Raw genomic sequence first — 114674 nt, 5'->3', positions numbered from 1 at the left:
TACGTAAATCAGAAAGCGGGTCGGCATATGGTTCGTTTTAAAGTAAATGCCGACCATGGCGCCCAGTTCGAGGTAGATAAACAGCAGCAGAATATCGGAGATCGAGGCTCCGCCCTTGGAGGCCATGTCAACAAAGGCCATCACGGCAGACCAGAAAATGGCGCCGCCAATGGCAAACAAAGCGATGTAATGAAACAGATCCACCATAAGATTACCGAACGGATCGGTTACACGCCGGAGCTTGTTGTCTATCTCCTCGGACTTTTGCTCGTAATTCATAGAAATCGCTCGGTATCTCGTTAGCAGACTTGAAATCCGGCCCGGAGCATCGGCCATGGTTAATCGCAGTATAGGCAAAGGGGAAAATCCCGGTATGATTCGGCCAGGCATTGGGAGAGAACCATGGGAAAATCGGTAGCACTGGCAACACTCATCGTGCTGTTGCTCGCTGGCATTGGCTTCCAGCACTACATAACCTCATTGCCTGATCTGGAAGCGCCTATGTCTCTCAGCTCCGCGCGGTTCGGCCCGGACGGGAGCTCGATATCAGCCTCGTTTCAGCGCAATGATGGTCAAGGCTTTCATTTTGGCATTCGGGGCAATGCAGACAAGAATTGGGCAACCGCCCCTCTTTATTTCATTCGAAATCCCGAACTGGTTCCCTACGTCCACTGGCCCAGCATGGGGGGGCCGGATGAAAGAGTCCTGTTAAAGGCTCTGGAAGACTGGGTACGCAGTCATATAACGGCGGAACAAATAAGCAGATTCGAGCAAGTCGACAGGGAGGATTTTGGCCCCGAGGAGATCGAACTGGCCGCAGTGTACAAAATCTATGAGACTCTGCGCAGTAGAAACCCAGGCCAATAACAGGAAGCTGTTGCTCTATGGATTCTGATCAAGCCAATCTGAGACCACTCGAGCTTAAAATACCGCCCGTCGTGCTGGTGATCATCGTCGCCGTCGGGATGTGGGCCATTGCCCGAGTCAGCCCAAGCCTGGCTTTCTCCCTACCCGGCACGGCAGGGTGGGCAATTGGCGTTGCTGTCGCAGGGGTTGGTATTGCCCTGCTGGGCGTCCTTGAGTTCAGAGCCGCGGGGACGACCGTCGATCCGCGAGTCCCGGAGCAATCCGCAAGCCTGGTGGTGGGCGGCGTGTACCAACACTCACGGAACCCGATGTACCTTGGGTTTCTTCTTGTACTGATTGCCTGGGGGCTGTATCTGGGCAGCGTCCTTGCGCTGCTGTTTCTTCCTGCGTTCATCGTGTACATGAACCGCTTTCAGATTGCACCCGAGGAGCGGTTTATGCACGAAAAATTTGGGGCTTCCTACGACCAGTACCGGTCCGAAGTGCGCCGCTGGATTTAACGTTCGCCAGGGATCAACGCTTCCAGATCGCCATAGAGGTCGGCGGCACCCGTAACCCGTGACAACCAGCTCAGCGGTATGCCCCGCTCACCCCCGACTCCGTGGATGGCCGCCATGGCAGGCCCGATGAGCCAAGCCCGTCCGCACGAATCGCCACCGCAGTGAATGTTGGCACGGACGGCCTCGGCAAAGGATTGAGCCTGGCTGATGATGTGAAAGCTGACCGGCATGGCCTCGTCCAGATAACAAGTGCGACCGAAAGTATCTCCGGCGTTTATTGCATCGAGCGGTGCGCTGGTTCGTGCACGTGCCAAACTCGTTGCATCCGGAGCCAGTTCTGCCGCGGCGTCCATGGCTTCCGCCAGAGCCTGCCCCACAAACAGCCCTTCCAGAAGGCGGGCCGTGCAGTGCGCCCAGGCAACGGCCTCATCGCTGTTGTTGGTGACCCGCACTGCCGCGTCCACCTGCGCCATCAAATTTTGTTTTCCGGCATAGCAAGCAACCAGCGGTGGAAGCTTGGAAACGGCGGGCAGCTGAGTATCGTCCGCACCACTCTCCGGCGACAGTTTTCGGTCAATGGTTTGGGCGAGGAACACGCCGGCATCCTGAATCCCGGATTCCTTGTAGGTCAGGTTGATTGCCTCCCGAACAGGGGCCGCCAGTGCATCGCCGCTGAGCCGCCGGACGTAGGGCATCACCTTCTGCACCAGCACGCGCTTTTGTTTGTCCGTCAGGTCGGTGTCGATAGACGCGAAAGCCTCCTCAATGGCTTTCTGTTCATTGGCGGCAAGGTTGATGAGTGTCCACCGGGTGGGGTTATCGATAAAACCCTGCCACCCGCCGCCCGGGCCGAAATAGTTCACAAAACGTCGCTGGTAATCCCGGACATTGAGCTGGCCGTCGTTGGCCAGAAGACTGTCGGTGAGTACTTTTGTGGCAGCACCATAGTGGCTCATATCACCCGGCTTCTTGCCTTCATGAGCGAAGAAGCCAAACACCCCATCGAAATAGTCCACTCGAGGCGGAACAAACTCCGGGCACTGACCGGCCACGTCCAGGATACGCTCGCTGCTGTAGAGCCAGTGCAACCCCAGGCTGGCTGCATCCGCCACCCATCCGCCGCTCAGGGCTGCCAGCATTCGCGTCCGTCTCTCCTCCGGCGGTTTCTTTGTCATATTATTGAGACCTGTGGGGATGTGGGATTTTAGGAGTTAAAAGCAAGATGCAGCCAGTTTACTGCAAATCCGATCGGCCAACCCGCATCCGGACCTGCTTCTCAACCTCCAGCAATAACAGCAGCGCCACGCCCACCAGCAATACCAGCGCCAGATCCATGACCGACATAGCCCGTGTACTGAACACTGCCTGCGCCCCCGGCCAGTAGGTAATCACACACTGGCCGATCAAAACACCGAACACCGCCAGCCACACCACCGGTGTCCCCTGCAGCATGGTCCAGCTCGGGGAGCGGACATCCATGGTTCGAATGAAAAACAGATAGAAAATTTCCATCGCCACCAGCGTGTTCATGGCCATGGTTCGGGCCAGCTCCAGCGTGTAACCGGATTCGATGGCAAAGGTGAAAATACCGAACACGCCGCACAGGAAAAGCAAAGAGACAAGAATGATGTGCCACAGCACACTGGCATCGATCAGAGGGTCGGTGCGGGGGCGCGGTTTGCGTTGCATAGTGTTATCACTGGTGGGCTCAAAGGCCAGTGCCAACCCGAGGGACACGGTAGTGATGAAGTTGATCCACAGAATCTGCACCGGTGTTACCGGCAGCGCCACGCCAACCAGCAGCGCCACGATAATGGCAAAGGCCTCGCCGCTGCTGGTTGGCAGAGTCCAGGCGATCACCTTGCGGATATTGTCGCGCACCGTCCGCCCTTCCCGGACTGCCGCCACGATGGAGGCAAAGTTGTCGTCCGCCAACACCAGATCCGACACTTCCTTGGCCGCCTCTGTACCCTTGCACCCCATAGCGATGCCAATATCCGCGCGCCGAAGCGCCGGGGCATCGTTAACGCCGTCGCCGGTCATAGCCACGGTCATACCCTCTGACTGCAGGGCCTTCACCAGCCGTAATTTGTGCTCGGGACTGGTGCGTGCAAAAACACTGACTTGCCGGGCAGCCACCGCCAGCTCATCGTCGTTCAGCTTATCCAGCTCAGCCCCGGTCAGGGTGCCGTCGTGATTGGCCAGGCCGATGAGGGCACCGATAGCTGAGGCCGTGTTGGCGTGGTCACCGGTGATCATTTTGACGCGGATACCGGCAGCCTGGCACTCGGCAACGGCGTTGATCGCCTCTTCCCTCGGCGGATCCATCAGGCCGACAATACCGACAAACAGCAATTCGTGCCGGACATCCTCAAGATTCACCACGGTTTTGTTGTCCGGAACTTCGCGACACGCAAACGCCAGCACCCGCTGCCCCCGGGAGGCGATCTCTTCTGCGCGCCGCTGCCAGAATGCCGTGTCCAACGGAACCGGGCGGCCATCCTTTCCCTGCTGGTTCGCGCAGAGAGCCAGAACCGTCTCGGGAGCGCCTTTAACGAAAATCATGCCATGCCCCTGGTGGTCATGATTCAGGGTGGCCATGAAACGATTGGCGGTATCAAAGGGGATTACGTCAGTCCGGGGCCACGCGCGCCGGAGCTCTGCGGGTGTTTCATCTAATTTACCGGCCAGCGCCAGCAACGCGCCCTCCATCGGATCCCCCTGCACCTCCCACGCTTGCCCCTGCCTGGACAGTTCGGCGTCGTTGCAGAGGACAGCACTGCGCACCAGGGTTTTAAGTGGCAGAGGCACCTGTTCAGGGTCGAGCGTTTCACCGTCCAGCCAAACGCAGCCGAAGGGCGCGTAGCCTGAATCTTCCACAGTGTATGACCGGGCACCAGCCACCACACTGATAACGCTCATTTCATTGCGTGTGAGGGTGCCGGTTTTGTCGGTGCAGATCACCGAGACCGATCCCACGGTTTCAATGGCAGGCAGCCGACGCACGATGGCGTGTCGGCGCGCCATGGTCTGAACCCCTACTGCCAGGGTAATGGTGAGCACTGCGGGCAAGCCCTCGGGAATCGCCGCCACCGACAACCCCACCACGGCCATGAACACGTCGGCAAAAGGCTGCTGCAGCACAAAATACCCATACAGCAGGATCAGGCCGGCCACGACACCGATCAGCAGGGTCAGCCAGCGAGCGAGCACGGACATCTGCTCTATCAGGGGGGTACGGAGGGTATCTACCTCGGTCAGCATGCCACTGATGCGCCCGACTTCGGTCTGTTGGCCCGTGGCAACCACCACCCCCGCACCCTGTCCGCCGGTCACCGTGGTTCCGCTGAACGCCATGCAGTCCCGCTCGGCCACCAGGGTTTCAGCTGCGACCGGACTGGTCTGTTTGCTGACCGCCACCGATTCACCGGTCAGGATGGCCTCCTGAATCTGCAGGCCGTGTACCTTGAACAGGCGAAGGTCCGCCGGCACACGGTCCCCGGCATCAAGCAACACCACGTCTCCGGGCACCACATCGTCGCCGGCAATGGACAACCGCTTGCCGTCCCGCAAAACTGACGCCTGGGGCGCCAGCATATGCCGGATAGCCGCAATCGCTCGCGCAGCCTTGCCCTCCTGGACGTAGCCAACCACGGCGTTCAACAGGACTACCGCCAGAATGACCGCGGTATCGAGCCCGTGCCCGAGTAACAGGGTGATAGAGGCCGCCGCCAGCAGCACGTAGATAAGTATGTTATGAAACTGGCGCAGGAAACGAATGAGAGGGCTTTGGCGGCGCGCTTCAGGCAGACGATTCGACCCGAAACGCGCAAGGCGCTCCCTGGCCTCAGCCTGACTCAGGCCGGCCCGGCCCGTGGTCAGTGCGCGAAAGACCGTATCCGTGTCTTGCTGATGGAAACCGGTTCCCTGTTCCATGCGGGAGATCTCCAAAGCTCCTGTCATCTGGCCGTTTTGCGTTTGCTCAGGCCTGGGTCATAGCCACTTTGGCGCCAATGCCGACAAAGATACCACCGGTAATTCCGTGCATCATCCGGCCAACCCAGGGCGGTATTGCCCAGCGCCGCGACCGGGACACCGCAACGGCCACAGCACACTGCCAGAGCATGGCGAGGACGAAATGGACCCCGGCCAATAGCAGCGACTGGAACAGCACCGGCCCTTCAGGATCTACAAACTGAGGCAACAGCGCCATATAAAAAAGCGCGGCTTTCGGGTTAAACAGGTTGGAAAGCAAGCCCTCCCGGAAATCCCGCCAACGGTCGGGAGCTTCCCGGGTTTTATCGCCCCTGGGCTCATGGGGTCGTCCTCGGCGGCCCGCCTGACGCAGACTCGCTATCCCGAGCCAGATCAGATAGCAAGCACCGGCCCATTTCAACAGAGTGAACGCCCAGGCGGTCTGAACCAGAATCAGGGAAATGCCGACCGCCGAGAGGGCCGCATGCAGAAACAGGCCACTGCAGATACCCAGACTGGTCACCATCCCGGCCTTCAAATCGGTCCGGCCAGTGTTGCGAATCACCAGCAACGTGTCGACGCCGGGGGTGATGGTTAGCAGTGTGATAGCGACCAGAAAGGCCCAGAAAAGCTCGCCGGATGGCATGACACACCTGAAAAGTCAGTGAAAGCCTCTTGCGTTCTCAGCTCAGGCTTCCGGTTCGAGGATTTTTTTCACCGCTGCCGACCGATAGAAAGACGACAGCCGGCGCCGCACCGCTTTCTCAAGATAACCTTCCTCCCGGAGCACGTCCACAAAGGGAATAACCAGAGCCTCTACTTCGGCCATAACCATGGTTTCCGACACACCAACATCCCGCAGGAGCTCGCTGACTGGTCGGTCGCCATATTGCTCGAACAGGCGGTTCACAACCGCCTCGCAGCACGCCTCAAAATAGGGAGTCTCACGGAAACTGAGCCAGAATTCGTAACCCAACACGACGAACTCCTGCAACTGGATGTCACCAAGCCCTTCGTTCAATTCCTGGATACTCAGGTCTTCAACGCCAATCCATGCCGCCATCACCGTATCCCTCAGCTCCTCATCGGTCAGCGCCCGATTAAGGAAGGCTTCACTCCGGTTGATCAGCCCCGGCAGGCTATCGGATAGCCAGGCCTTGATACGGCGCTCGAAGCTTTCGTCCAGCCCCGGTACCGCCTTGTTGGCCATCTTTTTACCCAACTTCATCATCGAGCCGACGCCGGGAACCGACTTGGTGATCAGGTTGTCCTCGTAGAGGTAACTCACCAGCCCCTGATACACGACGTTGGCCACCAACTCCTGGTAGACCGGATGTGACATAATGCCACTGATCATGCGTTTACGATGATGCTTGAGCTCCAGAGCCTCCTCCACGAACTCTGCCACCTGATCGCGGCTGAGGATTTCCCGCAGAGGTGTCTGTGACTGCACCGGAGCGTTCAGCACTTCCGTCGCCATGTCCCCGGCTATCTCAGGAATACCGCCATCCAGCTCCATTTCGACCACCAGACGACGAATCACGCCCAGAATCTGGTCCGGTGAACTGAGACGGTTCAGTGTTACCCGGTCCGTGTAGGCATAGAGTGCCGCCACCTCGCGCTCCAGGAATTTGTGAAGCTTTGCACCTTTGAACTGAGCCAGTTCGTGTTTTACGTGCTGCTCAAGGAGGGCATTCGCCAGATCGGTGACAACAGTCGTCATAATTCGATGTCCTGAACGATAGTAGGGCTTGATGAGATACCGGACAGGCTAACACGAAGCCGCAACGCACCGATTTGCCTCAGGAGCTGATTCCGGTTGCGTTGCGGCCAAGCTGTGAGCGGCAGAGCCTGCCGCCTTGCTACCCCTAACGCCAGTGCATCAAAAGCCAGGCAAGTTCAGCGATTCAAGGCGATCTTCCAGCTCCAACATGAAGGCATTCCGTTCAAGGGACTCAGTGTTCCTCGCCAGCTCGCCATGGCCACCGTTGCGCGAAGCAATGCGCTTGTTAGTCTGATTGCCCGTCACCCTGACCTGACGGGTCTCGGGAAACCGATACTCAATCGCCCGGGGATAGCGGTGCTCCAAATAAATCCAGTTATCCTTGATGAGGGTGTAAGGGCTATCTTCCAGAATGATACCGGTGTCTGAAAACGGGTTCCCGCGGTCATCATGATAGATAAGGTTGTTGACAATCTTGCCCCCGAAGTTGCTGTAAATAATATTGGGGTGCCGATTGTTCATGCGCATGCCAAAACCAATGGCTCGATCGTTATCAATGAAGACGTTGCTTTCTACGGTGTTGTTCGAAGTGTTATTCCAGATATGGACGGCATGTTCGGCAATTCGGTCTGCGGGGCTGGCAATATTCTGAAAAACATTATGCCGAATAACCCACCCCCGGATGCCGTGGGCATCAATACCGCCAATGTAGTAATTGGGCCCGATGCCTGCCGTATATCGAAACACGCAATATTCCACGAGGCCGTTATCCGAGAGGGTTCTCGGGTGATTTTTCTTATCGAAGCTCACCTTTAAAAGCTGCTCATAGCCATCTTCGATAATGCAGTTTCTGAACGTTGGAACATCGGCGTTTTTCTCTGCTGCAAGCTGAACCAGGTGGTTACCCGCCTGTTGCAGCGTAATTCCTTCGAGAACAAAGCCAGAACTTTTGATATGCAAGAGGTTTTTCACCCGATTGCCAGGTTGCATGCCACTTCCACGGATGATGACCTTTTCCGGATCGTTGGATTTTGAAAGAAGCATGACGTTTGGATGGTTTATGTAGACCGTCGTCTCCAGACGATACTGACCATCCTCCAAGATAATGGCCCCATGTCCTCCGTTGTCAGCAACTTGCCTGAACGCGTTCTTCAGTCCCTTGCTGTCGGACACATGGATAACCGCATGCCCATCCGGAATGTTTACGCGCTCATAACGGCCCAAGGTCATATTGGCATTTTCAGGAATACCCGTTTCCTGAATCGGGCTTACGCCTTCTGGCTGGTCCGGGCTAAGGGCCATTTGAGCGTAACTGACTCCGCTGCTAAACCATCCGCAGGTAGACATTATGGAGGTGAGTGACGGCCCTAAGCTGATGCCTAGCGCCAACGTGATATTACGAAGTAACCGATGCCCACGAAAGCCCGTCATTTGCCCCCACTCGCCTTTTCCATTCACATACATCCTGCCCAACTTTGCAGTAATTTTTATCATAGGGCGTCACACCATGAGCAGCCAGATTTGGAGGCCCGGGCGCGCTGGAAGAGATCCGCGGCAATCGAGGGTTACTGAAAGTCGTTAAACGAGTGGAATTCCGCGCCCAGTGCCAGGCAGAGGCTGCCAGGGCCAATATAGACACTACTGGTGATCCCCATCTGGGGAAGCAGGAGCTCAACGCCATTCTTCTCGCAGGTTTCACGGAGACGATCCAGTCCCGGCAGATCTTCAATTTCGGCCCAGGACAGGCCACAGGAAAGGCAGACGTAAGGAGTCAAGAGTCCGGCCTCAATACGGCCAATGGCGTAATTCATCACCTTCTCGACGGCCACATCGAAACGTCGGGGTTTGGTCGCGGGTTTCGCCTCGGCGCCCTGGCCGGTCGCGCTGTTATCGTTATTTTAAGTTCCAACCAATAGCCAAATGTGTAACTTTTGACAACGCTCGTAGAACACAAATGCCAACTGGGGAAAAATCAACCAGCTGTCGTTATCGATGCCTGAGGCACCTCAAGTTCAGCCAGATTCTCGCTCAGAAGATCGCGGTTATCCTGTTGCCAGGGATGAAAGTCCTTGCGCAAGTAGGCGAGAAAATCCGGCAGGCACCTGCGTATTACTCCAGGCCGCCCCCAAAGGAAGTTGAGCCCGCCCAGCCAGGTTCTGAGGCTCCAGAGCTTGCCGTCGGTTTTTAGCAGGCTGCAAGTATTGATAAGGGTGTATTTGAAGAAGTGGTAGGTGACGAACAAAAAAACAATGCGCCGCAGCCGTTCGTTGCCGACACAATGCCGGTACACATCAAAGGCCACGGATTTGTGTTCTGTCTCCTCGATCGCGTGCCAGCGCCAGAGCTGTTGCATCTGTGGTGTCGCGTCGGCCATCCACTCACGGTTGCGCAGGATGGCGTTAGCCATTACTGCGGTGTAGTGCTCAGCGGCGCAAGTGCCGGCCAGTTGGCGGTCCCTGGGCAGACTTTTCACCCACTCCATATGCTTGTGAAACCGCGCGTCCAGAGCATCAATTTTATAGCCACGGGCTTTCAGTGCTTCGTTATAGTGGCGGTGCTCGCGGCTGTGCAGCCCCTCCTGCCCGATGAACCCCCGGATTTCTTCTTTCAGTTTCGAATCGTCAACCTGATCACGGTACTGACGCACCGCGTTGATGAACTGCTGCTCGCCGTCCGGAAACTGTAATGAAAGGGCGTTAAAGAACGCGGTGCGAAAGGCATCGTTACCGTGCCACCAGGTTTTCAGGTCCTGGGATACATCAAAGTGCATGTGCCGTGGCTGTACAGACACATCCTCGGGGGTGTAGCTGACGGTCATGATTCTCTCCTGTCCTTGTTCTGGTTATTCACAGAAGTCCATGTGCAGCTGCTCAAGTTAGAGCAGCCACACCCAGCTGTATACAAGTTAACCAGTGAACGGCCCAAATTGACAGTGAGTTGGCCCGGGCGTGGGTGCACTCCAAGTCTGCGGCTATGAATCCGCCAGCAGTTCGTTCGCTATAGCACCCAGGCGGCGGACGGCGAACTCCACCCGTTCCGACCAGGGGTTGGCGGCATTCAAACGCAGGTAGTTCTCGTACTTGTCGCTGATGGAGAACATCCGACCGGGTGCGATATTGATGCCCTCGTCCAGGGCCTTGTGATACAGGCGCGTACCGGACACATTTCCGGGTAACTGGACCCAGAGTACAAAGCCACCCTGCGGTCGGCTGACCGCCGTACCCTCCGGGAAGGCATGGCCAACCGCCACCCGCATGCGTTCTACGGCGTCCCGATACTGTTGGCGGGCAACCCGCAGATAGCGCTCGTAACCGCCCTGTTCCAGGAAGCGGGACACCGCCAGTTGCGGCAGGCTCGCGGTCGCCAGATTACTGAAGTACTTCTGTTGCTTCGCCTGTGGGTAATGTCGCCCCGGGAGCATCCAGCCCAGACGCAGCCCCGGCGAGATGGTCTTGGAAAACGAACTGCAGTAAATCACGTTACCGGTGCGATCGAAGGCCTTGGCGGGCTTCGGTCGCTGGTCACCAAAATACAGGTCGCCGTAGATGTCATCTTCGATCAGCGGAACGCTCGCCGCATCCAGCAGGGAGACCAGTGCCTGCTTGCGTTCGTCACTCAATTTCGCCCCCATCGGGTTACTGTGGTTGGTGACCACGATACAGGCCCTGACCGGCCACTGCTCCAGCGCCAGCTGCAGGCCTTCGAGACTCAGGCCATCGGTGGGATGGGAGGGAATTTCGATCACCTGCAGGCCAACCACCTCAAGTGCCTGCAGAATGCCGGGGAAAGACGGTGACTCGATCGCCACGATATCCCCCGGCGACGTCACCGAGCGCAGGCCAAGGATCATGGCTTCCTGGGCGCCGTTGGTGGTCAGCACGTCTTCGGCGGTGCACAAACAGCCCAGACCATTCATGCGCTGGGCGATCTGGCGGCGGAACTCGGCTTTGCCGGGAAAGGCATAGTCCAGAACTTCGGTGCCGTGCCGCGCAGCCCAAAGGGTCGCCTGCTGGATCTGCCTGACCGGGAGAAAATCGGAATGGGGAATTGCGGCCGCCAGGGGCACGGTCTGGGTCCGCTCGTCCGAACAAAGCTCCAGCGCCATTTCTCGGGCGGTGGCGGGTACCGGTTCGGCCCGTGTCAGCTCCATCGTCGGCTCTGGCGTATCCAGCCGCGGCAGACGCACAAAGTAGCCGCTGCGTTCACGGGCCTCCAGATAGCCTCTCCCTTCCAGCGTCTGATGAGCCTGCAAAATGGTAGACACACTGACACTGAACTGACGGCTCAGAACCCGAACACCGGGCAGCCGCTCGCCTTCACGATAAACGCCCTCGTGAATCAGAGTCTGAAGCTGGTCGGCAACGTGGTTGTATAGCATTCCCATAACGACATCCTGCCAGAAGCCCGGCCCAACCATGCAGTACAGTTACCCGGGAATCACTGCAGCACAGATACAAAATAAAACCATCTGTACCGGTTCAATTTCATGCTAGCTGAATCTGTACTGGTTTGCCCGGCGGCGAGACAATGGTGTCACCCTACACGGAGAAGGAATCCCGACCATGAGCACCAACAATCTATTCGCAAGCAGCCCGGGTACCGGTCAGACCGGATCCCGCAAGGACATTCTTGGCCTGACCTCGGGCAAGCTGTCCGACGAGCAGACTCACGGAAGCTGGGCGGCCATCACCGGTAACCTCGAACAGCTGGAACGCCTTGGCTTTGAAGTGCTGATGGCCGACCCCTTCCACTGGATTTTGCGATACAGGGGTGCACTGCCGGAGTACCATCTCTACAGTACTCTGGAACTCGCCCTTTTTACCGAACGCAACGTCTCGGCGGCATCTCAGTCAATGGCCCCGCAACTCATCCGCCAGCAAGGAACAACGGAGGAACACCCATGAGCACTTACCCTATCTATCAGGTGGATGCGTTCACCAGTGAGGTCTTCGGTGGCAACCCTGCAGCGGTCATGCCGCTGACCGAATGGTTGCCGGATGAGGTGATGCAGAAGCTGGCGCAGGAAAACAACCTGGCGGAAACCGCGTTCATTGTTCCGGAGCCAGAAGGCGCCGAGCAGGATTTTCACATCCGCTGGTTTACCCCGGGCGCCGAGGTGCCGCTCTGTGGCCATGCCACCCTGGCCAGCGCCTGGGTACTGTTCAACAAGCTGGACTTTCCCCGCAAGCAGGTCAGCTTTCGATCCAAAAGTGGCCCGCTGGGCGTGAGTCTTCAGGACGATGGCTGGCTGGAACTGGATTTTCCCAACCTGGCCTTCGAAGAGCGCCCGACGCCGGCCCTGCTGCGCGATGCCATGCCCGAAGCCGGCGACAAAGTGCTATTCGTACCCAACGACACCAACTATCTGGTGCTGGTGGAAAACGAAGCCGCCGTGCGCAATGCCAATCCAGACCTGAGTCTCCTGAAGCAGCTGGGCAATCAGGGCGTCATCATCAGCGCGCCAGGCGACGTTTCTGACTTCGTCTCCCGTTACTTTGTGCCCGCCGTTGGCATCGACGAAGATCCGGTCACCGGCTCCATCCACAGTGTGCTCACCCCCTTCTGGGCGGAGAAGCTGGGACGCAGCAAGCTGCTGGCTCATCAATTGTCGGCCCGGGGCGGTGTGCTGAAATGCGAATTAAGAGGCGAACGTGTGGGCATTGCCGGACAAGCCGCGTTCTACATGGAAGGACAGGTAACACTGTCGGTCTAGCTCCGCTGAAAATTAACGGCCCGGGCTGTATACTGCCGGGCCAAGCCCAGCACGCCAGCCTCTATGACCGACTCAGCCAAAAACATTCCCTTAGATCACTTTGATGTCATCATCATCGGCGCAGGTGCGGCGGGTCTCATGTGTGCAGCTACCGCCGGTTACCGTGGCCGTCGGGTGCTGGTGATCGACCACGCCAACAAGCCTGGCAAGAAAATCCTCATGTCCGGCGGCGGCCGGTGTAACTTCACCAACCTGAACAGCACCCCAGCCAACTTCCTGTCAGACAACCCCCACTTCTGCATATCGGCACTGAAACGCTACACCCCACAGCATTTCGTGGAGCTGGTCGATCGTCACGGCGTGGAGTATGTGGAGAAGGCACCCGGGCAACTGTTCTGCAAGGACAGCGCGAAAGACATCCTGAATGTACTGCAAACCGAATGCGATTGGGCGGGTGCCGAAATCCGGATGCGAACCTCGGTATCGGCTGTTGCAGAAACTGACGGTGGCTACCGGCTGTCCACCAGTTCCGGCATCCTCTCCTGCGAGTCGCTGGTCATTGCCTCCGGCGGGCTTTCCATTCCCACCATGGGCGCCACCGGTTTCGGATATCACATTGCCCAGCAGTTTGGATTGAAGGTATTGGCCACCCGGGCGGGCCTTGTGCCCTTTACATTACACCCCGAGCTCAAAGAACAACTCTCGCCCCTGTCCGGCATCAGTTGCCCGGTGGAAGCCAGCTGCAATCACCAGCATTTCCGTGAACCCATGCTGGTCACCCACCGTGGCCTGAGTGGCCCATCTATGTTGCAGATTTCCAGTTTCTGGCAGCCCGGCGATGAAGTGGTCATTAATCTGTTGCCAGCGCAGAATGTATTTGACGACCTGATCGGCCTGCGGCGAGACAAGCCGCGCAGTACCCTCGCCAACTATCTCTCCCAGTACCTGCCCAAGCGATTTGCCCAAGCCTACAACGATCTTCAGGGTTGGAGCGGCCCACTGCAAGGCTACAAAAACAGCGACCTCGAACAAATCGCTGATACCCTCAGGCACTGGACCATCAAGCCCGCTGGCACCGAAGGCTATCGCACCGCTGAAGTCACCCTCGGGGGCATCGACACCCGCCAGCTCTCATCAAAGACCATGGCGACGCTTGAGCGCCCCAACCTCTACTTCATCGGTGAAGTAGTAGACGTCACCGGCCATCTGGGCGGACACAATTTCCAGTGGGCCTGGGCGTCGGGCGTGGCGGCGGGGAACGATGTGTAAAGGGGGGGCCTCGGTGCCTTTTGCCAGGGCGGTCTTTAGAAGCTCCAAACCATCGGGACCAGAAACAAGACCACCGAAGCGGTTAATGCTGCGAGAGGCAAGCCGACCCGGATGTAATCCCCGAACCGATACCGCCCTGGCCCGTAAACCATCAAATTGGTCTGATAACCCAGCGGTGTGAGGAAGGACGCGGACGCCGCAAACATCACGGCAATTGCGTAGGGTAGAAAATTCACTCCAAGCTGCTCAGAAACGGCATGCGCTATCGGAAACATCAGGACAGCCGCAGCGTTATTGGTAATGACCTCGGTGAATACCACCGTCATAAAGTACACCAGAGCCAAGGCTATCCACGGTGTCAAAACGCCTAAACCTAACAGGCTGCTGGCAATCACCTGTGCAGCTCCTGTTTGGGACATCGCATTCCCAAGCGCAAACGAAGACGCAATGACGACCAACACCGGCAAATCCACACTTCGCCTGGCCCGACTGGCAGTGATGCACCCAGACGCGATCATCAGACCAGCGGCCACAAACGCGGCCTCCATGATCGTAAGAAGACCAGATGCACTGGCTGCAACCATTATTCCAAGGATGCCAATCGCACGCGGCGCCTTATGAAAATCCGGGGGCGTTGAGTCATTCAATGCGCTGACCAGCAGGAAGTCCCGGCGAAACCGGTACTGTTCCACGAACTGATGACTGGCTTCCAGCAGCAAGGTATCCCCCATTCGGAAAGTGATGTCACCCAACTTACCCGAAACGCGCTTTCCCTCTCGGGATACCGAGAGAATGACGGCATTGAAACGAGTCCGGAACCGACTATCGCGAATGGTCCTGTTAAGTGCCGGGAATTCTGGCCCCAGAACCACTTCCACCAGGCAACGCTGGTGATTGGCTACATCGAGCTTGTGGACATTGCCACTGGCGGGCTTCAACCCCTGAATCCGGCGCAATTCGCTGGCGCATTCCGGTGCCCCGACAAAGTAGAGCCGGTCGCCGGCCTGGAGCATCCGGTCCGGTTCCACCGCCGTAATCAAGCGCCCGTCGCGGTCAATTTCGGTCAGATAACCGTAATTGAGCGCACGCAGACCAGCCTCAGCGATGGTCTTGCCAACCAACGGCCCAGGGCTCATGACTTCGACCTCTACCCCGTATTCCCGAACCTGATCCAGCTCTTCGGAAACACCACCACGATCGGGCAATAAGCGGGAGGCAAAGAAAACCAGAAAGGCGCCCCCCACCAGCAGGAGCGGAACGCCCACCCAGGCCAGTTCAAACAGCCCCAGATGGATACCGATCTGACTCTGCAACATGCCATCGACAACCAGATTCGTACTGGTCCCTATAAGCGTACAGGTACCGCCCAATATGGCCGCATAGCTCAGGGGAAGCAGCAATTTAGAGGCAGGAATCCCGAGGCGCTGAGCCCAGTCCTGGATGGCAGGAATGAACATGGCCACCACGGCAGTGTTATTCATAAAACCGCTTAGCAGTCCGGTCGGGGCGACCATTCGCAATTGGGCCCCCCTTTCGGTTTTCGGGTGCCCCAGCATCAGCCGGGCGATCCATTGCACCGCCCCGGTTTCCTTTAGCCCGGCGGCAACGATGTACAGCGTGGCAATGGTTATCACACCCGGATTACCAAAGCCGGCCAACGCATCGGCGGGCCCGAGAATCCCGGTGATCAGCAGGAAGGCCAGCGCTGCCATCAGAATCAAATCGGCCGAAACGCGCGTCACTGCAAGCGCCGATAACACCGAGAACAGGGTGATCAGCGTGAGTATGCCCTGCCACTCCATGGAGTCAGTCCTTAGGGGAGATCAGTCCGCGTCCCAGTAGGTATTCGATCAGTGTCTCGACACAGTCATCAACCGACATGGTCGAGGAATCCAACCGGATATCAGGTCGGGCTGGAGCTTCGTAAGGGGAGTCTATCCCGGTGAAACTTTTGATCTCGCCAGAGCGGGCCTTCCGGTAAAGCCCCTTCGGATCCCGTTCTTCACATGTTTCCAGCGGCGTATCCATGAACACCTCAATGAACTCACCGGCCGGAAACAGGTTTCGAACCAGGCGACGGTCACTGGCGAAAGGCGAGATAAAGGCGCTGAGTACAATCAGCCCTGCATCTGCAAAGAGCTTGCTGACCTCTCCGATACGACGAATGTTTTCCACCCGATCCGTGTCGGAAAAACCCAGATCCTTACAAAGACCATGCCGGACGTTATCCCCGTCCAGCAAAAAGGTATGGTAGCCTCGCTCATGCAGCGCCACATCCAGAGCGTTGGCAACCGTCGATTTACCCGATCCACTCAGGCCCGTGAACCAAAGTAAGCAAGGTTTTTGGCTTTTGTTTAAAGACCGATCCGCGCGACCGACTTTATGGTGGTGCCAAACAACATTTTTTCCAGCCAACGTCTACCTCCTTATACCAACTGACTTGCATCCCAATTTACGGAAACGTCGCTTCGATAAGCGATCATAACCCATCCTGCCCTTTTACGTTTTCACAAATCAGCGCAAAATCACCAGTGGCGTCGTCGCCGTCTTGAGCATCTGGGTGGTGGTACTACCCACCAGGAACTGGCGGATTCTGGAGTGTCCATAGGCACCCATGACCAGCACATCAATATCATGCTCCTGCTGATACTCATGCAGGGCCGGTTCTACATCTCCAGCCCGGATAGCCATGGTGATGTCTGAGCCCAGCGGATCAAGCATTTTCCTGGCTTTTTTCAGCTGTTCCCACTGGTCGTTGGTGTCGGCGCCAATCATCACCAGATGCAAAGGCATGCCCTTGAGGACGGGGCTGTTGGCGAGGATTTCCACGCCCTTCAGTGCCGTCACGCTGCCATCGAACGCCAGCATGGCGCTCTTGGGTGCGATGAATTCATCGGGCACCAGCAGGATCGGACGGTGGACACTGCGAATCACGGTTTCCAGCTGACTGCCGATGTGAATGTCACGATCCGAACTGCTCTCGCCATGCAGCCCCATCACCAGCAGGCGCGTCTCGCTCTCAAGCGCCAGCAGCGACGCCGTGAGGTCGTCGTGGCGCTGGCGCTTGCTGATGTCTTCGACGCCTGAATCGCGAACCCGGCGCTCCGCCTCATCCAGCATGTTATGGCCGTGCTCAAGAGCGAGTTTGGCGCGCTTGCGGTCCAGCTCTGCCAGTTCCTCCAGCAATTGTTCCCGGCTTCCCAGGCCAATATTGCCGGCCAGGTCGGGCTCTGCAGGGAAGCGCTCTTCGTCCAGTACGTGCAGGAGCGTCATGGGTGCCTGCATGTGGCGGCAGGCCCAGGATGCATAATCACAGACGGCCGGTGCAGCGCGAGAACCGTCGATACAAGCCACAACTCTTTGCATGTTCACCTCACCTTGCTGATCGTTCTGATTATTATTCTGGCTGCGATCGTCTCCGGATGCCTTGGCCTGGGTCATGTCAATGGCCCATGAGCTGGTCAACGGCCTCCGGCTTGTCGTGCACTCCAAAGCGGTCGACGATGGTGGCGCTGGCTTCGTTCAGACCAATCACCTCAACGTCCGCCCCTTCCCGGCGGAACTTGATGACCGCCTTGTCCAGCGACCCCACCGCCGTGATATCCCAGAAATGGGCGCGACTCAGATCAATCACTACCTTATCGACTGCCTCCTTGAAATCAAAGGATTGCAGGAATTTTTCCGACGAGCTGAAGAATACCTGGCCAATCACCTTGTAGGTGCGGATATTGGTCTGATCGTCCAGTTCGGAACGGACGATCATGTAGTGACCAATCTTGTTGGCGAAGAACAGGGCCGCCAGCAACACCCCGGCCAGCACGCCGTACGCCAGGTTGTGTGTGGCGACCACCACGATAACCGTCACCAGCATCACCAGGTTGGTGGAGACCGGGTGCTCTTTGAGGTTGCGAATGGATTCCCAGGAGAAGGTACCGATGGAGACCATGATCATGACCGCCACCAGTGCCGCCATAGGAATCTGTACCAGCAGGTTATCCAGCACCAGCACCATAATCAGCAGGAAGACACCCGCAATCAGGGTCGAAAGACGGGTACGGCCACCGGATTTCACGTTAATCACAGACTGGCCGATCATGGCGCAGCCGGCCATACCACCGATCAGGCCGGAGCCAATGTTGGCGATGCCCTGCCCTTTGCACTCCCGGTTCTTGTCACTCTCGGTGTCGGTCAGGTCATCCACGATGGTGGCCGTCATCATCGATTCCAGCAGGCCCACGATGGCCAGAGGAATTGAGTACGGCAGGATGATCATCAGGGTTTCCATGTTCAGGGGCACATCCGGCCACAGGAAGATCGGTAGCGTATCCGGCAGCTCACCCATGTCGCCCACGGTACGGATATCCAGCCCCATCAGAACGGACACCACGGTCAGGACCACAATACACACCAGCGGTGAAGGAATCGTCTTGCCTACTTTGGGCAGCAGCGGGAACAGGTAGATAATGCCCAGCCCGGCCGCCGTCATGGCGTACACATGCCAGGTCACATTGGTCAGCTCTGGTAACTGAGCCATGAAAATCAGTATGGCCAGCGCGTTCACGAAGCCGGTGACCACCGATCGGGAGACAAACCGCATCAGGCTGCCGAGTTTTAGGTAGCCGGCAACAATCTGGATGACACCGGTCAGGATAGTGGCTGCCAGCAGATACTGCAGCCCATGCTCCTTGACCAGCGTGACCATCAGTACCGCCATAGCGGCAGTGGCCGCAGAAATCATGCCCGGGCGACCACCCACAAAGGCAATGATCACCGCGATACAGAAAGAGGCGTACAGGCCGACCTTGGGATCCACGCCCGCAATGATGGAGAAGGCAATGGCCTCCGGGATCAGCGCCAAGGCCACCACGATGCCAGAGAGAATGTCGCCTCGAATGTTGGATAACCATTCGTTTTTCAGTGTATTAACCATGTCGGGTTCCGTTTTTGGTAAAGCGGGTCAAAAGCCGCTCACAGAGCGGGCCGGAAGATCACAACGAAGGTCCGAATAGATAGAATGCGGCAAAAGGTTGGACGCCGGGACAACGGGAGCTTCGGGATGCCGGTGGGCTTTGACCTTACAGGGTAGTAAACAAGGGCCGCGAAGCTTATCAGATTCGCCCATGACACGTAAGGTAAGGGATGACCGCTGGGTTTATGCTCTTTGCCCCTGGCAGCTACAATAACAACTGTCTTTTCCGCAACTTATGGAAGTCAAACACCTATGGATGAGGTCAGCAGCCAGTTCATCGCCACGAACCAGACCACCATTAACCTGGCGGTCGCCTTGCTGCTGGGGGCCATCATTGGCTTGGAAAGGGGCTGGGATGCCAGGGACCAGAAATCGGGAGAACGCATTGCCGGTATCCGGACCTTTGCGCTGGTAGGCTTGCTGGGCGGCGTTTCCGCGGTTCTTTCGGAGGCTATCACCGTCTGGGCATTTCCGGTATTACTGGCCAGCGTGGTCGCCATGAACGTGGTTGGCTACAGTCAGCGCCTTGCCCATATCCGCAATTTCAGTATCACCAGCATGGTGGGCATGGTGCTCACCTTCTGTTTCGGCGCGATTGCCGTGGCCGTGGACCCCGTGATGGCGACGGCGTCAGCGGTGGTAACGGCGGTGATTCTGGATAACAAGCAAGACATTCATGGCTGGGTGAGCAAACTGAAGGAACACGAGCTGGACGCGGCCCTGAAGCTGCTGTTGATTTCCGTCGTCCTGCTTCCCCTCCTGCCCGATGAAAAAATGGGGCCGGGCGGCGCGCTCAACCCGCGGGAAATCTGGTGGATGGTGGTGTTGATTGCGTCTGTGTCGTTCGTGGGATACTTCGCCATGCGCGTTGCCGGAACCCGAAGGGGCATCCTGTTTACCAGTCTGTTTGCCGGCCTGAGTTCCTCCACCGCGCTGACTTTGAACTTTGCCCGCCAGTCGGCAGACAACCCCCAGATCGCCCCGCAGCTTGCCTCAGGCATACTGATCGCCTGCGGCACCATGTTCCCCAGGATTCTGGTGTATGGATTCGTGATTAATCGCGATTTGCTGCCCTTCCTGGTGGCCCCCGTCATCACCATGGCAGCCCTGCTGTACATTCCGGCCTGGCTGATCTGGCGGCAGCACTCCCACAAGCCAGCCCTCAGCACTATGGAACTGAAGCAAAACCCCCTGGACCTGCCCTCTGCCGTGGTGTTCGGCGTACTGCTCACAGCCATTCTGCTGCTGGGTGAGCTGCTCAAGGAATGGCTGGGCACGGCGGGTATCTACATGCTGGCCTTTACCTCGGGCATTGGCGATGTAGACGCCATCACGCTGTCACTAACCCGTATGTCCCACGACCGCCTGGCGCTGGATGTGGCAGCACTGGCCGTGGTGATCGCTGCAGCTACCAATAATCTGGTGAAGTCCGCCATGGCCTGGGGCATCGGCGATCGGCAAGCTGGCAAGCTGGTGGCCGTCCCGATGATGCTATCCATGGCCGCGGGACTCTCGGTGGCCTGGCTGCAATAATCAGCGTGCCTTTCGAAAGGTCAGGTTATAGCGGTAACGGCCAGTCAGTGGGTGTTCACCCTCTTTCAAGCGCAGAACACCATGATAGAAGCGTCGGGAAGGCCCTCCCCAGACCACCACATCGCCATGACCAAGGGGAATGTTTTCAGGTCGCTGATTCCGCTTTGCGCCGCCAAACTGGAATACCTGGGGTAAGCCAAGCGATACAGACACAATGGGCTGACTGAAATCCTGCTCGTCCTTGTCCTGGTGCAGGCCCATCCTGGCCCCGGGCTCGTAACGGTTGATCAGACAGGCATCTGGCATGAAATCCGGATAGCCCGCCTCTCGGGCAGCTTGATTTGCCAATTTGAACAGCGGAGGGGGCATGTCGGGCCATGCCCTGTCAGTAAGCGGGTCTTCACTCTGGTATCGATACCCCCGCTCATCGGTAACCCAGCCCAGTTGCCCACAGCAGGTCATGGCGGCGGACATGGTATGGCCACTCGGGGTCAGCATGTGCCGAAATGGAGCCGTCCGCGCTACCATCGCAATGGCATCCAGCAAATCCCGATCCGAATCACAGGCCCGTCCCCGAAGCACCACCGCGCCTTCAACGATCCTTTCACAGTATTGCTCCGCCTGCTGATCCTGAAACAGATCCATGGTCATGATTGTTCACTCTGCCCTATGCCAGAAAAATAACCGGTCCGGGTCTAACCTTCCTAAGGTAATACCAATCTCCTTCACGCCCAAACTCCGGCCTGGTTTTAAAGGATCCCCCGATGCCCCGACGCCACCCTGCCCCACGAGTTTCGCTGGCGATGCTTATTGCTGCGGCGGTCAGCCTGGGCATGTTGCTACTGACCCTGATCATGGTCGGCCAAAGTTTTCTTGGCCTGGAACGAGCCAAAGTGACCGCCGCGAGCGATGCAGCCCACCAGCTGGTGATGAACGCAGACGACCGGCTTCGCTCCGTGACGCGGCCACCGGCCATTACGCTGGCGCTGTTAAGCCACGATCCCCTGGGCCAGGCCAAAAACCTGGAGGAGCGCCTGGAACGCCTGCCAGCCATCGTCGACATTCTGAAGGCCAGCGAAGTTGTCAGCGCAGTTTACGTGGGCTATCCAAATGGCGAATTCTTCCAGCTACGTAAAGTCGTGAGCTCTGGTTTGGTTCAATTCCATGACGCTCCCAGAGGCGCGGCCTACCTTGTCCAGGCTTCGGCACCCGATGGAAGCAAGGGCCAGCGCCTGCGGCACTTCTACGATGCAGCACTGAACCCCATAGGCGAGCCAACGATTCAGGAAAGCGACTACGACCCCAGAAACCGCGACTGGTTCCGGACTGCTACCCGTTCGGCTCAGGCCGAACTCTCTCCGCCCTATGTCTTTTTTTCCACCGGAGAAACCGGCATCACTCTCTCGCACCGGGCCAGCGAAGGCGATGCTGTATTCGGAATGGATGCCACGGTGTCCGATATCAAGAGCCAGTTGTCCGAACTCAAACCCACCGCGAATACCCGTGTCGCTATCCTGAATGGTGAGCAGGAGATCCTGGTTGACACCGGCGGTGGTGCCGAGAATGAGCCAGTGCTTCTGGCAGCTGCCCAGCACAAAGGCACCACGATTGGTAGCAGTTCTGTTCGGCGGTTCAGGATGAATGACCAGTACTGGTATGGCACCACCGAGACATCGCATGTTTTCGAGGAAGAACCGCTGACCGTTGCGGTCGTCATCCCATCCAAAGAACTTCTGGCGCAGGTCTGGAAGCTGTTGACTCAACAGGCTCTGATTGCCGGCCTGATCGGGCTCGCTATGGCCATCATTGGCTGGTTCCTGGGCCGACGGGTGGCCCGCCCGCTGGAAACTCTCACCAACCGGGTGGGCCAATTGTCACAGTTTCGCTTTGATAACTGGGAGGCGCCCACCTCACGAGTCAGGGAAGCCCATCAACTGGGCTCCGCCCTGGATGACATGGCCGGCTCCATCAGCAGCTTTCAGCGCATTTCCAATGTTCTTAACCTTGGCCAGAACCTGAACGAGTTATTACACGACATTCTGACCCAGATCCTGAGCATCGTCGGGGAAAAGCGTGGCGGCATTTACCTATTCAGCAAACAAGCCGGAGCCCTGAATCTCGCCGTCGACAAAGATCCTGGCCTGCCAAAACACATCAAGGGAGTGTCGTCGGCACAACCAAACGAGGAGATGATCCTAAGCCTGGGCCAGCAGCTTGCCGGGCATCCACTGGTCACCATACTGCGCAACAGGAACGGCAAGCTGGTCGGAACTCTGGTGATTGAGATGGAGCGCGGCGATCACGCACATCTGAGCGACGAGATGGTTGCGTTCGTGCATCAGATTTCCGGCTCGGCCGCCGTGGCCATCGAAACGCGGGAACTGATCGAAAGCCAGCAGGCCCTGCTGGACGGCACGATCCAGCTGGTTGCAAACGCCATCGACTCCAAGTCCCATTACACGGCAGCCCACTGCACCCGGGTTCCCCAGTTAGCGGAGATGCTGGTGGACGAGGCCATTGCCAGCGATCAGGAGGCCTTTGCCGGCTTCACCCTGAGTGATGAAGAGCGCTATGAATTCAGACTGGCCGCCTGGCTGCACGACTGCGGCAAGATAACCAGCCCCGAGCATGTCGTTGATAAAGCCGTCAAACTGGAAACTATTCACAACCGAATCCATGAAATACGCACCCGCTTTGAAGTGCTGCACCGGGACGCGGACATCCGCTATCTCAAACGGCAATTAAGCGGCGACGACGAAGCCGAAGCCCATCAGGAGCGAGACGCCACCCAGAAACGACTCCAGCAGGAGTTCGCCTTTATTGCCAGCGTCAACCACGGCGGTGAAGCCCTCTCTGACTCCGACATCGAGCGTATCCACACCATTGGCCGGCAAACCTGGCAACGTCACTTCAGCGACCGACTCGGACTGTCGTGGGACGAAGCGCAAGCCACCGCCGAGCATCCGGAGCCGATCCTGCCCACAGCGGAAGCCCTGCTCAGCGACAAACCGGAACATACACGCCCGTGGGGTGAACACCGGCCTCCGGTCCAGCGGGATGACCCCGGCAATCACTGGGGCTTTGACATGGCTCTTCCGGATTTTGCCGCCAACAAGGGAGAACTGCACAACCTCACCATTACCCGTGGCACACTGACCCCCGAGGAAAGGTTCCGGGTCAACGAACACATTGTGCAAACCATCTGCATGCTGGAAACCCTTCCGCTGCCCGACCGGCTGGCGAACGTTCCGCGACTGGCGGGCACCCACCATGAGCGAATGGATGGCCAGGGCTACCCTCGCCGTTTAATCAGCGACCAACTCAGCATTCCGGAACGCATCATGGTATTGGCCGACGTATTCGAAGCCCTCACCGCTTCCGATCGCCCCTACAAAGACGCGAAATCACTCACTGAATCCTTGAGCATCGTGGCCCGGATGGTGGACGACGGTCACATAGATCGAGATATTTTCACGCTGTTTATTCGCTCTGGCATTTACCGGCGCTACGCTGAATGCTTCCTTGCCCCGGAACAGATCGACCACGTGGATGAACGGCTGTTCATGACCCCGGACTGAAAACCCCGTATATTGAACAGACACTTAACCAAAAAATGCAGAGGAATTCTTGATGCTCGTTGCGCTGTTTCTGGGCGGCATGATTGGCTATGCGTTCGGCCGGTTTACTGGTTTCCTGATCGGTGCGGCTCTTGGTGCAGTCGCCTTTAACATTCTGAAAGATCGCCTGCTCGGTAAGATTCAGAATATCCAGTCTGGCTTCGTAGAGTCGGTGTTCGCGGTGATGGGCGCCCTGTGTAAGGCCGATGGACAGGTTACCCGTGATGAGATTCAGGTGGCGGAAGCCATGTTCGTGCGGTTTCGCCTGAATGAAGCCACCAAAGCCAAGGCGAAAGCGGCGTTTGGCCGCGGTAAATCCCCCGACTTTGATCTGGACGCGGAACTGGCGCATTTCCTGAAAATCAGCGGCCGCCAGCCGGCCCTGTTGCAGATGTTCCTGCAGGTGCAGGTCTCGGCGGTGGCAGCCGACGGCGTCATCCACCCGGCGGAACACGCCATGCTCGTGCGCATCGCCCGCGGACTGGGGCTGCCGGAAAGCCAGGTGGACCAACTGGAAGCCATGTTGCGGGGTTCCTTTGGCGGGCGCGCAGGCGCTGGTGGCGGATCCGCCCAGCGGTCAAGCTCACAGCAACTGGAAGACGCCTACAAGGTTCTGGGCGTCTCGCCCTCTGCCTCTGACGATGAGATTAAAAAGGCCTATCGCAAGCTGATGAGCGAAAACCACCCGGACAAACTGGCCGGGAGAGGCTTACCGGAAACCATGCGGGAAATGGCGGAAGAACGGACGCGGGAAATCAGCCACGCCTACGACATCATCAAAGATGCCCGCAAAAAAAGCGGCTGAACGGGAACCTGACTAAATCCTATCAGAACCAGCGGGGCACGCGGGCACGGTAATGCTCGTAGGCCTCGCCAAATTTTTGCAGTAAGTCTTTTTCCTCTTCCCGGGCCTGACGCGTAACCACCCATACCCCCACTATCAGGCACACCAGTGAAAACACGCTGGGCAGCGCCAGAAAAAAGCCCAACTGCCCGGTCATGACGGCAATAAACAACGGATTCCGGGATTTGCCGAAAGGCCCGCAGGTAATCAGCGTTCGTTCGTCATTTCGCGGATCAATACCGGAACGCCACTCCTCGTGCATGAAGGCCTGCAGGTAATTCACCGCAGTGTAGGAAACCAGCAAGAATACCAGCCCCAAAAGAAGCACCGGCCATTGGTAGAGGCTGTCAAAAACACCCAGCACACCGTCAATATCGGCAAAAATCCGAATCAGGCAGACACCAAGAATCAAGGCACGAAACACATTGAACGTCTGCCGATGCCACCAGGGCGCAGCGCCCCTGGCACCGTAATTGATGTGGGAAAACCCCATCCGTCGGTAGAGCCCCAGACTCCGGCTGGAAAACTGCAAGCCGATCATCAGGAAAAAGATGCCCAGAAAGTGGCGTACCAGAGGTTCTATCAAATCCATCGAAATCTTGTCCGTTTTCGGTCTTGTTTAAAGCTTATTCCCAGTTTCCCCAAGTGCAAAGCGTCCAAGAAAGAGGCACATCCGGATTTCTTGGAAGTCTGTGCGCTCGTTCCCCTAATGACATACCCCTTGGAAGGACCGATGCACTAAAGTACGAAAACACACCTTCCCCTGCCACGACGCTTTCAGGAGCTAGCATGTCCGAACCGGTTCACGCCTTCGCAGACGATGCCTTGGGTACCGATGACGCAACCACACTGGCACAACGTATTCGACGCGGTGACGTCTCTGCCGCCGAACTGACGGACGCCGCCATAAAAAGGGCTCGGGCAGTAGACCACCTGCTTGGCACATTCGCAAGCACGGCCTTTGACATGGCCAGAGCCTACGCCCTGCGCATCGATGCCGGCTCTGACAGTAAGGGACAAGCATTCTTCCGTGGGGTTCCCACTGCCATCAAGGACAACACGGACGTTAGAGGCATGCCTACCCGTCATGGGTCCGACGCCGTGCCAGGTTCCATTGCCTCCCGCACCAGTCCGGTTGCCAGGCAACTGATGGCCCAGGGGCTCGTCTGTCTTGGCAAAAGCAGCATGCCGGAGTTCGGCTTCAATGCGACAACCGAACCGCCCGGCAAGCCTGCCGCCCGGAACCCGTGGAATCCGGACTACTCGACCGGCGCTTCCTCCGGCGGGGCGGCAGCACTGGTCGCAGCAGGCGTCGTACCCATCGCCCACGCCAATGACGGTGGTGGTTCGATCCGTATTCCAGCCGCCTGCTGCGGGCTGGTCGGACTGAAACCCTCGCGCGGGCGCCTGGTTCATAATGACGCCGCCGCAGCCCTTCCCCTCAATATTCTGAGCGATGGCATCGTCAGCCGCAGCGTTCGGGACTCCGCCAACTTTCTGGCCCAGGCGGAACAGTATTTCCATCGCCGAGGCCTACCGCCAATAGGCAACGTCCAGGGCCCGTCCGGCAAATCATTAAGGATTGGCGTTGTGGTGGACTCCATCACCGGCCACCGGACTGATCCTGAAATCCGGGAAGTGGTAGAGACCACCGCGCGCCTGCTGGAAACACTGGGGCACACACTGGTTCCCGTTGAGGTGCCGGTGGCCTCCACCTTTAGCGAAGACTTCGCGTTGTACTGGGCGTTCCTGGCGTTTGGCGCGACCACCAACGGCCGCCTGATGTTTCATCGGGAATTCGACAAGCGCAAAGTTGATGGACTGACCCGGGGGCTTTCCAAAAAATTCAGGAAACAGTTCTACCATTTGCCTCAGGCACTGTGGCGCCTTCGTCGCTCAGCCCAGGAGTACGAGGCAGCTCTGGACGAACTGGATGCGGTGTTGACACCTGTGCTTGGTCACCCTACCCCTGAACTGGGGCATCTGAGCCCCGAGGTTCCTTTCGAGGAGCTCTTTGATCGACTCGTCCGCTATGTGGGCTTCACCCCTCTGGCCAACACAACGGGGGCGCCGGCCATCGCGCTGCCAGCCGGATTAAGCAAGAACGGACTGCCGTTGTCCGTGCATTTCATGTCTCGCCATGGCGACGAGCGCACTTTGCTGGATATTGCCTATACGCTGGAAGCGGAGCGGCCATGGGCACACTGCCCCGGCCGCGTCGCAGAAAATCAGGCTGGCAACAGGGAAGGATCAATCGGGTAACCGGAATCGTTACTGCAGACACAAATCACGCAAGCATCACATTCGTTGCGGAGCTGAAAACGCATACGGTGTTTTCTTTTTTTCCATTGCGCCTGTTCCAACGGACCGTCAGAGCATCCCTGCCTTCGCACCGCGCCAATAAAAGAATATCAATTTATAACAAAGGCATACACCTAATCACCCGTTGACGGAGGTACCAGGCTTGCTTGAAATTCGATTGGACAGCCCGCCAACAAATTGCCATCATTAGCCAACCATTTTCGAGCAGTAACAAGCACCTACCGTGCCAACTGAAAACAGAAAAGGACCAGGCCCGGTGCAGCTCGCACAGACCCGAGAGTGATGTCAGAGAACCGACTGTTTACGGACTTCCATGAGCGCTTGATGAAGCTCAGCCACAGCCCCGACTTCATTCAGGACGAGCGGGAGAAGAAGCTGGCTGCGCTAACCGAACTCTGTGCCTCGGCACTGAACGTGGAACGGGTCAGCATATGGGAGCTCAGTCACGGTCACGATAAGCTCACGTGCGAGTACCTCCACGACGCCAAAGCCCATGAATCCGGAGCCCCTGGTTACGACTCCAAAAATCCCCTTGTTTTGTTGGGTAAAGAGCATCCCCGCTATTTCGACGCCTTGACCAACGCCCGCGTGATTGACGCATCGGATGCGCAGACCGACGAACGCACCAATACCTTTACCGAAGGCTACCTGAAGGTGCTCGGCATCTATTCCATGCTCGACGCCCCCATCTTCGATGGGGCGCGCCCAAGTGGCGTTATCTGCCTCGAGGCCATGCACAGCCGGACCTGGACTCTGCCCGAACTGTCCCTGGTTGCCGCCCTAGCCGACACAGTGAGCCTGATCAACACCCACGAAGCGTGGATGGAGTCAAAGCGCAAGCTGGATTACGTCACCCACTTCGACACTCTGACGGGCCTGGCCAACCTGAACACCCTGCGGGAACGAATGGGTTACCTGATCAGCAAGGCCCGCCGCCAGGGCCGCGACAACTTCCTGCTGATTTGGGCCGATCTTGATCGCCTGAAAACCATTAATGATGGTCTTGGACCACAGACTGGCGATGCGGTGATTGCCGAAATCGGGCGTCGCCTGGGTGCCTTGCGAATCCCCGGAAAAGACGTTCTGGCAAGAATCGGCGGCGATGAGTTTTCAATACTGCTGACGTCTCCCCCGGAGGGCGAGGAAGCAGACAGGCTCAACCAGCGCATTCTCACAACCATCAGACAGCCGATCGAGGTCCAGGGTCACAGTCTGGATGTGACCGCCAGCCTGGGAACCTGCCGCTTCCCAGGCGATGGCGAAGACGTGGACGCATTGCTCCGGAGTGCCGAGGCGGCCATGTATCACGCCAAGAGTCAGGGCTCGAACCGGGCCTGCCAGTTCGACAACTCCATCCAGGCGACTGCCCGTTCTCGCTTTGTGCTCGAACGAGAGCTCAGGCTGACCATCCACGAGCAGAAGCTGGACGTGTTCTACCAGCCCATTTTCGACCACTCCGGCAAGCAACTTGTTGGTGCAGAGGCACTGGTGCGCTGGAACCACCCCGAACGCGGAATGCTGCTGCCCATTGAATTCCTGGAAGTCGCGCGCGGGGCAGGCCTGATGCGCGAACTCGGCGAGTGCGTTCTCCATCGCGTGTGCCAGGACATCAAGTGGGCGGACAAGCAGAACCTTGAGGTGCCGACAATCAGCGTTAACCTTGCTTCGGAGCAGGTATTGGCATCCCAGCTATCCGAGGATATTCAGGCGATCTGTGCCGACTACGGTGTATCCCCCGGTCGCCTGCACTTTGAAGTGACGGAGGACGCCATTCAGGGTGACTCCCAGACCCTTCGTAACACCCTCACAAAATTGGTAGAAGCCGGTTCGGCGCTGTCGATCGACGACTTCGGAACGGGCTACTCGTCACTCTCAAGACTCAAATCACTGCCCTTCAGCCGCATCAAGGTGGATCGCTCTTTCATCCGCGATATCCCCGGAGACGAAGACGACTGCGCCATTACCCTGTCGATTATCGGCCTGGCTCGCGGCCTGGGGTTGGCCATCGTCGCCGAAGGCGTAGAATCCGAAGAGCACGAGCACTGGCTTCAGGCCCATCAATGCCAGTTCCTGCAGGGCTACAAATACAGCAAACCCGTTCCGTTCGACGAATTGATGGAACGTTTTCTCGCCCGAAAGGACCTTCCCGCCCATCAGTAAGTCAGGTAACTGGCCCTTCCAGCGCAGAAAGGTCAGGAAAGATTGACAGCACCCGCCGGAAAGAAGCCTCCAGGGGCGCGGAAATCACGAGAGCCTCCCCGGTTTCAGGGTGAGGCAGTTTGATACGTGTCGCCGCCAGCATCAGCCGCCCTTCCCCGAAGCGTTCCGCAAAATAACGATTGTGGCGACCACGCCCGTGGTTGGCATCACCAATGATGGGGTGACTGACGTGTTTCATGTGCCGGCGCAGCTGATGCTTGCGACCGGTTTTCGGTTCGAGCTCCACCAGGGCGTAGCGGCTGGTGGAGTATTTCTCGATGGCTACGTACAGTGTTGTTGTTGCCAGCGTCCGGTAACGGGTTAACGCATCCCGGACCGCCTGCTCTTCATGTTTGCGCCGCCGATCCTCTGGCTCGTCCCTCAGGGGGTAGTCAATCACGCCGCTTGCAGCAGGCCATCCACGAACCACCGCCAGGTATTGCTTCTCCACCTCGCCCGCCATCATGTTCAGGCCGAGCGTCCGCGCCACCTCCGGATCCCGTGCAAATACCAGAACCCCCGATGTGGGACGGTCAAGCCGGTGTAGTGGATAAACATGCTGTCCACCGTTCAGAGAGCGGGCGTACTGCAACGCAAACTCGGTTTCGTGCTTGTCGATGGGGCTGCGATGCACCAGAAGACCGGCCGGTTTGTGGACAGCCAGTAACGCCTCATCTCGGTATAGCTCCATCAGGGGATTGGTCATAAGACAGGTAAAAGCATCAATTAGTGTAGTGGGAACACAGTTCAGGACGCAGTCCACGAATAGCGCTAAAGAAATATACAACAAATAGGACCCCGGTAACGAAATCGAATGGCCGGGCCAAAAACCTCCCCGAAACACTTGCGCCCTGTCTCAGTCGTGGGTTAGATTTTGCCTATACGAATCTTTGAATGCAGAGCAGATTGTTTATCCAATGAATTTCAACGCTGTTGTCGTCCTAGTGAAGCTTGTCCTGGTGGTCGTGGTGCCATCCGGGGGCTTCTGCGTGGACAGGCGGGTGAAATAAAACAACCTGACAAGACACCAAAAGCCCCCGGCACCGAAAGGTCCCGGGGGTTTTTCTTTATTGGGCAACACAAAAGGACAACACGACCATGAACGGCGCACAACACATTCTGGAAGCGTTCCATCAGCACAGCATCAACACGGTGTTTGGCTATCCCGGCGGCTGCATCATGCCGCTATACGATGCCCTGGTGGACGATGTGGATGTGGAACATGTGCTATGCCGCCATGAACAGGCCTGCGCTCTCGCGGCGGACGGCTACGCCCGAGCCAGCGGAGAATTGGGCGTGTGTATTGCCACCTCCGGCCCTGGCGCGACCAATCTGATTACCGGTGTTGCCAACGCCCATCGCGATTCCATCCCCATGCTGGTCATCACCGGCCAGGTGCCTTCCGGTTTGATTGGCACCGATGCGTTTCAGGAAACCGACGTTCTGGGCATGACCCTCGGCATCGTCAAGCACTCTTACCTCGTTGAATCCGCCGACGAACTTCCGGCCATCATGGAAGAGGCTATCGAATTGGCCCAAAGCGGTCGCCCCGGTCCGGTCTGGATTGATATCCCCAAGGATGTCTTGCTGACCGAAGCCCAGGCACTGCCCTCCAAGCCGACGACGTCCATCGAAACGTCGGCGCCGGACCTGTTCACCGCAATCGACATGCTGCGGGCCGCCCGCAAGCCACTGCTTTACAGCGGCGGCGGTATCAGCCTGGCCCACGCCGAAGAGGCGTTTCGACAGTTCGCGGCCGCCTCTGGCCTGCCCAGCGTTGTAACCCTCAAAGGCATTGGAAACGGCGGCAAACGCGACCCGAATCATCTGGGGATGCTGGGCATGCACGGTTCCCGGGCGGCCAACCGCGCTGTCGATGAATGCGACCTGTTACTGGTTATCGGCGCCCGCCTGGACGACCGGGCCACGGGCAAGCTGGATACCTTCGCGCCCAACGCCCGGATAATTCACATCGACGCCGATGCCGCGGAAATCAACAAACTCAAAGCTGCTGATCTGTCCTTGCGGGGTGACCTGACCAGCATCCTTTACGGACTCACGGGAGAACTGAAGAAACACCCCCTGGCCATTGAGGAATGGCGCAAGCAATGCCGAACCTGGCACGCCACCGGCGGCTTCAACACGGCCGACAACGAAGAGCCCCTGGCCCCCATTACCGGCCCAGCCTTCGTCCGCCAACTGTCCCGCATTGCGCCGGATGACACCATCATTGCCTGTGATGTAGGCCAGCACCAGATGTGGGTGGCCCAGTACTATCAGTTCGACCACCCCCGCCATCACCTGTCCAGCGGTGGATTGGGCACCATGGGCTTTGGATTACCGGCAGCCATTGGCGCCCAGTTTGCCAACCCCGCAAGCACCGTGATTAATGTGGCCGGCGACGGCTCATTCATGATGAATGCCCAGGAACTGGCCACCATCCGCCGCTACAACCTGCCACTGAAACTGATCATCCTGGATAACCAATGCCTGGGCATGGTTCGCCAGCAGCAGGAACTGTTCTATAACAACCGCGAAAGCCACATTGACCTGAACGACAACCCGGACTTCGTGGCCATGGCCCGCGCCTTCGACATTCCGGCCCTGCACATCGAGCGCACCGACCAGATCCGTCGCGGGATCGAAACCATCCTGGCCTACGATGGCCCGATGCTGTTGCACGTTGCCATCGCCCGGGAAGAGAACGTCTGGCCAATCGTCAAACCCGGTGCCAGCAACCGCGAGATGATTGATGAATCCCAGCGCACCCGCAAAGCCAACAAGGAGCACGTTGCATGAATCCGACCACCCACCCAAATAACGCGGGCATCTACGCCATTGCCTGCACCATGACCCACGAAGCCGCCGCCATGGAGCGCCTTTGTCAGGTTATTCGTATTCGCGGATTCAGAATTGTTCAGATGGCGGTGGATGCAGCGGGCGAGAATCTGAACATCGCCCTGACCCTGGAAGGCACTCGGCCGATTGCCATGCTCAAAACCCAGTTGGAGAAACTGCATACAGTAGGTGAGGTGGTCCTCCAGGCTCCCATGGCGAAGACCAAAACGGCCTAGAGGTTAAAAGGTGCCCCCTTCCTCCGGCCTGCAAAATAAAGCAAACCTCTGCAGTCTGCAGGGTGTGGGGAGGTAGGTCTTTTCTGCCGGGAAAAGCTGTCCGAGCGCAGCGAATTTCCTTTCCCAGAAGAAAAGACCTACTTCCCCGCGCCCGGACTCCCTTAGAGGGCGAACTCTCTCACCCCATCACCAGGACTTGTAAGGCAAGAATTTCCCATTCATGGTCACCACCACCCGGTCACCTTTCGGGTTCTCTTCCTTATCTACCTCCATCGAGAAGTCGATTGCACTCATGATGCCGTCGCCAAACTTCTCGTGGATGATTTCCTTCAGGGTGTCCCCATAAACACCCACAATCTCGTAAAGGCGATAAATCAGCGGATCTTGCGGAACCGCACCATCCCAGGCTTTCTTCGGGCATACCTGCAGGGCTTCCGCCACTTGCTTGTCGAGGCCAAGGGTTTCACACAGGGCGAACGCCTTATCCTCGGCCATGCTGTTCATACCAAGGCAGGCTGAGGTGGTGAACACCGGCGACATCCCCACTGCCTCGGCAATGGCCTCCCAGGTCATTCCCTTGGTGACTTTTGCTTCCAGAATTTTCGCTGTCATCAATTCCTTGTTCATCATGGTCGTTTCCTCTTGTTAAGACAGAGATCAGGCATTGACCGCGTGGGCGGGCGATGCGGATTGAGAGTCATCATCCGGCGTGGGAGCCGAATCCCCGCCAGCGGGCGAAATCACCTTGGGTGTTCCGTCTTTTTCCGGCAGCGCGGTGCTGCTTCGGTTCACCAGGAAGTCCACCAGGTAATCCCGGACTTTGTGATAGGACGGATTCTGAAAGATGGTCGCCCGGGCCCGAGGGTGCGGCATATCGACGCTCACACTTTCGGCAATGCGCGCGTTGGGACCGTTGGACATCAGGAAAATGCGGTCCGACAGCAGAATGGCTTCGTCCACATCGTGGGTAATCATGAACACCGTCTGGCGGGTCTCTTCCCAGATCTTCACCAGCTCGTCCTGAATGACGCCCCGGGTCAGCGCATCCAGCGCGCCAAAGGGCTCATCCAGCAACAGCAGTTCAGGCTGGGTAGCGAAGGCACGGGCAATACTCACCCGTTGACGCATACCACCCGAAAGCTGCGAGGGTTTACGATGCATGGCGTGGTCCAGTCCGACCATTTTCAGGTAGCGCTCGCTGTGCTCCCGCACCTGCTCCTTCGACCAAGATGGCCAGCGGGCCTGCACTGCGAAGGTGATGTTCTTCAGCGCCGATTTCCAGGGAAACAGGCTGTAATTCTGGAACACCACACCACGCTCCAGACTGGGGCCTTTGACTTCCTTGCCATTCATCACGAGGTTACCCTCGGTAGCCTCATCCAGGCCGGCCAGCACATTCAGAATGGTGGACTTACCGCACCCTGAATGCCCGATAATGCAGACAAACTCGCCCTTCTCCAGGCTGAAGCGAATGTCCTCAAATACCGTCAGGTCGCCGCCCTGACCGTCCGGGTAAACCTTGGACAAACCGTCGACTTCCAGAAAGGACTTACTCATAACCAGTCTCCCTTGGGAGGTTCAGGGCCGACACCCATGTGCCGCACCCGCTCATTCCTTGTACTCCACCAGGCGCTGAGCCCGGCCCAGAATCAGATCCAGCACCATGCCCACCACCCCAATCATCAGGATGGAGAAAATCACACTGGCCAGATCCAGGTTGTTCCACTCGTTCCACACGTAGTAACCAATACCGGTTCCCCCCACGAGCATTTCGGCAGCCACGATCACCAGCCAGGCAATACCGATGGAGATGCGCATACCGGTCAGGATGGTGGGTGCGGCGGCCGGCAGGATCACGGTCAGTGCGGTGCGCAATGGCCCCAGTTCATGAGTTCGCGCCACGTTGATCCAGTCCTCCCGCACATTGGCAACGCCAAAGGCGGTGTTCAGCAGCATGGGCCAGATGGAGCAGATGAAAATCACAAAGATGGCCGAGGCGTCGGAATCCTGGATGATGAACAACGCCAGCGGCATCCAGGCCAGCGGCGAGATCGGCCGCAGAACCTGAATGTAGGGATTCAGCGCCTTGTACATCAGCGGCGACATACCAATCAGGAACCCGACCGGCAGCGCAATGGCCATGGCCGCCAGATAGCCAGTCAGCACCCGATAGATGGAGTAGGCGAGCTGAATACCAATGCCCTTGTCATTGGCACCGGCATCATAGAAGGGGTTGGACAACTCCTCCCACGCCAGTGCAATGACCTTCGAAGGCGGTGGAACCCGGGATTCTTGGTCGGCCCCACCCATGAGACGCTCGTACTCGGTCATTGCCGTTTCCGCTTCCGGTGCCTGGGCAGACATCTCCCACATACCCAGCACCAGAATCAGGAACGTGATCGACACCACGGCAGCCCGAACGTTCAGGGAGGCCATGGTCACACCCTCCCGATGGCGAAGCTGCGGGCATACTCTTCCGGCTTGGTCGGATCGAACGTCTTACCCATGATGGTGTGATTCTTGTAGGTTTCGCTCGGTGCGGAATAGCCCATTTCCTGCATCAGCTTGCCGGTTTCACCCGCCAGGTAGACCTGTTCGGCAATGGCCTTGTAGTCCACATCACCCTCGATATAGCCCCAGCGTTTCATCTGGGTCAGTATCCAGACGCCCATGGAATGCCATGGGAACGGATCGAAATCGATACGGTCCGGCACGTTCTGCACCTCGCCCAGCCCGTCCGCGTAGTAACCGGTAAGCACTTGCTGTATCACCGGCACCGGCTGGTTCAGGTAGTTCTTGGGCGCAATGGCCTCGGCAATTTCCTTGCGGTTGTCGGTGTTCTGGGAGTATTGGGTGGCGTCGATGATCGAACGAAGCAGTGCGCCGTAGGTATTCGGGTTCTCAGTCGCAAACTTCTGGCTGCAGGCGAAAGCACAGCAGGGGTGGCCTTCCCAGATGTCCTTGGTGAGGATGTGGATGAAGCCCACTTTCTCCCATACCGCACGCTGGTTGAATGGGTCTGGTGACAGGTAACCATCCAGGTTTCCGGCACGCAGGTTGGCGACCATTTCGGGTGGTGGAACCACGCGGATCTGCACGTCTTTATCGGGATCCACACCGTTCTCGGCCAGGTAATAGCGCAACAGGAAGTTGTGCATGGAGTACTCGAACGGCACACCGAACTTGAAGCCTTTCCAGTCCTTCGGGTCGCGCTTGTCCTTGTGGTCTACGTGTAACACGATGGCCTGACCATTGATGTTCTCAACCGCTGGCATGATGTAAGGCTCGGGAGTGGACCCGGCACCCATCGTCATCGCCAACGGCATCGGCGTGAGCATGTGTGAAGCATCGTATTCGCCGGCCAGGGATTTGTCCCGGGCTACCGCCCAGCCAGCGGTTTTGGTCACCGTGACATCCAGCCCGTAACGCTCATAGAAGCCCATGGGGTGGGCCATGATGATGGGAGTCGCACAGGTGATCGGCACGAACCCGACGTTGAGCTTGGTCTTCTCCAGCTTGCCCATGGATTCTTTGACCGCCGCCTTGGCCTTATCCATCGGAAAGACGCTGCCCAGCAGCGCAGCGGCCGAACCCGCCCCCATCATCTTCATGAAGCTGCGGCGATTAAAGTCGTTGTGGCCAAACACCGAGCGAACTACCGCACTCTCAATGGCCCGATCCAACATGGCCTCCGAATCGTCGGGTGCATCGGACGACTTCGCTTCCTGAACTTTCTGGACGGTAGGGCTCAACAGGCTTGAACGGGTTCCCGGCTGGCAGGTCGGGCATTCGCAGGCTTTTGAATGAATCAGGGACTGATCACCGTCGAACGGGTTTCCAAGGCTTTTCATGGTCATGGGCACGCTCCTTTGTCATTTCGGTCATGTTTTGCGCTGTCTTGGTGCAACTGGCGATTTTTGCCCCAAAACCTGATTCAGGGCTCGCCCGCCAAAACCTTTCGGCGTTCCTTCTGAATCCCACTAACGCAGAGTTCGTGCCACCACCCGATAAATTCTACAACCATATGTTTTTTATTGACTTTATCCATACCACCCTATTGCGACCGAACTACGACATTTCGTAGAAAACGAAATCTCGTCAATCCAGAAACGAAATCTCGTAGTTGGCACAGCCTTTGTTTCATTTACTGCAGCCAATAATGATCAGGGAAGAAATGGAATGGATCCCACGCTGCCGAGCCAAAGTTTCAGTAACCCCGAACCCGCCGCCCAATCCGCGGAATGGATTGAACAACTGCCAGAAGCCGCTCTGCTGGTAGACGCAGGCGGTGACCGGATTCTCGCTGCCAACAATCCGGCGGCCCGACTCGCCGGAGTGGACCGACAGTCGTTGATCGGAAGCGCCTGTACCCGGCTATTTCCGGGGCAACGTCCGGCGCTGATCGCATTCACCGAAGAAACCCTGTTCCGCAACCTAAGCTGGAGCCGAGACTTCAGCCTTCGCCACCGGGACGGGCACTCCGTGGACCTGGAGATCTCCGCCTCAAGGACCGGAGACGCCGAGGCCCTGACCGTTCTGCTCCTGCTGCGGGATTGCCAGCAGCTTCGGAACCTCAGGGAACGCCACGAGGTCAATCGCTACCATCAGGGCGGACTGCTGGAATGGCGTCGGGTGGAAGAACTTTTCCGGGACATGGAGCGGGAAAACCAGCTCATACTCCATGCGGTGGGTGAAGGCATTTACGGTGTCGACGCGGAAGGCCGGACCACGTTCGTGAATCCGGCCGCTGAACGTATGCTCGGATGGCGTGCCGACGAACTGATGGGACGGGTGATGCACAGGGTCGCTCACCACTCGCACGAGGACGGTTCTCTTTATCCACTCAAAGATTGCCCGATCTACGGAGCCTTCCGTGAAGCCGCCGTCCGGCGTGTGGATGAGGACTATTTCTGGCGCAAGGATGGCACGGGGTTCCCCGTGGAATACACCAGTACCCCTATTCTGGACAGCGGTCACCCCATCGGCGCAGTGGTGGTGTTCCGGGACATCTCTGCTCGCCTGCAGGCCCGGGACGACCTGAAGCAGGCATTAGAGGAAGTCGAGAGCCTTAAGCGCCGGCTGGAAATGGAGAATGCCTACCTTCAGGAAGAGCTGAGTGCCGAGCATCATTTCCACGAACTGGTGGGTCAGAGCGAGGCCATCAAAGGTATTGTCCGGCGCATTGGTCTGGTGGCGCCCACCGATGCCAACGTGCTGATTACCGGCGAGTCCGGCACCGGCAAGGAGCTGATCGCCCGCGCTATCCATCAGGCCAGCGAACGGCGGGACCGCCCGCTGATCCGGGTGAACTGTGCCGCCATTCCCAAGGACCTGTTTGAAAGCGAATTCTTCGGCCACATCAAGGGTGCCTTTACCGGGGCTGTCAGCGACCGGATCGGCCGGTTCGAACTGGCGGATGGCGGCACCCTGTTCCTGGACGAGGTTGGCGAGATTCCCATCGAACTTCAGGGCAAGTTGCTCCGGGTTTTGCAGGATCAGCAGTTCGAACGAGTGGGCGAAAACCGCACCCGGGCCGTGGATGTTCGGGTAATCGCCGCCACCAACCGGGACCTCAAAGCCGAAATTCGGGAGCGTACCTTCCGGGAAGACCTGTATTTCCGCCTGAACGTCTTCCCCATCGAATCCGTACCGCTGCGCCGGCGGGTGGAGGACATCCCGCTGCTCGCCCAGGAATTCGTCAACCGCGCCAGCCAGAAGTTCAACCGCCCCTACTTCCAGCTCCGCCAGCGGGATGTCGAGTTGCTGTCCACCTACAGCTGGCCGGGCAACGTGCGGGAACTGGAAAACGTGATCGAGCGACTGGTGATCACCGGTGACACCAAACTGGATGTCGAGCTTTCCGGCACAGGGGAGGATTCTGCATCCAGAGGCTCGACCACGCCCATCCCTGCCAGACATTTCAGTGGCGAATTGATGACGGAAGAGGAACTGCGAGAGCTGGAAAAAAGCAACCTGATCCGGGCGCTTCAAATGACGGGGGGCCGGATTTTCGGGGGCGATGGTGCTGCGGTATTGCTGGGTCTCAAACCCACCACTCTGACCTCGAGGCTGAAAAAACTCAAAGTCGACTGCCGGGCCTTCCGTGATCCGGCTGGCTGATCATGTAGATTAACCTCTGGGCCAGAGAGGCCCGGCGTACAGCTCCCAACAAAGGCCATGGAAACAACCGAAGAATTCCTCCACACCGGCCCCGATGCTGGTTGGCTCCCGTCCAGTTGCTATGCTTCAGTCTCAGTGGGAAACACTGCATACCGTGACTGGTGTTGAACTGGCATCAGACGCCGTGGCACGGTTTCGGACAGCATGAACGGACCATGAGGAGCTGACCATGACGACGGACAAGCGGCGCCGGTATTCCGCACCGGTGGTAGATGGCATCAACAAGTCCGCCAGCCGGGCTATGTTACGGGCGGTCGGGTTTTCCGATGAGGATTTCCGCAAACCCCAAGTCGGCATCGCCTCGACCTGGAGCAACCTCACACCGTGCAATATGCACATCGACGGCCTCGCCCGCGAAGCGGCCAAGGGCGCGGATGAGGCTGGTGGCAAGAGCTTGATTTTCAACACCATCACCATCTCGGACGGTATCGCTAACGGTACCGAGGGGATGAAATATTCCCTGGTTTCCCGTGAAGTGATCGCCGATTCCATTGAAACCGTGGCCGGCTGCGAAGGCTTTGACGGGCTCGTGGCCATCGGTGGCTGCGACAAGAACATGCCGGGCTGCATGATGGGTCTCGCCCGGCTGAACCGCCCTGCGGTGTTTGTCTACGGCGGCACGATTATGCCCGGTGACAACCACACCGACATCATTTCGGTCTTTGAGGCTGTCGGTGCTCACGCCCGGGGCAACATGGACCTTATTGAAGTCAAACAGATCGAGGAAACCGCGATCCCCGGACCGGGTTCCTGTGGAGGCATGTACACCGCCAACACCATGGCCTCAGCCATTGAAGCCATGGGTATGAGCCTGCCGGGCAGCTCGGCCCAGAATGCCGTCTCCGACAGCAAACTGGCCGACTGCGAAGCCGCCGGCGCAGCCGTTCTCAAGCTTCTTGAAGCGGATATCAAACCCTCGGATATCATGACCCGCGACGCCTTCGAGAACGCCATTACTGTGGTCATTGCCCTCGGGGGCTCAACCAATGCGGTGCTGCATCTGTTGGGGATGGCCAGCACCATGGGCGTGGAGCTGTCACTGGACGATTTCGTACGCATCGGCAAACAGGTGCCTGTCCTTGCAGATCTTCGCCCGTCCGGCCATTACATGATGTCAGAACTGGTCGCCATCGGAGGCATCCAGCCATTAATGAAAATGCTGCTCGACAGGGGGCTGCTGCACGGCGACTGTCTGACGGTCACTGGCAAAACACTGGCTGAGAATCTCGCAGACGTTACTCCCTACCCTGAGGACCAGCAAATCATCCATGCCTTCGATAACCCCATCAAGGCCGACAGCCATCTGCGCATCCTGTACGGCAACCTCGCCCCCGAAGGTTCCGTCGCCAAGATCACAGGCAAGGAAGGCACCCACTTCTCTGGCCGGGCGCGTGTATTTCATTCTGAAGAGGAAGCACAGGAACGAATCCTGGACGGAACAGTGGTCGCCGGTGACGTGCTGGTTATTCGTTACGAGGGCCCAAAGGGTGGTCCGGGCATGCGTGAAATGCTGAGTCCCACCTCCGCCATCATGGGCAAGGGGCTGGGCAGCGATGTAGCCCTGATTACCGATGGTCGGTTCTCCGGCGGCAGTCATGGTTTCGTGGTTGGTCATATCACGCCGGAAGCCGCGGTGGGTGGGCCGATTGCGCTGGTGGAAGATGGCGACAGCATCACTATTGATGCCGTGAACAACACCATCTCCGTGGACGTTCCCGAGTCGGAAATGGAGCAGCGGCGAAAAGCGTGGCAGCAACCAGAACCCCGGTTTACCCGAGGTGTGCTGGCGAAATACGCCCGCACCGTGAGTTCTGCCTCCACCGGGGCCGTGACGGATCTGCCCTGAACTGGGCCAGGCGCCAGAATGTTCTGGTGTCTGCGCTCCGTGGCGCCAACAAAGGGGGAAGTGAGGAGGTAGACCTTTTCTTCTGGGAAAAGAAACTCGCTGCGCTCAGACAGCTTTTCCCGCCAGAAAAGGCCTACCTCCCCACGTCAAACAACCTGATTGCGGCTACTACAGCAACTCGATAGCCACCGCAGTCCCTTCACCACCACCAATACACAGGGATGCAATACCCCGCTTCAGGCCACGCTGTTTAAGCGCATTAATCAGGGTAACGATGATCCGGGAGCCGGACGAACCAATCGGGTGCCCGAGCGCACAAGCGCCACCGCAAACATTGACCTTCTCTTCCGGCAGATCCAGCGCCTGCATGGCCGCCAGGGTAACCACCGCAAAGGCTTCGTTGATCTCGAACAGGTCAACGTCGTTCACCGACCAGTTGGCCTTTTCCAGCACCTTCTCTACCGCCCCAATGGGCGCCAGGGTGAACTCGGATGGCAACCGGGCGTGTGTGGCGTGAGCCACGATGCGCGCCTGGGGCGTCAAGCCGCGAGACTCCGCTTCGGCGGCGGAAGCCAGCACGAGAGCCGAGGCGCCATCACTGATGGAACTCGAGTTGGCGGCCGTTACAGAACCGTCTTTGGCAAACGCCGGCTTCAGGTGCGGGATTTTGTCCGGTCGGGCATTACCCGGCTGTTCGTCGGTATCGACAACCGTTTCACCACCTCGACCAGAAACAGTGACCGGCGCCATCTCGTTCCGGAACCAGCCGTTCTCGATAGCCGCCAGCGACTTGTTCAGCGAGCCGATGGCGAACTGGTCCATGGTTTCCCGGCTGATGTTCAGCTTGTCTGCCGTGCGCTGGGCGAACACACCCATCAGGCCGCCTTCGTAGGCGTCTTCCAGACCATCCAGAAACATGCTGTCCATCACCTGGCCGTGACCCATGCGCATTCCGGCCCGTGCCTTGGGCAGCAGGTACGGGGCCTGGCTCATGTTTTCCATGCCACCGGCAATCATGATGTTGTTGGTTCCGGCTTTGATCTGGTCGTGGGCCATGATCAACGCCTGCATACCGGAGCCGCACATTTTGTTGATGGTGGTGCAACCGGTGCTGTCGGGAATACCAGAGGCGCGGGAGGCCTGTCGGGCCGGTGCCTGGCCGAGACCACCCGGCAGCACGCAGCCCATGATGACATCCTGTACGTCAGCCGGCTGGAGGCCTGCTTTTTCGATAGCAGCTTTGATGGCTACCGCGCCGAGTTCCGGCGAACGCACGGAGCTGAGGGCGCCCATCATGCCGCCCATTGGGGTTCTTGCTGAGCCTGCGATTACTACGTCGTTTTTGTTCATGTTTGATGTCCTCTGATTCCGGAGTTTGAGGACGCGGCGAGGTCATTCAGGGACTCGCTGTGAATACGTCCGTGTACGCTCGACCAAAACATCCATGTTTTGGACGGTCCATGAAAGACTTCTCCACGCCCTCGGCAAACTTTGGAGATTGCCGCCTTTATTCTTTGTTGCTCGCTCAGGCCTTACCCAAAACTGAGCGGGCAATAATTTCTTTCATAACTTCAGACGTACCGCCGTATATCCGCTGCACCCGGGCATCCATGAACGCCCGAGAAATCGGGTACTCGGTGGTGTAGCCGTAGCCGCCGAACAGCTGCAGGCAACCATCAGCCACCCGGCACTGCATTTCAGTAGCGCTGTACTTGGCCATGGAGGCGGTTGGGGCGTCTAATTCACCGCGTTCGTAGGCTTCCACGCACTCCTGCACAAAGGCCCGGTTGACCCGGTAGTCGGTTTCCATACGGGCAATCTCAAAGCGGGTGTTCTGCAGCTGGGCAAGCTTCTGGCTAAACAGCTCGCGCTCCTGCGCATAAGCAATGGTGAGATCCAGCGCGCCTCGGGCGGCGGCTACGCCAAGGGCGCCAATCACCAGCCGCTCGCGAGGAAGCTCCCGCATCAGGTACATAAAGCCCTGCCCTTCCTCACCCAGCAGGGCGGAGGCAGGAACCCGCATGTCCGAGAAGAACAGCTCCGAGGTATCGCCGGAATGCTGGCCGATCTTGTCCAGATTTCGGCCCTTGCTGTAGCCCGGAAGCGAGGTATCCACCAGGAACAAACTGATGCCTCGGGCACCGGCGCTCGGATCCGTCTTGGCCGCAACGATCACCATATCGGCGTGCTGGCCGTTGGTAATGAAGGTCTTGGAGCCGTTCAGGATGTAGTCGTCGCCGTCCTTCACTGCACTGGTGCGAATGGCCTGCAGATCGCTACCAGCGCCCGGTTCGGTCATAGCGATAGCGCCCACGGCTTCGCCAGACACCATTTTCGGCAGCCACTGCTGTCGCTGTTCGTCGTTACCGATGTGGGTCAGGTAAGGGGCAACGATGTCGGAATGCACCATCACGTTGGTGGACAGCGCGCCAAAGCCCAAGCGAGCCATCTCTTCGCCGACTACCACGGAGTACTGGAACGGTGCTCCGCAGCCCTCGAACTCTTCTGGCACGTCCACACACAACATGCCGGCGTTGCCGAGTACGTTCCACAGCTCCCGGGGTACGATGCCGGATTTTTCCCAGGCTTCGTAATGGGGCTTTACTTCGGTTTCCAGCGCCTTGATAACGGAATCCCGAAACAGGGCCAGTTCTTCTTGATCGACAGGGGTTGTCATTGTTCTCTCCCGCAGGGTACTGCTGTTACTTCGGGGCCATGCGCAGGGCGCAGTCAAGGCGAATCACCTCACCGTTCAGGATCGGGTTGCGCACCATCTGATCCACCATCATGCCGAATTCTTCCGGGTTACCCAGGCGCTTCGGGAATGGCAGCGTGTTGGCCAGGCTCTGCTGAACTTCCTCAGGCATGCCCGCCATCATCGGAGTCATGAACAAGCCCGGGGCAATGGTGTTGACGCGAATACCTTCACGGGCCAGCTCGCGAGCCGCCTGCAAGGTCAGCGACACCACACCACCCTTTGACGCACTGTAGGCAGCCTGGCCGATCTGGCCCTCGTAGGCGGCCACTGAAGCGGTGTTGATGACCACGCCCCGCTCGCCATCGGCATTGGGCTCACGCTGAGCCATCTCAGCTGCAGCCAATCGCAGCATGTTGAAGGTGCCAATCAGGTTGACCTCAATCACCTTGCTGAAGTTCTCCAGCGGCATCACACCCTCACGGCCAAGGATCTTGGCGGCCGGGGCAATACCGGCGCAGTTCACCAGAATGCCACAGGGACCGTGGGCTTCACGGGCTGCCGCGAAAGCGGCTTCTGCACTGCTGGTGGAGGCGACATCACACTGGGCAAACACCCCACCGATTTCGGCAGCAACCTGCTCGCCCCGCTCGGCATTCATGTCGAAAATCGCAACTTTACAGCCTGCGGCAGCCAGCGTTCGCGCCGCGCCCTCACCCAGGCCGGAAGCACCACCGGTCACAATGGCGGGTACGTTTTTGAATTCCATCATCTTCTCCTGTTTTCGGAATTTGTTTTTGTGCTCAATATGATCAGAAAACACCTTTACGTTTACGTAAACTTTATCTAACCTAGACAAAAAAAGGAACTCAACATGACCACCAAAGACACTTACACCATCAGCGACCTCGCCAAAGAGTTTGACGTTACGACCAGAACAATCCGCTTTTACGAGGCGGAAGATCTGCTCAAGCCCGCCCGCCGGGGTCAGACCCGCATCTTCAGTAAAGGTGACCGGGTTCGGCTGAAGTTGATCCTGCGGGGTAAGCGCATGGGGTTCTCCCTGGCAGAAACAAGAGAACTGTTCGACCTGTACGACAACAGCCTTAAAGGCAGCGAGAAACAGCTTTTGCTCATGCTGGAAACTCTGGCACGCAAGCGTGAACAGATAGAGCAGCAGAAGAAAGACATCGAAATGATGGAGCAGGAAATGGACTCCGCCGAAGCGCGGTGCCGTGATGCGCTGGCCGAACTTCAGAAGAAAGCCGGTCGAAAAGCAAGCTCGTCCAAGGAATCAAAAGCAACAGAGGCCGGGTAAGCCGCACTCCAAGTGCCGCACCCCGCCCAGATCAATACACGATTACTGAACATATAGAACAAGAAGGTAGGCCCAATGAAATCACAGTACTCAGAGCTCAACTTTGGCCTTGGCGAAACCCTCGACATGCTCCGCGAGCAGGTCAACAGCTTTGCCGCCGCCGAAATCGCCCCCCGCGCCGAAGAAATTGACCGCACCAACGAGTTCCCCATGGACCTGTGGCGCAAGTTCGGTGACATGGGCCTGCTGGGCATTACCGTCAAAGAAGAATACGGTGGTTCCGACATGGGCTACCTGGCCCACGTGATCGCCATGGAAGAAATCAGCCGGGCGTCTGCCTCCGTCGGCCTGTCCTACGGCGCCCATTCCAACCTGTGCGTGAACCAGATCCACCGCAACGGCACCGAAGAGCAGAAGCAGAAATACCTGCCCAAGCTGGTGAGCGGTGAGCACGTCGGCGCCCTGGCCATGTCCGAACCCAATGCCGGTTCCGACGTGATCTCCATGAAATTGCACGCCCGGGAAGAAGGCGACCACTACGTGCTGAACGGCAACAAAATGTGGATCACTAACGGCCCGGATGCACACACCTACGTCATCTACGCCAAGACCGACCCGAAGGGCGGTTCCAAAGGTGTGACTGCCTTCATCGTTGAACGTGACTACCCGGGCTTCAGCCGCCACCAGAAGCTGGACAAGCTGGGCATGCGCGGCTCCAACACCTGTGAACTGGTATTCCAGGACTGCAAGGTCCCCAAGGAAAACGTGCTGGGCGGTGTCGGCAACGGTGCCAAAGTCCTGATGAGCGGCCTCGACTACGAGCGACTGGTGTTGTCCGGCGGCCCGTTGGGCCTGATGCAGGCGGCGATGGATGTCGTGGTTCCTTACATTCGTGAACGCAAACAGTTTGGCCAGGCCATCGGCGAGTTCGAACTGGTACAGGGCAAGGTGGCGGACATGTACACCTTCATGAACACCGCCAAGTCCTACGTCTACATGGTCGCCCAGTCTGCCGATCGTGGCGAAACCACCCGCAAAGATGCTGCCGGCGCCATCCTCTACTCCGCCGAAATGGCCACCAAACTGGCACTGGACGCCATCCAGCTGCTGGGCGGCAACGGCTACATCAACGAGTACCCAACAGGCCGCCTGCTGCGGGACGCGAAACTGTACGAAATCGGCGCGGGCACTTCCGAGATTCGCCGCATGCTGATTGGTCGCGAGTTGTTCCTGAATAAATAAGGTTTCAGGACTCCAACTCCCAAGTACGTCGAGGGGGTGGGGGTTCGCCCTTCCGGGAGTGTCTGTGGCCAAGGATGGCCACAGCCAAGCACACAGGGATGTGGCCTTTGGCGCCTCCCGGAAGGCCGAACCGCCAGCCCCGGATGCCCGAATCAAAGAAGGCTGGGAAAATGACCATACTCCAGAACAAAATAAACCCAAGATCGGAAGAATTTCAGGCCAACCATGATTCCATGGCGGCTGCCGTCGCAGACCTGCGGGAAAAAGTCGGCATCATCCAGCAAGGTGGCGGCCCCACCTACCAGGAACGCCACACTTCCCGGGGCAAACTGCTCCCCCGCGAACGCATTAACCGCCTGCTCGATGACGGCTCCCCCTTCCTCGAAATCGGCCAGTTCGCCGCCTACAACGTTTACAAGGATGAAGTCCCCGCCGCCGGCGCCATCGCCGGGATCGGCCGGGTCTCCGGCGTTGAGTGCATGATCGTCGCCAACGACGCCACCGTTAAGGGCGGCAGCTACTACCCGCTGACCGTCAAGAAACACCTGCGGGCTCAGGAAATCGCCCAGCAGAACCGCCTGCCTTGCATTTACCTGGTGGACTCTGGCGGCGCCAACCTGCCCCACCAGGACGAAGTCTTCCCGGACCGGGACCACTTTGGCCGCATCTTCTACAACCAGGCCCGCATGTCCGCCGAAGGCATTCCCCAGATTGCCGTGGTCATGGGCCTGTGTACTGCCGGTGGCGCTTACGTGCCGGCCATGGCCGATGAATCCATCATTGTACGTAACCAGGGCACCATCTTCCTGGCCGGCCCACCATTGGTGAAAGCGGCCACCGGCGAAGTCGTCACTGCCGAAGAACTGGGCGGTGCCGACGTGCACTGCAAAACCTCCGGCGTAGCTGACCACTACGCAGAAAACGACGCCCATGCGCTGGAAATCGCCCGCCGCTGCGTGTCCAACCTGAATCTGCGCAAGCCCGTACCGGTGGAAGTGAAGAAGCCGAGCGAACCGCTGTACGACGCCAACGAACTTTACGGCATCGTCGGCACCGACCTGCGCAAGCCGTATGACGTGCGCGATGTGATTTCCCGCATCGTCGACGGCTCCGAGTTCGACGAATTCAAACGCTACTACGGCCAGACCCTGGTCACCGGCTTTGCCCACATTCACGGCTACCCGGTGGGTATCATTGCCAACAACGGCATCCTGTTCAGCGAAGCCGCCCAGAAAGGCGCGCACTTCATCGAACTGTGCTGCCAGCGCAACATCCCGCTGCTGTTCCTGCAGAACATCACCGGCTTCATGGTCGGCCAGAAGTACGAGGCCGAAGGCATTGCCAAGCATGGCGCCAAGATGGTGATGGCGGTGGCCTGCGCCAACGTTCCCAAGATCACCGTGCTGATCGGCGGATCGTTCGGTGCGGGCAACTACGGCATGTGTGGCCGCGCCTACAACCCGGACTTCCTTTGGATGTGGCCGAACGCCCGTATCTCGGTGATGGGTGGCGAACAGGCCGCCGGCGTGCTGGCACAGGTGCGCCGCGAAGGCTTGGAGCGCAAGGGCGAGCAATGGAGCGCCGAGGATGAAGCCGAATTCAAACAGCCGATCGTCGACAAGTACGAAGAACAGGGGCACCCCTACTACGCCAGCGCCCGCCTGTGGGATGACGGCGTGATTGACCCGGCCCAGACCCGGGAAGTGGTCGCCCTGAGCCTGTCGGCCACCATGAACCGCCCCGCCGAGCCGACGCGCTTCGGCGTGTTCCGCATGTAATCGAGGAGACATCGAATGTCAGAACAAGAAACAGCGGTTCTGCTCAGACGCCGCGATGCCGGTGTCACCGAAATCGTGCTGAACCGTCCAGACAAGCGCAATGCCTTTGACGATGTGATCATCCAGCAGCTTATCGGCGCACTGGAAGAAGCGAATACCGATGCCGCCACGCGGGTGGTTGTCCTTCGCTCCGAAGGCAAGCATTTCTCCGCCGGCGCCGACCTGGGTTGGATGCGCCGCATGGCGGACAACAGCCATCAGGAAAACCTGGACGATTCCCGGGAACTGGCCCGCCTGATGAACGTACTGAACCACCTGTCCAAACCGGTCATCGGCCTGGTTCAGGGCGCAGCTTTCGGCGGTGCAGTTGGACTGGCGGCCTGCTGTGACATTGTCATCGCCACCGAGACATCCAGTTTCTGCCTGAGCGAAGTGAAGCTCGGCCTGATTCCCGCCGTCATCAGCCCCTATGTGGTCAGAGCGATTGGCGAGCGACAGGCCCGCCGGTACTTCCTGTCCGCCGAAGTGTTCTCCGCCCGACAGGCACAGGATTTCGGCCTGGTTCATATCGTCTGTGACGACTTGGACGCCATGGATCAACACTGCGATGAACTGATTCAGCAACTCGCTCAAAACGGCCCGAAAGCCATGACCGCGGCCAAGGACCTGATCTTCGCTGTCAGCCAGAAACCGATTGATGCCGAAGTGATTGACGACACCGCGCAGCGTATTGCCAACATCCGCGTGAGCGACGAAGGCCAGGAAGGACTCGGCGCCTTCCTCAACAAACGCAAGGCCAGCTGGGTTCCGGAGGTATAACAACCATGTTCAGCAAGATTCTTATCGCCAACCGCGGCGAAATCGCCTGCCGGATCATCCAGACCGCCCACCGCATGGGTCTCCGCTGCGTCGCCGTCTATTCCGACGCCGACGCCAACGCCCGGCACGTGGCCATGGCCGACGAAGCTTTCCACATTGGACCGGCACCGAGTTCTGACAGCTACCTGCGGGGCGAGAAAATCATCGACGTTGCCAGGCAGAGTGGTGCCCAGGCTATCCACCCGGGTTACGGCTTCCTGTCGGAAAACACCGAATTCGCCGAAGCCTGCGAGGCCAACGATCTGGTCTTTATCGGCCCGACCTCCTCGGCCATCGCGGCCATGGGCTCCAAGTCCGCCGCCAAAGCGATCATGGAGAAGGCCGGCGTTCCGCTGGTGCCCGGTTACCACGGTGACGACCAGTCACCCGATACCCTGCGCACCGAAGCCGAGAAATGCGGCTTCCCGCTGTTACTCAAAGCCGTTGCCGGTGGCGGCGGGAAAGGCATGCGGGTGGTCGAGAGCCTGTCTGAATTTGACGATGCCCTGGCCGCCGCCCAGCGGGAAGCCCGCAACGCCTTTGGCAACCCGGACATGCTGATCGAGCGCTACCTGACTCAGCCACGGCACGTGGAGATTCAGGTTTTCTGCGATCAACACGGAAATGGCGTTTACCTGGCCGAGCGGGACTGTTCCGTTCAGCGCCGCCACCAGAAGGTTCTGGAAGAAGCGCCAGCCCCCGGGCTGACCGAAGAAACCCGCAAAGCCATGGGTGAAGCCGCGGTTCGTGCCGCGCAAGCCATTGACTATGTGGGGGCGGGCACCGTCGAGTTTCTCTACGATGTGGACGGCTCCTTCTTCTTCATGGAGATGAATACCCGCCTGCAGGTAGAGCATCCCGTCACCGAAATGGTCACCGGCCTGGATCTGGTGGAATGGCAGCTGAAAGTAGCCTGGGGCGAGCCTCTGCCGCTGCAGCAGTCTGACGTGAAAACCCGTGGCCATGCCCTGGAAGCGCGCATCTACGCGGAAGACCCGGACCACGATTTCCTGCCCGCCACCGGCCACCTGCGTTACCTGCGCACTCCGGATGAAAACACCCATGTGCGGGTAGACACCGGCGTGACCGAAGGCGACGACATCAGCATCCATTACGACCCCATGATCGCCAAGCTGATCGTTTGGGACGAAAATCGGGACCAGGCCATCAACCGCATGGTGCAGGCCCTGGAGAACTACCGGATTGCCGGCGTCAAGACCAACGTGCGCTTCCTGCACGCACTGGCCGATGCCCAGCCGTTCCGGGAAGCGAACCTGACCACCGGGTTTATCGAAGACCACCGGAAACTGCTGTTCCCGGCACCCAAGCTCGATGCCCATAAGGCACTGGTTCTGGCCTCCGGTTTCATTCAGGAGCAGCGTAAGCCTGCGGAATCCGGATCCACCGATCCCTTCTCACCGTTCAGCCGACGCAACAGCTGGCGTATGAACTCCGAATACGCCCATCCTATGCAGTTGCAGGTTGGCGATGAGATCCACGACCTCAAGGTTCTCGAACGGAACGATGGCTATCAGGTGTTTGTGGGTGACAGCGTCTACAACCTGACTGCCCGCCTTGAGGACGATTACCTTCAAGCGGTGATCAACGGCCATCGCATCAGCGTTCACGGCAACCTTCACGACGGCCAACTGGTCTTGTTCTGCGAAGGTGAAACCTTCCAGTGCCATCTCTACCGGGAAACCTATCAGCTCGAAGATGCCATTGGAGAAGGCAGCCTGGCTGCGCCGATGAACGGAGCGATTGTTGCGGTGCAGGTTGAAGCCGGCGATGCCGTGACTGCGGGCCAGACATTGGTCATCATGGAAGCCATGAAAATGGAGCACGCCATCAAGGCACCGGCAGACGGCGTGGTGAGCGAGATTTTCTTCGCCGAAGGCGATCAGGTGTCCGAAGGCGCCGAACTCATCGCCATCGATATTCAGGAAGAGGACGCAGAGTAATGGCCCTACCCACGAAAGTGAGACTGGTGGAAATGAGCCCGCGGGACGGGCTGCAGAACGAGCCCGGCCCGGTGATCGCCACCACGATCAAAACCGGCCTCATTGATCGACTGGCCGACTGCGGGTTGACCCACATCGAGTCCGCCAGTTTTGTCTCCCCGAGATGGGTACCACAGATGGGCGATGCCGCCGAGGTAATGGCCGGCATCCAGCGCAAGCCCGGTGTGTGCTATTCCGCACTGACGCCAAACCTGAAGGGCTTTGAGAACGCCCTGGCGGCCGAAGTGAATGAGGTAGCGGTGTTCGCCGCCGCATCCGAATCCTTCAGCCAGAAGAACATCAACTGCTCCATCGCCGACAGCCTGGAGCGGTTTGTACCGGTGATTGAACAAGCCCGCGCCCACGGCATTCCTGTGCGAGGTTATGTATCCACCGTGCTGGGCTGCCCCTACGAGGGCGACATTGCTCCAGAGAAAGTCGCGGAGGTCACCCGGGACCTCTACCAGATGGGTTGCCATGAGATTTCACTCGGCGACACCATCGGTGTCGGTACACCGCTGAGTGCCAAGCGCATGATCGATGCGGTCGCGGGGCACGTTCCCATCGAACGCCTGGCCGCCCATTTCCACGACACCTACGGCCAGGCACTGGCCAACCTGTATGCGGTTCTGGAACAAGGTGTGGCAGTGATAGATGCGTCCGTCGCCGGCTTGGGCGGCTGCCCTTATGCCAAGGGCGCATCCGGCAATGTCGCCACCGAGGATGTGCTCTACATGTTGCAGGGCATGGGCATCGAAACCGGCGTAGACCTGGACCAACTTGTGGCCACCGGCAACTGGATCTGCGGCCAACTCGACCGCCACAACGGATCCAAAGTGGGCCAGGCGCGAGCGGGCCACTGCGCCTAGTATCTACAACAGGAGCGTTAATAACTATGTGGACGCCCGCCCGTAAGCCGAGCAAAGAGCTGGGCGCCTGACAGACGACGCTTGCAAGACAGACGTTAGCCCTCGATGACAAGAACAACAGGAGGCACGTGATGAGCAAGAGCCAACCGAGTTACACCAGCGGCACAGCCGAAGTTCCCCTGCTGGGCATGACCATCGGTGACATGCTGGACCGAACCGCCGAACAGTTTCCCGACAACGAAGCCCTCGTTTGCCTGCATCAGGACATTCGCTGGACCTATCGGGAATTTGTTGAAAAGGTCAACGAAGCGGCCAGAGCCTTTATGGCCATGGGTGTCAGAAGGGGTGAACGCGTCGGCATCTGGTCACCCAACCGTTATGAGTGGACCATTACCCAGTTTGCTACCGCCAAGGTCGGCGCGATTCTGGTGAACATCAATCCGGCCTACGGCGTGCACGAACTGGAATACGCCCTGAATCTGGCCGGTATCAGCGTGCTGGTCACGGCAGACAGCTTCAAGGCATCCAATTACCGGGCCATGCTGTACGAACTGGCACCGGAGCTGAACCACTGCAAACCCGGCGAATTAAGGGCCCACCGGGTTCCGGAACTGCGTTCGGTGATCAACGTTCATGAAGACACTCACGCCGGCATGTGGAGCTGGCAGGGCTTCCTCCGCTACAGCGAAAGCGTTTCTGACGAAGAGCTGGCCGAGCGCCAGGGCGGGCTTCAGTTTGACGACCCTATAAACATCCAGTTCACCTCGGGCACCACCGGCAACCCCAAGGGCGCCACCCTCACCCATCACAATATCCTGAATAACGGTTACTTCGTTGCCGAGAGCCAGCGCTTTACCGATCAGGACCGGCTGGTCATCCCCGTGCCCCTGTATCACTGCTTTGGCATGGTCATGGGCAACCTCGGTTGCATCACCCACGGTGCCACCATGATCTACCCGAGCGAAGGCTTCGAGCCGAAACGGGTTCTTGAAGCTGTGCATCAGGAAAAGGCCACCGCGCTCTACGGAGTCCCCACCATGTTTATCGCCGAACTGGGGGAGCCCGGATTTGAAAGTTATGACCTTTCAACCCTGCGCACCGGCATCATGGCCGGCTCCATCTGCCCGGCGGAGATCATGAAAAAGGTCAACCAGCAGATGCACATGAAAGAGGTTCAGATTGCCTACGGCATGACTGAAACCAGCCCGGTATCGGCCCAGACCAGCGCCACGGATCCGTTCGAGAAGCAAGTGACAACGGTAGGCCGCACTCAGCCCCATCAGGAAACCAAAATCATCGACCCGGCCACGGGCAACGTAGTGCCCCGAGGTGAAACCGGCGAACTGTGCACCCGCGGCTACAGCGTGATGCTCTGCTACTGGAACAACGAGGAAAAAACCCGGGAAGCCATCGACGATGCTGGCTGGATGCACACCGGCGACCTGGCCATCATGGATGAGGACGGCTACATCCAGATCGTCGGTCGCATCAAGGATATGGTGATACGGGGTGGTGAGAACATTTACCCACGGGAAATCGAAGAATTCCTCTACACACATCCCGCCATCGAGGACGTGCAGGTTACCGGCATTCCCGATGAGAAGTACGGCGAGGAGCTGATTGCATGGGTCAAGCTGCGGCCGGACGCTGAGCAGATCTCGGGCGATGCCCTGATTGCCTTCTGCAAGGGCCAGATCGCCCACTTCAAGATCCCGAGGTACTACAAGTTCGTCGAGGAATACCCGATGACGGTGACGGGGAAGATCCAGAAGTTCAAAATGCGGGAGATATCCATCCAAGAGATGGGGCTGGATAAGCAGTAGCGGATACTCCGGCCCCCTCGCAAACGGGGAGCCGAAGCCATGAGGCGGCAAAGCACTGATCCTGCGTTCGAGAAGGCCTTGATGCAGTTCGACAGGGCGCTGGCGGATTTCGCCCGCGCCCGCCACTCAGACCCCCAGTCATCAAGCCTTGGAGTGCTTGAGCGCGCCCGTGTGCTGATGACACTGCCGGAGGGATTTGACGCCTTGTACCGACGAGTTCGCGGGCTGGAATCCGCCGGTATCTTCGGCACCAGTGACTGGGCGAAGCCGGCGATCCTGCAACCGGGTCTGGCCAAGCGCTCGCTGCGCGAAGCTGGTGCTGTTACCGCGGTCGTCGAGGCCATCAGCGAGTTGAGGATGCTCGCGGTGGCGCGGGGAGATTACTTCCACCCCGGCATCTCGGCGGAGCAGGCCAGACACTTCCTGACCCAGGTAATGGCGCTGAACCTGGACCTGCTATCCGGTCAATTGACGGAGGCAGACCGGGAACGCCCCCAGCAACTCGGGGTCATCGTGCTTCAGCTCTATCAGTACCTGATTTCTCACCTCGGGTACGAGAGCCTGCTGGACAGTCTGGTTGCTGAAGTCTGGCGGTTACTGGATCAGGGCCCTGTCCAGGTCGACAGCATCTGCGAGATGATTGGCCAGATTGCCAAGTGTCTCTATGACCCGGAACCTAAAACCACGGGTACCGCCGACGCAACCCGACTTGTCCAGTCCCTATTCGCCCCCACCCCGGGCAGCATTGAGGACCCGGGCCTGGAGGTCTATGAGCAGCGGCTGGTTCAGATGGATAATACCTCCCTCGCCTCCGAGGCTACCCACTTCGCCCGCAGCATGCATGATACCGGCCTCGCCTCACCCTACCACGCGGTTATGCTCCGGTTTCTGCGCACCACTGGCAAGGACGACCTGATACCCACCACGCTCGGGCTGACCATGACCGGGCTGGACGACCTTTACTGCTATACAGAACTGGTCCATGCGCTTATCGACGAGACCATTTACCCGGAAACCTGCCAGGCCGTTTATGGCCTCACCATGATGCTGGAGCGGGGCTCGTTATTTACGCCGTCGGTGGCCCAAGCCCTGTGGCGACATATCAAACTGAAGCTCTCCCCAGAAACGAAAATGACGCTCGAAAGGGCTTTTGGAGGTGCCCGACCACCGCGGGTGTTCCTGCTGGCTGGCGTACTCAATCTCCTGGGACAGCCGCTGGGTGTTGGCCAGGGCAATAACCCCACCTGCCAGTCTGCCATTGGGCTGTCGATGTGGGCTTCCAACGAGGCCGACTACCTGCTTCAGGTTCTGGCCTGGGCGGCCCGGGACAACGAAGTTCTCGGCCGCTTCGAAGGATGGGAGGTCTCCTCCAGGAATCTTGAGGCGGGACTGGTCAAAGAAGCGCCGGTGGATGTGGACCCGGTATCACTGATCCTTATTCCCCACCTGGATCGACTCTACGGTGAGATGTGGCGCCGCTGCCAGGGCCGGGAGGACGATGCCCACCGCTGGATCAATCCAGAATTTTACGGGTGGTGGGTCAGCCACGGCTTTCGGGTGGTAACCAACATTCACTCGGGAGAGGTGGAGGACTACGAAGGCTTTGTTCGGCATTTCTATGCCAGCTACCACCCGTTCTACAATGGCCAGATGCCAGTCATTCACGCCCAACCGGCGGGTATTGCCGTGACCGACAGCGCGGCCCGTTTCGTCGGCCGCCATGCCATCACCATCCTCAGGGTCGGGCTCAGCCCCTCGAACGAGATGCGGGTCTACTTTTTCAATCCCAACAATGACAGTGGCCAGGACTGGGGTCAGGGCATTACCTGTTCCACCCGCGACCACGGCGAATTCCGGGGGGAGGCCTCCTTGCCCATTGCCGAGTTTGCCTCGCGGCTATACGCCTTCCATTACGACACGCTGGAACTCGGTGACGTGAATGAAGTACCGGATGAGGAAGTCGCCCGAGTCATGGAACTCGGCCACACTAGCTGGGCGGCACCCCCTGACACGTCAACCCACTCCGGAAATTAACCGAGGCCACTTTCCCGGCGTCAATTCCCGATGACCGTCACCGGGAAAACCAACAAACCCCGGCTCGTTGTCGGGGTTTTTCGTTTCTGGACTGTGCGTCCACTCGCCACCTGCCAAAGAACTTTTGAAGGCTGGAAAAAAACTTTGACCGTAGGGGTTCCGAGTGCAAGACTCAAAACAATCTCCGCTACTGGAAGGGAGTCCGAAATGCGCCTGTTCACGCCCACCGCTGCTCTCGCAACACTCCTCTCGATACCGGCCTTCGCTCAGGATATCGCCGTCAATGAAGTACGCCGAGCGCCGGATGCGGTGGGAACCGATCTACGAGGTCACGCAGATGAAGGGCGACGGCGAGGTTCATCCTATGCTCTCGCCCAACGACGAGTTCGCGGACTACTATCAATGGGACAAGGGCGACTTCGGGCTTAATCCAAAGGAGCCCGAGATGCTGCCCCACGAATACGCCCGAAGCGCGCTCAAGCTGGGACTGAAACAGGCAGAGGCGATCGGCGTGAATCCATTCAAGTTCGGCATGATCGGCTCGACGGACAGCCACACCTCGCTTTCAACAACCCGGGAAGAGAATTTCTTCGGCAAGTTCTCCGGCACCGAACCCGCGACCGAGGCGCGCTACGCAGACCTCGTCACCCAGGACCTGCGAGAAAACGGAGACGGCAGCCTCGACGTCTACCACTGGGAGTCGCTCGCCTCCGGTCTCGCTGCCGTCTGGGCACGGGAAAATACGCGCGAGGCGATCTGGGACGCGATGGCACGCAAGGAAGTCTATGCAACAACGGGCGGGCGGATGCTGGTTCGCGTTTTCGCCGGCTGGGACTTCAAACCGGATGAGGTGCACCGCCCCGACTTTGCCCGCCAGGGCTACGAGCGCGGCGTGCCGATGGGCGGCGACCTTGCGACAGCGCCGGACGGCGCCGGCGGCCCACGCTTCATGGTTCGCGCGCTGCGCGATCCCGATGGCGCGAACCTCGACCGGGTTCAGATCGTCAAAGGCTGGCTCGATGCCGACGGCGAGCTGCAGGAACGCATCTACGACATAGCCGTGTCTGAGGGCCGCGAGATCGGCTCGGACGGCCGGGCGAGGACACCGGTCGGCAGCACCGTCAAAGGTGCGGGCTATACCAACACGATCGGGGATGCAGTACTCGGCGCCTTCTGGGAGGATCCTGACTTCGACCCGGCTGAGCGCGCCTTCTACTACGTCCGGGTGCTGGAAATTCCCACGCCCACATGGATTGCCTATGACGAGGCAGCCTTCGGCAAGCGCGATGCGCCCGACGAGGCTCGGCGCGAGTCCCAGGAGCGCGCCTATACCTCGCCGATCTGGTACACGCCGTAGATCAGGACAGAATCACCAGATGATCGGGCAGTTCATTGCGCTCATGGGTGGCGGGCACATGCTCTTTCAACAACTTGCCACAGGCGGCAATGCAGTCAAGAAACCCCTGCCGGGTCTGGCCCTGATGCACCTTTGCGGTGAAGTCCGCGACGATGCCTTCCCACACCGAGTTGTCCAGCACATCGGCAATGCCCTGATCCACCAGAATCTCCACGTAGCGTTCCGCTTCCGAGACGAAGATCAGCACGCCGGTGGAGCCTTCGGTATGGTGCAGGTTCTGCTCCAGGAACTGCCGCCGCGCGAGGTTGGATGCCCGCCAGTAACGCACCTGCCGGGGAATCAGGCGGGTGTTGATGCCGGGTGCGCGGAACAGCAGGCTGAGCAGGATGAACACGCCCCACTGCACCAGCATCAACATGTCGGCCCCGAACCAGTTGCCGAAGTAATTGGCAATGCCCGGCACCAGCAACGCCAGAATGCCGGCCCAGAGCAGTGGAATATAGCTGTAGTTATCGGACTGGGCCGTCAGTACGGTGACCAGTTCGGCGTCGGTTTCCCGTTCCACCTCGTTGATGGCGGCGGTAACGGCTTCCTGATCGCTTTTGCTTAATAGTGTCATGATTCTGTGATTCTCATTGTCGGGTGAAGGGATTCAGCGCGCTCGGCTATCGGTGCGGAGCTACCAGCCACCGGAGGCACCGCCGCCGCCGAAGCCGCCTCCACCGCCGCCAAAGCCACCACCCCCGAAGCCGCCGCCCCGGCCGCCCATGGCGCCACCCAGCAGAGCCGCACCTAACAGGGCTGCGCCACCGCGCCCACCACGGCCACCGCGACTGCCGATAAAGAAAATCACGGCCATCATGATGAAGAAGAACAGCGCCACCATGCCGGCGTTAGGCTTCTCCTGAACGGCACCGGTCTGCTGGCCCCGGGCAACGGCCATAGGCTCGCCGCCGAGCACCTGGATCATGGCGGCGGCACCGTTAACAATGCCGGCCTGAAAATCGCCCTGACGAAATGCCGGGGAAATAATGCGATTGATGATGACCGAGGAGTCAGCATCCGTGAGCCGGCCTTCAAGGCCATAGCCCACCTCTATGCGGATTTTGCGTTCTTCCTCCGCCACGATCAGGAGTGCGCCGTTATCCTCGCCCTCCTGACCGATACCCCAGTGCCTACCCAGCTGGTAGCCAAAATCCTCAATCGGGAAACCCTGAAGGTCCGGCAGGGTAACCACCACCACCTGTTCGGTGCTGGCCTGCTCGTGAGCCTGGAGCATCTGGCTCAGGCGCGCTTCCACATCAGGCGACAGCATCTTCGCGCGGTCCACCACCCGGCCAGTCAGCTCGGGAAATTCCGGCGTGGACTGGGCCCAGGCGGTGGCCGGCATTACAATCAGTAACACCAACAGCAGGCTTTTGTGGAGCTGGGCAGCCATTAGAATTCCACCGCGGGCGCTTCGTCCGCATTTTCCTTGGTGGCCTCAAAGTTGGCGTGGGGTTCCAGATCGCTGTAAAGAAGGCTGTGCCAGATCTTGCCCGGGAAAGTGCGCAGTTCGGTGTTGTAACGCTCCACCGCCTGAATAAAATCCCGGCGCGCGACGGCAATACGGTTTTCCGTGCCTTCAAGCTGAGACTGCAAGGCCAGGAAGTTCTGATTGGACTTCAGATCCGGATACCGTTCCGACACTGCCATCAGCCGGCTCAGGGCACTGCTAAGCTCCCCTTGGGCCTGCTGGAACTGCTGTAGCTTCTTGGGGTTGTCGAGAATGCTTTCGTCCACCTGAATGGAGGTGGCCTTGGAGCGCGCCTCAATCACCGCGGTCAGGGTTTCCTGCTCCTGGGCCGCGAAGCCCTTGACGGTTTCCACCAGGTTGGGAATCAGATCGGCCCGGCGCTGGTACTGGTTTTCCACCTGGGACCAGGCAGAGGTAACTTTCTCATCGTAAGTGGGAATGTTGTTGATCCCACAGCCACTCAGTAACAGAAGCAATGCCATCAGCGGTGCCAGCTTCCAGACAGTCCGCTGTTGAAAGGGGTTATAAACGATTCCCATAGTGCTTTTCCCGGTGGTGAATGCATGAAAAAAGATGATGCCTGGCCTTCAGGCAACGTCATAGAACTACCCTCTAAGTGGGGACAGAGCCAGTATTTTCAAGGTGGTCAGGGTATTAAGACCCGGTGCCGGGCCACACCCGCGTAGCCTGTTGGTAACCCCGGAGTTATACGCCCATGGTTGGGAGCAGGAGAGGCTCAGGCGCGAGCGTAGAACTCCGACGGCCCAACGGGCTACGACCATATCGTCATCGGTTACAAAGCCACAGCAGTACAGCGAACCTGGATTTGCAGAGGTATGAGTGAAGCAAAGAGCATTAACGAAGGAGGAGATGGGGCTAAAGAAGTAAACCCGGCACTCTGCGAGAGGATCCAACACCCCACGCCTGTTGCCTGGGTTTGTTGGTTATGTACCGCGCCACGGTGCACCGTGCGATCACTCATCCCCGATGCGGGGTGGAACTTTACGTGCTTTCGCGATGTCTGAATATTATAAACCCACGGCGCGTGGGCGTCGGTTAGTAGTCCGACTTTGTTTCATTGATCAAGGAGGGCTACAAGATGAAAAGAATAATGAATGTACTGCTTCTGGCTTCCGTCGTTAATGGGCTGGCAGCCTGCTCGGCGTTTCGGGAACCGACCTACGGTGAACAGATTGAGGACGAAGGCCTCGCGTTGAGGGAAGTCGGAGCTCAGTGGTCAAAGGGCGAGTCGTTGGTGGAAAAGGGCGAGGAGCGGATCAGGAGTGGTCAGGAACGGATTCGTGAGGGCGAACGCATGATCGAGGAAGGACGCGAGATGACCCGCGAGGGGACCCAGCTCATGCGCGATTCCAAACTTCGCTACGAACAGGGCGGTGGCGATTCCGCGTATTGATTCTTGTTTCCTGAATCAGGGTTATGCCGGGAGTCGAATTATGACCTCCCACAACCTCCTAGACGAACGTGGACACTGAGGAGGAAGACGCTCCAGCGACTTCTGGTGAGTTGATGTTTGTGGAACCGATGATGTCCCGGGTTACCTCCAGTCACGGCCGGAATTGTCGTCACCGGCTAAAAAGCCACAGCGGTGCAACTATCCGGGCTGGTATCTGGGGACTTGCCAGATCGGTTTTGCCCCTGCAGGGGCGAATGCCGGATAGCGATCCGGGATTTGCAGAGGTAGGAGTGAAGCGAAGAGCACTATCGACGATTGAAAGCAAAAACCCCGGTCCAGGCCGGGGTTTTTGCTTTGCGTTATAAGTCGGGCGCCAATCAGGCTTTCCGACGCAAGCGCCGCCAGATGGCCAACGGGGCCAGCAATCCCAGGACAATCCCGAAGGAGCCTCCGCCACCGGAGGAGGTACTGTCCGCAATGACGGTCTCATCTCCTGCTGGAGAGGAGTCGCTCCCGTCATTTGAGGAGTTGCTTTCTCCACCAGAGGAGCTTTCCTCTTCAGCGGACACCACTGTAAGCACGAAGCTTGTGTTTGCCGAAAGGCCATAGAAATCCGTCGCTTTGACGGTAACCGCATAATCACCCACAACCTCTACGGAACCGGAAATCACGCCACTGGTCGCATCAATAACGACACCTTCCGGCTCACCCTCGAGAGCGTAACTTAGCTGGTAGCCCTCCGGATCGCTGAATGCTGAGCTTGCATCCATAGAGAAAGGTACACCCTCAGTTACTTCAAGAGCCTCTATAGCGGAGGCAACCGGCGACAGATTACCCGCTTCCACAGCACCAATATCTACCACACCATTAATGATACGAGCACTGCCTCGCTGGTCCGCTCCTGGCCCATCGACAATATTCGGATCTCCGGCATCTCGAAGCGGTGAATCCGTCGCCGGGTAACGAGTGAGTGTAAAGCCTCCGTTATCCGCTAGTTCCCCCAACCCGGAATCGGCTTCATTCAGGAAGTTGGAGGCATCTGCTGATGGCGGGTTACAGCTGGCATCATTGTTGGTTGTGTCGTCCCAGAAGCTGTAATAAAGGTTCGGCCGCACTGACACGGAGGTTTCGCTGACACAAATATTGCCGGTACCAACGCCACCCTGAGTGTTACCTGCAATCACCGTGTGAGTAATCTCTACACCAGCCGAACTGTCCGCATACAAAGCGCCCGCGTTATAGGTCTCAACCCCCGTCACCTGATTGTTGGTAATGGTGCTGTGACGCACAGAGACCGGAGTTCCGCTGACGCCGAAGAAATGCATGGCCCCGCCACCGTATGCCGAACTATTGCCATCGATGGTGGAAGATACGATTTCAGCGGTCAGATCCGGCCCTGCGCCGTAAAATCCGGCGCCGGCTCCCGCTGCCGTATTACCCGAGAGGGTAGATCGCACAAGGGAAACACTGACAGGATCGCCAGTAGGCGAGTCAGCATACACCGCGCCCCCAAGTCCCACGGTACTCTCGGAAGAGCTGATAACAGCCTGGTTTCCACTGAACGTGGAATCCTCGATGGATACCGTGCCACTACGACCACTGCGACCAACGTAGAGGGCGCCACCGAAATTTTTGGCCGTGTTATTTACGAAGCTGGAACGCCGAATAGACACCCCGGTTGAACGATCCACGGCGACGGCACCACCATGGGCCTCAGCATTAAAGCCGGTGCCAAACTCGTTCGACGCCGCAACCACATGATTGTCCTCAAAAACCGTGTCTTCTATCAGCAGGGTTTCACCAGTGCTTTGATAAAGAGCGCCTCCGTAGTTTCGGGCCTGGTTGCCGCGAAACTCTGACCGACGGATGGTTGTGGTGCCCACACTGAACTCACCGGCTGCGCTGATGGCACCGCCAGCGATGCCACTATTGTCGGTTAAGGCTTGGTTATTTTCGAAAACCGAGTCTTCGATGGTTAAGTCCGCATCCCAGGATTCGATCGCGCCGCCACGGACGTCAGCTCGATTACCTGAGAAAAGACTGTTGCGAATTTCCGCCACGCCACGATTGTGTATTGCACCGCCATTTCCGGTGACGCTATTGTCAGAGAACTTACTATCGCTGATCATTAACTGGCCGGCGTTTTTGATTACGCCACCACCACCACGCCAATCACTGGAATCAATTCCCTCGAACTCGGTATTCTCGAGATTCAGCGAGCCACTAACCATACCCACCTGAATCAAAGAGACGTCACGGGTAAGATCTGCGCTGGGAACGAAGCGGAGGTTACGCAAACTAAGCGATGCGTTTTCCTGAACATCCGCATACCGAAATTGCCCAGCTGTGATGGTTGCCAGGCCAGTGGTGGGGCCGGTAATCGTCAGAGATTTGGTCGCCAGCACAATATCGGTGGTATCCCAGGTCAGCGTTTCCCCCGCCAGCGACTCATCAATGGTGATAGAACCACACAGGCCGGTTTCAACGAGCGCTTCTTCAAAGGTGGTCAGATCCGGCGAGTTTCCAGTATCAGAAACCGCATTCACCACCACATCCGCACACCCAAACGCCATCTGCGCATTCGCCAAGGCAATCATGGCTACCAGCGGCTTCAGTGCCAGCTTGGCCTTGCTGAGGTCAGTCATTTCTATGTCCCTACTGCTATTGGTGCTTCGTCCTGATTCCCGACCGGCCTCTTCGGTAGATTGCCTGTTCCACTGGCATTCGTGAGAAAGGAGGGCTTAGAATCCTTTATTCGCTGGGCAAATATTACCCCGCTTTTTTATTCCCATTATGTAAAAAAATGTGAAATAGTCATGAAAGCTGAGAACCGTCACCATTTCGGTGTCCCCATTCTTGAAGTCCAGCTTCCCGAAGTACGAGCCCGGTCCGAAGAGATTCGACAGTTTCTGGAAAAATTGCGGGACGAAGATACCGATGGTATCCAACGTTCAAATCAGCGCGGATGGCATTCGGGCGACTTCCTGCATCATTCAAAAGAACCAGTGATGCAATGGCTGACGGAGCAGATCTTCCAGGTAGGCAGTCGGCTGGCACTGCACGCCGAACGTAAGCCACCGGAAACCGAGATTTTCCTATCGTCACTCTGGGCGAACATTAACGATTTCGGTGCCTGGAACGCGCCCCATGCACACTTGCCCTGCGAGTGGAGCGGCTGCCTGTATATTGATGTCGATGAGAACCCGACCGAAGAAAATGCGGGTATATGCCCGGGCGATATCATGTTCTTTGACCCGATCCCAGTGGGTGCGCCCTACCGGCCGGCACCCACGGTGAGCTATACCCCGAAGATCGGCACCATGTATGTGTTTCCGGGCTACCTGCTGCACATGGTGGCACCCCACTACAATGAACGCCCCCGCATCAGCATGGCGTTCAACTTTCGGTTTGGAGAGAACCTGACCCACATCGCCCGCTGACCCGGGACCAAGGAACAGCCACCAGTGCCCCCGTGATGAAGCCGAGATGGTGGGCCTGGTGGACCACCCGGAAGTCATGCATCGGTTCGCTGCTGACAACGGGCCACCCCGCCGCATCCCCCACCAGCTTGATCACCACCAGCGCCAGCCCAGCCAGAGCGAGCCATCGGTGGGTGCTGATCATAAACACCGAGCCAGCCGCAAACAGGCCGTACAAAACGCCGGAAAAACCTTTGTACCAGAGGATATCGGGGTAAAAGAGAAACAGCCCGCCGGTTACGGCCAGGCCACAAGCCAGTGTCACCACCAGCCACTTGCGTTGAGACAGCGCACCGCCGAACCACCAGGCCATCAACCACAACCCGGCCAGGTTAAACAGCAAGTGGGGGCCATCAATGTGAGTCAGGTTGGCAGTCAGTAGCCGCCACAATTGCCCCTGCCCGACAAGCACCCTGTGGTACTGAAGCCACTCGCCGACAGGCAACAGCCAGATCAGCACCATCAAAGCACTGATTGAGATGGGAACCAGAGGCAGGTTTCGAAACGTCGACGGCAAAACAACACCCTTGAATGCGTTAAGGGGCCATCATATACCGATTACTAGCCACTGGTCAGGCATGCCCTGAATGAACATTAAGACGTGGGCACCAACGCCGCATCAAAGCCGTTCTGTGCCAGTCGCCGGGCCTGATCGTCCGTCATGCCCAGATCCTTCCGCAAGGCCTCGAAGTTTTCCGTCATGTAGCCACCGAAGTAAGCCGGATCGTCCGAATTGACGGTCACCTTCAGGCCGTCATCCAGCAACTTTAGAATCGGATGCTGACTCATGTGATCAAACACCTTGAGCCGGATATTGGACAGCGGACACACCGTCAGCGGAATCTGGTCCTTGCGCAGCCGCTCCATCAAGGCCGGATCTTCGGTTGCCCGAACCCCATGATCGACCCGCACCACGCCCAGCTCATCCAGTGCCTCCCATATGTATTCGGGTGGTCCCTCTTCGCCTGCGTGGGCAACAGCATGCAGCCCCATTCCCCGGGCCCGATCGAATACCCGCTTGAACTTGGTGGGCGGATGCCCCTTCTCACTGCTATCGAGCCCCACTCCGATAAAGTGATCGCGAAACGGAAGTGCGGCATCTAGAGTCTTCTGGGCCTCATCTTCAGACAGGTGGCGCAGGAAACACAGGATCAAACCATAACTCAGCCCCCAGTCCGCTTTGGCCTCTTCCAAGGCACGGGTAATACCTCTGACAACCACGGCCATATCCACACCCCGATCCGTGTGGGTCTGGGGATCGAAGAACGGCTCCACGTGGGTGACATTCTGAGCCCTGCACTGGTCAAGGTAGGCTTTGGTCAGGTCGTAGAAGTCCTCTTCGTGCAACAGCACCTGGGCACCCCGGTAGTAAAGGTCCAGGAAGTCCTGAAGATTTCCGAAGTCGTAGGCCTTTCGCAGCGCGTCCACACTGTCATAGGGCAAGCTGATCCCATTTCGTTCAGCCAGGCGAAACATCAGTTCCGGCTCAAGGCTGCCTTCAATATGAATGTGCAATTCAGCCTTCTTCAGGGCGTTCAGATCGAGGGACATGATGAACTCTCTTCAATGCAGGATTGGCTTTCGAAACACGGCCAGCAGACTGACGCTGCGGATCGTCAAGCCGGATGGACGGCATAGTCGAACCAGTGAACAGCATCCGTTACCACGGGGGTAAGGTCACTATAGTCGATACGGGAAATGAGCGAGGAATCGGGAGCCCGACGAACGCCGGACTCCCGGACTGGCTTAGAAGTGGAACTTCACCAGTGCGCTGACAGCGTTCTCGGTACCGTCAACAAACGCCAGGTCCTGATCCAGGCCGAACTTGTTGCGCCAGTAAGAGTATTCAATACCGGCGTAGAGCACGCCCGGGTTGTTGGAGAAAGCACCCAGGTCCAGCTTGAACTGCGGGTTGATGTGCATCTCGGCCTTGTGGTCGCTGGCCGCAGAAGAGTAGTCCATGAAGCCATCGAACAGGAAGCTGGCGGCGCCAACGTTGAAGGGCAGGCCCCAGGTCACGGTAAGCTGCCAGTCGTCAGCAGATTCATCGTTGTTGGCGTAGTAAACGTTGGTATCAACGTACTGGAAGCCCGGTACATCCCAGCTCAGGCCAATACCGGTCAGGTGGTTATCGAACGCCGGCACGAACGGGTCGTCGTTGGTACCAAACTCGTAGGTGTAGGCAACGAGTACATCCTTGACCGGGCCGAAGGTCATCGGCTGGCCAGTCAGCCAGCTCAGGCTCGCGCGCGGTGAGAACTCACCGTAGGTTTCATTGAACTCAGCGGTATCGCCGCGGGACTGCAGGCGGTCGATGAAGAAGAAGGTGTCACCCCAGTTGTGGGCAGTCACGTTTTCGAAGGTGAAGGTTACCTGCTCTTCCGGGATTACCTTGTAGTTGGTGCCATAAAGCGCCGAAACGCTGGAGCTGCTGAAAAACTTTTCTGCGTGGGCAGCCGGGGCCATTGCGCCAGCGAAACAAACGGCGGCAACCGCCTTACCAAATGTATTCAAAACAAGTCCTCACAAAGTTCATTGTCAGGCAGTGATGCTCCTGCTTCGATCCGCTCCATCCCGGTCCTGCGAGCCGGTCCGTCGACCAAAGCCAGCCATGCTGTCACCGGACTCACGGCGGCTGGCGACGTGTTTCAACGGAAAAAGCAAAGCCACAGCGCTCAACCGAGAACTGGATCAGAATCTGTCGGGGGAAAATTCAACTGCCTGGGGTATCAGTACCGCGTGGTTTATCGGGGTTTAATCCGACACCGCCCCGGATGGGACGACGCTCACTACGTTCCGGTCGGAAGCCCCATCCGCTGGGGATGGCGCACCGGCCGCGCGGCGCGGATTCTAGCACACTCGATCTGCGAATCGCGAGGCTGACAGCGCCCTACCGGCCGCCAGCAGCGGTTGCCGCAGGCATAAAGACTCGGCGTAAAAATCCTCTCAAAACTGAATCTCTCTCACGTTTCAAGAAGTTCCGGCTGGCCAGCCAACGACCGACGGCTAGATTTAAAGTCATCAATCAGACGCAACAACGTCATGGAACACCAGACCAGGGATGTCTTTATGGAGGAATTTCCGCCCCAATTTGCGTCGACGCAACGTTCCCTCACATCCGCCAGCCCCGGGGTACAACTCTCCCCGACTGCCACATCGCAACGGATTCGGGCGGGGATATTTCCGGCCGCCATTGATGCGTCGCGTCTGGATGAGGCCCCTTTCAAGGCTCGGCACGGTCTCATGGGGTGTAAGGCCCTCGAACTGGAATCGCTGACCCAAACACTACTCCGGCTTCCCGAGAACCAGGTCTACACAATCAATCGACCGCTGGATGCGGGCGATCACTTTGAAGAAAACGTCAGACGAGCGCGCGGGAGCAAGGCTCTGGCATCCACCCTTCACAACCTGATGGACTCCAACTCCCTGATCGTCGTGAACTCTCCGGAAGTGGACCCGAGCTTCCAGCCCATTTACCAGGAAATCCTGGCAAGCATTTCTGAGCTGGCTGCGTTTCGTGACCCCAGACGACGGGTTCTGATGCCAACCCTGTATCTGTTCATCGCCTCCCCCAACAGCGTCACGCCATTCCATCTTGACCGGTATTCCACGTTTCTTTTCCAGTTCCGGGGCACCAAGAAGGTCGCCGTCGCGAGCCCATGGGATTCCCAGGTCATTTCCGATCCGGATCGGGAAGCCTATGTCTCCTATGTCGATACCAACCTGCCATGGAGTGACGAACGGGAACGGCGGATGACCCACTTCAATTTCCATCCCGGCGAGGCGCTGCACATTCCGTTCGTTTCTGGCCACTATGTAAAAAACGGGCCAGACGACATTTCCATCTCCATGTCTGTCATTTTCAACACCCAGAGAACCATGATGTGGCGGCAGGCTCTTAACTTTAATCACCGGGCGAGAAGGCTTCTCCGACCTCTGAATATCACTCCGTCCCCGGTGGGACAGAACGCCCTGAGGGACGCCGGTAAGGCCTGCCTCTGGCAGGCGTGGCTATCCGCCCGGGCCAGAACAAACTTCTGAACCGGGTGTTACCCCTGCTCTAATCTCTCCGCAGATTCCATGCTGAGCCCCCAAGAGCTTTGCGCTCAACACAAACCCATTCATTGACACACCGCCTCAACCGTGATGTTATCACCGTAAACATTGTTATCGTCGTTAACTTATGAAGACTGAACCCTCGGCCCGAGTCGCCACCTATCATCATGGGAATTTGCCCGAACAGGCGCTGGAACTGGGCCTGGCCGTTGTACGGGAGCACGGCGATGCCGCCATTGCCCTCAGAGGTCTGGCCAAGCAGCTGGGCGTCAGTGCACCGGCGCTCTATCGGCATTTTTCCGACCGTGACAGCCTACTCGCCGAACTGGCCATTTACGGTTTCCGGGCACTCCGCCAGCGCCTGCAGAGCGTAGAACAAGCAGAGCCTGGCCAGGCCCTGGTGGATATCGGGCTGGTTTATGTGGCGTTTGCCCAGGACGAGCCCAACCTGTACCGGCTCATGTTCGGAGGACGGGTATTGCCCAAGGGCATTCATCCGCAGCTGGACCAGGCCGGGCGGGAAGCCTTCCAGGTTCTGGAGGAATCCGTCGCTCGGGCCCAGGCCGTCGGAACACTCAAACCCCTGCCCCTGTCGCTCGTGACGGCAGCGGCCTGGTCACTGGTTCATGGGCTTTCCCAACTGACCATCGACGGCCATTTGCCAATGGCCGAAGCCGAACCCCAGTTAGCGGAGGGCGTTCTCACCCTCCTGCTGGACGGTTCCCGAAACAGACACCAACAACAACCACGCAAGGACCTGTTGATATGAGCAGCCCCAAACCCAGCACCATCCGCGTCGGCCGACGTTACCGCGCCAACCGTCTTGAAGGCCCTTACGATGCCATCGTCATCGGCTCCGGGATCGGCGGTCTGACAGCCGCCGCCTGCCTGAGCAAAATGGGCAAGAAAGTGGTGGTGTTCGAACAGCACTACACCGCGGGCGGTTTCACCCACAGTTACGATCGCAACGGCTACGAGTGGGACGTGGGCGTTCACTACATCGGCGACATGGGTGCCGACCACACCCTCGGCAAGCGCCTGTTTGACTACATCACCGACGGGCAACTGCACTGGGCGCCCATGGACGATCACTATGACCGTATCTTCCTGGGAGGCCGCCACGTGGACCTTGTCGCTGGCCCCGACAATTTCAAGGCCGAACTGAACAAAGAGTTCCCCGGCGAAGAAGCTGCCATTGATACCTATCTGGACTACCTCCGCACCGTGTCCAAAGCCATGCCTGGGCTGGTGCTGGGTAAAGTACTACCGGACATTGCCTCGGGCCCACTGCGCAAGCTGGTCAACAAAGCTGCCCCGGATTACCTGAACAAGCCCACCCGGGAGGTGCTTGAAAGCCTGACCGATAATCAGGAACTGATTGCTGTGCTCACTGGCCAGTGGGGAGACAACGGCCTGCCACCGGCGGAATCGAGCTTTATCATCCACGCCCTGATCGCCCGGCATTACCTGTACGGGGGTTACTACCCCATCGGCGGCGCCTCGGAAATGGCCAAGACCATCATCCCGGTGGTTCAGGAAAGTGGTGGCGAAGTCTTCACCTACGCCGATGTGAAAGAGATCCTGATCGAGAAGGACAAAGCCGTGGGTGTGCGCATGGCGGACGGCGCAGAAGTGCGGGCGCCGCTGGTGATCAGCAACGCCGGCGTGTTCAATACCTTCGGCCCGCTGCTGCCTGACTCGGCTAAAGAAAAGCCCTATTACCTGGATAAGCTGCAGACCGTCCAGCGTTCCATGGCCAGCAACTGCCTGTACATCGGCCTGAAGGACACCGCCGAAAACCTGCAACTGCCGAAGACCAACTACTGGATCTACCCAGGCGCAGATTATGAGAAGCACCTGGCCGATTTCATGGCGGATCCGGCGAATACCGACATCCCCCTGACCTACATCTCCTTCCCGTCGGCCAAGGATCCCAGTTTCGCCGAGCGCTACCCCGGCCGGGCCACCATCGAAATTGTCGCCCCCGGCCCCTACGAGTGGTATGCGGACTGGGCCGACAAGCCCTGGGGCAAGCGCGGTGAAGAGTATGAGGCAGAAAAGGAAGCGTACGCCCAGCGCCTGCTGGCCAAGCTGTACGAGAAGTTTCCGCATCTGGAAGGCAAGGTGGATTACTACGAGCTGTCCACGCCCCTGTCCACGGATTACTTCTGCCGCTACACCAAAGGGGAAATCTACGGCCTGAACCACACCCCTGACCGGTTCGAACAGGACTGGCTGAAACCCAAGACCCGCATCCCGGGGCTCTACCTGACAGGCCAGGATGTAATGACCTGTGGTGTGGTGGGCGCGATGATCGGCGGCCTGCTGACCACCATTGCCGTCAGCGGGTTTAAGGGTCTGCCACTGGCCAAGAAGATGTTTGTCGGCTAATCAGGCTGGCTGAAAACCGGTGGGACGGGGATGGTTTACACTGATTCAAACCTGTCGACGATCCCTGACCACCGGCTGCCTATGCAATTCACGCTCGATTTTCTGAAGGTCTTCCTGAACGGAATCTGGCTGACCCTGCCGTTACTGAGTTCGTTCACCGTGACTGTCGCGGTGCTCGGTCTTATCGTGGGCAGAATTGAGAAATGGACGCCCTTCAACGCCATATACTGGTCCTTTATCACGGCATCCACCGTGGGCTATGGCGATATCCGGCCAAGCAAAAAACGATCGAAAGCGCTCGCCATCGCCATTGCACTGATCGGCCTGATGTTCACCGGCATCATCGTGGCAATCACTGTCGCCTCTGCCACCCATGCCTTCGAAGTGAATGTCGGCATGGAGGCTCTTACCCCGTCCGACGATCCCTGACCGCCTGAATCCAGCGGTAAAACACCGGCACCAGCAACGTCCCCAGAATGGTGGCGGTTATCATGCCACTGAGCACCGTGATACCCAGGCTGATCCGGCTGGCCGCGCCCGCACCGCTGGCAAATACCAGGGGCAAAACGCCCAACACAAAAGAGAACGCTGTCATCAGGACGGCCCGGAAACGCATCACCGCCGCTTTGTGGGCGGCATCAACAGCAGCCAGGCCTGATGCCCGGAGCTGCATGGCAAACTCCACGATCAGAATCGCGGTTTTGGTGGACAGCCCGACCAGCAGCACGAGACCCACCTGCGCATAGATGTTGTTCGCCAGCCCCACCAGCCAGAGCCCGCCCATCGCGCCCAGCAACGCCAGTGGGACCGCACCAATCACGGCGAAGGGCAAGCTCCAGCTTTCGTACTGGGCTACCAGGAATAGGTAAACGAACACGATCGCCAGCAGAAAAATGGCGGTGGCAAGATTGCCAGCCTGAAGCTCCTGAAGACTCTGCCCTGCCCAACTGAACTCGTACCCCTGAGGCAAGGTTTCAGATAATTCCTCCATGGCTCCCAGGGCATCCCCACTGGCAAATCCGGCAGCGGCCTCACCGGTGATCGTCACCGACCGCTTGAGATTGAAATGCTGAATGCTGGACGGCCCAAGCACCGGCCGCAGCGTAGCCAGTGTCGTGAGAGGCACCATTTCCCCGTCCCGGTTACGGACAAAGTAGTGAGACAGGTCTTCGGGCCGCTGACGGAACTCACCTTCAGCCTGCAACAGCACGCGGTAGTTACGGCCAAACCGGGTGAACTCGTTGACGAACAGAGAGCCCAGCTGGGTCTGAAGCGTCGAGAAGATATCCGACAACTCGATACCCAGTACCTTGGCCTTGTTGCGATCCACTTCCAGCAGGTACTGGGGAATATTGGCGCGATAGGTACTGTAGACGCGTGCGAGCTCCGGGCGCTGGTTCGCTTCGAAGATCACGCCATTCATGACCTGCGCAAGCTCCGACACGTCACGCCCCAGGTTGTCCTGAAGGCGGTAATCAAAGCCAGCGGAGGTTCCCAGGCCCGGAATGGGCGGCGGGTTGAACACCATAATCTGAGCTTCGGGAATCGACCATAACCCGCCATACAGCCGTGTCAGCACCTCGCGAAGCCCTAAGCCGGGCTCGGTTCGTTCCTCCCAATCCTTCAACATGGCGATGCCCAACCCGTTGTTCGAGGCCGCACCACCAAGCAGGGAGAAACCAGACACAGTAATAATATCCGTGACCGCCTCATCCTCCAGAATCCGCTCGGTCACCTTGGCCAATACGGCATCGGTGCGCTCCAGAGACGACGCATCCGGCAACTGAACATCCACGAACAGGAATCCCTGATCCTCCGGCGGCACGAACGCATTGGGAACCGCCCGAAAAAGTCCGAAAATGGCAGCGAACACCAGTGCCAGTAACAGTGCGACCACGAGGCTCTTACGCAGAAGACGTCCCACCACATTGGCATAGCCGCCGGTACTGGCATCAATGGCTTTTTCGAAGGGCCTCAACCAACCGATTGTGGTACTGCCCTTGCCGAGCAAAGAGACACACAACGCGGGGCTCAGGGTCAGCGCGTTGATGGAAGAGATGATGACGGCAACGGAAATCGTCACTGAAAACTGCTGGTACAGAGTGCCGGTAATGCCCGGCATAAAGCCCACCGGTACAAACACCGCCAGCAACACCAGTGTGGTGGCAATCACCGGCCCGGACACCTCCTCCATGGCTTTCGTCACCGCCTCCTGAATAGACAGTTGCTCCTCCTTCAGGATCCTTTCCACGTTCTCGATAACCACAATGGCATCATCCACCACGATGCCGATGGCCAGTACCAAACCAAACAGCGTAATGGTATTGATGGAATACCCCAGCAGCGCCATAACCGCGAACGTTCCGATCAGGGACACCGGAATGGCGATGGAGGGAATCAGCGTCGCCCGCCAGTTCTGCAGGAACAGGAACACCACCAGAATGACCAGCCCGATCGCCTGGTAAAGTGTGATGATCACTTCATCAATAGACCGGGTGATGAACTCGGTGGTGTCGTACAGGGTCGCGTGAGAAACGCCGTCAGGGAAGCTCTCGGCTGCAGCGTCCACCACCCGTTTGACCTCGGTGGCCACATCAAGAGCGTTGGCATCCGGCAGCTGATAAATAACCACGAAGGCGGTATCACGATTGTTGAGCTTGGCGGTGGACGTGTAGGAACGGGACCCCAATTCAATGCGTCCAACATCTCTCAACCGCAGGAAACCACCGTCCGGTGTCGCTCGGAGAATCGTGTCGGCAAATTCCTCCGGATCGGACAGCCGCTCCCGGCTCTGGATGGTGTAAACAAACTGCTGCCCCCTCGGCACCGGCGCCTGACCCAGCTTGCCCGCCGCCACAATCTGGTTTTGCTCCCGAATGGCGGCCGCCACCTCGGATACCGTCACACCCAGTGACGCCATACGCCGGGGGTCCAGCCACACCCGCATACTGTAGTCCTTGGCGCCCATCACCTCGGCAGACGCTACGCCGGGTACTCGTCCAAGGGTATCGACAAGATTGTTGGTGGCGTAGTTGCTCAGGAAGATACCGTCCAGATCATCCCGTTCGGAGATCAGGTTAATGCCCATCAGCATGTTGCCGGACTGCTTGCTGACCACCACGCCCTGCCGCCGAACCTCGTCGGGCAGGAAGGGCTCGGCCAGAGCCACACGGTTCTGGACATTCACCTGAGCGATATCGGTATCGGTGCCACTCTCGAACGTCAGCGTTATGTTGGCCGTGCCATCACTGGCGGCCGTGGACTCGATGTAAATCATGTCCTCGACGCCATTGAGCTGCTGTTCAATGGGTCGGGTTACCGCTTCTTCCACCACCTCGGCACTGGCGCCGGGGAGCGTCGCCGTTACCCGAACCTGTGGTGGAGCCATGTCCGGGTACATATTGACCGGCAGTATCCGCAACGCCAGCAGGCCCGCCAGGGTGATCAGAATGGAAATAACAAAGGCGAATTTGGGGCGGTAAATGAAGACCCGACTGATCATTGAGCCGCCTCTTCAGGATCCATCAGAGCGCCGGTCTGGATATCAATCTGCTTCTGTACCGGGCTAACCTTTGTTCCGGTCCGAACCTTCTGAAGCCCTTCAACAATCACCTGATCACCAGCGTCCAGACCTGCCTCCACAGCGACCATCGCACCTTTTGGAGCACCCACCTGCACGAATCGCTGTACGACTTCCTGATCCTCATTCACCACCAGCACAAACTTGCCCTCCAGGGTTTCCTGCAAGGCCATTTGAGGGACCAGAACCTGCATATCACCAGACTGGCCCTCAATCCTGAGCGTCACGTACAGCCCGGGCAGAAGCAGTGCATCCGGATTGGGAAAAACAGCCCGGATGGCTACCGTGCCCGTGTTGCCCTCGGTTCGCACATCGGCGAAATCCAGGGTTCCATCGTGCGAGTAGGTTTCGCCATCGGGCAGGGTCAGAGCAAGGTCCAGCTGATCGGATGCCACCTGGGGGGATGTTCGATACGTTCGCCGAAATGCCACGTAATCGGCCTCATTGACCTCGAACTGCACATAGATCGGGTCGGTAACAAGGACTTCGGCAATCGGGCCGCTGCCCGGCTTAACCACCGCCCCCACGTCGAAATTGAGCTTGCCAATCCAGCCATCGAAGGGTGCCTTTATCTCGGCGTAATCCAGATTGGTCGACGCTTTATCAACGGCCGCCTCGGCCGTTTTCAGTCGCCCCTCTGCGGCACTGAACCGGTCCTTCAGCCGGTCGAGATCCGCATCCGACAAGAAGCCCTTGCTGGCGACTTCCTCTCCCCGACGCAGGTTCTTGCGGGCGGACTCCATTTCAGCCCTGGCAGCGGCCAGTTCCGCCTGCGCCTGGTCAAGGTTGGCCTTTACGGTGGTGTCTTCCAGGCGCACCAGTACGTCGCCCTTGTCCACTCGCGCCCCCTCCTGGAACAGCACTTCCTGAATCTCTGCCTCGATTCGCGCCGTCAGATCCGCTGTGGCCGACGCCTCTGTTCTGGCGACGAATTGCCGTCCGGGCCGAACCTCGGCCTCCTCAACCGCGATCACCGACACGGATGCAGGTTCAGCGGGCGCGGATTGTTCGGGCTCGGAACAGGCCGACAGGAATGGCATCACAATCAGACAAAAGACCGGGAGCCATCCCGGCAGTGCAGCAAGTTTAACGGGCACCCTATTCGTCCTTTTGGCGGCGTTAAGGAAGCCAACCCTCACGGCTGGACAGGTGCTATAAGACTAGACGAGCCTTCTTAACGTGCCACGAACAGGCGCATTATCGCTGAGAAATCTGGCTTTCTCGGCTGACGAAATGGCCCGGCTCGAAAAATAATCCGTAATGTCTATTTGCACTACAGAGAGTGTCTATACTTCGAGGAGTTTCCGTTCAGAGGCTGCTCAGATGCAGGTCCAGGCGCTATTAGACTCACTGCCGCTCTCTACCCTTTTCCTGCTTTTTGTCTTCTCGGCAATGGTCATTTCTGAGCTTGGTTACCGTGTTGGCCACTGGTGGCAGGAGAAAACGCCAGAGGAAAAAGAAGGGCCAACCAACATGATTGTGGGCTCGCTCCTCGGGCTGCTGGCATTTCTTCTGGCGGTGACCATGGGCATGTCGTCGGATCGCTTTGACACCCGACGGGCCCTGACACTTGCCGAGTCTAACAGTATCGGAACGACGTACCTGCGAGCGGGCTATCTGCCTGAACCGGCGGCCACCCAATCACGGCTATTGATCTCAGAATATGCTCCCTTGAGGGTCGTTCCGGTCAATCCCGATCCCGAAGAAGTCAAAGCGGGAATAGTCCGTTCACTGGAAATCCATACCGAGCTGTGGTCCATCGCCGAAGCGTTGGCGCGGGAAAACCCGAACTCACCCTTGATTGCCTTGTACGTTCAGACCCTGAACGAAACCATCGACCTGCACGAAACCCGGGTCACTGCGGGCATCTATGCCCGCCTGCCGATCACGGTATTCATCCTGCTGCTGGCTACATTCGTCCTGACCCTGGGTATGGTGGGCTACAGCGCGGGTCTCACAGGCCGCCGCAGCCCACCCACGGCGGTGGTGCTGATTGTCGTGCTGGGCGGAGTCATCAGCCTTCTGGTGGATCTCGATCGCCCCGCCCAGGGGCTGGTCACCGTGAGCCAGCAACCGTTGATCGATTTGCTCGAGCAGATTAATGCCGAGACTGTCAGCGAATGACAGGTCTTCCTGTCAGAACGAAAGCTGAGAACCGGTCAAACTACCCACCCGTAACAATTTGACAAATAACATTAATTTACCAATTAGCGCTTATCCTTTAATCCCACGACCTTTAGAATTTCGCCCTTAAGTTCAGGAGTGTCTGACATTCAATAACGAAGGGTCGTACCATGAAGAAAGTTCTGATCGCATCCGCCATTGCCTCTGCACTGGCCGCAGCCCCCGTCTCCGCGCAGGAAGCGCAAAACACCGTCGATTACCTGAAGCAGGACGGGTATTTCAAAGCGTTGATTGGATTTGCCGATCTGGGACTGGACGACGCCGCCCTCGCGGTAACCGGCACCTATGGCAAGCGACTGCCCCAGGTCCACCCTAACTTCCGGTTTGAAGCAGACCTCGGCTTGAGCCTGAGCGACGCGGAAAGCTCCTACAACGATGGCTTTGGCAACAGGGTCAAAACCTCTGCCAGCTACTTCCTGCTGGGTGGCTATGGCGTTTACGAGCACCCGCTGGATAACAAGCTCTCTGTTTATGGCCGCGGCGGCCTCGTCTATGTATCGTCTGACGTCGAAGTCAAATCCGCCGGCCTGAGAAGGAGCGGGTCTGACTCCTCCATTGAGTTGGGTATCGGTGCGGGTGGCAAGTACCAGTACACCCCGAAAACCGCCTTCATTGTCGACCTGTCCAAAATCGATGATTACGAGGCCTTTTCTGTTGGCGCACAGTTTGAATTTTAAGGCCTTCTCCACCACGTAATCGATTGAAAAAAGGAGCCTGTCGGGCTCCTTTTTGTCAATAGCGCGACGCGGATAGCGTATTCAGAATGCACTATTTTCCCGCCAGAACGACCATTAAATCCCCACACTCCACCATCGGATCCTCGCAGTTCACCACGATATCGGATTTTGCGATCACATAGCTTTTTCCAGTGATCGTGTTCTTCACCACCGAATAGTCACCTTGCGTCTCCACGCTGGTGAACTTGCCGACAAAGCTGGTTTTTCGAAGCGAGACCGTTTCCAGCTGATCGCCGGGCTGAATCCGGCCTTCATAATTCATCAGCGCAAGTCGGGCCGAGGTACCGGTGCCGGTGGTGCTGCGGCAAATGACCCCGGGGTGGACATAAGTGGCTGAGCGGGAGCGGTATTGTCCGGCTGCCACCTGTTCCACAGGCCCCATGAAATGCAGGAACGGGAGGGGGCCGACATCGCCGAGTGAGTAGTGGGAAAAGCTGCTCTGGGCCCGGATGGCTTCCACGATGGCGTGGGCGGTCTCGGAGAGCCGCCGCTCTTCGGCAATATTAAGCTCGAATCCCAGTTCCTGCGCATCCACCAACGCGTAAAAGCCACCACTGTAGGCGATGCTGTAATCAACCTCCCCCAACCCGGGAACGTGGACTTTGGCTCGGTAGGTATCGATGTAACTGGGCAGGCCCTCGCAGGTAATGCTTTCCACCACATCATCTCGAACTTCGGCGTCAATCTGCACCAGCCCGGCAGGGGATTCCAGCAGGAACGTCTGGTGGCCCTCCTGCTTGGCAACGATGCCACACTCCAACACTGCGGTGGCGGTGCAAATGGTATTGGAGCCGGAATAGATGGGATAACCCATGACTTCCATAATGATGTAGCCGGCAGCGGCTTTGGGGTCGCTCGCAGGAACCAACAGGTCCACCGACATTTCCGGTATGCCGTAAGGTTCCTCGAGTAAAAGCCGGCGCAGCCCGTCTGCATGGTCCCGCAGATATTCCATCTGTGCCCGGACCGTATCGCCTGGCAATGGTGCAATGCCACCGGTCACAATGCGGCTCACATCGCCACCGGCGTGGGTGTCCATCAACTGGATGATTGGTGCTTTGCTCATGCGCCCCCCTTGATCTCATACGGCTGACCGTGCGAATCCCATTGGGCATCAGGCACGATAACGATCTTGCCCAGATAATTACTGCCGCGATTCACGAAATAGTGCTCAGCCGTATGCAGGTCGGAAAGCTTGAACGCGCCGTGCAATACCGGCTTGAGCTGGCCACCCCGAATCCACTCAACGAGTTGGTCAGCTTCTTCGCGAGTGCCGTGGGAAACCCCAAATATCTGCACCTGATACAGGTAAATGCGGGTCCATAGGATTTCACTGATATTGCCGCCACTGGCGCCGGCAATGCTAAGGCGCGGATAGGTAGAGCGGGCGTTCATATCGAAGATCATGGTGTCGATGAACTGGTCGGTCATCTCACCACCCACCAGATCCATCACCGCATCGATAGGTTTCCCCCCAGTCGCTTCGCGCACCTGTTCCTGAAAACGATCCATGTTGGAACGGTCCAGCACGGCTTCCGCCCCCAGCGCCAACAACGCATCGGCCTTGTCGGGCTGGCTGAGGGCATAGGGAATGGCGCCGATAATTCGGCACAATTGGATCAGGGCCGTGCCCACACCGCCACTGGCTCCGGTGACCAGCACCCGCTCGCCAGCAGCCAGGTTAGCCGAGGTGACCATGTGCATCGCGGTCTGGTAGGAACACATCCCCATGGACGCCACTTCGGCGTCGCTCAGCTCCGGGTTGGGAATGTGGTGAAACTGGTCTGACGGCACCGCCACATACTCGGCAAAGCCGCCATCCGCGCCGTGGCCGTAGTAATCGGGTGTCAGGTTGATGTCCCGTCGGTCATTGGCGTACAGGTTAAAATCGAGCAGCCCCCTCTGGCCTACACGCGCTTGATCAACCCCCTCCCCGACTGCAACCACCCGGCCGGCGATGTCGGCGCCCTGGATTCTGGGAAAGGTCAACGTGGGCTTGCCGCCCATCATGAAGGATTTCACCTCACCCTTCTTGGTGGGATACAGCCCCTCTCTGGCCTTACGGTCGGTGTTGTTCTTGGCCGTCGCCGTTACCTGCACCAGCACCTCGCCCGGCCCCGGCGTGGGTGTTGCGACCTCCTGATACTTGAGCATGTCCACACCACCGTGCCCGGTCAGAACCATCGCTTTCATGGTGTCTGGAATCATGACTGGCTTACCTCCCTTCGGCATTCGGATCCTTGCACTCAGGATAGGTCAGATTTGTCCCTTTCGAGGACCTGACCCGATGGCTTCCTTTTATCGAGCCCACTTTGGCGAAACGGTGAGTCACCTGCTATACCTTTTAGGAACTTTTCTCGCCTCAGATCAGCCTCTTGAGGCGACGAGTCCAGGCCATGGAACGGCGCTCGAATTCGCCCCGAACCAAGCTGGTGTTTTCCGTCATTTCTCAATAGTCGGCCCAAACGGTGGGACTGAAACCAAGGAACCGAAGTCGCTAATGAGCACCCATCACACCCTCTACCTCGCAATCCTGGCCTCGGCCGTTGGCCTGACCGCCAACGCCAGCTCTCATTCAGACATGGAATCAAGCACCGACTACCCCAGCCAGGCCCTATTCGGTGACTCCCACGTGCACACAGGCTGGGTCGACGATAAGGGCGAACCCCATGAGCAGGTCTTTGATGTGGTCTGGTCCGGAGAACGCCAGATCGGCGACGACGGCAAGCTGCCTGCGGTAGGCAATACCGTTAACATGGAAACCGCCGAATACAGTAACTCCATTGGTGCCGCAGAACTGATGGGCTACTTCACCGACCCGTCGTTCGATCCGGAACATTCCGCCTTCTACTACGTACGGGTACTGGAAATTCCGACACCGCGCTGGACGCTGTACGACAAGGTCCGGTTCAACGAGACCATGCCGGATGAGGTTCCCCTGGTTCACCAGGAGCGGGCGTTCTCCTCCCCCGTCTGGTACACCCCGGAAGGTTAACTGACACAAAGGACGGTGAAACATGGCCATGCCCCATCGGCTGATGACTCTGGCAAAGGAACCGCTGATCCACATCCTGCTCATTGGCGCGCTGTTGTTTGCCCTGTACAGCGCGCTCAACCCCCAGGCGATGGAGGACAACAAGCGTATTCTGATTGATCAGGGGCAAATCAACAGCCTGCAGCAGCAGTTCGCCCGGGCCTGGAACCGACAGCCCACGGAAGAGGAACTGCAGGGGCTCATCGAAAACTTCGTGATTGAAGAGATTTACTACCGGGAAGCCCTGGCGCTGGGTATCGATAAGAATGATCCCGTTATCCGCCGCCGGTTGCGCCAGAAAATGGAGATATACACGGACAATCTTGCCAACGCGCTGGCACCCAGTGACGAACAGCTGACCCAATATCTGGAAGAACACCCCGACAAGTTCCGCACCGATGACCGGTATTCGTTTGAGCACATCTACCTGAACACGGACCAGCCGACGGCCGAACTCCGCAAACGGGTGGCCGAGGCAGAACGAGCCATCGGCTCTGGCCAACCTATTACCGGCGATCCCTCCCTGCTGCCCTCGGTGTTTGACGATGTCAGCGGCCGCATGCTGGACAAGACCTTCGGGCAGGGGTTTGCATTGCAGCTGGAAGGTCTGGACAAACATGCCTGGCAGGGGCCTATTCGCTCGAGCATGGGCATTCACTTTGTGCGGCTGACCGAACATGCACCGGGGGGCCTGCCGGAACTCGCCAGCATCCGTGACAAGGTGGAACGGGAATGGCGCTTTGACCGGGCACAGGCGCTGGACCAGTCTTTCCGCGAGCGTCTGCTGGCCAACTACGACGTCACCGTTGTGACCAAAAACGACCAATAGGCCGCTGTCATGATGCAACTCTGCCTCTTATTGCTCACCCTGCTTACCGCATCGTTCACCCAGGCCGACGAACTGCGTCCGGCCTATCTGCAACTGACCGAACAGGCCGAGGGCACCTACACCGTATTATGGAAAGTCCCGGCAAAAGGCCAGCAACGGCTGGCCCTGCAGGTTCGCTTCGAACCGGAGCCAGCGGCTGTGTCGCAACCCGTTGACGGCTTTCTGAACGGGTCACACCTGCAGCAGTGGTCCATCAGGGCCGATGAGGGGCTGGCTGGCATGAACGTCGCCATTGAAGGACTGGCCCGCACCACCACCGAGGCCTTGCTTCGGGTCGAATACATCGATGGCACCAGCGTCACGCACCGGCTCACGCCGGCAGCACCGTCAATCACCCTGGCCGGCCAGCCTACCTTGCTGGAAACGGCCCGAACCTATCTGGTTCTGGGCATCGAACACATTCTGCTGGGTATCGACCACCTGCTGTTCGTACTCGCCCTGCTGCTTCTGATCAGCAACACCCGCAAGCTGGTCCTGACGATCACCGCCTTCACCATCGCCCACAGCATCACCCTGTCGCTGGCGTCGCTGGGCGTCATTCGGATTCCGGTGCCGCCAGTAGAAGCGGTGATTGCCCTGAGCATTGTGTTCGTCGCCGCGGAAATTCTCCGGGCCCAGCGAGGTGAACCGGGCATGACGCATCAGCACCCCTGGCTGGTCGCCTTCAGTTTTGGTCTGTTGCATGGGCTGGGATTTGCTGCGGCCTTGGGCGAAATCGGCCTGCCACAGAACGCGGTGGCTCTGGCACTGGTATTCTTCAACGTGGGTGTCGAGGTGGGGAATCTGCTGTTCGTGTTTGCCTTCCTGGTGCTGGTATCGCTGGCGCGGAAAGCTTCGTTCAAGGCCGGTCCTATTCTGCAGAAGGTTCCAGCCTATGCCATTGGATCGTTGGCTTCATTCTGGCTGTTCGAACGGGTAGCGGCGTTTTAGGCGGGCACCGCTCCCCTTGCAAAACCATTCAATCAGCCGGCTTCCGCCGTCTGCTCTTCCTGTAGTTTGGCACGCACGTTCATCAGCACCTTGCCGTAGCGGTTTTCACCGCGACGATCCCGGCCGCACCCCCAGAAATAGTCGTAGTTGCTGTTCTCCATGATGATCTGGTCACCGGTGGTGAGCAGCGCCTCGGCCAGTTCATCGTGGGTGCGCGCACGGATATAGACGCCCCGGGTCATCACGGTTTCACGCACTTTTTTCCAGTCTTTTCGGAAACTCTTGTGGCGCTTTCGGCCCAGTTTTCGAGCCTTTTCCGGCGAGGTGGCGTTACGCACCTCTTCCTGTTTGGCATCGTCAGTGAATTTCATCCCCTGAAAATAATGCTCCACCGTGGGCCAGTGCTTCCCCTCCAGCTCAAACCCATAGTGCGCATGAGTGCCCAGCAGATTGTCCAGGTCGGAGCGGGTTACGTACAGGTTGCTTTCGCCATTGTCATCCGGGAATAAAGCCATGGTCACCTTAAAAAATAGAGGGTTTGTCTGGCACCAATGTACCACGAATCTGGTGATCTGAATGTTGGGTGGTTCTGGCAAATCAGAAACTGGCCAGGGCAATTTTGAGCCCTGCTGGACCCCGTAGATCAACGACACTTGTCGCAAAACTTCGTTACCCAGGCGTCGCGAGGCTTACAACCCTATGAAAGTTATGGAATAGTGCTGTGAGGTGATTGGGGATAAGCGAACCGTCAGTTTGCGTGAAAAGCGACAAACTGCGCATATCCCCATGCAACGCGTTCAAAGATGCGATCGTAGATATTTGATTATTACCAATAAGATGGCGAATGATGCCTTTTCCCGCTGAGGGATATACGCATGTGGGATATACGTCATTTGTCGTTGAATTAGCTGTTAGCACTCAGGAAAGAAGTGGATGTTTATCGTAGTGTATGAGTTTGAAATAAAGGACGGTACCGAGGCTTCGTTTCGTGAAGCTTGGCTTGGAGTCACCAAAGCCATTTACGAGCATTGCGGTAGCCTTGGTTCAAGGCTTCATACCTCGGACAGGCCAAATATCTTGGTTGGTTATGCTCAGTGGCCCAATCGAGAGCAATGGGAAAAAGATCATCAATTAGCCGATGAAAGGTACCAAAAAGCACGCAATGAAATGCGGAGTTGCTTAGTCCGGTCAACAACAGTTTATAAACTGGAAGTCAGCGACGATTATCTGCAGCCAGATTTGGCTTCGAATTGCTAACAAGTCACGGAAGGCGGACGCGTGAGACGCGCCGCTTCGCTCAGCGTTAAAAGGCAAAGTATGAATTCACAGCAAGTCACAGCAATCGCGCTAAGGCTAATCTCGATCTGGCTACTGATTCAGCTTGTCTTGAATTTACCAAGCCTTGTTCTGGTGTTCTCAAGTATTGAGCAGTACCAGCAACAAGAAATTCCGCAGGGCGCGTATGTCGGCATTATTGCCTCATTTCTCTTAATTGGCCTTGTTGCCGTGTTTCTGATCAACAAAGCGGCCACTTCTGTTCTTGCACGGGCCAAGACAGGCTCAGAAAAATCCTTGAGTAATGATTCTCAAAAGGTGCTCTTTCAGCTGGCTGGCTTGTACTTTGTTGTTGATGCAATCGTGTACCTACCGCGTTCCTTGGGTTTCCTCCCAAATGCGACAGAAATTTCCGTTTCTAATGTGCTTTGGCCGGTAGGGCTGGTGTTTCAGCTAACCATTGGGTTATGGCTGGTCAGCAACTCGTCTTTTTGGCTCAACCTCTTCCAAAAACTCAGGGGGCGGGCCTAATGCCTTTTAACAAGTCGCTCAAGTTTGTTCCGGCCTTCGGCCTCCACCGGACGCCCTTGTCAGGGCGCCGCTTAGCTCAGCGTTATACCTCAGAAAAGTTGCGATTAGTACATTGAACGACTGGATTACCATTATTTTGCTGACGCTGATACCTGGGATCGCAATGCCGATCGGAGCGTCTTTTGCCGGGCTCGAACGTATCCGGCCACGCTGGCTTGAATCTGAGGTTCGCCACAGCGTAATCGCCTTTGGTGGGGGAGCGCTTTTGGCAGCAGTCGCGCTAGTTCTTGTTCCGGAGGGGATACGAAACCTGGACCCACTGCTGATAGTCGTATGTTTTATGAGTGGCGCCGCGGCATTCCTCTTGCTCGACGTTTTCCTGGCTGCCAAGGCCACCCCGGCGAGCCAACTGGTGGCAATGTTATCCGATTTCGTCCCCGAAGCCCTGGCACTTGGTGCAACCTTCGCTGTCTCTAAGGCTTCGGGGGTGTTACTTGCAGGAATTATTGCGCTACAGAATCTTCCGGAAGGTTTTAACGCCTGCGGAGAAGTTACAAATTCGACCCATTATCGTGTTTCACAGGTGGTTGGCGCATTCACTCTGATGGCCTTGTTAGGTCCCATTGCGGGGCTAACCGGATATTTTGTCTTGTCGGACTTTCCGGAACTTGTTTCTGCTATCTCGCTATTTGCCGCTGGCGGTATCCTGTACCTGATTTTTCAGGATATTGCGCCGCAGGCCAAACTGGAAAAGCACTGGGCCCCCCCACTGGGCGCGGTAGCAGGTTTTTTACTCGGCGTTATGGGTAAAGTTGCAGTTGGCGCATAAAGGGACAGTGGCGGAAATGAACTTTCAACGCTTGAAAGTAGTGCCCAAGGCTAGCCCAGGAATGCATAACCAAACGGTCAACCGGAGAACCTACGATGCCGACCTCACTCGACCTTCACGCACTTGCGCTGGAAGTGAAAGCAGCGCAAGACTCGATGCGCCAGATTCGGCCAATTACAGATCGTCTGCCAGCCTTCGATTTGTCTGCCGCCTATGAGGTCGCGAATCTTATTCACGACGCACGACTGGCTGAAGGTGCTAGGCCCGTTGGTCGGAAGATCGGATTCACCAACCCGGATATGTGGTCAAAATTTGGGGTTCGGGAGCCGATCTGGGCGTACATCTACGACACAACGGTCGTCCAGCTGAAAGACACAATCGCGACATGCCCGCTCAGCAATTTTGCCGAGCCGAAAATCGAACCCGAAATCGTTCTTCACTTTCACTCAACCCCTCGTGCCGAAGGTGGGCTTCGCGGCGTTCTAGACGCCATCGATTGGGTGGCGCATGGGTTCGAAATAGTGCAGTCGCACTACCCCGGCTGGAAGTTCCAGGCCCCTGATACTGTTGCCGACTGGGCACTCCACGGTACGCTGCTGATCGGACCGGCACTACCGCTTGCCAAATTAGGGAGCGATCCAGTTGCTGCACTTGAGTCCTTCTCGCTAGATTTGTCCTGCGACGGGCGACACATCGAAACTGGCAAGGGATCGAACGTCTTGGGCAACCCGCTCGCCGCCATTGCCCATTTGGTCTCAGTGCTGGCTAAACAAGGCAACCACGCACCTCTGAGCGCAGGAGAAATTGTAACTACTGGGACGATTACCACCGCGCAGTCCATTAAGGAAGGTGAAACTTGGCGATCCGAACTACACGGCGTTGCAATGCCAGGGCTTAGGGTCAAATTCTCAGCATAAGCATCGCCCGAAGATGGCCTAACGAATCATTCCACCGGACCTGCGCAAGAAACCGCGCAGGTCTGATCTTGCACCACTTTAGTGGACGGTCATAAACCCGACACTAACTAGAGGGGGCCTGCCATGGGCCAGAGCCCTAAAAGAAATTACGGCCGTTACACCCTGGCGTTAGGTCACAAAAGTACGGAGCAAACAATATGGGTAGGATTCTTACGCTACTAATCCTTATTCTATTGGCTGTTGCGTCGGGAGCTGGCTATCTGTTTCTCGCTAAAATCATTACTGCCGGGGAAATCCGAATAGCCGAAGGAGAAAGGCGGCTAGAAGAAGGACAGTCTGCGATGGAGGAAGGCAAGGTTGACCTGCGCGCGGGAAGACGTGAGTTGTCCGAGGGTAAGGCGGAGTACGAGCAAGCTGAAGACAACCTGTTCCTGAAGTGGTCGGACAAACTGCTAAACGCCGGAAAGGGCCTGAAGGAGGGTAGAGAGCAGATCGCCGAGGGAGAAAAACAGGTTGCCGAGGGACAAGAAAAGGTTGACGCCGGGGAAGAGCGACTTCACGCAGGTGAGCTGAAATTGAGCCAGGGGCGGGAACGGTTGAGACTGGCCAAGAAGGTAAGCGTTGCTTGTGCCATCGGAGGGGGTATTTTTACCTCCCTAGCGATCGTGTTTGGGTTCCGCTGGAGGCGATCATTGGCCCGGTCTATTACGCATTCCCGCCCCTAACAACGCATCGGAACCGACGCCTGAAAGGGCCCGTTTCAGTTGCCCTGCCAGACGCGGGTCAACGTGGACCTTAAATGTCTATGACTTATACCGAATACGAGTAGAAGGCTTTTGTAAATCCCTTGGCTTGTCGATCATAAAGCTCTCGGTATTGCGTGCAAACGAGATTGCGCGGCGGTTTTATGAGAAGCGTGGATATGTGGCGCACGAAGTTGTTTACCGAAAGAACATGTAACAAGCACGTCAAACAAACGAGTCCGAGACGAGCTCCCCCGCCTCGGACCTTCTGTCAAACCCGCTCAAGCGAGACCTGAACTGGCCGGCAAATAGTGTTGCACACGGGTGAATGGTCCTTGGCGAACGACAGCAGTTCATTCAGCTCTTCTTCACTGCAGTCGGCCTCGATATCCATCAGGGTGCGGATGCTCTCGTAGCCGACGGTAGCTTCGTCATTCAGCGCCAGCAACCCCTCCAGGTTGATATTGCCAGACAGCCTGGTCGATAACTTCCGTATGGTGATGCCCCGTGCCGCCGCATGCAATACAGTGGTAGTGGTGACACAGCCGGCCAGCGCGTGCAGCAGGAATTCCACCGGGTTTGCGCCTTCGTTGTTGCCCAGCAAAACAGGCGGTTCTCCATTGGTGAAGACAAAGTCCGCCTGACGAGATTCATCTTCGGCGCCGGCGCCGTAGAAGCCTCGAATGGTTGAGCGGTTTTCACCACCATTCATCCACTGGTTGCTTGCCCGGAATTCGAATTGGGCAAGACTTGGGTCATTCTTCAGGGCTGCGACTGTCTGGCCCATCTGGTTCAGGTCAAGTCCGTTGCGGTTTTGGATATCCACATGTGCGTTCATCTTTGGCGAAGCGCTTCGCATTGCAAAAGTGTACCTGCTGAAATGGCATGAAGAAGGCCAGTTGCCGTTTACGGGCCTGGTGCGGCAAATCCATCACGCTGACTCGGCGGTACGCAAATGCGAGGAGTGGCTTAAAGAGCATTACCGTGATCCGGCGGCCATCTCTCTTTTGGTGGAGGCCTCCTCTCTGCCAGAGAGAACACTCAAGCGTCGCTTCAAGGCGGCCACCGGCTCTTCAATGATCGAGTATTTGCAGAACCTTCGAATCGAAGCGGCCAAGCGTCAGTTGGAAGAAGGCAGGCTATCCGTGGAAGAAGTGAGTTTGGAGGTCGGTTACGAGGATCTATCTTTCTTCCGCCGCCTATTCAAGCGGTTGACGGGCCTGACGCCTGGCGAGTACCGGCGCCTGTTTCGGCCGTTGATCGAAGAGTCGGCGGGGCCATCTGGGATCTACGCCGTTTCCGCGGGTGGTTTAAAAATGGCGGGTAGCCTCCGGTCCTGAACAGTAATCCTCTTTTGTAGGAATGTCCGCAGCAACGGGATAGCGTAATGGCAACGCTGTATCTTCCATCAGCATGGACAGAGGAAAACAGGATTGCATTTCAGGTGGGCTTGACGTCAGCGCTGTCGGAGGGATTGGGGCAGCCACCAGAACATGTTCACATGGTGACAATGCTCGTGGCATTTGGGGATGTTGTCAAAGGTGGAAAATCAGGGAAGTCCAGCCAGATCTTTGCCAAAGTTCGGCTGTTCTCCGCGTAAATCTCTGCAAAATCCCCGAATTTCGGGTGTTGCCGCCTCCACCATCCGTCCGGGATCGTGCAAGCTACAGAGAAGTAATTATGTAAGCTGGGTGGCTGGGCGGGAAACCGGCAACTAACAAGTCACTGTTTCGGGCTGCCGGTGCTGCGCACCGGCAGCCGCAAAGCTCAACGTTATGTGTCATTACCAAGAGGTCAATTTCTTTGCCTGAACTGAAAACACTCGGTCTTTTTCTCGTCACCGCATTGGCAGAGATTGTTGGTTGTTACTTGCCTTACCTCTGGCTTCGAGAGGGCAAAACCATCTGGCTTCTGGTGCCTGGTGCACTGAGTCTTGCAGCATTTGCGTGGTTACTGTCGCTACATCCCACGGCTGCTGGCAGGGTCTATGCTGCGTATGGTGGTGTGTATATTCTTATGGCTATTGTGTGGCTTTGGGCGGTCGATGGTATTCGGCCAACCGCTTGGGATTTGGTTGGCTCAGCCGTTGCCCTGCTAGGTATGGCAATCATCATGTATGCGCCGCGCACCACATAACCAACTGTTGTGGCCCGTTCCGGGCGTCCGCTTTGCGACCCAGGGTTCTGCCCAGTTACCAGAAAAGCCTCCACGAGGGGCCGCTACTCTTTCCGCCAAGCACTGGAGCTTGCCCGCTCGATTGACACAGTGATATCTGAGGAGCAGGAGGAACTGGAAATTCCATGCCTCAAGATTTAATTTTAAGGCAAGGAGGGGCGGACAATGCGTCAGAACGATATCCAGAAAATGAACAGCAGTCTGCCCGAACACAGTGCTGATATCCGGGTAGGCCGGGAGCTGCTTCAAGCCACCAAACCTTACGTTGAAGAGTCTTATGCTCAAAGTTGGTGGCAGGTCGGCCCGACTTTCGGGTTAATGATCGCGGCCCTGATAGCCGCCGGAGCGCTTCCGTGGTGGCCCCTTCGGCTTGTGTGTTCCCTGCTGGGCGCACTTTTGATGGTACGGGCCTTTATCACCTTCCACGATTACCTTCACGGGGCCATTCTCAAAGACTCACGCGCTGCTTACTGGCTTTTTCATACCTATGGCGCTTTTGTCCTAACGCCAACCCGCTCCTGGAGAGCAAGCCACAACTATCATCATGGCCATGTGGGGCAGATCTCCGACGCCAGTGTGGGGGCGTTTCCGCTTTTGACCACCCGGATCTGGCAGGCTTCAACGCGGTGGCAGCGCTTCGCCTATCGCGTTCAGCGTCACCCTTTGGTGGTGGTACTGAGTTATCCGATCGTTTTCGGCCTCAATATCACGCTCATACCGTTGATTCGGTCCCCGGCCCAACATCTTGACTCCCTTGTTGCGCTGATCGCTCACTTCGGGCTGATAGGACTGCTTTGGTGGCTGGGTGGCTTCAGCCTGGCATTTTTTGTCGTCCTGCTGCCTATGTTTGTTGCCTCCGCGTTGGGGTGCTACCTGTTTTTTGCCCAGCACAGTTTCCGGCGTATGCAGATTGCGTCGCCAGAAGCCTGGACCTATTACCGGGGAGCCCTGGAGTCTTCAAGTTTCATGCGGATGAATCGGGTCATGCAGTGGTTTAGCGGGAACATTGGCTTTCATCATATCCATCATCTCAACGTCCGAATTCCTTTTTATCGCCTTCCCGAGGTGATGGCGGCGATTCCGGAGCTACAATCGCCGTTGACCACCACCCTCGCGCCGAGGGATATAGCAGACTGCTTTCGTTATGCCCTTTGGGACGAAGACAAGCAGCGCATGGTTTCCTATCAGGAGGCTCGCTAACAGCAGCTACCTAATCGGTGAGCGCTGAAACCCGCTGCGTGGACTCCATCGCGAAATTGCCGGGTCAGGCATCGGATATACACCCTGCACTTCTCCGCGGCTTTCTCACCGTTCTGCACAGACGTTATCAGCCAATCTGAATGTCCGCTTTGCGACCGTCTGGCCGGATCACCTAGCGATCGGACGCCTAATCCCTTTCTCTCACCGCAGCAACACCGCGGATCAATCCTGTGAACCAGGTTTAGCCGTAAGGCGGCTCTTTCGGTTTAATGCAAACTCAAGTTAGTAAGCTGTAAAAACGTGCCACCCAACCTGAGGGAATAGGATATGGATATAGGGAAAAACTGGTCTGAAATCCTGGAAGTTCTTGCCAATGCCAAGAGGTCTAACCGCTTTTTTTCCATCGCAACGGTCGATTGTGATGGGAACCCTCACGTGACGCCCATAGGCCATGTGTTCTTCCGAGATGATATGACGGGCTATTACTTCGATGCGTACTCGCAAGCCATGCCGAAAAACTTTGAGCACAATAAGCGAGTCTGCCTCATGGGTGTAAACAGCAACACCAAATTTTGGTTAAAGTCCCTTTTTAAAGGGCAGTTTAAATCGGCGCCGGCTGTGCGTTTGTTTGGAGAAGTGAGTGAGCCCCGGAAAGCCACCCAGGAAGAAATTGAAAAGCTCCAAAACGCTATCCGGATCACCAGCAAATTGAAGGGGCACAAATTACTCTGGAGTGATTTGACTCGGGTGCGGGATATTAAGTTCGATGCCTTTTCTCCTGCAACCTATCCTGCAATGTGCGATGGGCTCTGGAAGTGAGCCAATTCGAGAATGATTTTAACCAAACGGGTTACCGTGACAATTACTGCATAGCGGCCGCGCCGAGCGGCGTAAAAAACAAGGCTGAAAGGGAGCTCAAGTGGTTACCTGTTATCTGAGATACACGATAGATCCCTACAAGGTCGACGAGTTCGAGTGCTACGCCAAAATGTGGATACCTCTGGTCCATAAATTTGGCGGCCAGCATCATGGGTATTTCCTGCCGTCCGAAGGCGCAAATAACATTGCTATCGCCTTATTCAGTTTCGACTCGCTGGCCTCCTACGAACGGTATCGCGTGGCCTCGTTCGACGATGCGGATTGCCAGGCGGCATTTCACTATGCAGAGCAGACTCGATGCGTAGTCAGTAGCGAGCGTAGCTTTATGAGGCCGGTTTTTGAGTGAGTCCTAAACGAGCGCATGCGCTGAAGGTGGTAACCAACGTTTCGAAACAGGGAATGGTTGTTAATGATTAGGGATATTGTGTTCCCCGCGGATAGCAATGAATTAAGAGCACTGATGTTTGAACATGCAGAGTGACTCGATATTGATCTGTCGTATCAAAATTTTGAAGGGGAAATCGAGCCATATTTTTTCAATCTCACTCCCGGGACGAAGTTCTATGAATTTGATCTCCAGAGGTATGCTCTTGAGAAAAAATGCTTAAAACGATCTTATGAAGTGCATCGTTTTCAGGCTCAGCTTTACGGCGTATCGACCCTCAATTCTGTATGTCCGCTTGGCGACCAGGGACTCCCCAAATTTCTAATGACGACTGCAAGTCACGGTTGTCCAAGGCCTGCCGATCCACAATTACCACCGTTATTCGAATTGAACGAGGCCACGTCATGGCAAAAGACGTCTCTAAGCTGGAGCGCGATCGGCATCCCATGCCTTCCTTTGTAAAGGCGGTGTTAGAAGAGCAGTCGCTGATGCAGGATTATCTTAATCGGCCTGCTTATCAGCAGAATGACTACATAGGCTGGATTAACCAAGCAAAGCGCGATGCGACAAAAGAGAAGAGGTTAAATCAGATGCTGGCAGAGCTTAAATAAGGTGGTGTCTATATGAACATGCCTCACCCTGCATCGGCCAAAAAGCAGTGACCGGCAACCACCAGAAATCATACTGCACAGCACCCTGAATTGTTTTGTATGTCTCCTGATTAAGCGTTCTCCCTTCCCACGGGCGTAGCACTTCCACAGGATCGGATAACGAACAATGGCCAGGCATGCAGGTATCGGCACAGCCATCAGGGCGATACAAAAACCAAACAACACACCCCAGGTGCTCGCTGTCTGCGGTAAACCAGCCCGGTTAATCCAGGGGAAAACGGTGTGTCTCTGGTCTCGCGTCCACTTGCTGGGAACTGAAAAAAATGGGTCGGTGGCGGTCAAAAGATGGAACTTTCAGTTCGAATATTTCTCCCTTGGGATAAGGGCTCTGAAGAATTCAGGGGCGAAATCGTGCATTTGGATTACGACCAGATTCTATCAAGCTATAACGTGCGTCAGAGCCAACAAAGCCGCCCTGTGCAGCAGTCAGCTTGATGCGACGGCAAATAGCCGAATAGCAGCTATGAACTGGAAATTTTCGTACACCGTCGGTTTTCACCCTTGGGAGGATACCGACCAGGAGTTTTTCCAATCCCTGTCATCGCTCCTAGAACAGGAGGAGCAGGGTCGGAATTCACCCTACGGGCGCGCTCTGGATATTGGCACGGGCAGCGCAATCTGGGCCATCGAACTGGCCAAAAGGGGCTGGGATGTCACCGGCGTGGATTTCGTGGAGAAAGCCCTGGAGCGCGGGCAAGAGCGAGTTCGTGCAGCCGGTGTGGAGGTGACGCTCGTGCAGGGGGACGTTACCCGGCTTTCCGAGGATCAAGTGGGTTCAGGTTTTCGGCTCATCCTGGACACCGGCACCTTCCATGACTTCGACACCCGGCGGCAGCGAGCCATGGCTCGTAGCGTGGACGCGTTGGCCACCGAGGATGCCACAGTGATCCTGCTTTGCTGGCCGCGGCGCATTCGCCCGTTGATCCGGGGCGTTAGCAGAGATGAAATAGAAACAGCCTTTGCAGGGTGGCAAATTGCCGATGTAAAACCATCTTTCTTCAAGCTGCCCCCACCCCTGGAATGGCTGCTGCGCCCGGACGAGCACTGGTATCGCCTGCGCCGGGCCTGACCGTGACGCGCCATCTAACCCGTGCGGATGTTGAACATCTCCCGCGAAAACACTCATCCGGTCACTCTGTGATGGGCTGTGAGAGGATCCACAAGCTCAGCACGGTTAGGCCTACCATGGCAATGGTCATCGGGATCTGCGAAATCGCTGCGCGCCGGGCGTCTTCGAACAGCTGGAGCGCGCGCCGATGCGCGATCAGGACGGAAAGCCCGTGCCCGACAATCAATGCCGTAAAAGCTATCCACCAGATGTGCCTTGTCCCGATGACACTGATGTCGATAGACCAGTTCCGGGTACCAAAGACGTCCCATCCCAGGCCAAAAGGATCGGACGCGGCGGGAAAGATCAGCTGGCCTGCGAGCAGAAGGTAAGAGACATAGTGAGAGAGATGGTAGGCCACCGCAATCGGCAGGAGCGTACCGACGAAGCTGTGCGCAAGCTGACTGGCCGTGAACGTGCCGCCGGCCAATGCCCTCATCAGAATCATCAACAGCCAGTAGGCACCGTAGAAGCCGGCAATGGTCACCAGGAGGCCGATGGTGCTAATCACCCGGATCAAATCCGCCCCTTGATCGCGCAGCCAGAGCAGCGGCACTCGCAAGGACGGTGAAGTGCTCACGAACTCCAGCACCGCGGCCCAAACCGGGGTCTCGGACAAGCCGTCGAAGAGCACAATGCCAATGAGCCCGATCACCAGAGCCACCTCGCCGCGAAGGGGCTCTGACTCAGTCAACAGGCCTTCGCCCGGCAGCCGCAGGCGCAAGGCGCTGGCGCTGGTCATCGAGAGCGGCGCGACTCGGCCGAGCACGGCAAAAATGCGGCTAATGGGGTCGGCCACACGGAACCACTGTTGCCCGAACAAGAGTCCACCGAAGAGCGCGACCAGAAGATAGGCAGTCACCAGCAGGCCGACCATTCGCGGATCTTCCGACCAGTCCGATGCCAGCTCAATCCAGGCGATCGCCAGCAGGCCTGCCGGCGCCAGCAGACCAGCTCCCGACGGCAGGTTGGCCGCACTGCCCTTCCACGGCCGGCCAGTCGCCCACGCTGAAAAAGCCGCCAGCCTTCGGAATGGATCGAGCTGCGGCCAGAGGGAAATCACCAGGGCCGAGAACAACAGGAATCCTACCCACCAGATCACCCAGACCCAGACCGTCGTGAAATTGCGCATGGCCTCCTGCGGTCCGAAGAACGCAGAACCGAGCAGGACGCCCAACACAAGCAGGCCGACGGTGCCCAGCAACGTAGAAAGCGTGCGGCCAACTTTGGCGGGCACCGGGATGTCCCGATGCAGAGGCCGCACCCGCCCGGTACGGAGGAAAAGCAATGCAGCAAGAAACGAAGCCGCCACGGCCGCCCCCGCTGCGACAAGATACAGACTAAGCGGCAATGGCAGATCGTAGCGGGCGCCAAAAGCATGGGCCTCGGCCTGCAACGGGCCGAAAACCATCGTTATCGCCAGTGCAACCTGCCAGTGCCTCACGGAGCCCGAACCTCAAGGTAGGCGCGTGCGGAGTCGTGCGCCCGGCCATTCCGGCGCCGCGATACCCACCTAGTGTCCGGCCAGGTGGTTCCACTCCGGCAAGAGCGCGATCGAGTTCGGATTAAGCCCGGCATCCTTTAGGGTGTCCATCGAGGCAACCACCTCGCCACTCTCAAGATCCACCACCGACACCGAACCGTCACTCATGTCCGGCAAGTTGATGAACGAGTTCTGAACAAATCCGTAGCGGAAGTCCGGCGTGAACCCGACATGGTGTGCACCGTCGGCTGTGGCAATCTGCTTCAGCAGTTTCGGCTTGGTTGGGCCTTCCGAAATGTCGAAGACGTGCAGATATCCCGGCTTCATCGCTGTCGTCACGTACATGCGGTCGGGGTTCTTGTCGTCGTTGAAGTAGATCTCAAGCGGCACGGTGGCGCCATGCTCGGCAAAATTAAAGATCGTTTCACGACCGAACTCCTGCTCGTCCTCATTCCAGACCAGCGCTTCGAGCGTATGCCCGAACATATTGGTCACCAACGCCGTCACAGGCTCAGCGCCCGGCACGAAGAAGACCTCAACGGGCGCAACCTTGGAGGGCGACTCGGCGTCAGACATCTTAATCTTGCCCAGGGGTTCGAGATCGGAGGCACGCACCACCGAGACGAACTCATCCGGGCTGGTCAGGTCCGGCGTAATGGTCGAGGTGACCAGGATGCGATCGATCCCACTGTTGACGGCCAGACCGTGCGGGTAGGTGCCCGGCAGCGTAATCTCGCCCACCACTTCATCGCTTGCGACGTCGCCGACAATCACGTTGGCGGAACCCATGCAGGTCAGATACCAGCGCTCGTTCGCTTCGTCCAGAATGACGTCCTCGGCCACGTTACACGGTGGCGTTTCGATCGTGGAGAGCCGGTAGGGGTTCTTCGTCAGATCAAGAACCTGAAGTGCAGGCTGTTGAAGACCGGTGATGTAGGCCTTGCTCATCGTTCGGTCGTAAAAGATGTGGTGCACGACGTTGTCGGCGTCGATCGGAATATCGGACACGATTTTTCCGAAATTCGGACTCTCCGGATCAACATCAACGATCGCCAAACCCTCGCGCCGAGCAGTTTCGCCGGATAACTTGAGGCTTTTGAGCTGGTCCGCGGGCTTACTTTCGTAGTTCATGACGGCCAGGATTTCTGCCGTCGCCGGGGGGATGAGGACGATGGCTGCCAAGGCAGAAAACGTCCAGGGAATTGCGGTTTTCATGAGATGCCCTCCTCGGGGCACGACCAACCTGAGACAACCCCAGGCAGTCTCCTATAAATATATAGCTCTCGCAGGACCTCAAAGCAAAGCGATCCGTGGCGGGGTCGATCAGGCATGATGTGCGATTGCTTCAACGTTACTATTGGAAGCCTATCCCCGGAAAAAAACCGGCTTACCGGGGTTTTTCATCTTTAGTCAGAGTTGCAGGTCTGCCTGCTATATCGTCTGGACGATAAAACCGCTGAATGCGGGAAAAATCCAGGTCGCTGTTGCCCTGCCCTGTGTGCAGCTCGAACAGGTTACGAGCCAGCGCACCCATGGGAATCGGGGCGTGGTTCTTGACCGCGTTTTCACTGCACGAACGTGCACGTTTTCCCCAATGCACACTTTTTGTTGGGAGGAGCAGCGAAAAGTCCGTGCTGGAGGCCCGCCATCTCTATGAATTAGAATAGGAATTGGCCCCGTGATACAGGTTTAGACGGGAGGCCGCGATTACGGTCTAATGCAAATTCAAACTAATAGGCTGTTAGGTATTCAGGGAAGCATGGAGCATGAAACACAAAATAGAGCAAATGAAATGGATGTACGGTGCTTTTACAGGAGCATGCGTTACCTATTTCCTCGCACTTTTGAGTTCAAGTCAGCCTGTTTCTAGCTCGGTGCCACTCTTCCTCTCGACGCTCTTTTTTGCTGCCCTCTTGCCGATTTTTGCGGGTTTCACTCTTACCCATGCATACCTCATAGACCAGCAGATACCGGCAAAGAAAGCTGAAGCAGCTTTGAGTTCGGAAAGCACAAACCTTTAACTCGTTATGCTTTATGGGCTTTCCTTATCGGTCTTATTCTACTTCTATCGCACTTTTCTCTCATAGCCGGCCTACTAATGGCAGGTAGTTCTTGGTTTATTCGACAAGAGTTGAATGCTTTTATTGCGACATTGCATAGAGATACGTAACAAGTCACTTTTTCGGACTGCCGGTGCAGAGCACCGTCAGCCGCAAAGCTTGGCGCTAAACACCACGAGGATTGAAGTAAATGTATAACTCCAGGGAAAGGTTGAATCAGGTGTTTTTCTACGGACTCTACATGGATCCGGAGATATTAAGAGCCAAGGGGGTTGAACCTCGAAATCCACGTAAAGCCATTGCCCCCGGCTATCGGCTCCGAGTTGGGAATCTGGCAACGCTCCTGCGGGATGAGAGTTCACGAGCTGCGGGCATTGTGTACGACCTTACCCACGATGAAGTGAGCACGCTTTACTGGGGAGGAGGTCTTGATACTTATGTTTCTGAAGCTTTAACGGTAGAAACAGAAGCCGGAGATTCCCTAGCTGTCCTGTGCTGCAATTTGTTGGTGCCTCCTGCGAACGACGAATCCAATCCGGAGTATTTGGAGAAGTTAATTAGGCGTATGGGTGAGCTTGGGCTGGAGGCTCCAAGTGCTTAATAAGGTTCTCAAATTCGTTACGGCCACGAACGACTGGGCCTCCATCGGACAGCCAGTGCTTCGCATCGGATGCCGTATAGCGCGGCGTTGAATTCAGCAGGCTTTCTGTCGAAGAAAGCCCGCTGAATTGTTTCGGCGAGTATTAGTAGGCGCCCTCGCTGTATATTAACTCGTAACTGTGGCTGTATATTTCCAGGATGTTTCCAAAAGGATCTTCCATATAGATCATGCGGTAGGGCTTCTCTCCGGGATAATAATAGCGCGGTTTCTCCATGCGCTTTTTACCACCGGCAGCCACAATCCGTTCTGCTAGTTCCTCGACGTTCGGGTCTTGAACGCAGAAGTGAAAAACGCCAGTCTTCCAGTACTCGAAATTGTCTTCTGGGCTGGACTGATTCTTAAATTGAAAAAGCTCCACACCAATTCGATCGCCCGTCGATAAGTGAGCGATACGAAAGCTTCCCCAGCCTGCGCCAAATACATCTGTGCACATCTCTCCGATGGCGCTGTCGTCCTCTTTGATCTCGGTTGGTTCCATAATCAAATACCAACCCATAACCTCAGTGTAGAACGTTACGGCCTGCTCAAGGTCTGGCACGGATATGCCAATGTGTGAAAAGTTTCGTGGGTACACGTTGCTCATTGCCTGTCCTCCTCTGGTAACACTGGAAACAGGTTACATAGCACGCAGCATTAGTTAAAATTATCATTTATTCTTAAAAAGATTACTTATTGTAATGATAAATACGTCTTGGTTACGCACCTTTTGCACACTGGTAGAGGTTGGTCATTTCACACGTACCGCTGAGCGCCTTTACATGACACAGTCGGGCGTTAGCCAGCATGTGCGTAAACTTGAAGAGCAGCTCGGTGCAGAATTGCTGGTTAGACAGGGGAAACAGTTCTCGCTTTCGGCTGCCGGCGAAAGGCTTTATGCCGAGGCCCAGAGCATCCTCTTGGCCTTGTCTAATCTTGAACAGAAAGTTGGAGCGGACCCGCCGTTTGAAGGAACTGTGCGGATTATGTCTCCGGGAAGTGTCGGTCTGAAACTGTATCCGCAGTTGTTGGCGCTACAGAGTAAGCACCCGAAGCTGATTATCGATTACCGATTTGCTCCAAATTCGGATGTGGAAAATGCGATCGTCGAGTCTACTGTTGATCTCGGATTGATGACGTCGAAATCGACCATGGCCGACGTCGAGTGCACGCCCGTCGCGCAAGAAGCGCTGCTGTTGGTAACACCTGCGACCGTCCAAGAGCCGGATTGGGAGAGTTTAATGACGCTTGGGTTTATCGACCACCCTGATGGAAGTCATCACGCCAGCATGCTTCTTGGTGCCAATTACCCTGAGTTTCAGCACAGTAGCCTGTTTCCCCGAAAAGGGGCCTCAAACCAGATCGGCTTGATTCTAGAGCCGGTCAGCATGGGGTTGGGCTTTACCGTCTTACCTGCGCACGCAGTTGAAGCCTTTGAGAAGTCTGAGCATATCAAGGCCCATCGTCTTGCTAACCCGGTCAGCGAAACGCTGTATCTCTGCGCCCTACGGCATCGGGCAATTCAGGCGAGAATTAAGACTGTGATAGCTGAAGCCAAGCGGTCGCTTTAGACTTACCTGGAATTTAACAAGCCGCGTCACTCGCAGCGCCAGTGCGCTCTAAAAACGATTTAGTTTCCAGGGAGGAAACGGTGAGTAAGTATCAGGTAGCCCAACTCAACATTGCCACACTCATGGCTCCAATTGATTCACCTCAGCTTTCAGATTTTGTGGCTAATTTGGACAGAATAAATGCGTTGGCTGAAGATTCCCCTGGTTTCGTCTGGCGCTTGCAAACCGATGCAGGTGATGCCACCGGCATTGATTATTTCGGCTCTGATAAAATCGTGAATCTTTCTCTCTGGGATTCCGTCGAAGCTTTGCATAACTACGTTTACCGGTCTGCACACGTTGAGATCATGCGTCGCAAGAAAGAGTGGTTCCACAGAATGGGTGAAGCACACATGGTTCTTTGGTGGGTGCCAGCCGGTCACGTTCCGTCAGTCGAAGAGGCTGCGCAAAAGCTGAACACCCTGAGAGAGCATGGACCAACCGAAGAGGCTTTCACGTTCAAAACAGTCTTCTCGCCTCCCTGCGTCGGTGCCGAAGCGCCAATCGATACTTTGGGTGGTGAATATCCAGCCAGTTAACGAATCCATTAAGTCCGTTCAGGTCGCCGGGCCGCTCATTAAAGGCGTTAGGCACAAGGAAAATTGCGATGAAGGAATCGATCCGAAAACAGGATTTTTCAAGTGAGTTCTATACTTCTGAAAGATGCTTCATCGCGGAGCAATCCAATTCTACCGATGACGAAGCATTGTCCATTGCCCGTGCGCGAGTCGAACCGGGCGTAACAACCCGATGGCATCGACTCAGAAAATCTGCAGAACGCTACTATATTCTCAGCGGTATTGGTCGCGTGGAAATTGGCGATTTGCCGGCCGAAGATGTGAAGCCAGGCGACGTGGTAATAATACCGCCAATGAGTCGCCAGCGAATCGCGAATACAGGCCAGGAAGATCTGGTGTTCTTGGCCCTCTGCACGCCACCCTTCACCAAAGATGATTACGAAGATATTGATGAACTACCGGTTTGCTAGATGTTCCCCAGGCAAGCCCCGATCAATTCACACCATCCGACGCGGGTGCTAATCCCAATTGGTTTGCGGTGATCTGGAGGTCCCAGTGCGCGAGAATGCGCCTGAGAGATATGGGGGCGTTTGTCGTGGAGTAATCTGGTGCAGCTATGGGTTACCGAACATATTTAAGAATATGTCCTTTAAAATTCTGGCCAATATTATGGGGATCTTGTGGTTTGAACTGAGAGGCACTGAAGCCAAACTCTACCAGCCTTTTATTCAGTTTATTTTTTCTCCCTCGCCCCGGATCGACCAGAATCACTTCACAGTTTGTCTTCGAATGCCTTTGAATAAAATTGGCCAGCAACTCGATATGATCATCTTCATAGAGCAGGTCACTGCCAATAATCAGATCAAAAAGTCCCAGGGTATCCTTGCTATTTGCCCAGTCGGTTCGCTCATACGCAATGGATTTATCCCCATTGAGCTGAACGTTCTTTTCCAGGAAATATTGAACTTCCGGGTGATAATCGGTTGCCGTAATATCGCTATTCAGCTTGTTCAAAAGCAAACTGGATAAGGCCATACCACAGCCTACCTCCAGCACTCTCTTGGACGTCGTGTCGTAGCCCAACATAAATTGGGCCAGAACCAGGCTTGATGGCCAGACAACCCCGAATATGGGCCATGACGCAGAGCAGATACCCAGCTCTTCGGCCTTTCCTTTCGGATCATAATATTCATTGGTGTTGCGCAGAGAGCAAAGATGAACGTCTATCTCTCCAAACTCGATGGTTTGGTAGCGTAACCGCAGGGGTGTCATTTATAAGCCTCGTAAATTGAGCGCTGAGCCAGCTATCGAGGATAAATGACAAAACGAAAGTAGCGGGCAGAGTATAGTATTTGACCGAAAAGGCAACTTCCTTTTACAACCCCGCTGATCTGGCGGTTGTCGCCGAGACCCACCTACCAAAACCACCCATTTGCAAAATAATGTAAAAATCCCGAATTCTGTGCCCCGATTCTCTCGGCATTGTCAGAAAGTCGTGCAAGGTAGGAAACAATCATAAAAGCTGGTACCAGGCGGGATGGCTATGAACAAGGCACGGCATTCAGATAGCTACATGAACCCGGCCGTAGTGCATGGTGATATAAGAATCAGGACATGCATGGGGCCCAGCAACTCGAAAGAAGCGGCAGCAGCAGCGCGTCAGTATTACGCCTGGATTGAGTACCAGGACCCTTCGAAACTTCCTGATTTCATGAACGATCCACGCCTGGAAGTCGGCCTCCCCTGCATGCTTCCGGGCGTGGTACTGCACGCTTCGCTGTCACTTATTAGCGTAATCTGCCAGAAAGCGAGGCTATGGGCGCTCCTGGGGCCTCTGGCCCGCCTTCGTATCCGCACCGATTGGCTTTCCTATGAGCCCCGCCAATGTGGGTACAACGCGGCTTATACAAGGTTGGGATTGGCAGAACTGAAGCGTGGTAACACAAACGCAGCCATTGCTTGTCTGCAGGAATCCGCGAGAGTCTGGCCCTGTCCGCACAGCACGTCGTTTGGTCTCCGAACGGCTTTGGCCCATAAACTGGAGAAAGTGCCAGAGGCCAATGCAGCGGCTCAGGAATATTTGCAGCTCGCAAAAGAGTTCAGGGTCTGAGACGTTCGCTGCTCACCCACGCCCCATCCCAGAATAAAAAACCCCGGGAACCGGGGTTTTTTAATGCCTCAAGCGGGATTGAAGCGCTGCTTACTTGCCGTCTGAACGGTAGAACCGCTGGATGCTGGAAAAATCCAGGTCGCTGTTGCCCTGCCCGGCGTGCAGCTCGAACAGGTTACGAGCGAGGGCACCCATGGGAATCGGGGCGTGGTTCTTGACCGCGTTATCGAACGCCAGGCCCAGGTCCTTGTTCATCAGTTTGACCAGGAAGCCGCCTTCGTAATCCCGGGAGGCCGGCACACCATCCATCACTCCCGGCCAGGGGTTGTAGACGTTCAGTGCCCAGTTGCCACCGGAGCTCTGTTTCATGATTTCCGACAGCACGGCCGGATCCAGTCCGTTTTTGACGCCCAGTGCTAGGGCCTCGCTGGTGCCGGCCATGAGGATCGCCAGCATCATGTTGTTGCAGATCTTGGCGACCTGTCCGGAGCCATGATCGCCGGCGTGGAAGATGTTCTTGCCCATGGCCTCGAGGATCGGTTTCGCCTGGTTAAAGGCCTCCTCAGCGCCACCGCAAATGAACGTCAGGATGCCGGCTTTGGCACCACCCACACCACCTGAAACCGGTGCATCCAAGAAGGGAATGTTCCGGGCGCGGGCCGCTTCGGCCACAGCTCGGGCGGTTTCTGGCGCAATGGTCGAGGAATCAATCACCAGGGTGCCTTCCGGCAGATGCGCCAGCAACCCGTCCTCACCCAGATAAACAGATTCCACATGCTGGCCGGCGGGCAGCATGGTAATGACGCACTCCGCACCCTCGGCCGCTGCTTTGGCGGTGCCAGCGGACTGGGCACCTTCGGCTTCCAGCGACTTAATCGCCGCTTCGGACAGGTCAAATACGGTAACGTCATGCCCGGCTTTCACCAGGTTGGAGGCCATGGGGCCTCCCATGTTACCGAGGCCAATAAATGCAATCTTCGCCATGTCTGTTCTCCTTGTTGTTGTGTCTGGCTGCCTCCGTTGAAACGGGGCAGCCGTGCAATCTGGCTTTAACGATCAGGCGGTAAAGAAATCTTCCAGCCAGGCATCGTCGATTTCGGACAGCGTGGCGTAGTGCCAGCGTGGCTGCTGGTCCTTGTCGATCAGCAGTGCCCGGATGCCTTCGGCGAACTCACCCTTTTTCAGGGCCTTGGTAGACATCACCAGCTCTTTATCGAGCACCTCGGTCAGACTGTCGCGGCGGCAGCGTTCAAGGTGGTGCCAGAACAGGGCCAGAGACGTCGGAGATGCGTTGCCCAGGGACCGGACTGACTTCGCCAGCCAGCCCTCACCGCCAGCCAGCTCGGTAAGCTGCCCAACGACAGCCTCCAGCGAATCGCCGTCAACCGCCTGATTGATCTCATCGAAGTGGTGACGCACAGGGGATTCCGGCAAGGCCTCGCGGCTCTGCTGTTCAAACTGCCGCAGGACGCTGCCAACCACTGCGCTGGCGTCTTCATCCTGCCAGTTACGCTGGCATAACTCGCCAATCACATCGGCCTTCATCTGATGCTGGATAAAGCGGTCGGCCAGACCAGTGAACAGAGCATCGGCCCCGTTCATGCGAGCCCCAGTCAGTCCCAGGAACAGACCGGTTCGCCCCGGAGCCCGGTTCAGGAACCAGCCGGCGCCCACGTCTGGATAGAGGCCGATGGAAACCTCCGGCATCGCCAGTTTGGAGCCTTCCGTCACTACCCGGTGGGAGGCGCCCTGGAACAGTCCCATGCCACCGCCCATCACGATGCCGTGGCCCCAGCACACAACGGGCTTGGGGAAGCTGTGAATCAGCTGGTCCAACTCGTACTCTTCGGCGAAGAAGGCTTCACCCTCGCCGCTGGCATTGGGCTCGGTCATGCTGCGATACAACGCGACTATGTCACCACCGGCACAGAAGGCCTTGTCACCCTCTGCCTCCAGCCAGACGGCGCAGACTCGCGAATCCTCGGCCCACCGGCGCAATTGCGGGGTCAGCAGGCGGATCATTTCCAGTGACAGGGAATTCAGCGCCTTGGGCGCATTCAGGCGGGCAACGGCGATCAGCGCGTCACCCGCGGTTACCCACTCTTCAAATACAATGGGTTGTTCACTCATGTTCATTCCTCAATCCGGTGCTTGGCCGGAGATTTAACGGTTCTTCCACTCGGGCGTGCGTTTTTCAAGAAACGCATTCACGCCTTCTTTCTGGTCTTCGGTGGAGAACAGTTCGACAAACAGCTCCCGTTCCATGCGCCAGCCATCTTCGTGGCTGCGGCCGTCACGGGCGCTCATGATCAGCTGTTTGCAGCGTGCGGTGGAGGATGGGCTCTGCTTGCAGGCACCCTCGGCCAGCTTCATGGCCGCGTCGAGGCTGGCGCCGGACGGAACGACCTCTTCCACCAGTCCAATTTCCAGTGCCTTATCGGCTTTGACTCGCTCGCCGCACAGAATCATGCGCTTGGCCCAGCCTTCACCCACCAGCCAGGGCAGGTTCTGGGTGCCACCGGCGCAGGGCAGCAGGCCAACGGTGGCCTCCGGCAGCGCCATCTGGGCATGCTCTTCAGCAATGCGAATGTCGCAGGCCATGGCGCATTCGAGGCCACCGCCCATGGCATAGCCGTTAATCGCGGCGATAGAGACGCCCCGGAAATCGCTCAGGGTGGCGAAGGCCTCGCCGAACAACTGGGCCATCTCGTTGGCCCGGGCCTTGTCGCCGTCGGCAAAGGTTTTCAGATCGGCGCCGGCGGAGAAGAACTTCTCGCCCTGCCCGGTTACCACCAGCGCGAAGATGTTGGTGTCGGCGTTCAGGTCCTGCACGATGTCGCGCAGAGCCGGCAGGGATTCCGCCGTCCAGGTGTTGGCCGGCGGATTGTTGATGGTCAGTACCGCAATATGTCCGCGTTTTTCGATCTGGATCAGATCACTCATTGATTCTCTCCCTTATCCCTTGCGGTTTTATTGGTTGTTTACTGGATGGCCTCAGCCACACCGTCTTCCAGAATGCGACGGGCGACGATCAGGCGCATGATTTCGTTGGTGCCTTCGAGGATCTGGTGCACCCGGAGGTCTCGCAGGTAACGTTCCAGCGGGTATTCCCGGATGTAGCCGTAGCCACCGTGCAGCTGCAGGGCTTCGTTCACGACGTCAAAGCAGGCGTCGGTGGCAAATCGCTTGGCCATGGCGCAGTGCAGTGTGGCTTCCGGGTCGCGGTTATCCAGCTTGCAGGCACCCAGCCGGACCATCTGCCGGGCAGCCACCAGATTGGTGGCCATGTCGGCGATCTTGAACTGCAGCGCCTGGAAGGCGGCCAGGGGCTTGCCGAACTGCGCCCGCTCGTGCAGGTAGTTACGGGCCCGCAACAGGGCCGCCTGGGCACCACCCAATGAACAGGTGGCGATGTTCAGGCGGCCACCGTCGAGGCCCTTCATGGCGATGGCAAAGCCCTCGCCTTCGGCACCAATGCGGTTGGATGCCGGGATGCGCACATTTTCCAGGCTCACCATGCGGGTGGGTTGACTGTGCCAGCCCATCTTTTCCTCATTTTTGCCGTAGGAGATGCCGTCGGCATCGGCGGGCACCACGAACGCGGAAATACCCCTGGAGCCGCTGTCGGCGTCTCCCGTGCGGGCCATCAGCACCAGTACATCGGTACTGCCGGCGCCGGAAATGAACATCTTGCTACCCGTGATCACGTAGCTGTCGCCATCGCGAACGGCCTTGGTCCGCAGGCTTGCTGCGTCAGAACCGGCACCGGGCTCGGTGAGGCAGTAGGAGGCCAGCCATTCGCCACTGGCCAGCTTGGGCACAATCTCCTGCTTGAGGTCGTCGGAGGCGAAGCTGGCGACCATCCAGGTGGCCATGTTGTGAATGGTGATAAACGCGGCGGTGGATGGGCAGGCAGCGGCCAGTTCCTCGACAATCACCGAGGTATCCAGGCGCGAAAGCCCCATACCACCGTAGGCTTCCGGGGTGTAAATGCCCATAAAGCCCATCTCGCCGGCTTCTTTCAGGACATCCACCGGGAAAATGTGTTCGTCGTCCCACTTGGCGGCGTGGGGCGCCATGGACTTTTCCGCGAAAGCGCGGGCGGCGTCGCGAAACGCCAGCTGATCTTCGTTCAGGTCAAAATTCATGCTTTTACTCCCGGCAGCAGGAACCGGGCCAGTTTGGCCCTGCCCCACTCCACAGGCCTATCAACGCAACTGGATGGAGAAGTTTGCTTCGGTAGACGCCACTTCGTTGGAGAACCAGCGAGAGGTGACGGTCTTGGTTTCGGTGTAGAAACGTACCGCCTGCTTGCCGTAGGCATGCTGGTCGCCGTAAAAGGAGCCCTTCCAGCCGGTGAAGGAGAAGAACGGCAGGGGTACCGGAATGGGTACGTTCACACCTACCTGACCCACGTCGATCTCGTGCTGGAAGCGACGGGCGCAACCACCGGAGGAGGTGAAGATGGAGGTACCGTTGCCATAGGGGCTTTCATTGATCAGCTCGATGGCATCACCCAGGGTGTCCACGTCCATGCAGGACAGGACCGGGCCGAAGATTTCTTCTTTGTAGATATCCATGTCGGTGGTGACACCGGAGAACAGGGTCGGTCCAACCCAGTTGCCGTCCGGGTAGCCATCCACGGTGCAGCCGCGACCGTCCAGCAGCAGGTTAGCGCCCTGGGCTTCACCAGCGGCAATCAGGGATTCGATGCGGTCCTTGGCCTGCGGGCTGATGACCGGACCGTAGCTGGCTCCGGCATCGTCCCACGCACCCGGGCGCACCTTCGCCATGGCCTCTTTCAGTTCCGGGATCCATTCCTGGGCCTGACCAACGAATACAGCCACGGAGATCGCCATGCAACGCTGACCTGCAGCACCCACAGACGCGCCCACCAGGGCATTGATCACCTGCTGTTTGTCGGCGTCCGGCATGATCACCATGTGGTTCTTGGCGCCGGCAAAGCTCTGCACACGTTTCATGTTACGGGTGCCGGTTTCATAGATGTAGCGGCCAACCGGCACGGAGCCGACAAACGAGACCGCCTTGATGGCCGGATCGGTCAGCAGGGTATCCACCTGCTCCTTGCCACCGTGAACCACCTGCAGCACACCCTTGGGCGCACCGGCTTCTTCGAACAGCTCGGCCAGGCGCATCGGGGTCAGCGGATCCTGCTCGGACGGTTTCAGGATGAAGGTGTTGCCGCAGGCAATGGCCATCGGGAACATCCACAGCGGAATCATCGCCGGGAAGTTGAACGGCGTAATACCGGCGCACACGCCCAGCGGCTGGGTCCAGGAGTGGGTATCCACGCTGCGGGCCACATTCTCAACGGTCTCGCCCATCATCAGAGACGCGACGTTGCCGGCGTGCTCAACCACCTCGATACCGCGCCATACATCACCCTTGGCGTCTTCAAAGGTCTTGCCGGTTTCCTGGGCGAGGATTTCGGCGATTTCGTCATGGTGTTCTTTCAGCAGCGCCTGGTAGCGCAGCATCACCCGGGCGCGCTCGGAGACGGGCACTTCTTTCCAGGTCTTGAACACTTCACCGGCGTATTTAATGGCCTGTTTCATCTCCGCGTGGGTGGCGCAGGGTGCCTTGGCAATCACTTCGCTGGTGGCGGGATTGGTAACGTCAATCCACTCGGAGGTCTGGCTCTGAACGAACTCGCCGGCCAGGTACAGAGGTACGTTTTTCATCTTGATGATCCCTGTTTGTTGTTGTGTGGGAATTAAGCCGAAACCCGAACTGGTTTCGTCCACGATTGAAAACAGCCTAGCATGCACCCCGGCTCCTGATGATTGACTAAATTTCGCCCTTGATGGACTATCTTTCGATTACCTAGCAAGACATTGGTCGAACTATGATTAAAACGTCGCAATGGCCGGTACCCAGGGACAGCGTTCGCTATGTCGTTCCCGAGCCCACTATAAAAAGGCTGGCCGATCATCCGCTTACACGCGACTTGTACCCACTGGCCTTCGGACACTACCGGCGAGCAGCGGGCCACCACATGCACCGCGAGCACCACAGCGACAATCTTTTGATTTACTGCACGGAAGGGAAAGCCTTTCTGAATGTCGAGGGGGAGCCTTACACGGTTGGCGCAGGTGACCTGCTTCTGCTGCCGGCCGGTGCCGACCACCGTTACACCTCCGATCCCGACGATCCCTGGACCATTCACTGGGTCCACTACACAGGCCCCCTGGCCGAGGATTTCCAGCACTACATGGGGTTCTCGGGCACGACTCGCGTCCGGCACCTTGGGCGGCAGCCGCGCCTGCTGGTGGATTTCAACGGCCTGCTGTCGGTTCGGCAGACCGGTTTCCGAACCGTCGGACTGATACACGCCGCCAACCGCCTGCGCCAGTTGATGACGGCCATACCCCTGAACATTGATGACGCCAGTCAGCAGCGCAGCGAGGAACTGGAGACCCTTCACAATTACATGCGGGAACACCTGGATGAACGACTGTCACTGGAGCAACTGGCGGAATTGAGCGGCCTCTCGCCCGCCCATTTCGCCACCCGCTACCGCCAGCAGACGGGCACCTCCCCGATCCAGCATTTCCTGCACCTGAAAGTGGAACGGGCCTGCCAACTGCTGGACAGCACCGACGTCAGTTTTGCCGAAATCAGCCGTCGCCTGGGCTACGACGATGCCTATTATTTTTCCCGGCTATTCAAGAAGGTGATGGGGCAGTCGCCGCGGGACTATCGGCACACGGCAAGGCACTGACAAGGCATCGCAGGCCAGCTCAAACATATGTCCATCCTTGCGACTGTTGTTGTCGGCGGGAAACCGCTACCCTTGCAACCACACCTATAAGAAGAGCAACTTCATGGCCGCGTACAACATTGAAATCATAGAAACTATTGATGCCCCCCGGGACAAGGTCTTTGCGCTGTTTGCAGACCATCAACGCTTCGGACAACTGCTCGGTGCCCCGATCAAGCGAATCAAAGACAGCGACCAGGCCGATCCAAACGGCATTGGCTCCGTCCGCAAGATTGGCTTTGGCCCGGTGGGATTTGAAGAAACCGTGTTGAACTTCGAGCCGGACTCCCTGATCGAATACAGCATCACCACCCTGAGCCCCATCAAGAATCACATGGGCCGCATCTGCTTTGCGGACACGCCGGAAGGACAAACCCGAATTAATTACACCATCAGCTTTGAAGACGTCGTGCCATTTACCGGCAAGATGGTGAGCTCCGCACTGGAGCAGGCCATTCGCCGGGGCATTAAAAAAGCGCCAAGCCTGGCCTGAGCCTTTCAGGAAAACCTTCCGCCGGGTAACGGAACGTTACCCGGCCAGTGCCATCCGTCTTGGCCGCATTACTGGTATAACCCACGCTCCAGTTGCATCCGGCGATTGCCCTCGATTAAATGCCAGTCCATATCCGTAGACATGGAGGAGTCATCCGTGTCGGGGCTACCCGCTGCCGTCGGCGGCAGGCTCTCGAAATCAAACTCATCGTAAAGCCCCCGTTCCAGCTGAATCCGGCGATCGTTTTCCACCCCTTTGGGATTGAAGCTCACCGGGTTAGTTGTCCCCATACGTTCCTCGTTCATCGGGGAATCCTCAGGCGCTAGTTCTTCCCAGTACTCACCGTATGATGGCGAAACCGCGAGCAACAACGCCAGGGATGCAGAATAGGTGAATAGACGTGTCATGATTCGTCCTCCTCAACTTCTCTCCGATGGTGCCCACCGGAAGACTCTGAGAAGACGGACGTGTTGTTATCGAATAGGCCCGCCACCTCGGTTATCGCCAACCCTGATCCGAAGTAACTAGGAATTAGAGGACGATTGCGCGGATTAGTTACAGCTGGCGTAGAAAAAACATTGTTGAAATATTTAGTCTGAACACATAACCGTGAGGAGGTGCAAAGGCAGGACCAAGCAAGAGAATGGCAGCAAGCATTCCTGCCCGCTGCCATGTTTAAACCTATCAGTAGCCTGAATCCGATTCGTCCTGCTCCAGAGTCCTGGGATCGGTTTCATCAGGCGGTATGGCCATATTGTCTTCCATCTCAGAGTCCATGCTGTCCCCGGACTCCTGCCCCGCTGCGGTGGGTGGAAGATCCTCGACATCCACGGTCTCGTCCATCGCCTCTTCCCCATGCGCCTCCATAGTCGGAGCGTCCTTTTCCATGGAGTCCTTACCCTCGTCATGTCCGTGGCTGCTCCCGTAGGCTGGCCCGAAGGCGAGCGCAACTGCCAGGGATGCAGAAGAAATCAGTAAACGTTTCATCATGAGTTCTCCCAGAATAGTAATCAGCGCCATCCTGGGCTGTCAGTCGGTTGGAAAAAGGCGAGCACCGCGTCGGATCTCACCCACCTATGAACAGAAATTCAGTCGGTATAACCCGGGACTGATGAGAGGGAATTGACCACGATTAGTTTCATAGGTTTGAGTTATCAGGCGAAAACCAATAATCCACTCAACCTATACATAATGATGCGCTTAGTTGATCGACAAAGCTGATATGACCGATTAGCAAGGTGGTTAGAGAAGCACGAAGGATGGCAGCGAGCGCCCTGCCCGCTGCCTCGTTGGCCAGAATTACATTTCTGAACCGGGCTCCTCCATATCCATTCGAGGGTCTCCTTCGCCATGCTCATCCATATTGTCCTGCATGGTATCGTCCATTCCGCCCTCGGACTCCTGTCCTGCGGCTGTTGGCGGCAGCTCTTCAATATCGGGACCCTGGTGTGCACCGCGGTCCATCGCTTCCTCCCGATGCTCCTCCATCGCCTTACCATCTTCTTCCATGGAGTCCATCCCACTGTCGTGCCCGTGACTGGATCCATAGGCTGGCGCCAAAGCCAACGCAAGAACCAGGGATGCTGCATAAATCAGTAAGCGTTTCATCTTGAACTCCTGAACTGATCGACTCTGAACCGAGCCTTCTGGATTTCGTGAAAACACAGGCTGACAACGGGACCACCTGTGCCCCTAGTTCAGCAGTTACCACAGGTACGTCAAGTATGCTCCCTGCAGGGGTATCCTAAGTCCATCTAACTGAAGCCAATTTCGCCGACCCCGAAAGAAACGTGTCATGTCTCCCGGTCGCCCCGTGCAGTGCAGAACCCGAGGCTACCAATCAGGCCTGTCCTGAACGCCGAATGTTGAGTAAAATCCCGCACTTTCCGCATTAAACAAGAGGCAGCGAAGATGGGCAGAGCCTACCAGAATCGCAAAGAATCCATGGCCAAGACGGCCGCGGCAAAAACCAAGGTGTACAGTAAGTTCGGTCGTGAGATTTACATGTGCGCAAAGTCCGGCGGCATTGACCCGGACGGCAACCTGGCCCTGCGGGGACTGATTGACCGTGCCAAGAAAGCCCAGGTACCGGCGCACGTGATCGATAAAGCGATCGACAAAGCCAAGGGCGGCGGTGGCGAAGATTACGCAGCAGCCCGTTACGAAGGTTACGGCCCGGGCAACTGCATGGTGATTGTGGATTGTCTGACCGACAACCCGAACCGCACGTTCGGTGATGTTCGTTTTGCCTTCACCAAGACCAAGAGCAAGATCGGCACTCCGGGCGCAGTCGCCCACATGTTTGACCACTGTGCCATTTTCGCCTTCAAAGGTGAGGATGAAGAAGCTGTACTTGAGAGTCTGATGGAAGCGGATGTGGATGTTCAGGACATCGAAAGCGAAGACGGCATGATCACCGTGTTCACGCCGAACACCGAGTTCGCCAAAGCCCGTCAGGCGCTGGTGGATGCTTTCCCGGATATCGACTTTGAAACCGACGAAATCCAGTTCCTGCCTAAAACGACCTCACCGATTGAGGGTGACGACATTCCCATGTTCGAAAAATTCCTCGACATGCTGAATGAACTGGACGATGTCCAGAACGTGTTTCATAACGCCGAGTTGCCGGAAGAGTCCGAGTAACCCGACACCCGCCCTGCCGGAAGGCCAGGGCGGGAGCCCACCTCAGTCCAGGATGTACGCAGTCTTTTCCAGGGCGCTTTCTTCTTCATCCACGAACCGGAACTCGTTCCAGCCTACCCGCACCATATCGTTGCTGTTGAGCCGCTGACGGGCTCCGATGCGAATGTCGTTTACAAAGGTGCCGTTTGTGCTGTCCAGATCCGTAATGTAGTAATCCACGGTACCTTCCAGATAGATGTTAGGCACAGTTTCAATAATCGCGTGCTGGCCGCTGACCGAGATTTCATCAATCTGGATGTCGTTGCCGGCAGCGCGGCCAATACGGATTACAGACTGGTCCAAATCGAACGTGTTAACGACCACGCTATCAACCAGTTGGGAAAACGATGCCATATCAGGCTCCTATGTGTTGAAAGGGTTACTTCAGAGTCAGTAAAACAACCGACACATTGTCCGAGGCCTGACGCTCCAAAGCGGCTTCGATCAATGCGTTCACTGCGCTCTCCCTGCTTTCAGATTCCTTCAAAATCCTGCTCCACTCGGCCTCGGGCACGGAATGGGTCAGCCCATCCGAACACAGAAGCAAGCAATCCCCGGGGCGCACCGGCTGGCTGCAGAACGTCAGTTCCAGTGGGTTCATGGCCCCCACCGCCCGGGTCAGTACATTGCGAAAGGGGACATTGGCCACGTCGGCCTCGTTGATGCTGCCGTCTTCCAGCATGTTCTGAACCACGGTGTCATCCCGGGTCAGGCAGGTCGGCTGGCCGTCACGGATCAGGTAACAACGGGAGTCCCCGGCATGGGTAATGTGCGCCGTGTTACCCTCCACCCAGGCGACAACCAGAGTGGTGCCCATTTTCTCCAGACGCTCATCGGTCTTGCGCCGTTCCAGAATTCGGTCATTGGCCAGGTCAAACGCCGTTTCCAGGCAGTCGTTCGGATCGATCTCACCTTTGTCGGCTGCGTCCAGGAACAGCACCGGCACCATCACTTCCATCACCGAATCGGCGGCCAGCCGGCTGGCGATTTCTCCGCCCTGATAACCGCCCATACCATCAGCAACCACCAGCAGCGCCGAACCACCATCATCGGTCACCTGCCAGGCGACCACGTCCTGGTTGGAATCCCGAACGGCCCCCGTATGACTGATGCCAGCAACTTCCAGCTTCATCAGGACAACTCCATGGCTTCTTTGGTGGCTAGCCTGCGGATGGACTCAGCCATATTGGTGGCGGAGGAAAAGCGCTTGTCCGGCTCCCGCTGTATGGCTTTGTTGATCAGGCGCACGAGGCCACCAGGCAAGTCCTGGTTGAACTCGCGGACACTGCGCGGGCGCTTGTTGAGGATCTGATAAGTGAGATTGGCCAGGGTATCGCCCTGATAGGGTGTCTCGCCGCTGACCAGCTTGTAGAGGGTGACGCCCAGACTGTAGATGTCCGACGCCCCGGTCACTTTCTGTCCCTTCAGCTGTTCCGGGGACATGTAAAGCGGGCTACCCATCACGCTGCCAGTGCGGGTGCGGGAGTCATCGGAGATCTTGGCAATACCGAAATCGGTGATCTTGATACCACCGGTATCCGGATTGTAGATAATGTTTCCGGGCTTGATGTCCCGGTGCACGATCTTCTGGCTATGGGCGTAGGCCAGTGCCTCGGCAACACGAACCACGATGTCCAGCACGGTCGGCAACGGCAGCAATTTTCCCGGTTTGGCGAACTCGCTCAAGGGCCGCCCCTGGGCATAATCCATGGCAATGTACGCCAGGTCGGATTCTTCTCCCACGTCGTAGACGGTGACAATATCGGGATGACTGAGCCGGCCTGCGGCCTCGGCTTCGCGGAAAAACCGGGCTTTCAGCTCCTGCAACTGGCCGTCATCAAAGGCGTCGTAACTGAGGGTTTTGATCGCTACCGTACGAGCAATCTTGGGATCGGTTCCCAGATACACCACGCCCATGGCCCCACGACCGATTTCCCGCTCGATTTCATAACGGCCCAGCGCGGGCCGGCTGACCGACTGCTGGGGCATCAGCAGAGTTCGGGTCGCATCCATAGCGCCGGCCTGCACAGAGGGTGCATTAGCCGCCATGTTTTGCAGCGCCGCCAGACGCTCTGCGGTATCCCGGAAGTTTTTCTTGCGCTCAAGGATGCTGCGGTAGGTGCGTATCGCCTTGTCGTACTGGCGCTTGCGCTCTTGCTGGATGGCTATCTCGTGGCGAACATCCAGCGCCTCGTCACAGGCCGGGCAGGCATCAATGGCTTCCAGAGACTCATCGGTGTTGCCCTGCTGCAGGAGTATGCGTGCAAGGCGCAACCGGGCGGTCCGGGCATTCTCCGTCAGTGCCCGGATCTCCCTGCGGGGCTGAAGCCAGAACAGCATCACCAGAAACCCTGCAGCCAGCAGCAGAACCACTTCGCCCAGGGGCAGCCACTCGTTCCGGCTGACCGCCAACGCTGCCTGCGCAACCACCAGAGAACCACCCATCAGCAGGGTAACCGGCAACGCCACTGCGGCACCCATACGGGGAACCGCCAGCATCAGGTAACCGGCCATCAGGAGCAGACCAGAATGCACCGCCAGATCGGACCACAGGGGCTCCGACCAGCCCCGGCTGGCCAGCAGAACGGGCACGGCATCCACCGGCACTGGCAAAGCCGCCAGCCGGGAATCACCGGACGCAGTCAGCCCGAGCACAACGCGATCCACCCAGCCCAGAAAGGCAAGATGCTCACCAAACAGCACGGCCACGACGGCTGCTAGCAGGATCAGCAACCTGAGACTGAACAGGTGTGTTAATAAAAAAGCTATGGATTTCACAGGCAACTTTGTTCTAAATCTTTGATCTTGTTAGTTTAGAAACACCGAAGCCGCGATTGATACAGGTGATCGATTGCTTTTTGTAAGGGTTTGTTGAGCTGGGAGGCAGCGCACACGCTGCCCTGCTGTAAACACCACAGGATGGACAAACAGGGATGACACTGAAGTTACTGCTGACACTGACCGGCCTGTTGCTGCTGGCCACAGGAATCTACCATTCCTGCAAACCCCTGCCCCCTGGCATCCGTTACGAGGGTGAGCCCGCGCCGCTGGTGAATGCAAGGCTACACACAGACACCACGATGCATCACAAGGATGGCTCGGAAACCCGGCAACATGAAATCTTTGATGAGGTGTTCCGCCTGATTGCCGGGGCCGAGCAGTTCGTTCTGCTGGACATGTTTCTCTACAACAGCACCCGGCCCGAAGGCGTTCCCCACCGCCCGCTCGCGCAGCAGCTGACAGACACCCTCATAGCGCGCAAGCAATCACAGCCCGACATGGAGATCATAGTCATCTCCGATCCTCTGAACACCATGTACGGCGGCACCACATCATCGTTCTTCAAGCAGCTTCGCGAGGCAGGCATAACGGTGGTGGAAACCGACCTCCGTCCACTCCGGGACAGCAACCCCACCTGGTCCGCACTCTGGCGAGTGTGCTGCCAATGGTTCGGCAACAACGCACAGGATGGATGGCTGGACAATGCCCTGGGGGAACACCCGGTTACCCTGCGCAGCTATCTGGCCTTGCCAAATTTCAAAGCCAATCACCGCAAACTGCTGGTAGCCGATCACGATGGGCGCTTGCAGGCACTGGTCACCTCCGCCAACCCACATGACGGAAGCAGCCGGCACAGCAATCTTGGCCTGAGCTTTGGCGGTACGGCCGTCGCGGATGTGCTGCGGAGCGAGCAGGCCGTCATGGCCATGTCCGGCGCGGATGATTCAATTCTTGGGCCATGGATCAAGCTGGCTCAGGAAAGCCGGGCACAGGAAATGCCAGAGGGCCAGAAACCGCACAGTGGCACCCTTCGCCTGCTGACCGAGTCGGCCATTCGAGACAAAGCACTGGACATGATCGATCGTGCCGGCAAAGATGACGGTGTTGATATGGCCATGTTCTACCTGTCCCACCGGGCCATCGTGCAGAGTCTTTTGGCCGCGCACGAACGGGGCGTCGGCCTCAGAATACTGCTGGACCCCAACAATGAGGCGTTCGGCCACCAGAAAAGCGGAATCCCAAACCGACAGGTAGCCGTGGAGCTGCACCGGGCAGGCATCCCGGTTCGCTGGTGCAATACCCGGGGCGAGCAGTGTCACAGCAAGCTACTTATGCTGCACCCAGCGAACGGCGATACCGAGATCCTTCTGGGGTCGGCAAATTTCACCCGACGCAATCTGGATGATCTTAATCTGGAAGCGGATGTCTGGCTGTCTGTAGCACGCGAGTCACCTCTGGCCGGGAAAGCAACCAGCTTTTTCGACAGCCAGTGGCAGGCAGGTCCGGCGGAGGATCCCACGCTCAGCCTGCCCTACGAAGCATGGGCGGACGAATCCTCCATCAAGTACTGGCGTTATCGCCTGATGGAGGCCAGCGGATTATCCACCTTTTGAGCCGTCGCCCGGGCAGAATCGAAGACCATGACAACTTTGTATGTTGAACCACCAACAAGCTGTGCTTTATTGTTTACCGTCAAATAGTTAATAAAAGGAAACTCCCGATGTCAGGCATCAGAAAACACCTCAGACACATTTCATTTTTTATGGCACTGGTACTGGCAATGGGGACGGTATGGTCCTCCGCCGCCACCGCAGCCATGGTGGGCACCGGCGAAATGATTCATGGCCAACAGCAGGAACTGGATCGCCAGCAACTGATGGACATGCTCGACACCGAGGAGGTTCAGAACAAGCTTCTGGAGCTTGGCGTGAGTGAGGATCAGGTCCGGGACCGCATCCAGAATCTGACCCCAACCGAGCTGGCCGATTTTG

Annotated in this window: 109 protein-coding genes and 1 pseudogene (2 of these 110 running past the window's edge); 58 read left to right on the top strand and 52 right to left on the bottom strand. The window is 57.6% G+C overall.

The annotated features are described in order from the left end of the window. Positions 1-279 carry the 5' portion of a phosphate-starvation-inducible protein PsiE gene (locus tag K8I84_RS01890; protein WP_223793031.1) on the bottom strand. The gene continues 192 nt to the left of window position 1, outside the view, so 279 of the gene's 471 nt are visible here — the first part of the coding sequence; its start codon is at positions 277-279; its stop codon lies beyond the left edge, outside the window. A gap of 123 nt (positions 280-402) precedes the next feature. Here K8I84_RS01890 and K8I84_RS01885 point away from each other — a divergent pair, with 123 nt between their 5' ends. Both K8I84_RS01885 and K8I84_RS01880 read left to right on the top strand, forming a co-directional pair. After that, complete coding sequence (locus tag K8I84_RS01885; protein WP_223793030.1) at positions 403-867, top strand: hypothetical protein; 465 nt, start codon at positions 403-405, stop codon at positions 865-867. Between the two features lie 17 nt (positions 868-884). Continuing rightward, the gene (locus tag K8I84_RS01880) at positions 885-1367 is read left to right on the top strand and encodes a methyltransferase family protein (RefSeq protein ID WP_263282919.1); all 483 of its coding nucleotides are present in this window, start codon (positions 885-887) and stop codon (positions 1365-1367) included. Here the strand turns inward: K8I84_RS01880 and K8I84_RS01875 are convergent. The 8 genes from K8I84_RS01875 to K8I84_RS01840 form a co-directional block, all read right to left on the bottom strand. Next, positions 1364-2506, bottom strand: a complete 1143-nt coding sequence (locus K8I84_RS01875; protein ID WP_223793029.1) for an ADP-ribosylglycohydrolase family protein — start codon at positions 2504-2506, stop codon at positions 1364-1366. The two genes, K8I84_RS01880 and K8I84_RS01875, sit on opposite strands and share 4 nt — an antisense overlap. 94 nt (positions 2507-2600) lie before the next feature. Continuing rightward, positions 2601-5303, bottom strand: coding sequence for an HAD-IC family P-type ATPase (locus K8I84_RS01870; protein ID WP_223793028.1), 2703 nt, complete (start codon positions 5301-5303; stop codon positions 2601-2603). 46 nt (positions 5304-5349) lie between these two features. Then, a complete protein-coding gene (locus K8I84_RS01865; RefSeq protein ID WP_223793027.1) occupies positions 5350-5988 on the bottom strand; it encodes a LysE family translocator in 639 nt (212 codons plus the stop codon). 42 nt (positions 5989-6030) lie between these two features. Beyond that, positions 6031-7065 carry a hypothetical protein gene (locus K8I84_RS01860; protein ID WP_223793026.1) on the bottom strand — a complete coding sequence of 345 codons (1035 nt, stop codon included), beginning with the start codon at positions 7063-7065 and terminating at the stop codon, positions 6031-6033. Positions 7066-7224: 159 nt separating this feature from the next. Then, the gene (locus tag K8I84_RS01855) at positions 7225-8367 is read right to left on the bottom strand and encodes a right-handed parallel beta-helix repeat-containing protein (protein WP_223793025.1); all 1143 of its coding nucleotides are present in this window, start codon (positions 8365-8367) and stop codon (positions 7225-7227) included. A gap of 263 nt (positions 8368-8630) precedes the next feature. Further along, positions 8631-8876 (bottom strand): hypothetical protein, encoded by a 246-nt coding sequence (locus K8I84_RS01850; protein WP_223793024.1) that lies wholly within the window; start codon positions 8874-8876, stop codon positions 8631-8633. Between the two features lie 161 nt (positions 8877-9037). Beyond that, the gene (locus tag K8I84_RS01845; protein ID WP_223793023.1) at positions 9038-9883 is read right to left on the bottom strand and encodes a metal-dependent hydrolase; all 846 of its coding nucleotides are present in this window, start codon (positions 9881-9883) and stop codon (positions 9038-9040) included. Between the two features lie 153 nt (positions 9884-10036). After that, positions 10037-11449, bottom strand: coding sequence for a PLP-dependent aminotransferase family protein (locus tag K8I84_RS01840; RefSeq protein WP_223793022.1), 1413 nt, complete (start codon positions 11447-11449; stop codon positions 10037-10039). A gap of 178 nt (positions 11450-11627) precedes the next feature. Between K8I84_RS01840 and K8I84_RS01835 the strand changes: the two genes are divergently transcribed. The 3 genes from K8I84_RS01835 to K8I84_RS01825 all read left to right on the top strand — a co-directional run bounded on the left by K8I84_RS01835 (position 11628) and on the right by K8I84_RS01825 (position 14047). Further along, positions 11628-11969 carry a hypothetical protein gene (locus K8I84_RS01835; RefSeq protein ID WP_223793021.1) on the top strand — a complete coding sequence of 114 codons (342 nt, stop codon included), beginning with the start codon at positions 11628-11630 and terminating at the stop codon, positions 11967-11969. Beyond that, positions 11966-12778: a PhzF family phenazine biosynthesis protein gene (locus K8I84_RS01830; RefSeq protein ID WP_223793020.1), complete on the top strand. Its 813-nt coding sequence runs from the start codon at positions 11966-11968 to the stop codon at positions 12776-12778. Before K8I84_RS01835 ends, K8I84_RS01830 begins: the two co-directional genes overlap by 4 nt. Before the next feature lie 63 nt (positions 12779-12841). After that, the gene (locus tag K8I84_RS01825) at positions 12842-14047 is read left to right on the top strand and encodes an NAD(P)/FAD-dependent oxidoreductase (RefSeq protein WP_223793019.1); all 1206 of its coding nucleotides are present in this window, start codon (positions 12842-12844) and stop codon (positions 14045-14047) included. Positions 14048-14082: 35 nt separating this feature from the next. On the opposite strand, the gene K8I84_RS01820 is transcribed toward K8I84_RS01825, so the two are convergent. The 4 genes from K8I84_RS01820 to K8I84_RS01805 all read right to left on the bottom strand — a co-directional run bounded on the left by K8I84_RS01820 (position 14083) and on the right by K8I84_RS01805 (position 18977). Continuing rightward, entirely contained in the window at positions 14083-15849 is a 1767-nt protein-coding gene (locus tag K8I84_RS01820; protein WP_223793018.1) for an SLC13 family permease, read from the bottom strand. 4 nt (positions 15850-15853) lie between these two features. Then, complete coding sequence (gene cysC, locus K8I84_RS01815; protein WP_223793017.1) at positions 15854-16462, bottom strand: adenylyl-sulfate kinase; 609 nt, start codon at positions 16460-16462, stop codon at positions 15854-15856. A 99-nt stretch (positions 16463-16561) separates the two neighbouring features. Further along, positions 16562-17413 carry a universal stress protein gene (locus K8I84_RS01810; protein WP_263282954.1) on the bottom strand — a complete coding sequence of 284 codons (852 nt, stop codon included), beginning with the start codon at positions 17411-17413 and terminating at the stop codon, positions 16562-16564. 76 nt (positions 17414-17489) lie between these two features. Next, positions 17490-18977: a SulP family inorganic anion transporter gene (locus K8I84_RS01805; protein ID WP_223793016.1), complete on the bottom strand. Its 1488-nt coding sequence runs from the start codon at positions 18975-18977 to the stop codon at positions 17490-17492. 291 nt (positions 18978-19268) lie between these two features. Here K8I84_RS01805 and K8I84_RS01800 point away from each other — a divergent pair, with 291 nt between their 5' ends. Next, positions 19269-20549, top strand: coding sequence for an MgtC/SapB family protein (locus K8I84_RS01800; protein ID WP_223793015.1), 1281 nt, complete (start codon positions 19269-19271; stop codon positions 20547-20549). On the opposite strand, the gene alkB is transcribed toward K8I84_RS01800, so the two are convergent. Continuing rightward, positions 20550-21200, bottom strand: coding sequence for a DNA oxidative demethylase AlkB (gene alkB / locus K8I84_RS01795; protein WP_223793014.1), 651 nt, complete (start codon positions 21198-21200; stop codon positions 20550-20552). Positions 21201-21313: 113 nt separating this feature from the next. Between alkB and K8I84_RS01790 the strand changes: the two genes are divergently transcribed. Together K8I84_RS01790 and djlA are read left to right on the top strand one after the other, a co-directional pair. Then, on the top strand, positions 21314-24127 hold the full coding sequence (locus K8I84_RS01790; RefSeq protein ID WP_223793013.1) for an HD domain-containing phosphohydrolase: 2814 nt from the start codon (positions 21314-21316) through the stop codon (positions 24125-24127). 52 nt (positions 24128-24179) lie between these two features. Continuing rightward, positions 24180-24971 carry a co-chaperone DjlA gene (gene djlA, locus K8I84_RS01785; protein ID WP_223793012.1) on the top strand — a complete coding sequence of 264 codons (792 nt, stop codon included), beginning with the start codon at positions 24180-24182 and terminating at the stop codon, positions 24969-24971. Between the two features lie 22 nt (positions 24972-24993). Here the strand turns inward: djlA and K8I84_RS01780 are convergent, their stop codons facing one another. Beyond that, positions 24994-25602 carry a methyltransferase family protein gene (locus K8I84_RS01780; protein WP_223793011.1) on the bottom strand — a complete coding sequence of 203 codons (609 nt, stop codon included), beginning with the start codon at positions 25600-25602 and terminating at the stop codon, positions 24994-24996. Between the two features lie 197 nt (positions 25603-25799). Here K8I84_RS01780 and K8I84_RS01775 point away from each other — a divergent pair, with 197 nt between their 5' ends. Together K8I84_RS01775 and K8I84_RS01770 are read left to right on the top strand one after the other, a co-directional pair. Continuing rightward, positions 25800-27272: an amidase gene (locus K8I84_RS01775; RefSeq protein ID WP_223793010.1), complete on the top strand. Its 1473-nt coding sequence runs from the start codon at positions 25800-25802 to the stop codon at positions 27270-27272. A gap of 342 nt (positions 27273-27614) precedes the next feature. Further along, positions 27615-29492 (top strand): sensor domain-containing phosphodiesterase, encoded by a 1878-nt coding sequence (locus tag K8I84_RS01770; RefSeq protein ID WP_223793009.1) that lies wholly within the window; start codon positions 27615-27617, stop codon positions 29490-29492. Position 29493: 1 nt separating this feature from the next. Here K8I84_RS01770 and K8I84_RS01765 read toward each other — a convergent pair whose 3' ends face one another. Further along, positions 29494-30222: a pseudouridine synthase gene (locus K8I84_RS01765; protein WP_263282918.1), complete on the bottom strand. Its 729-nt coding sequence runs from the start codon at positions 30220-30222 to the stop codon at positions 29494-29496. Between the two features lie 407 nt (positions 30223-30629). On the opposite strand from K8I84_RS01765, the gene ilvG reads away from it, so the two are divergent. Beyond that, complete coding sequence (gene ilvG, locus K8I84_RS01760; protein WP_223793007.1) at positions 30630-32330, top strand: acetolactate synthase 2 catalytic subunit; 1701 nt, start codon at positions 30630-30632, stop codon at positions 32328-32330. Continuing rightward, entirely contained in the window at positions 32327-32605 is a 279-nt protein-coding gene (locus K8I84_RS01755; RefSeq protein ID WP_223793006.1) for an ACT domain-containing protein, read from the top strand. The genes ilvG and K8I84_RS01755 overlap by 4 nt, the downstream gene beginning before the upstream one ends. Positions 32606-32791: 186 nt before the next feature. On the opposite strand, the gene cynS is transcribed toward K8I84_RS01755, so the two are convergent. Genes cynS through K8I84_RS01735 form a run of 4 tightly spaced genes read right to left on the bottom strand, consistent with a single transcriptional unit; the run spans position 32792 to position 36462 of the window. After that, positions 32792-33235 (bottom strand): cyanase, encoded by a 444-nt coding sequence (gene cynS / locus K8I84_RS01750; protein WP_223793005.1) that lies wholly within the window; start codon positions 33233-33235, stop codon positions 32792-32794. Positions 33236-33262: 27 nt separating this feature from the next. Further along, the gene (locus tag K8I84_RS01745; protein ID WP_223793004.1) at positions 33263-34162 is read right to left on the bottom strand and encodes an ABC transporter ATP-binding protein; all 900 of its coding nucleotides are present in this window, start codon (positions 34160-34162) and stop codon (positions 33263-33265) included. A 51-nt stretch (positions 34163-34213) separates the two neighbouring features. Further along, complete coding sequence (ntrB, locus tag K8I84_RS01740; RefSeq protein WP_223793003.1) at positions 34214-35041, bottom strand: nitrate ABC transporter permease; 828 nt, start codon at positions 35039-35041, stop codon at positions 34214-34216. A 2-nt stretch (positions 35042-35043) separates the two neighbouring features. Beyond that, positions 35044-36462: an ABC transporter substrate-binding protein gene (locus K8I84_RS01735; protein ID WP_223793002.1), complete on the bottom strand. Its 1419-nt coding sequence runs from the start codon at positions 36460-36462 to the stop codon at positions 35044-35046. Between the two features lie 322 nt (positions 36463-36784). Between K8I84_RS01735 and K8I84_RS01730 the strand changes: the two genes are divergently transcribed. Both K8I84_RS01730 and ilvD read left to right on the top strand, forming a co-directional pair. Next, positions 36785-38725 carry a sigma 54-interacting transcriptional regulator gene (locus K8I84_RS01730; RefSeq protein WP_223793001.1) on the top strand — a complete coding sequence of 647 codons (1941 nt, stop codon included), beginning with the start codon at positions 36785-36787 and terminating at the stop codon, positions 38723-38725. A 229-nt stretch (positions 38726-38954) separates the two neighbouring features. Next, the gene (gene ilvD / locus K8I84_RS01725; protein ID WP_223793000.1) at positions 38955-40631 is read left to right on the top strand and encodes a dihydroxy-acid dehydratase; all 1677 of its coding nucleotides are present in this window, start codon (positions 38955-38957) and stop codon (positions 40629-40631) included. 168 nt (positions 40632-40799) lie between these two features. Here ilvD and K8I84_RS01720 read toward each other — a convergent pair whose 3' ends face one another. The 3 genes from K8I84_RS01720 to K8I84_RS01710 form a co-directional block, all read right to left on the bottom strand. After that, on the bottom strand, positions 40800-41981 hold the full coding sequence (locus K8I84_RS01720) for an acetyl-CoA C-acyltransferase (RefSeq protein ID WP_223792999.1): 1182 nt from the start codon (positions 41979-41981) through the stop codon (positions 40800-40802). Between the two features lie 175 nt (positions 41982-42156). After that, the gene (locus tag K8I84_RS01715) at positions 42157-43308 is read right to left on the bottom strand and encodes an acyl-CoA dehydrogenase family protein (protein ID WP_223792998.1); all 1152 of its coding nucleotides are present in this window, start codon (positions 43306-43308) and stop codon (positions 42157-42159) included. Positions 43309-43333: 25 nt separating this feature from the next. Further along, on the bottom strand, positions 43334-44095 hold the full coding sequence (locus tag K8I84_RS01710; protein WP_223792997.1) for an SDR family NAD(P)-dependent oxidoreductase: 762 nt from the start codon (positions 44093-44095) through the stop codon (positions 43334-43336). 105 nt (positions 44096-44200) lie between these two features. On the opposite strand from K8I84_RS01710, the gene K8I84_RS01705 reads away from it, so the two are divergent. The 9 genes from K8I84_RS01705 (at position 44201) to K8I84_RS01665 (ending at position 56605) form a co-directional block, all read left to right on the top strand. After that, positions 44201-44644, top strand: a complete 444-nt coding sequence (locus K8I84_RS01705; protein WP_223792996.1) for a MerR family transcriptional regulator — start codon at positions 44201-44203, stop codon at positions 44642-44644. Between the two features lie 75 nt (positions 44645-44719). After that, positions 44720-45886, top strand: coding sequence for an isovaleryl-CoA dehydrogenase (locus tag K8I84_RS01700; protein ID WP_223792995.1), 1167 nt, complete (start codon positions 44720-44722; stop codon positions 45884-45886). Between the two features lie 170 nt (positions 45887-46056). Further along, positions 46057-47664 (top strand): carboxyl transferase domain-containing protein, encoded by a 1608-nt coding sequence (locus K8I84_RS01695; protein WP_223792994.1) that lies wholly within the window; start codon positions 46057-46059, stop codon positions 47662-47664. A 15-nt stretch (positions 47665-47679) separates the two neighbouring features. Further along, positions 47680-48483, top strand: a complete 804-nt coding sequence (locus tag K8I84_RS01690) for an enoyl-CoA hydratase-related protein (protein ID WP_223792993.1) — start codon at positions 47680-47682, stop codon at positions 48481-48483. 5 nt (positions 48484-48488) lie between these two features. Beyond that, positions 48489-50483 carry an acetyl/propionyl/methylcrotonyl-CoA carboxylase subunit alpha gene (locus K8I84_RS01685; RefSeq protein WP_223792992.1) on the top strand — a complete coding sequence of 665 codons (1995 nt, stop codon included), beginning with the start codon at positions 48489-48491 and terminating at the stop codon, positions 50481-50483. Next, positions 50483-51391 (top strand): hydroxymethylglutaryl-CoA lyase, encoded by a 909-nt coding sequence (locus tag K8I84_RS01680; RefSeq protein WP_223792991.1) that lies wholly within the window; start codon positions 50483-50485, stop codon positions 51389-51391. Before K8I84_RS01685 ends, K8I84_RS01680 begins: the two co-directional genes overlap by 1 nt. Before the next feature lie 131 nt (positions 51392-51522). After that, positions 51523-53214: an AMP-binding protein gene (locus K8I84_RS01675; RefSeq protein WP_223792990.1), complete on the top strand. Its 1692-nt coding sequence runs from the start codon at positions 51523-51525 to the stop codon at positions 53212-53214. A 39-nt stretch (positions 53215-53253) separates the two neighbouring features. Beyond that, positions 53254-55248, top strand: coding sequence for a hypothetical protein (locus K8I84_RS01670; RefSeq protein WP_223792989.1), 1995 nt, complete (start codon positions 53254-53256; stop codon positions 55246-55248). Positions 55249-55531: 283 nt separating this feature from the next. After that, positions 55532-56605 (top strand): DUF3604 domain-containing protein, encoded by a 1074-nt coding sequence (locus K8I84_RS01665; protein ID WP_223792988.1) that lies wholly within the window; start codon positions 55532-55534, stop codon positions 56603-56605. A 1-nt stretch (position 56606) separates the two neighbouring features. Here the strand turns inward: K8I84_RS01665 and K8I84_RS01660 are convergent, their stop codons facing one another. Genes K8I84_RS01660 through K8I84_RS01650 form a run of 3 tightly spaced genes read right to left on the bottom strand, consistent with a single transcriptional unit; the run spans position 56607 to position 58603 of the window. Further along, positions 56607-57224, bottom strand: a complete 618-nt coding sequence (locus K8I84_RS01660) for a TPM domain-containing protein (RefSeq protein WP_223792987.1) — start codon at positions 57222-57224, stop codon at positions 56607-56609. Positions 57225-57284: 60 nt separating this feature from the next. Beyond that, entirely contained in the window at positions 57285-58043 is a 759-nt protein-coding gene (locus K8I84_RS01655; protein WP_223792986.1) for a TPM domain-containing protein, read from the bottom strand. Beyond that, entirely contained in the window at positions 58043-58603 is a 561-nt protein-coding gene (locus K8I84_RS01650) for a LemA family protein (RefSeq protein ID WP_411722649.1), read from the bottom strand. The genes K8I84_RS01655 and K8I84_RS01650 overlap by 1 nt, the downstream gene beginning before the upstream one ends. A gap of 617 nt (positions 58604-59220) precedes the next feature. On the opposite strand from K8I84_RS01650, the gene K8I84_RS01645 reads away from it, so the two are divergent. After that, positions 59221-59535 (top strand): hypothetical protein, encoded by a 315-nt coding sequence (locus tag K8I84_RS01645; protein WP_223792984.1) that lies wholly within the window; start codon positions 59221-59223, stop codon positions 59533-59535. Positions 59536-59912: 377 nt separating this feature from the next. Here K8I84_RS01645 and K8I84_RS01640 read toward each other — a convergent pair whose 3' ends face one another. Further along, positions 59913-62180: a choice-of-anchor Q domain-containing protein gene (locus K8I84_RS01640; protein ID WP_223792983.1), complete on the bottom strand. Its 2268-nt coding sequence runs from the start codon at positions 62178-62180 to the stop codon at positions 59913-59915. Between the two features lie 171 nt (positions 62181-62351). Between K8I84_RS01640 and K8I84_RS01635 the strand changes: the two genes are divergently transcribed. After that, positions 62352-62975, top strand: a complete 624-nt coding sequence (locus K8I84_RS01635) for a TIGR02466 family protein (RefSeq protein WP_223792982.1) — start codon at positions 62352-62354, stop codon at positions 62973-62975. Here K8I84_RS01635 and rrtA read toward each other — a convergent pair. The 3 genes from rrtA to K8I84_RS01620 form a co-directional block, all read right to left on the bottom strand. Continuing rightward, positions 62932-63531 carry a rhombosortase gene (gene rrtA, locus K8I84_RS01630; RefSeq protein ID WP_223792981.1) on the bottom strand — a complete coding sequence of 200 codons (600 nt, stop codon included), beginning with the start codon at positions 63529-63531 and terminating at the stop codon, positions 62932-62934. The genes K8I84_RS01635 and rrtA overlap by 44 nt on opposite strands. A 77-nt stretch (positions 63532-63608) precedes the next feature. Then, positions 63609-64565, bottom strand: a complete 957-nt coding sequence (locus K8I84_RS01625; RefSeq protein ID WP_223792980.1) for an adenosine deaminase — start codon at positions 64563-64565, stop codon at positions 63609-63611. Positions 64566-64760: 195 nt separating this feature from the next. After that, positions 64761-65528 (bottom strand): outer membrane protein OmpK, encoded by a 768-nt coding sequence (locus tag K8I84_RS01620; RefSeq protein ID WP_223792979.1) that lies wholly within the window; start codon positions 65526-65528, stop codon positions 64761-64763. Between the two features lie 528 nt (positions 65529-66056). Between K8I84_RS01620 and K8I84_RS01615 the strand changes: the two genes are divergently transcribed. The 4 genes from K8I84_RS01615 (at position 66057) to K8I84_RS01600 (ending at position 69890) form a co-directional block, all read left to right on the top strand. Then, a complete protein-coding gene (locus tag K8I84_RS01615) occupies positions 66057-67055 on the top strand; it encodes a cupin-like domain-containing protein (RefSeq protein WP_223792978.1) in 999 nt (332 codons plus the stop codon). A gap of 142 nt (positions 67056-67197) precedes the next feature. Continuing rightward, positions 67198-67839, top strand: a complete 642-nt coding sequence (locus tag K8I84_RS01610) for a TetR/AcrR family transcriptional regulator (protein WP_223792977.1) — start codon at positions 67198-67200, stop codon at positions 67837-67839. Next, the gene (locus tag K8I84_RS01605) at positions 67836-69461 is read left to right on the top strand and encodes a phytoene desaturase family protein (protein ID WP_223792976.1); all 1626 of its coding nucleotides are present in this window, start codon (positions 67836-67838) and stop codon (positions 69459-69461) included. The genes K8I84_RS01610 and K8I84_RS01605 overlap by 4 nt, the downstream gene beginning before the upstream one ends. Before the next feature lie 30 nt (positions 69462-69491). Beyond that, positions 69492-69890: a potassium channel family protein gene (locus K8I84_RS01600; protein ID WP_223792975.1), complete on the top strand. Its 399-nt coding sequence runs from the start codon at positions 69492-69494 to the stop codon at positions 69888-69890. On the opposite strand, the gene K8I84_RS01595 is transcribed toward K8I84_RS01600, so the two are convergent. Both K8I84_RS01595 and K8I84_RS01590 read right to left on the bottom strand, forming a co-directional pair. Then, entirely contained in the window at positions 69868-72963 is a 3096-nt protein-coding gene (locus K8I84_RS01595) for an efflux RND transporter permease subunit (RefSeq protein WP_223792974.1), read from the bottom strand. The genes K8I84_RS01600 and K8I84_RS01595 overlap by 23 nt on opposite strands. Further along, positions 72960-74138 carry an efflux RND transporter periplasmic adaptor subunit gene (locus K8I84_RS01590; protein WP_223792973.1) on the bottom strand — a complete coding sequence of 393 codons (1179 nt, stop codon included), beginning with the start codon at positions 74136-74138 and terminating at the stop codon, positions 72960-72962. The genes K8I84_RS01595 and K8I84_RS01590 overlap by 4 nt, the downstream gene beginning before the upstream one ends. 226 nt (positions 74139-74364) lie before the next feature. Here K8I84_RS01590 and K8I84_RS01585 point away from each other — a divergent pair, with 226 nt between their 5' ends. Both K8I84_RS01585 and K8I84_RS01580 read left to right on the top strand, forming a co-directional pair. Next, on the top strand, positions 74365-75165 hold the full coding sequence (locus K8I84_RS01585; protein ID WP_223792972.1) for a hypothetical protein: 801 nt from the start codon (positions 74365-74367) through the stop codon (positions 75163-75165). A 170-nt stretch (positions 75166-75335) separates the two neighbouring features. Next, positions 75336-75902 (top strand): outer membrane protein, encoded by a 567-nt coding sequence (locus K8I84_RS01580; protein WP_223792971.1) that lies wholly within the window; start codon positions 75336-75338, stop codon positions 75900-75902. Between the two features lie 91 nt (positions 75903-75993). Here K8I84_RS01580 and K8I84_RS01575 read toward each other — a convergent pair whose 3' ends face one another. Beyond that, positions 75994-77028 (bottom strand): proline racemase family protein, encoded by a 1035-nt coding sequence (locus K8I84_RS01575; RefSeq protein ID WP_223792970.1) that lies wholly within the window; start codon positions 77026-77028, stop codon positions 75994-75996. Further along, complete coding sequence (locus tag K8I84_RS01570; RefSeq protein WP_223792969.1) at positions 77025-78170, bottom strand: alcohol dehydrogenase catalytic domain-containing protein; 1146 nt, start codon at positions 78168-78170, stop codon at positions 77025-77027. Before K8I84_RS01570 ends, K8I84_RS01575 begins: the two co-directional genes overlap by 4 nt. A gap of 292 nt (positions 78171-78462) precedes the next feature. Between K8I84_RS01570 and K8I84_RS01565 the strand changes: the two genes are divergently transcribed. From K8I84_RS01565 to K8I84_RS01555, 3 genes are read left to right on the top strand one after another with little or no spacing between them, the layout of a single operon-like run. Next, positions 78463-78957, top strand: coding sequence for a DUF3604 domain-containing protein (locus tag K8I84_RS01565; RefSeq protein ID WP_223792968.1), 495 nt, complete (start codon positions 78463-78465; stop codon positions 78955-78957). Positions 78958-78979: 22 nt separating this feature from the next. Next, positions 78980-79825, top strand: coding sequence for a peptidyl-prolyl cis-trans isomerase (locus K8I84_RS01560; protein ID WP_223792967.1), 846 nt, complete (start codon positions 78980-78982; stop codon positions 79823-79825). A 9-nt stretch (positions 79826-79834) separates the two neighbouring features. Continuing rightward, on the top strand, positions 79835-80815 hold the full coding sequence (locus tag K8I84_RS01555; RefSeq protein ID WP_223792966.1) for a HupE/UreJ family protein: 981 nt from the start codon (positions 79835-79837) through the stop codon (positions 80813-80815). 32 nt (positions 80816-80847) lie between these two features. Here K8I84_RS01555 and K8I84_RS01550 read toward each other — a convergent pair whose 3' ends face one another. After that, positions 80848-81330, bottom strand: a complete 483-nt coding sequence (locus tag K8I84_RS01550) for an NADAR family protein (protein ID WP_223792965.1) — start codon at positions 81328-81330, stop codon at positions 80848-80850. A gap of 418 nt (positions 81331-81748) precedes the next feature. On the opposite strand from K8I84_RS01550, the gene K8I84_RS01545 reads away from it, so the two are divergent. The 5 genes from K8I84_RS01545 (at position 81749) to K8I84_RS01525 (ending at position 85092) form a co-directional block, all read left to right on the top strand. Then, positions 81749-82072 (top strand): antibiotic biosynthesis monooxygenase family protein, encoded by a 324-nt coding sequence (locus K8I84_RS01545; protein ID WP_223792964.1) that lies wholly within the window; start codon positions 81749-81751, stop codon positions 82070-82072. Between the two features lie 60 nt (positions 82073-82132). Then, positions 82133-82621, top strand: coding sequence for a hypothetical protein (locus tag K8I84_RS01540; protein WP_223792963.1), 489 nt, complete (start codon positions 82133-82135; stop codon positions 82619-82621). Positions 82622-82733: 112 nt separating this feature from the next. After that, positions 82734-83450 carry a ZIP family metal transporter gene (locus tag K8I84_RS01535; protein ID WP_263282917.1) on the top strand — a complete coding sequence of 239 codons (717 nt, stop codon included), beginning with the start codon at positions 82734-82736 and terminating at the stop codon, positions 83448-83450. A 95-nt stretch (positions 83451-83545) separates the two neighbouring features. Then, entirely contained in the window at positions 83546-84367 is an 822-nt protein-coding gene (locus K8I84_RS01530; RefSeq protein ID WP_223792962.1) for a 2-keto-4-pentenoate hydratase, read from the top strand. Positions 84368-84564: 197 nt separating this feature from the next. Then, positions 84565-85092 (top strand): hypothetical protein, encoded by a 528-nt coding sequence (locus tag K8I84_RS01525; protein WP_223792961.1) that lies wholly within the window; start codon positions 84565-84567, stop codon positions 85090-85092. Between the two features lie 289 nt (positions 85093-85381). On the opposite strand, the gene K8I84_RS01520 is transcribed toward K8I84_RS01525, so the two are convergent. Next, positions 85382-85936 (bottom strand): OsmC family protein, encoded by a 555-nt coding sequence (locus K8I84_RS01520; protein ID WP_223792960.1) that lies wholly within the window; start codon positions 85934-85936, stop codon positions 85382-85384. Positions 85937-85976: 40 nt separating this feature from the next. Between K8I84_RS01520 and K8I84_RS01515 the strand changes: the two genes are divergently transcribed. From K8I84_RS01515 to K8I84_RS01480, 8 genes are all read left to right on the top strand, one after another. After that, complete coding sequence (locus K8I84_RS01515; protein ID WP_223792959.1) at positions 85977-86450, top strand: helix-turn-helix domain-containing protein; 474 nt, start codon at positions 85977-85979, stop codon at positions 86448-86450. 47 nt (positions 86451-86497) lie between these two features. Beyond that, positions 86498-86710: a hypothetical protein gene (locus K8I84_RS01510; protein ID WP_223792958.1), complete on the top strand. Its 213-nt coding sequence runs from the start codon at positions 86498-86500 to the stop codon at positions 86708-86710. A 203-nt stretch (positions 86711-86913) separates the two neighbouring features. Further along, on the top strand, positions 86914-87246 hold the full coding sequence (locus K8I84_RS01505; protein WP_223792957.1) for a YnfA family protein: 333 nt from the start codon (positions 86914-86916) through the stop codon (positions 87244-87246). 204 nt (positions 87247-87450) lie between these two features. Next, positions 87451-88485 carry a fatty acid desaturase family protein gene (locus tag K8I84_RS01500; RefSeq protein ID WP_223792956.1) on the top strand — a complete coding sequence of 345 codons (1035 nt, stop codon included), beginning with the start codon at positions 87451-87453 and terminating at the stop codon, positions 88483-88485. Between the two features lie 327 nt (positions 88486-88812). Next, complete coding sequence (locus tag K8I84_RS01495) at positions 88813-89304, top strand: pyridoxamine 5'-phosphate oxidase family protein (protein ID WP_223792955.1); 492 nt, start codon at positions 88813-88815, stop codon at positions 89302-89304. Positions 89305-89404: 100 nt separating this feature from the next. Then, complete coding sequence (locus K8I84_RS01490) at positions 89405-89710, top strand: NIPSNAP family protein (protein WP_223792954.1); 306 nt, start codon at positions 89405-89407, stop codon at positions 89708-89710. Between the two features lie 443 nt (positions 89711-90153). Then, complete coding sequence (locus K8I84_RS01485) at positions 90154-90360, top strand: YdeI/OmpD-associated family protein (RefSeq protein ID WP_223792953.1); 207 nt, start codon at positions 90154-90156, stop codon at positions 90358-90360. Between the two features lie 523 nt (positions 90361-90883). After that, on the top strand, positions 90884-91489 hold the full coding sequence (locus tag K8I84_RS01480) for a class I SAM-dependent methyltransferase (RefSeq protein WP_223792952.1): 606 nt from the start codon (positions 90884-90886) through the stop codon (positions 91487-91489). A gap of 61 nt (positions 91490-91550) precedes the next feature. Here the strand turns inward: K8I84_RS01480 and K8I84_RS01475 are convergent, their stop codons facing one another. The 3 genes and pseudogenes from K8I84_RS01475 to K8I84_RS01465 all read right to left on the bottom strand — a co-directional run. Beyond that, positions 91551-92939, bottom strand: a complete 1389-nt coding sequence (locus tag K8I84_RS01475; RefSeq protein ID WP_223792951.1) for a hypothetical protein — start codon at positions 92937-92939, stop codon at positions 91551-91553. A 102-nt stretch (positions 92940-93041) separates the two neighbouring features. Beyond that, positions 93042-94226: a hypothetical protein gene (locus K8I84_RS01470; protein WP_223792950.1), complete on the bottom strand. Its 1185-nt coding sequence runs from the start codon at positions 94224-94226 to the stop codon at positions 93042-93044. A gap of 172 nt (positions 94227-94398) precedes the next feature. Continuing rightward, positions 94399-94578: pseudogene (locus tag K8I84_RS01465) on the bottom strand (hypothetical protein); the annotation flags it as partial. Between the two features lie 199 nt (positions 94579-94777). On the opposite strand from K8I84_RS01465, the gene K8I84_RS01460 reads away from it, so the two are divergent. Together K8I84_RS01460 and K8I84_RS01455 are read left to right on the top strand one after the other, a co-directional pair. Beyond that, complete coding sequence (locus K8I84_RS01460) at positions 94778-95032, top strand: hypothetical protein (RefSeq protein ID WP_223792949.1); 255 nt, start codon at positions 94778-94780, stop codon at positions 95030-95032. Positions 95033-95261: 229 nt separating this feature from the next. Further along, positions 95262-95672, top strand: a complete 411-nt coding sequence (locus K8I84_RS01455; RefSeq protein WP_223792948.1) for a gamma-glutamylcyclotransferase family protein — start codon at positions 95262-95264, stop codon at positions 95670-95672. Between the two features lie 142 nt (positions 95673-95814). On the opposite strand, the gene K8I84_RS01450 is transcribed toward K8I84_RS01455, so the two are convergent. Continuing rightward, positions 95815-96315 carry a lactoylglutathione lyase family protein gene (locus tag K8I84_RS01450; protein WP_223792947.1) on the bottom strand — a complete coding sequence of 167 codons (501 nt, stop codon included), beginning with the start codon at positions 96313-96315 and terminating at the stop codon, positions 95815-95817. 94 nt (positions 96316-96409) lie between these two features. Here K8I84_RS01450 and K8I84_RS01445 point away from each other — a divergent pair, with 94 nt between their 5' ends. The 3 genes from K8I84_RS01445 (at position 96410) to K8I84_RS01435 (ending at position 98306) form a co-directional block, all read left to right on the top strand. Beyond that, entirely contained in the window at positions 96410-97279 is an 870-nt protein-coding gene (locus K8I84_RS01445; RefSeq protein WP_223792946.1) for a LysR family transcriptional regulator, read from the top strand. A gap of 80 nt (positions 97280-97359) precedes the next feature. Beyond that, positions 97360-97857 (top strand): DUF3291 domain-containing protein, encoded by a 498-nt coding sequence (locus K8I84_RS01440; protein WP_223792945.1) that lies wholly within the window; start codon positions 97360-97362, stop codon positions 97855-97857. Between the two features lie 68 nt (positions 97858-97925). Beyond that, positions 97926-98306 (top strand): cupin domain-containing protein, encoded by a 381-nt coding sequence (locus tag K8I84_RS01435; protein ID WP_223792944.1) that lies wholly within the window; start codon positions 97926-97928, stop codon positions 98304-98306. Between the two features lie 151 nt (positions 98307-98457). On the opposite strand, the gene K8I84_RS01430 is transcribed toward K8I84_RS01435, so the two are convergent. Beyond that, positions 98458-99108, bottom strand: coding sequence for a class I SAM-dependent methyltransferase (locus K8I84_RS01430; RefSeq protein WP_223792943.1), 651 nt, complete (start codon positions 99106-99108; stop codon positions 98458-98460). A gap of 346 nt (positions 99109-99454) precedes the next feature. On the opposite strand from K8I84_RS01430, the gene K8I84_RS01425 reads away from it, so the two are divergent. Beyond that, positions 99455-99946 carry a hypothetical protein gene (locus tag K8I84_RS01425; RefSeq protein WP_223792942.1) on the top strand — a complete coding sequence of 164 codons (492 nt, stop codon included), beginning with the start codon at positions 99455-99457 and terminating at the stop codon, positions 99944-99946. A gap of 90 nt (positions 99947-100036) precedes the next feature. Here K8I84_RS01425 and mmsB read toward each other — a convergent pair whose 3' ends face one another. The 5 genes from mmsB to K8I84_RS01400 all read right to left on the bottom strand — a co-directional run bounded on the left by mmsB (position 100037) and on the right by K8I84_RS01400 (position 105648). Continuing rightward, a complete protein-coding gene (mmsB, locus tag K8I84_RS01420) occupies positions 100037-100930 on the bottom strand; it encodes a 3-hydroxyisobutyrate dehydrogenase (protein ID WP_223792941.1) in 894 nt (297 codons plus the stop codon). Between the two features lie 72 nt (positions 100931-101002). Continuing rightward, positions 101003-102076 carry an enoyl-CoA hydratase/isomerase family protein gene (locus tag K8I84_RS01415; RefSeq protein WP_223792940.1) on the bottom strand — a complete coding sequence of 358 codons (1074 nt, stop codon included), beginning with the start codon at positions 102074-102076 and terminating at the stop codon, positions 101003-101005. 33 nt (positions 102077-102109) lie between these two features. Beyond that, positions 102110-102889, bottom strand: coding sequence for an enoyl-CoA hydratase (locus K8I84_RS01410; protein ID WP_223792939.1), 780 nt, complete (start codon positions 102887-102889; stop codon positions 102110-102112). A gap of 38 nt (positions 102890-102927) precedes the next feature. After that, positions 102928-104094 carry an acyl-CoA dehydrogenase family protein gene (locus K8I84_RS01405; RefSeq protein WP_223792938.1) on the bottom strand — a complete coding sequence of 389 codons (1167 nt, stop codon included), beginning with the start codon at positions 104092-104094 and terminating at the stop codon, positions 102928-102930. Positions 104095-104154: 60 nt separating this feature from the next. Then, positions 104155-105648, bottom strand: coding sequence for a CoA-acylating methylmalonate-semialdehyde dehydrogenase (locus K8I84_RS01400; protein WP_223792937.1), 1494 nt, complete (start codon positions 105646-105648; stop codon positions 104155-104157). A gap of 164 nt (positions 105649-105812) precedes the next feature. On the opposite strand from K8I84_RS01400, the gene K8I84_RS01395 reads away from it, so the two are divergent. After that, complete coding sequence (locus tag K8I84_RS01395; RefSeq protein ID WP_223792936.1) at positions 105813-106688, top strand: AraC family transcriptional regulator; 876 nt, start codon at positions 105813-105815, stop codon at positions 106686-106688. A 103-nt stretch (positions 106689-106791) separates the two neighbouring features. After that, entirely contained in the window at positions 106792-107220 is a 429-nt protein-coding gene (locus tag K8I84_RS01390; RefSeq protein WP_223792935.1) for an SRPBCC family protein, read from the top strand. 68 nt (positions 107221-107288) lie between these two features. Here the strand turns inward: K8I84_RS01390 and K8I84_RS01385 are convergent, their stop codons facing one another. From K8I84_RS01385 to K8I84_RS01375, 3 genes are all read right to left on the bottom strand, one after another. Continuing rightward, positions 107289-107627: a hypothetical protein gene (locus K8I84_RS01385; protein WP_223792934.1), complete on the bottom strand. Its 339-nt coding sequence runs from the start codon at positions 107625-107627 to the stop codon at positions 107289-107291. A gap of 277 nt (positions 107628-107904) precedes the next feature. After that, positions 107905-108210, bottom strand: coding sequence for a hypothetical protein (locus K8I84_RS01380; RefSeq protein ID WP_223792933.1), 306 nt, complete (start codon positions 108208-108210; stop codon positions 107905-107907). 309 nt (positions 108211-108519) lie between these two features. Then, positions 108520-108828, bottom strand: a complete 309-nt coding sequence (locus K8I84_RS01375) for a hypothetical protein (protein ID WP_223792932.1) — start codon at positions 108826-108828, stop codon at positions 108520-108522. Positions 108829-109131: 303 nt separating this feature from the next. On the opposite strand from K8I84_RS01375, the gene K8I84_RS01370 reads away from it, so the two are divergent. Next, positions 109132-109863, top strand: a complete 732-nt coding sequence (locus tag K8I84_RS01370; RefSeq protein ID WP_223792931.1) for a YebC/PmpR family DNA-binding transcriptional regulator — start codon at positions 109132-109134, stop codon at positions 109861-109863. Between the two features lie 42 nt (positions 109864-109905). Here K8I84_RS01370 and K8I84_RS01365 read toward each other — a convergent pair whose 3' ends face one another. The 3 genes from K8I84_RS01365 to K8I84_RS01355 are packed head-to-tail and all read right to left on the bottom strand — an operon-like array spanning position 109906 to position 112680. Further along, positions 109906-110256 (bottom strand): FHA domain-containing protein, encoded by a 351-nt coding sequence (locus K8I84_RS01365; RefSeq protein ID WP_223792930.1) that lies wholly within the window; start codon positions 110254-110256, stop codon positions 109906-109908. 25 nt (positions 110257-110281) lie between these two features. Beyond that, complete coding sequence (locus tag K8I84_RS01360) at positions 110282-111034, bottom strand: PP2C family protein-serine/threonine phosphatase (RefSeq protein WP_223792929.1); 753 nt, start codon at positions 111032-111034, stop codon at positions 110282-110284. Beyond that, positions 111034-112680 carry a serine/threonine-protein kinase gene (locus K8I84_RS01355; protein WP_223792928.1) on the bottom strand — a complete coding sequence of 549 codons (1647 nt, stop codon included), beginning with the start codon at positions 112678-112680 and terminating at the stop codon, positions 111034-111036. Before K8I84_RS01355 ends, K8I84_RS01360 begins: the two co-directional genes overlap by 1 nt. A gap of 155 nt (positions 112681-112835) precedes the next feature. Here K8I84_RS01355 and K8I84_RS01350 point away from each other — a divergent pair, with 155 nt between their 5' ends. Both K8I84_RS01350 and K8I84_RS01345 read left to right on the top strand, forming a co-directional pair. Continuing rightward, positions 112836-114296, top strand: coding sequence for a phospholipase D family protein (locus K8I84_RS01350; RefSeq protein ID WP_223792927.1), 1461 nt, complete (start codon positions 112836-112838; stop codon positions 114294-114296). Positions 114297-114403: 107 nt separating this feature from the next. Next, a protein-coding gene (locus K8I84_RS01345; protein ID WP_223792926.1) for a PA2779 family protein crosses the window boundary here: on the top strand, positions 114404-114674 show its 5' portion. 131 nt of this gene lie beyond the right edge of the window; 271 of the gene's 402 nt are visible here — the first part of the coding sequence; the start codon lies at positions 114404-114406; its stop codon lies beyond the right edge, outside the window.

Source organism: Marinobacter sp. F4216 (genome assembly GCF_019931195.1).
GTDB classification, from domain to species: Bacteria; Pseudomonadota; Gammaproteobacteria; order Pseudomonadales; family Oleiphilaceae; genus Marinobacter; species Marinobacter suaedae.
The sequence above is the reverse complement of the archived record's forward strand: the minus strand, read 5'-3'. Positions and strand labels throughout refer to the sequence as shown.

Bases quoted from the DNA above. Each gene is read 5' to 3' on its own strand.
- K8I84_RS01695 (WP_223792994.1), top strand. From the start codon at position 46,057: ATGACCATACTCCAGAACAAAATAAACCCAAGATCGGAAGAATTTCAG.
- K8I84_RS01595 (WP_223792974.1), bottom strand. From the start codon at position 72,963: ATGATCAGTCGGGTCTTCATTTACCGCCCCAAATTCGCCTTTGTTATT.
- K8I84_RS01780 (WP_223793011.1), bottom strand. From the start codon at position 25,602: ATGGATTTGATAGAACCTCTGGTACGCCACTTTCTGGGCATCTTTTTC.
- K8I84_RS01405 (WP_223792938.1), bottom strand. From the start codon at position 104,094: ATGAATTTTGACCTGAACGAAGATCAGCTGGCGTTTCGCGACGCCGCC.
- K8I84_RS01870 (WP_223793028.1), bottom strand. From the start codon at position 5,303: ATGGAACAGGGAACCGGTTTCCATCAGCAAGACACGGATACGGTCTTT.
- ilvD (WP_223793000.1), top strand. From the start codon at position 38,955: ATGACGACGGACAAGCGGCGCCGGTATTCCGCACCGGTGGTAGATGGC.
- K8I84_RS01545 (WP_223792964.1), top strand. From the start codon at position 81,749: ATGTTTATCGTAGTGTATGAGTTTGAAATAAAGGACGGTACCGAGGCT.
- K8I84_RS01730 (WP_223793001.1), top strand. From the start codon at position 36,785: ATGGATCCCACGCTGCCGAGCCAAAGTTTCAGTAACCCCGAACCCGCC.
- K8I84_RS01860 (WP_223793026.1), bottom strand. From the start codon at position 7,065: ATGACGACTGTTGTCACCGATCTGGCGAATGCCCTCCTTGAGCAGCAC.
- K8I84_RS01560 (WP_223792967.1), top strand. From the start codon at position 78,980: ATGGCCATGCCCCATCGGCTGATGACTCTGGCAAAGGAACCGCTGATC.
- K8I84_RS01855 (WP_223793025.1), bottom strand. From the start codon at position 8,367: ATGGCCCTTAGCCCGGACCAGCCAGAAGGCGTAAGCCCGATTCAGGAA.
- K8I84_RS01805 (WP_223793016.1), bottom strand. From the start codon at position 18,977: ATGGTTAATACACTGAAAAACGAATGGTTATCCAACATTCGAGGCGAC.
- K8I84_RS01885 (WP_223793030.1), top strand. From the start codon at position 403: ATGGGAAAATCGGTAGCACTGGCAACACTCATCGTGCTGTTGCTCGCT.
- K8I84_RS01625 (WP_223792980.1), bottom strand. From the start codon at position 64,565: ATGTCCCTCGATCTGAACGCCCTGAAGAAGGCTGAATTGCACATTCAT.
- K8I84_RS01475 (WP_223792951.1), bottom strand. From the start codon at position 92,939: ATGGTTTTCGGCCCGTTGCAGGCCGAGGCCCATGCTTTTGGCGCCCGC.
- K8I84_RS01375 (WP_223792932.1), bottom strand. From the start codon at position 108,828: ATGAAACGCTTACTGATTTATGCAGCATCCCTGGTTCTTGCGTTGGCT.
- K8I84_RS01685 (WP_223792992.1), top strand. From the start codon at position 48,489: ATGTTCAGCAAGATTCTTATCGCCAACCGCGGCGAAATCGCCTGCCGG.
- K8I84_RS01435 (WP_223792944.1), top strand. From the start codon at position 97,926: ATGAAGGAATCGATCCGAAAACAGGATTTTTCAAGTGAGTTCTATACT.
- K8I84_RS01365 (WP_223792930.1), bottom strand. From the start codon at position 110,256: ATGGCATCGTTTTCCCAACTGGTTGATAGCGTGGTCGTTAACACGTTC.
- K8I84_RS01670 (WP_223792989.1), top strand. From the start codon at position 53,254: ATGAGGCGGCAAAGCACTGATCCTGCGTTCGAGAAGGCCTTGATGCAG.
- K8I84_RS01690 (WP_223792993.1), top strand. From the start codon at position 47,680: ATGTCAGAACAAGAAACAGCGGTTCTGCTCAGACGCCGCGATGCCGGT.
- djlA (WP_223793012.1), top strand. From the start codon at position 24,180: ATGCTCGTTGCGCTGTTTCTGGGCGGCATGATTGGCTATGCGTTCGGC.
- K8I84_RS01470 (WP_223792950.1), bottom strand. From the start codon at position 94,226: ATGAAAACCGCAATTCCCTGGACGTTTTCTGCCTTGGCAGCCATCGTC.
- K8I84_RS01500 (WP_223792956.1), top strand. From the start codon at position 87,451: ATGCGTCAGAACGATATCCAGAAAATGAACAGCAGTCTGCCCGAACAC.
- K8I84_RS01450 (WP_223792947.1), bottom strand. From the start codon at position 96,315: ATGAGCAACGTGTACCCACGAAACTTTTCACACATTGGCATATCCGTG.
- K8I84_RS01510 (WP_223792958.1), top strand. From the start codon at position 86,498: ATGGCAACGCTGTATCTTCCATCAGCATGGACAGAGGAAAACAGGATT.
- K8I84_RS01820 (WP_223793018.1), bottom strand. From the start codon at position 15,849: ATGGAGTGGCAGGGCATACTCACGCTGATCACCCTGTTCTCGGTGTTA.
- K8I84_RS01800 (WP_223793015.1), top strand. From the start codon at position 19,269: ATGGATGAGGTCAGCAGCCAGTTCATCGCCACGAACCAGACCACCATT.
- mmsB (WP_223792941.1), bottom strand. From the start codon at position 100,930: ATGGCGAAGATTGCATTTATTGGCCTCGGTAACATGGGAGGCCCCATG.
- K8I84_RS01400 (WP_223792937.1), bottom strand. From the start codon at position 105,648: ATGAAAAACGTACCTCTGTACCTGGCCGGCGAGTTCGTTCAGAGCCAG.
- K8I84_RS01775 (WP_223793010.1), top strand. From the start codon at position 25,800: ATGTCCGAACCGGTTCACGCCTTCGCAGACGATGCCTTGGGTACCGAT.
- K8I84_RS01745 (WP_223793004.1), bottom strand. From the start codon at position 34,162: ATGAGTAAGTCCTTTCTGGAAGTCGACGGTTTGTCCAAGGTTTACCCG.
- K8I84_RS01770 (WP_223793009.1), top strand. From the start codon at position 27,615: ATGTCAGAGAACCGACTGTTTACGGACTTCCATGAGCGCTTGATGAAG.
- K8I84_RS01635 (WP_223792982.1), top strand. From the start codon at position 62,352: ATGAAAGCTGAGAACCGTCACCATTTCGGTGTCCCCATTCTTGAAGTC.
- alkB (WP_223793014.1), bottom strand. From the start codon at position 21,200: ATGACCATGGATCTGTTTCAGGATCAGCAGGCGGAGCAATACTGTGAA.
- K8I84_RS01370 (WP_223792931.1), top strand. From the start codon at position 109,132: ATGGGCAGAGCCTACCAGAATCGCAAAGAATCCATGGCCAAGACGGCC.
- K8I84_RS01880 (WP_263282919.1), top strand. From the start codon at position 885: ATGGATTCTGATCAAGCCAATCTGAGACCACTCGAGCTTAAAATACCG.
- K8I84_RS01680 (WP_223792991.1), top strand. From the start codon at position 50,483: ATGGCCCTACCCACGAAAGTGAGACTGGTGGAAATGAGCCCGCGGGAC.
- K8I84_RS01380 (WP_223792933.1), bottom strand. From the start codon at position 108,210: ATGATGAAACGTTTACTGATTTCTTCTGCATCCCTGGCAGTTGCGCTC.
- K8I84_RS01390 (WP_223792935.1), top strand. From the start codon at position 106,792: ATGGCCGCGTACAACATTGAAATCATAGAAACTATTGATGCCCCCCGG.
- K8I84_RS01415 (WP_223792940.1), bottom strand. From the start codon at position 102,076: ATGAGTGAACAACCCATTGTATTTGAAGAGTGGGTAACCGCGGGTGAC.
- K8I84_RS01755 (WP_223793006.1), top strand. From the start codon at position 32,327: ATGAATCCGACCACCCACCCAAATAACGCGGGCATCTACGCCATTGCC.
- K8I84_RS01765 (WP_263282918.1), bottom strand. From the start codon at position 30,222: ATGGAGCTATACCGAGATGAGGCGTTACTGGCTGTCCACAAACCGGCC.
- cynS (WP_223793005.1), bottom strand. From the start codon at position 33,235: ATGATGAACAAGGAATTGATGACAGCGAAAATTCTGGAAGCAAAAGTC.
- K8I84_RS01845 (WP_223793023.1), bottom strand. From the start codon at position 9,883: ATGACCGTCAGCTACACCCCCGAGGATGTGTCTGTACAGCCACGGCAC.
- K8I84_RS01480 (WP_223792952.1), top strand. From the start codon at position 90,884: ATGAACTGGAAATTTTCGTACACCGTCGGTTTTCACCCTTGGGAGGAT.
- K8I84_RS01600 (WP_223792975.1), top strand. From the start codon at position 69,492: ATGGTTTACACTGATTCAAACCTGTCGACGATCCCTGACCACCGGCTG.
- K8I84_RS01565 (WP_223792968.1), top strand. From the start codon at position 78,463: ATGAGCACCCATCACACCCTCTACCTCGCAATCCTGGCCTCGGCCGTT.
- K8I84_RS01570 (WP_223792969.1), bottom strand. From the start codon at position 78,170: ATGATTCCAGACACCATGAAAGCGATGGTTCTGACCGGGCACGGTGGT.
- K8I84_RS01875 (WP_223793029.1), bottom strand. From the start codon at position 2,506: ATGCTGGCAGCCCTGAGCGGCGGATGGGTGGCGGATGCAGCCAGCCTG.
- K8I84_RS01385 (WP_223792934.1), bottom strand. From the start codon at position 107,627: ATGACACGTCTATTCACCTATTCTGCATCCCTGGCGTTGTTGCTCGCG.
- K8I84_RS01850 (WP_223793024.1), bottom strand. From the start codon at position 8,876: ATGAATTACGCCATTGGCCGTATTGAGGCCGGACTCTTGACTCCTTAC.
- K8I84_RS01430 (WP_223792943.1), bottom strand. From the start codon at position 99,108: ATGACACCCCTGCGGTTACGCTACCAAACCATCGAGTTTGGAGAGATA.
- K8I84_RS01825 (WP_223793019.1), top strand. From the start codon at position 12,842: ATGACCGACTCAGCCAAAAACATTCCCTTAGATCACTTTGATGTCATC.
- K8I84_RS01540 (WP_223792963.1), top strand. From the start codon at position 82,133: ATGAATTCACAGCAAGTCACAGCAATCGCGCTAAGGCTAATCTCGATC.
- K8I84_RS01410 (WP_223792939.1), bottom strand. From the start codon at position 102,889: ATGAGTGATCTGATCCAGATCGAAAAACGCGGACATATTGCGGTACTG.
- K8I84_RS01555 (WP_223792966.1), top strand. From the start codon at position 79,835: ATGATGCAACTCTGCCTCTTATTGCTCACCCTGCTTACCGCATCGTTC.
- K8I84_RS01705 (WP_223792996.1), top strand. From the start codon at position 44,201: ATGACCACCAAAGACACTTACACCATCAGCGACCTCGCCAAAGAGTTT.
- K8I84_RS01735 (WP_223793002.1), bottom strand. From the start codon at position 36,462: ATGACCATGAAAAGCCTTGGAAACCCGTTCGACGGTGATCAGTCCCTG.
- K8I84_RS01495 (WP_223792955.1), top strand. From the start codon at position 88,813: ATGGATATAGGGAAAAACTGGTCTGAAATCCTGGAAGTTCTTGCCAAT.
- K8I84_RS01650 (WP_411722649.1), bottom strand. From the start codon at position 58,603: ATGGCATTGCTTCTGTTACTGAGTGGCTGTGGGATCAACAACATTCCC.
- K8I84_RS01645 (WP_223792984.1), top strand. From the start codon at position 59,221: ATGAAAAGAATAATGAATGTACTGCTTCTGGCTTCCGTCGTTAATGGG.
- K8I84_RS01350 (WP_223792927.1), top strand. From the start codon at position 112,836: ATGACACTGAAGTTACTGCTGACACTGACCGGCCTGTTGCTGCTGGCC.
- K8I84_RS01675 (WP_223792990.1), top strand. From the start codon at position 51,523: ATGAGCAAGAGCCAACCGAGTTACACCAGCGGCACAGCCGAAGTTCCC.
- K8I84_RS01835 (WP_223793021.1), top strand. From the start codon at position 11,628: ATGAGCACCAACAATCTATTCGCAAGCAGCCCGGGTACCGGTCAGACC.
- K8I84_RS01655 (WP_223792986.1), bottom strand. From the start codon at position 58,043: ATGGCTGCCCAGCTCCACAAAAGCCTGCTGTTGGTGTTACTGATTGTA.
- ilvG (WP_223793007.1), top strand. From the start codon at position 30,630: ATGAACGGCGCACAACACATTCTGGAAGCGTTCCATCAGCACAGCATC.
- K8I84_RS01665 (WP_223792988.1), top strand. From the start codon at position 55,532: ATGAAGTACGCCGAGCGCCGGATGCGGTGGGAACCGATCTACGAGGTC.
- K8I84_RS01575 (WP_223792970.1), bottom strand. From the start codon at position 77,028: ATGAGCAAAGCACCAATCATCCAGTTGATGGACACCCACGCCGGTGGC.
- K8I84_RS01460 (WP_223792949.1), top strand. From the start codon at position 94,778: ATGAAACACAAAATAGAGCAAATGAAATGGATGTACGGTGCTTTTACA.
- K8I84_RS01830 (WP_223793020.1), top strand. From the start codon at position 11,966: ATGAGCACTTACCCTATCTATCAGGTGGATGCGTTCACCAGTGAGGTC.
- ntrB (WP_223793003.1), bottom strand. From the start codon at position 35,041: ATGGCCTCCCTGAACGTTCGGGCTGCCGTGGTGTCGATCACGTTCCTG.
- K8I84_RS01360 (WP_223792929.1), bottom strand. From the start codon at position 111,034: ATGAAGCTGGAAGTTGCTGGCATCAGTCATACGGGGGCCGTTCGGGAT.
- K8I84_RS01840 (WP_223793022.1), bottom strand. From the start codon at position 11,449: ATGGGAATGCTATACAACCACGTTGCCGACCAGCTTCAGACTCTGATT.
- K8I84_RS01530 (WP_223792962.1), top strand. From the start codon at position 83,546: ATGCCGACCTCACTCGACCTTCACGCACTTGCGCTGGAAGTGAAAGCA.
- K8I84_RS01455 (WP_223792948.1), top strand. From the start codon at position 95,262: ATGTATAACTCCAGGGAAAGGTTGAATCAGGTGTTTTTCTACGGACTC.
- K8I84_RS01550 (WP_223792965.1), bottom strand. From the start codon at position 81,330: ATGGCTTTATTCCCGGATGACAATGGCGAAAGCAACCTGTACGTAACC.
- K8I84_RS01485 (WP_223792953.1), top strand. From the start codon at position 90,154: ATGGCAAAAGACGTCTCTAAGCTGGAGCGCGATCGGCATCCCATGCCT.
- K8I84_RS01395 (WP_223792936.1), top strand. From the start codon at position 105,813: ATGATTAAAACGTCGCAATGGCCGGTACCCAGGGACAGCGTTCGCTAT.
- K8I84_RS01715 (WP_223792998.1), bottom strand. From the start codon at position 43,308: ATGACAACCCCTGTCGATCAAGAAGAACTGGCCCTGTTTCGGGATTCC.
- K8I84_RS01580 (WP_223792971.1), top strand. From the start codon at position 75,336: ATGAAGAAAGTTCTGATCGCATCCGCCATTGCCTCTGCACTGGCCGCA.
- K8I84_RS01425 (WP_223792942.1), top strand. From the start codon at position 99,455: ATGGGGCCCAGCAACTCGAAAGAAGCGGCAGCAGCAGCGCGTCAGTAT.
- K8I84_RS01615 (WP_223792978.1), top strand. From the start codon at position 66,057: ATGGAACACCAGACCAGGGATGTCTTTATGGAGGAATTTCCGCCCCAA.
- K8I84_RS01605 (WP_223792976.1), top strand. From the start codon at position 67,836: ATGAGCAGCCCCAAACCCAGCACCATCCGCGTCGGCCGACGTTACCGC.
- K8I84_RS01640 (WP_223792983.1), bottom strand. From the start codon at position 62,180: ATGACTGACCTCAGCAAGGCCAAGCTGGCACTGAAGCCGCTGGTAGCC.
- K8I84_RS01700 (WP_223792995.1), top strand. From the start codon at position 44,720: ATGAAATCACAGTACTCAGAGCTCAACTTTGGCCTTGGCGAAACCCTC.
- K8I84_RS01720 (WP_223792999.1), bottom strand. From the start codon at position 41,981: ATGAACAAAAACGACGTAGTAATCGCAGGCTCAGCAAGAACCCCAATG.
- K8I84_RS01585 (WP_223792972.1), top strand. From the start codon at position 74,365: ATGCAGGTCCAGGCGCTATTAGACTCACTGCCGCTCTCTACCCTTTTC.
- K8I84_RS01710 (WP_223792997.1), bottom strand. From the start codon at position 44,095: ATGGAATTCAAAAACGTACCCGCCATTGTGACCGGTGGTGCTTCCGGC.
- K8I84_RS01810 (WP_263282954.1), bottom strand. From the start codon at position 17,413: ATGCAAAGAGTTGTGGCTTGTATCGACGGTTCTCGCGCTGCACCGGCC.
- K8I84_RS01610 (WP_223792977.1), top strand. From the start codon at position 67,198: ATGAAGACTGAACCCTCGGCCCGAGTCGCCACCTATCATCATGGGAAT.
- K8I84_RS01790 (WP_223793013.1), top strand. From the start codon at position 21,314: ATGCCCCGACGCCACCCTGCCCCACGAGTTTCGCTGGCGATGCTTATT.
- K8I84_RS01525 (WP_223792961.1), top strand. From the start codon at position 84,565: ATGGGTAGGATTCTTACGCTACTAATCCTTATTCTATTGGCTGTTGCG.
- K8I84_RS01445 (WP_223792946.1), top strand. From the start codon at position 96,410: ATGATAAATACGTCTTGGTTACGCACCTTTTGCACACTGGTAGAGGTT.
- K8I84_RS01865 (WP_223793027.1), bottom strand. From the start codon at position 5,988: ATGCCATCCGGCGAGCTTTTCTGGGCCTTTCTGGTCGCTATCACACTG.
- K8I84_RS01660 (WP_223792987.1), bottom strand. From the start codon at position 57,224: ATGACACTATTAAGCAAAAGCGATCAGGAAGCCGTTACCGCCGCCATC.